The sequence below is a fragment of the Streptomyces lunaelactis genome (assembly GCF_003054555.1).
Lineage (GTDB): Bacteria > Actinomycetota > Actinomycetes > Streptomycetales > Streptomycetaceae > Streptomyces > Streptomyces lunaelactis.
Genome location: NZ_CP026304.1, coordinates 1371936 through 1487278, shown reverse-complemented (window position 1 = coordinate 1487278; position 115343 = coordinate 1371936). Strand labels below are relative to the sequence as shown.

At 69.0% G+C, this 115343-nt stretch carries 88 protein-coding genes, 3 rRNA genes, 5 pseudogenes and 1 riboswitch (2 of these 97 cut by a window edge); of the genes and pseudogenes, 53 read left to right on the top strand and 43 right to left on the bottom strand.

What is annotated here, in order from left to right; translation table 11 throughout:
• The 8 genes and pseudogenes from SLUN_RS06435 to SLUN_RS42695 form a co-directional block, all read right to left on the bottom strand.
• A protein-coding gene (locus tag SLUN_RS06435; protein WP_108147562.1) for an MFS transporter crosses the window boundary here: on the bottom strand, positions 1-1122 show its 5' portion. The gene continues 225 nt to the left of window position 1, outside the view; only the first 1122 of its 1347 coding nucleotides appear in the window; the start codon lies at positions 1120-1122; its stop codon lies beyond the left edge, outside the window.
• A gap of 42 nt (positions 1123-1164) precedes the next feature.
• Positions 1165-1929 (bottom strand): glycerophosphodiester phosphodiesterase family protein, encoded by a 765-nt coding sequence (locus SLUN_RS06430; protein WP_108147561.1) that lies wholly within the window; start codon positions 1927-1929, stop codon positions 1165-1167.
• Entirely contained in the window at positions 1926-2531 is a 606-nt protein-coding gene (gene yczE, locus SLUN_RS06425; protein WP_108147560.1) for a membrane protein YczE, read from the bottom strand. Before yczE ends, SLUN_RS06430 begins: the two co-directional genes overlap by 4 nt.
• Positions 2532-2633: 102 nt before the next feature.
• Positions 2634-3443: an ExeA family protein gene (locus SLUN_RS06420; RefSeq protein WP_108146710.1), complete on the bottom strand. Its 810-nt coding sequence runs from the start codon at positions 3441-3443 to the stop codon at positions 2634-2636.
• 34 nt (positions 3444-3477) lie between these two features.
• Complete coding sequence (locus SLUN_RS40990) at positions 3478-3696, bottom strand: hypothetical protein (RefSeq protein WP_257153684.1); 219 nt, start codon at positions 3694-3696, stop codon at positions 3478-3480.
• Positions 3697-3912: 216 nt separating this feature from the next.
• Positions 3913-4044: a hypothetical protein gene (locus SLUN_RS40985; RefSeq protein ID WP_257153683.1), complete on the bottom strand. Its 132-nt coding sequence runs from the start codon at positions 4042-4044 to the stop codon at positions 3913-3915.
• Positions 4041-4325 (bottom strand): integrase catalytic domain-containing protein, encoded by a 285-nt coding sequence (locus tag SLUN_RS40980; protein WP_257153682.1) that lies wholly within the window; start codon positions 4323-4325, stop codon positions 4041-4043. Before SLUN_RS40980 ends, SLUN_RS40985 begins: the two co-directional genes overlap by 4 nt.
• A 1373-nt stretch (positions 4326-5698) precedes the next feature.
• Positions 5699-5827: pseudogene (locus SLUN_RS42695) on the bottom strand (membrane protein YczE); the annotation flags it as partial.
• A gap of 64 nt (positions 5828-5891) precedes the next feature.
• Here SLUN_RS42695 and SLUN_RS06405 point away from each other — a divergent pair.
• A complete protein-coding gene (locus SLUN_RS06405) occupies positions 5892-7391 on the top strand; it encodes an SCO1417 family PLP biosynthesis transcription factor (RefSeq protein ID WP_108147559.1) in 1500 nt (499 codons plus the stop codon).
• Between the two features lie 93 nt (positions 7392-7484).
• On the opposite strand, the gene SLUN_RS06400 is transcribed toward SLUN_RS06405, so the two are convergent.
• Together SLUN_RS06400 and SLUN_RS06395 are read right to left on the bottom strand one after the other, a co-directional pair.
• On the bottom strand, positions 7485-9026 hold the full coding sequence (locus SLUN_RS06400; RefSeq protein WP_108147558.1) for a hypothetical protein: 1542 nt from the start codon (positions 9024-9026) through the stop codon (positions 7485-7487).
• A gap of 54 nt (positions 9027-9080) precedes the next feature.
• Complete coding sequence (locus SLUN_RS06395; RefSeq protein ID WP_108147557.1) at positions 9081-9275, bottom strand: hypothetical protein; 195 nt, start codon at positions 9273-9275, stop codon at positions 9081-9083.
• A 298-nt stretch (positions 9276-9573) separates the two neighbouring features.
• On the opposite strand from SLUN_RS06395, the gene SLUN_RS06390 reads away from it, so the two are divergent.
• The 6 genes from SLUN_RS06390 (at position 9574) to SLUN_RS06360 (ending at position 18843) form a co-directional block, all read left to right on the top strand.
• Positions 9574-9966, top strand: a complete 393-nt coding sequence (locus SLUN_RS06390) for an ankyrin repeat domain-containing protein (protein WP_108147556.1) — start codon at positions 9574-9576, stop codon at positions 9964-9966.
• Positions 9967-10220: 254 nt separating this feature from the next.
• Positions 10221-11639 (top strand): HEAT repeat domain-containing protein, encoded by a 1419-nt coding sequence (locus SLUN_RS06380; protein ID WP_108147555.1) that lies wholly within the window; start codon positions 10221-10223, stop codon positions 11637-11639.
• Positions 11640-11748: 109 nt separating this feature from the next.
• On the top strand, positions 11749-12873 hold the full coding sequence (locus SLUN_RS06375; RefSeq protein ID WP_108147554.1) for a glycosyltransferase family 4 protein: 1125 nt from the start codon (positions 11749-11751) through the stop codon (positions 12871-12873).
• The gene (locus tag SLUN_RS06370; RefSeq protein WP_108147553.1) at positions 12870-14030 is read left to right on the top strand and encodes a glycosyltransferase; all 1161 of its coding nucleotides are present in this window, start codon (positions 12870-12872) and stop codon (positions 14028-14030) included. The genes SLUN_RS06375 and SLUN_RS06370 overlap by 4 nt, the downstream gene beginning before the upstream one ends.
• Positions 14031-14362: 332 nt before the next feature.
• The gene (locus SLUN_RS06365) at positions 14363-15232 is read left to right on the top strand and encodes an SGNH/GDSL hydrolase family protein (protein WP_257153905.1); all 870 of its coding nucleotides are present in this window, start codon (positions 14363-14365) and stop codon (positions 15230-15232) included.
• Positions 15229-18843 carry a hydantoinase B/oxoprolinase family protein gene (locus tag SLUN_RS06360; RefSeq protein WP_108147551.1) on the top strand — a complete coding sequence of 1205 codons (3615 nt, stop codon included), beginning with the start codon at positions 15229-15231 and terminating at the stop codon, positions 18841-18843. The genes SLUN_RS06365 and SLUN_RS06360 overlap by 4 nt, the downstream gene beginning before the upstream one ends.
• On the opposite strand, the gene SLUN_RS06355 is transcribed toward SLUN_RS06360, so the two are convergent.
• From SLUN_RS06355 to SLUN_RS06340, 4 genes are read right to left on the bottom strand one after another with little or no spacing between them, the layout of a single operon-like run.
• Positions 18824-19699, bottom strand: coding sequence for a 5-oxoprolinase subunit C family protein (locus SLUN_RS06355; RefSeq protein ID WP_108147550.1), 876 nt, complete (start codon positions 19697-19699; stop codon positions 18824-18826). The two genes, SLUN_RS06360 and SLUN_RS06355, sit on opposite strands and share 20 nt — an antisense overlap.
• Positions 19696-20325, bottom strand: a complete 630-nt coding sequence (gene pxpB, locus SLUN_RS06350; protein WP_108147549.1) for a 5-oxoprolinase subunit PxpB — start codon at positions 20323-20325, stop codon at positions 19696-19698. Before pxpB ends, SLUN_RS06355 begins: the two co-directional genes overlap by 4 nt.
• Entirely contained in the window at positions 20322-21086 is a 765-nt protein-coding gene (locus SLUN_RS06345; RefSeq protein WP_108147548.1) for a LamB/YcsF family protein, read from the bottom strand. The genes pxpB and SLUN_RS06345 overlap by 4 nt, the downstream gene beginning before the upstream one ends.
• Positions 21087-21116: 30 nt before the next feature.
• Positions 21117-22394 (bottom strand): MFS transporter, encoded by a 1278-nt coding sequence (locus SLUN_RS06340; protein WP_108147547.1) that lies wholly within the window; start codon positions 22392-22394, stop codon positions 21117-21119.
• A gap of 162 nt (positions 22395-22556) precedes the next feature.
• On the opposite strand from SLUN_RS06340, the gene SLUN_RS06335 reads away from it, so the two are divergent.
• From SLUN_RS06335 to SLUN_RS06320, 4 genes are all read left to right on the top strand, one after another.
• Positions 22557-23291 (top strand): GntR family transcriptional regulator, encoded by a 735-nt coding sequence (locus tag SLUN_RS06335; RefSeq protein WP_257153681.1) that lies wholly within the window; start codon positions 22557-22559, stop codon positions 23289-23291.
• Positions 23292-23396: 105 nt separating this feature from the next.
• On the top strand, positions 23397-25013 hold the full coding sequence (locus SLUN_RS06330; RefSeq protein WP_257153680.1) for a hypothetical protein: 1617 nt from the start codon (positions 23397-23399) through the stop codon (positions 25011-25013).
• 72 nt (positions 25014-25085) lie between these two features.
• Positions 25086-26000, top strand: a complete 915-nt coding sequence (locus SLUN_RS06325) for a hypothetical protein (RefSeq protein WP_108147545.1) — start codon at positions 25086-25088, stop codon at positions 25998-26000.
• Positions 26001-26034: 34 nt separating this feature from the next.
• On the top strand, positions 26035-30912 hold the full coding sequence (locus SLUN_RS06320; protein ID WP_108147544.1) for a coiled-coil domain-containing protein: 4878 nt from the start codon (positions 26035-26037) through the stop codon (positions 30910-30912).
• 57 nt (positions 30913-30969) lie between these two features.
• On the opposite strand, the gene SLUN_RS06315 is transcribed toward SLUN_RS06320, so the two are convergent.
• Positions 30970-31446: a hypothetical protein gene (locus SLUN_RS06315; protein WP_254710322.1), complete on the bottom strand. Its 477-nt coding sequence runs from the start codon at positions 31444-31446 to the stop codon at positions 30970-30972.
• 400 nt (positions 31447-31846) lie between these two features.
• Between SLUN_RS06315 and SLUN_RS06310 the strand changes: the two genes are divergently transcribed.
• Genes SLUN_RS06310 through SLUN_RS06295 form a run of 4 tightly spaced genes read left to right on the top strand, consistent with a single transcriptional unit; the run spans position 31847 to position 36175 of the window.
• Positions 31847-34723, top strand: a complete 2877-nt coding sequence (locus tag SLUN_RS06310; protein WP_108147543.1) for a sensor histidine kinase — start codon at positions 31847-31849, stop codon at positions 34721-34723.
• A complete protein-coding gene (locus SLUN_RS06305) occupies positions 34720-35175 on the top strand; it encodes a roadblock/LC7 domain-containing protein (RefSeq protein WP_108147542.1) in 456 nt (151 codons plus the stop codon). The genes SLUN_RS06310 and SLUN_RS06305 overlap by 4 nt, the downstream gene beginning before the upstream one ends.
• A gap of 9 nt (positions 35176-35184) precedes the next feature.
• Positions 35185-35589 carry a DUF742 domain-containing protein gene (locus tag SLUN_RS06300; protein WP_108154564.1) on the top strand — a complete coding sequence of 135 codons (405 nt, stop codon included), beginning with the start codon at positions 35185-35187 and terminating at the stop codon, positions 35587-35589.
• Positions 35570-36175 (top strand): GTP-binding protein, encoded by a 606-nt coding sequence (locus SLUN_RS06295; protein WP_108147541.1) that lies wholly within the window; start codon positions 35570-35572, stop codon positions 36173-36175. The genes SLUN_RS06300 and SLUN_RS06295 overlap by 20 nt, the downstream gene beginning before the upstream one ends.
• A gap of 82 nt (positions 36176-36257) precedes the next feature.
• Here the strand turns inward: SLUN_RS06295 and glpK are convergent, their stop codons facing one another.
• The 6 genes from glpK to SLUN_RS39930 form a co-directional block, all read right to left on the bottom strand.
• Positions 36258-37775 carry a glycerol kinase GlpK gene (gene glpK, locus SLUN_RS06290; RefSeq protein WP_108147540.1) on the bottom strand — a complete coding sequence of 506 codons (1518 nt, stop codon included), beginning with the start codon at positions 37773-37775 and terminating at the stop codon, positions 36258-36260.
• 30 nt (positions 37776-37805) lie between these two features.
• Entirely contained in the window at positions 37806-38567 is a 762-nt protein-coding gene (locus SLUN_RS06285) for an MIP/aquaporin family protein (protein ID WP_108147539.1), read from the bottom strand.
• A 277-nt stretch (positions 38568-38844) separates the two neighbouring features.
• A complete protein-coding gene (locus SLUN_RS06280; RefSeq protein WP_108154563.1) occupies positions 38845-40035 on the bottom strand; it encodes a lipid-transfer protein in 1191 nt (396 codons plus the stop codon).
• Positions 40032-40463 (bottom strand): Zn-ribbon domain-containing OB-fold protein, encoded by a 432-nt coding sequence (locus tag SLUN_RS06275; protein ID WP_108147538.1) that lies wholly within the window; start codon positions 40461-40463, stop codon positions 40032-40034. The genes SLUN_RS06280 and SLUN_RS06275 overlap by 4 nt, the downstream gene beginning before the upstream one ends.
• A gap of 72 nt (positions 40464-40535) precedes the next feature.
• The gene (locus SLUN_RS06270; protein WP_108147537.1) at positions 40536-40883 is read right to left on the bottom strand and encodes an Mpo1-like protein; all 348 of its coding nucleotides are present in this window, start codon (positions 40881-40883) and stop codon (positions 40536-40538) included.
• A 134-nt stretch (positions 40884-41017) separates the two neighbouring features.
• Positions 41018-41176, bottom strand: coding sequence for a hypothetical protein (locus SLUN_RS39930; protein ID WP_170146557.1), 159 nt, complete (start codon positions 41174-41176; stop codon positions 41018-41020).
• On the opposite strand from SLUN_RS39930, the gene SLUN_RS40975 reads away from it, so the two are divergent.
• Positions 41175-41306, top strand: coding sequence for a hypothetical protein (locus tag SLUN_RS40975; protein WP_257153679.1), 132 nt, complete (start codon positions 41175-41177; stop codon positions 41304-41306). The two genes, SLUN_RS39930 and SLUN_RS40975, sit on opposite strands and share 2 nt — an antisense overlap.
• 126 nt (positions 41307-41432) lie before the next feature.
• Positions 41433-41705: a hypothetical protein gene (locus tag SLUN_RS06255; RefSeq protein WP_246340096.1), complete on the top strand. Its 273-nt coding sequence runs from the start codon at positions 41433-41435 to the stop codon at positions 41703-41705.
• Positions 41706-42292: 587 nt separating this feature from the next.
• On the opposite strand, the gene SLUN_RS06250 is transcribed toward SLUN_RS06255, so the two are convergent.
• Entirely contained in the window at positions 42293-43270 is a 978-nt protein-coding gene (locus SLUN_RS06250) for an AraC family transcriptional regulator (protein ID WP_159100200.1), read from the bottom strand.
• Positions 43271-43654: 384 nt separating this feature from the next.
• Here SLUN_RS06250 and SLUN_RS06245 point away from each other — a divergent pair, with 384 nt between their 5' ends.
• Positions 43655-44464: a LuxR C-terminal-related transcriptional regulator gene (locus SLUN_RS06245; RefSeq protein ID WP_108147534.1), complete on the top strand. Its 810-nt coding sequence runs from the start codon at positions 43655-43657 to the stop codon at positions 44462-44464.
• On the opposite strand, the gene SLUN_RS06240 is transcribed toward SLUN_RS06245, so the two are convergent.
• The gene (locus SLUN_RS06240) at positions 44428-45726 is read right to left on the bottom strand and encodes a beta-ketoacyl-[acyl-carrier-protein] synthase family protein (protein ID WP_108147533.1); all 1299 of its coding nucleotides are present in this window, start codon (positions 45724-45726) and stop codon (positions 44428-44430) included. The genes SLUN_RS06245 and SLUN_RS06240 overlap by 37 nt on opposite strands.
• Positions 45727-46074: 348 nt before the next feature.
• On the opposite strand from SLUN_RS06240, the gene SLUN_RS06235 reads away from it, so the two are divergent.
• A complete protein-coding gene (locus SLUN_RS06235) occupies positions 46075-47904 on the top strand; it encodes a fatty acyl-AMP ligase (protein WP_108147532.1) in 1830 nt (609 codons plus the stop codon).
• 73 nt (positions 47905-47977) lie between these two features.
• Positions 47978-49786 carry a fatty acyl-AMP ligase gene (locus tag SLUN_RS06230; RefSeq protein WP_159100198.1) on the top strand — a complete coding sequence of 603 codons (1809 nt, stop codon included), beginning with the start codon at positions 47978-47980 and terminating at the stop codon, positions 49784-49786.
• Positions 49787-49822: 36 nt separating this feature from the next.
• Here the strand turns inward: SLUN_RS06230 and SLUN_RS06225 are convergent.
• The 5 genes and pseudogenes from SLUN_RS06225 to SLUN_RS06200 form a co-directional block, all read right to left on the bottom strand.
• Positions 49823-50253, bottom strand: a pseudogene (locus SLUN_RS06225) (PP2C family protein-serine/threonine phosphatase).
• A gap of 232 nt (positions 50254-50485) precedes the next feature.
• Complete coding sequence (locus tag SLUN_RS06220) at positions 50486-52042, bottom strand: alpha-amylase family glycosyl hydrolase (protein WP_306610749.1); 1557 nt, start codon at positions 52040-52042, stop codon at positions 50486-50488.
• A 16-nt stretch (positions 52043-52058) separates the two neighbouring features.
• Entirely contained in the window at positions 52059-53672 is a 1614-nt protein-coding gene (locus SLUN_RS40970; RefSeq protein WP_159100197.1) for a sugar ABC transporter substrate-binding protein, read from the bottom strand.
• Between the two features lie 377 nt (positions 53673-54049).
• Positions 54050-54499: an SUKH-4 family immunity protein gene (locus SLUN_RS06205; protein WP_159100196.1), complete on the bottom strand. Its 450-nt coding sequence runs from the start codon at positions 54497-54499 to the stop codon at positions 54050-54052.
• Between the two features lie 122 nt (positions 54500-54621).
• Positions 54622-63822, bottom strand: a complete 9201-nt coding sequence (locus SLUN_RS06200; protein ID WP_159100195.1) for a golvesin C-terminal-like domain-containing protein — start codon at positions 63820-63822, stop codon at positions 54622-54624.
• Positions 63823-64083: 261 nt separating this feature from the next.
• Here SLUN_RS06200 and SLUN_RS06195 point away from each other — a divergent pair, with 261 nt between their 5' ends.
• Positions 64084-64593, top strand: coding sequence for a hypothetical protein (locus SLUN_RS06195; protein ID WP_217502580.1), 510 nt, complete (start codon positions 64084-64086; stop codon positions 64591-64593).
• A gap of 366 nt (positions 64594-64959) precedes the next feature.
• Positions 64960-65196, top strand: coding sequence for a hypothetical protein (locus tag SLUN_RS39345; protein ID WP_159100194.1), 237 nt, complete (start codon positions 64960-64962; stop codon positions 65194-65196).
• Here SLUN_RS39345 and SLUN_RS40965 read toward each other — a convergent pair.
• Both SLUN_RS40965 and SLUN_RS40960 read right to left on the bottom strand, forming a co-directional pair.
• Positions 65184-65459 (bottom strand): S1 domain-containing protein, encoded by a 276-nt coding sequence (locus SLUN_RS40965; protein ID WP_257153964.1) that lies wholly within the window; start codon positions 65457-65459, stop codon positions 65184-65186. The two genes, SLUN_RS39345 and SLUN_RS40965, sit on opposite strands and share 13 nt — an antisense overlap.
• A gap of 194 nt (positions 65460-65653) precedes the next feature.
• Positions 65654-65803, bottom strand: a pseudogene (locus SLUN_RS40960) (DUF397 domain-containing protein); the annotation flags it as partial.
• A 323-nt stretch (positions 65804-66126) separates the two neighbouring features.
• Here SLUN_RS40960 and SLUN_RS06175 point away from each other — a divergent pair.
• A complete protein-coding gene (locus tag SLUN_RS06175; protein ID WP_108147525.1) occupies positions 66127-66636 on the top strand; it encodes an NUDIX domain-containing protein in 510 nt (169 codons plus the stop codon).
• Between the two features lie 30 nt (positions 66637-66666).
• Here the strand turns inward: SLUN_RS06175 and SLUN_RS06170 are convergent, their stop codons facing one another.
• Positions 66667-69027 (bottom strand): glycoside hydrolase family 31 protein, encoded by a 2361-nt coding sequence (locus SLUN_RS06170; RefSeq protein ID WP_108147524.1) that lies wholly within the window; start codon positions 69025-69027, stop codon positions 66667-66669.
• A gap of 216 nt (positions 69028-69243) precedes the next feature.
• Here SLUN_RS06170 and SLUN_RS06165 point away from each other — a divergent pair, with 216 nt between their 5' ends.
• Together SLUN_RS06165 and SLUN_RS06160 are read left to right on the top strand one after the other, a co-directional pair.
• Positions 69244-71238 (top strand): acetoacetate--CoA ligase, encoded by a 1995-nt coding sequence (locus tag SLUN_RS06165; RefSeq protein ID WP_108147523.1) that lies wholly within the window; start codon positions 69244-69246, stop codon positions 71236-71238.
• A 64-nt stretch (positions 71239-71302) separates the two neighbouring features.
• On the top strand, positions 71303-72229 hold the full coding sequence (locus SLUN_RS06160; RefSeq protein ID WP_108147522.1) for a DUF8829 domain-containing protein: 927 nt from the start codon (positions 71303-71305) through the stop codon (positions 72227-72229).
• A gap of 62 nt (positions 72230-72291) precedes the next feature.
• Here the strand turns inward: SLUN_RS06160 and ptsP are convergent, their stop codons facing one another.
• Together ptsP and SLUN_RS06150 are read right to left on the bottom strand one after the other, a co-directional pair.
• Complete coding sequence (ptsP, locus tag SLUN_RS06155; protein ID WP_108147521.1) at positions 72292-73962, bottom strand: phosphoenolpyruvate--protein phosphotransferase; 1671 nt, start codon at positions 73960-73962, stop codon at positions 72292-72294.
• 76 nt (positions 73963-74038) lie between these two features.
• Entirely contained in the window at positions 74039-74488 is a 450-nt protein-coding gene (locus SLUN_RS06150) for a PTS sugar transporter subunit IIA (protein WP_108147520.1), read from the bottom strand.
• Between the two features lie 573 nt (positions 74489-75061).
• Here SLUN_RS06150 and SLUN_RS06145 point away from each other — a divergent pair.
• From SLUN_RS06145 to SLUN_RS06085, 13 genes and pseudogenes are all read left to right on the top strand, one after another.
• Positions 75062-76565 (top strand): 16S ribosomal RNA (locus tag SLUN_RS06145).
• A 302-nt stretch (positions 76566-76867) separates the two neighbouring features.
• A 23S ribosomal RNA gene (locus SLUN_RS06140) occupies positions 76868-79952 on the top strand.
• Positions 79953-80051: 99 nt separating this feature from the next.
• Positions 80052-80168, top strand: a 5S ribosomal RNA gene (gene rrf, locus SLUN_RS06135).
• The 16S, 23S and 5S rRNA genes sit together here, the layout of an rRNA operon.
• Positions 80169-80312: 144 nt before the next feature.
• The gene (clsA, locus tag SLUN_RS06130) at positions 80313-80921 is read left to right on the top strand and encodes a cardiolipin synthase ClsA (protein WP_108147519.1); all 609 of its coding nucleotides are present in this window, start codon (positions 80313-80315) and stop codon (positions 80919-80921) included.
• 112 nt (positions 80922-81033) lie between these two features.
• A complete protein-coding gene (locus SLUN_RS06125; protein WP_108147518.1) occupies positions 81034-83529 on the top strand; it encodes a mannose-1-phosphate guanyltransferase in 2496 nt (831 codons plus the stop codon).
• A gap of 97 nt (positions 83530-83626) precedes the next feature.
• Complete coding sequence (locus tag SLUN_RS06120) at positions 83627-84556, top strand: DUF881 domain-containing protein (RefSeq protein ID WP_108147517.1); 930 nt, start codon at positions 83627-83629, stop codon at positions 84554-84556.
• Positions 84553-84885, top strand: coding sequence for a small basic family protein (locus SLUN_RS06115; RefSeq protein ID WP_023543062.1), 333 nt, complete (start codon positions 84553-84555; stop codon positions 84883-84885). Before SLUN_RS06120 ends, SLUN_RS06115 begins: the two co-directional genes overlap by 4 nt.
• Positions 84886-84890: 5 nt before the next feature.
• Positions 84891-85757 (top strand): DUF881 domain-containing protein, encoded by an 867-nt coding sequence (locus tag SLUN_RS06110; RefSeq protein ID WP_108147516.1) that lies wholly within the window; start codon positions 84891-84893, stop codon positions 85755-85757.
• A gap of 148 nt (positions 85758-85905) precedes the next feature.
• A complete protein-coding gene (locus SLUN_RS06105) occupies positions 85906-86787 on the top strand; it encodes a double zinc ribbon and FHA domain-containing protein (RefSeq protein WP_179955311.1) in 882 nt (293 codons plus the stop codon).
• A gap of 42 nt (positions 86788-86829) precedes the next feature.
• Positions 86830-87573: a transcriptional regulator FtsR gene (gene ftsR, locus SLUN_RS06100; RefSeq protein WP_108147514.1), complete on the top strand. Its 744-nt coding sequence runs from the start codon at positions 86830-86832 to the stop codon at positions 87571-87573.
• A gap of 53 nt (positions 87574-87626) precedes the next feature.
• The gene (locus tag SLUN_RS06095; protein ID WP_006123076.1) at positions 87627-88100 is read left to right on the top strand and encodes a bifunctional nuclease family protein; all 474 of its coding nucleotides are present in this window, start codon (positions 87627-87629) and stop codon (positions 88098-88100) included.
• Positions 88101-88270: 170 nt separating this feature from the next.
• Complete coding sequence (locus SLUN_RS06090; protein ID WP_108147513.1) at positions 88271-88867, top strand: MerR family transcriptional regulator; 597 nt, start codon at positions 88271-88273, stop codon at positions 88865-88867.
• A 38-nt stretch (positions 88868-88905) separates the two neighbouring features.
• Positions 88906-90398, top strand: a pseudogene (locus tag SLUN_RS06085) (DNA polymerase IV); the annotation flags it as partial.
• On the opposite strand, the gene SLUN_RS06080 reads toward SLUN_RS06085, so the two are convergent.
• A complete protein-coding gene (locus tag SLUN_RS06080) occupies positions 90317-90754 on the bottom strand; it encodes a PRC-barrel domain-containing protein (protein WP_257153904.1) in 438 nt (145 codons plus the stop codon). The pseudogene SLUN_RS06085 and the gene SLUN_RS06080 overlap by 82 nt on opposite strands.
• Positions 90755-90856: 102 nt before the next feature.
• Positions 90857-90959, top strand: a riboswitch (glycine riboswitch).
• A 196-nt stretch (positions 90960-91155) separates the two neighbouring features.
• On the opposite strand from SLUN_RS06080, the gene gcvP reads away from it, so the two are divergent.
• A complete protein-coding gene (gene gcvP / locus SLUN_RS06075; protein WP_108147512.1) occupies positions 91156-94041 on the top strand; it encodes an aminomethyl-transferring glycine dehydrogenase in 2886 nt (961 codons plus the stop codon).
• 74 nt (positions 94042-94115) lie between these two features.
• Here gcvP and SLUN_RS06070 read toward each other — a convergent pair whose 3' ends face one another.
• Together SLUN_RS06070 and SLUN_RS06065 are read right to left on the bottom strand one after the other, a co-directional pair.
• Positions 94116-94322, bottom strand: coding sequence for a DUF5999 family protein (locus tag SLUN_RS06070; protein WP_281397349.1), 207 nt, complete (start codon positions 94320-94322; stop codon positions 94116-94118).
• A 287-nt stretch (positions 94323-94609) separates the two neighbouring features.
• Positions 94610-95197, bottom strand: coding sequence for a hypothetical protein (locus SLUN_RS06065; RefSeq protein ID WP_108147510.1), 588 nt, complete (start codon positions 95195-95197; stop codon positions 94610-94612).
• 493 nt (positions 95198-95690) lie between these two features.
• Here SLUN_RS06065 and SLUN_RS06060 point away from each other — a divergent pair, with 493 nt between their 5' ends.
• Entirely contained in the window at positions 95691-97202 is a 1512-nt protein-coding gene (locus SLUN_RS06060; protein ID WP_108147509.1) for a glutamate-cysteine ligase family protein, read from the top strand.
• Here the strand turns inward: SLUN_RS06060 and SLUN_RS06055 are convergent.
• Positions 97193-98989, bottom strand: a complete 1797-nt coding sequence (locus tag SLUN_RS06055) for a substrate-binding domain-containing protein (RefSeq protein WP_108147508.1) — start codon at positions 98987-98989, stop codon at positions 97193-97195. The genes SLUN_RS06060 and SLUN_RS06055 overlap by 10 nt on opposite strands.
• Before the next feature lie 209 nt (positions 98990-99198).
• Here SLUN_RS06055 and SLUN_RS06050 point away from each other — a divergent pair, with 209 nt between their 5' ends.
• Positions 99199-99951 carry a CPBP family intramembrane glutamic endopeptidase gene (locus SLUN_RS06050; RefSeq protein WP_217502639.1) on the top strand — a complete coding sequence of 251 codons (753 nt, stop codon included), beginning with the start codon at positions 99199-99201 and terminating at the stop codon, positions 99949-99951.
• Positions 99952-100011: 60 nt separating this feature from the next.
• Here the strand turns inward: SLUN_RS06050 and SLUN_RS06045 are convergent, their stop codons facing one another.
• Entirely contained in the window at positions 100012-100833 is an 822-nt protein-coding gene (locus SLUN_RS06045; RefSeq protein ID WP_108147507.1) for a PhzF family phenazine biosynthesis protein, read from the bottom strand.
• A gap of 138 nt (positions 100834-100971) precedes the next feature.
• Here SLUN_RS06045 and SLUN_RS06040 point away from each other — a divergent pair, with 138 nt between their 5' ends.
• Positions 100972-101571: a PadR family transcriptional regulator gene (locus tag SLUN_RS06040; protein WP_108147506.1), complete on the top strand. Its 600-nt coding sequence runs from the start codon at positions 100972-100974 to the stop codon at positions 101569-101571.
• A 91-nt stretch (positions 101572-101662) separates the two neighbouring features.
• On the opposite strand, the gene SLUN_RS06035 is transcribed toward SLUN_RS06040, so the two are convergent.
• Positions 101663-102091, bottom strand: a complete 429-nt coding sequence (locus tag SLUN_RS06035; protein ID WP_108147505.1) for a type II toxin-antitoxin system Rv0910 family toxin — start codon at positions 102089-102091, stop codon at positions 101663-101665.
• A 330-nt stretch (positions 102092-102421) separates the two neighbouring features.
• Here SLUN_RS06035 and SLUN_RS06030 point away from each other — a divergent pair, with 330 nt between their 5' ends.
• The 3 genes and pseudogenes from SLUN_RS06030 to SLUN_RS06020 form a co-directional block, all read left to right on the top strand.
• The gene (locus SLUN_RS06030; RefSeq protein ID WP_108147504.1) at positions 102422-103042 is read left to right on the top strand and encodes a peptidase; all 621 of its coding nucleotides are present in this window, start codon (positions 102422-102424) and stop codon (positions 103040-103042) included.
• 31 nt (positions 103043-103073) lie between these two features.
• Positions 103074-104093, top strand: coding sequence for an EamA family transporter (locus SLUN_RS06025; RefSeq protein ID WP_108147503.1), 1020 nt, complete (start codon positions 103074-103076; stop codon positions 104091-104093).
• A gap of 162 nt (positions 104094-104255) precedes the next feature.
• Positions 104256-105245: pseudogene (locus SLUN_RS06020) on the top strand (DMT family transporter); the annotation flags it as partial.
• Between the two features lie 144 nt (positions 105246-105389).
• Here SLUN_RS06020 and SLUN_RS06015 read toward each other — a convergent pair.
• A complete protein-coding gene (locus tag SLUN_RS06015) occupies positions 105390-106070 on the bottom strand; it encodes a pyridoxamine 5'-phosphate oxidase family protein (RefSeq protein ID WP_108147502.1) in 681 nt (226 codons plus the stop codon).
• A 23-nt stretch (positions 106071-106093) separates the two neighbouring features.
• Between SLUN_RS06015 and SLUN_RS06010 the strand changes: the two genes are divergently transcribed.
• Positions 106094-107425: an aminotransferase class I/II-fold pyridoxal phosphate-dependent enzyme gene (locus SLUN_RS06010; protein ID WP_108154560.1), complete on the top strand. Its 1332-nt coding sequence runs from the start codon at positions 106094-106096 to the stop codon at positions 107423-107425.
• Here SLUN_RS06010 and SLUN_RS06005 read toward each other — a convergent pair.
• Positions 107416-108402, bottom strand: a complete 987-nt coding sequence (locus SLUN_RS06005; protein ID WP_371413812.1) for a DMT family transporter — start codon at positions 108400-108402, stop codon at positions 107416-107418. The genes SLUN_RS06010 and SLUN_RS06005 overlap by 10 nt on opposite strands.
• 74 nt (positions 108403-108476) lie before the next feature.
• Here SLUN_RS06005 and SLUN_RS06000 point away from each other — a divergent pair, with 74 nt between their 5' ends.
• Positions 108477-109430 (top strand): LysR family transcriptional regulator, encoded by a 954-nt coding sequence (locus SLUN_RS06000; RefSeq protein ID WP_108147500.1) that lies wholly within the window; start codon positions 108477-108479, stop codon positions 109428-109430.
• A gap of 27 nt (positions 109431-109457) precedes the next feature.
• On the opposite strand, the gene SLUN_RS05995 is transcribed toward SLUN_RS06000, so the two are convergent.
• A complete protein-coding gene (locus SLUN_RS05995; RefSeq protein ID WP_108147499.1) occupies positions 109458-109925 on the bottom strand; it encodes a pyridoxamine 5'-phosphate oxidase family protein in 468 nt (155 codons plus the stop codon).
• 179 nt (positions 109926-110104) lie between these two features.
• Between SLUN_RS05995 and SLUN_RS05990 the strand changes: the two genes are divergently transcribed.
• The gene (locus tag SLUN_RS05990; RefSeq protein WP_108147498.1) at positions 110105-110755 is read left to right on the top strand and encodes a cysteine hydrolase family protein; all 651 of its coding nucleotides are present in this window, start codon (positions 110105-110107) and stop codon (positions 110753-110755) included.
• Here the strand turns inward: SLUN_RS05990 and SLUN_RS05985 are convergent.
• A complete protein-coding gene (locus SLUN_RS05985; protein ID WP_108147497.1) occupies positions 110742-111191 on the bottom strand; it encodes a Rieske (2Fe-2S) protein in 450 nt (149 codons plus the stop codon). The genes SLUN_RS05990 and SLUN_RS05985 overlap by 14 nt on opposite strands.
• Positions 111192-111388: 197 nt before the next feature.
• Between SLUN_RS05985 and SLUN_RS05980 the strand changes: the two genes are divergently transcribed.
• The 5 genes from SLUN_RS05980 to SLUN_RS05960 form a co-directional block, all read left to right on the top strand.
• Complete coding sequence (locus SLUN_RS05980; protein ID WP_108147496.1) at positions 111389-112216, top strand: HipA family kinase; 828 nt, start codon at positions 111389-111391, stop codon at positions 112214-112216.
• Positions 112213-112596, top strand: coding sequence for a DUF3037 domain-containing protein (locus SLUN_RS05975; RefSeq protein WP_108147495.1), 384 nt, complete (start codon positions 112213-112215; stop codon positions 112594-112596). The genes SLUN_RS05980 and SLUN_RS05975 overlap by 4 nt, the downstream gene beginning before the upstream one ends.
• Positions 112597-112731: 135 nt before the next feature.
• The gene (gene fabG, locus SLUN_RS05970; RefSeq protein WP_108147494.1) at positions 112732-113493 is read left to right on the top strand and encodes a 3-oxoacyl-ACP reductase FabG; all 762 of its coding nucleotides are present in this window, start codon (positions 112732-112734) and stop codon (positions 113491-113493) included.
• A gap of 17 nt (positions 113494-113510) precedes the next feature.
• The gene (locus SLUN_RS05965) at positions 113511-114272 is read left to right on the top strand and encodes an SDR family oxidoreductase (RefSeq protein WP_108147493.1); all 762 of its coding nucleotides are present in this window, start codon (positions 113511-113513) and stop codon (positions 114270-114272) included.
• A 117-nt stretch (positions 114273-114389) separates the two neighbouring features.
• Positions 114390-115343: the 5' portion of an ABC transporter substrate-binding protein gene (locus SLUN_RS05960; RefSeq protein WP_108147492.1), read on the top strand. It continues 627 nt past the right edge of the window; only the first 954 of its 1581 coding nucleotides appear in the window; its start codon is at positions 114390-114392; its stop codon lies beyond the right edge, outside the window.

Sequence of the window (115343 nt, the reverse complement as noted above, 5' to 3'; positions counted from 1 at the left end):
TGGCACCAGGTGTGAGAACAACGACCGCGACAGGGCCTGACTACCGCCCAGTACCAGCCCGATCGCCCCCGCCAGAGCGAAGAACCACAGCGGCTCACCCGCCGGCAGGAAGTACCCCGCCGCCAGAATCAGCGTCCACACGGCGAGCGAAGCGAGAATCGTCCGCTTGGCCCCATGCGTTCTGGCCAGCCGCCCCATACCCAGCGCACCCGCCACCGCGAGCACCTGCACCAGCAGAACCGACGTGATCAACGTCGTCTGATCGAGACCCAGCTCCTGCGAACCGTAGATCGAAGCCTGCGAGATCACCGTCTGGACCCCGTCGTTGTAGATCAGATACGCCAGCAGAAACGACAGCGTCAACGGATGCCGGCGCATGTCCCGCAACGTCGCCATCAACTGCCGCCACCCGGAACCGACCGCTCCGTCGCCACTCGGCGCCACCGCGCGGTCCCGCAGGCGCCGCAGCGGCACCAGCGTGAAAGCGCCCCACCACAGCCCCGCCGACGCCAGACAGATCCGAACCGCCTCGGACTCCGAAAGACCGAACGAGTCGTGACCCGAATACACGACCAGATTCAGCACCAGCATCAGAGCACCCGCCGCGTAGCCGAACGCCCAGCCGCGCGACGACACCGCATCACGCTCGTCCGGCTCCGCGATCTGCGGCAGATACGCGTTGTACAGCACCATCGAGACCGACAGCGACGCATTCGCCACGATCAGCAGAAACGCGCCCAGCAGATACCGGTCACCGGCCAGGAAGAACATGCCCGTCGTCGCGGCCGCACCCACATACGCCGCCACCGCCAGCAGCGGCTTCTTCCGGCCCATACGGTCCGCGGCCGCACCGGCAAGCGGCATCACCAGGACCGCCACCACCACCGACAGGGACACCGCGTACGCGAAAACGGAACCCGCCCGCACCGGCACACCCAACGGATGCACAAAACCCTCGGCATCCGCCGCGGCCTTCGCCACCGACGTCAGATAAGGCCCCAGAAAGACCGTGAGCACACTCGTCGAATAGACCGAACACGCGAAGTCGTAGAAATACCAGCCGCGTTGCTCGCGCCTGCGCTCACTCGACCCGGTCGTCCGGTCCGCAGTGTCGGCCGTCAACCCGCGCCCCCTCGCTCGTCCAGATGATCAGACGCGCGGGGTTCAGACCCAGACTCCCCGGTCGGTCAGTACCGTGCGCAACGTCTCCAGATGATCGGTCATGATGCCATCCACCCCCAGGTCCAGGAGCGCCGCCATCCGATCCGCGTCGTTCACCGTCCAGACATGGACCTGCAGACCCCGATCGTGCGCCGCCCGCACAAAACGCCGGTCCACCACCCTGATCCCGCCCTGCGACTCCGGGACCTGAGCGCACACCGCGCCCGCCCGCACCGCCGCCGGAATCCCGAACGAGCGCAGCCGCAGCCCCAGCACGCCCAGCACCCCGTACGACGTCGCCAGCCGCGGCCCCGCAAGACGCGCCGCCCGCGCCACCCGGCCCTCCGAGAACGAGCCGACGCACACCCGGTCCCAGGCACCCGTCCTGCGGATCAGATCCACCAGCGGAACCAGCGCCGGTTCCGCCTTGATGTCCACGTTCCAGCGAGCCTGGGGGAACTCCTCCAGCAGCTCCTCGAACAGCGCCAGCGGCTCCTTGCCCGCCACCCGCGCGCGCCGGACCTCGCTCCACGGCAGCGCCGCTATCCGGCCACGCGTATCCGTCACCCGGTCCAGCGTCCCGTCATGAAACGCGACCAGCTTCCCGTCCGACGTGGTGTGCACATCGGTCTCGAAATACCGGTAACCGGCATCGGCGGCCCGCCGGAAAGCAGCCGCGGTGTTCTCCAGCCCGTCGGCCGCCCCGCCACGGTGGGCGAAGGCGAGTACGGAGGGGTGGTCCAGGTAAGGGTGGCGTACGTGTGTCACGGCCGAAGTATCGCCTGCTCCGGTGTCCCGCCGGCGACCACCGTGCTGCCACCGCGTTCCTCCGGGATGGCGAAGAGGCGCAGGAACAACTGCGCCAGCGGACCGATCGCCAGTGCGTACGCGACCGTGCCCACGCCCACCGAGCCGCCCAGCACAAAACCGGTCACCACCACGGCCACCTCGATCGCCGTACGGACCAGCCGGATCGAACGGCCCGTAAGGCGGTGCAGCCCCGTCATCAGACCGTCACGCGGACCCGGGCCGAAACGCGCCGAGATGTACAGGCCCGTCGCCACACCGTTCAGCACAATGCCGCCGATCAGCAGCGGAATCTGTCCCAGGAGCCCGTGCACGTCCGGGACCAGGGCCAGGGTGCCGTCCATCGCGATACCGACCACAAAGACATTCGAGACCGTACCCAGGCCCGGCCGCTGCCGGAGCGGAATCCACAGCAGCAGCACCACCGCGCCGATGATGATCGACACCACGCCGATCGTCAGCCCGGTGCGCTCCGCCAGACCCTGATGCAGCACCCCCCACGGCTCCAGCCCGAGCCCGCCGCGCATGTTGGGCGACGCTGAAAATGCCGACGGCTGCGGCACTGAGGGTGCCGATGAGTGAGAACGGGATCGCCCCGCTGAGGGGGTCTCAGCGGGGCGATTGTCGGCGACGTGCCGCGGTGGTCGGCAAGGTGCCGGATGGGTTCAGTCGAGGACTTCGGTGACGGCGGACTGGGCGGCTTTCTCGTCGACGAGGGACTTGCCTGCGGCGAACGTGGCGACGAGGGATTGCAGGCAGAGGTTGTTGACCGCGCGGGGGAAGCCTCGGGATGTCGTGTGGATCAGGGTGACGGCGTCGTCGGTGAACAGCTGGTCGCTGCGGCCGGCGAGTCCGAGGTGGTGCTTGATGTAGCTGGCGGTCTCGGTGGAGGTCATTCCGGGCATCGTGTAGCGCAGAGCGGTCCGCTGTTCGAGGGCGGCCAGGACGGCGAGTTTCATGGTCCGTCGCAGGGTCGGCTGGCCGACCAGCAGGCAGGACAGCGGCGAGTCCTGGTCCATGGCCGTGTTGGTCAGCATCCGGATGGCTTCGAGCTGTTCGTAGTTGAGTAGGTGGGCTTCGTCCATGACCAGCACGGGGGTGCGGCCGCGTTCTTCGCGTTCGGCAGCCAGCGCCAGACCGGTCTGTGCGGTGAGCCGGGAGCCGAGGTGGGAGGGTTGCTGGCCGAACGCGGTCACGATCGCTTCATGGATGCCGCGGACCCCGATCATGGGGTTGGGCAGGTAGATGACGGTGTGTTTCGACGGGTCGATTCCATGAATGACCGTGCGGATGGCGACGGTCTTGCCGGCGCCGACCTCGCCGGTGACCACGCCGATGGAGCGTTCGGTGATGCACCAGGTGATGCGGGCGACGGCTTCGTTGTGGGATGCGTGGCGGTGCAGCATGCCGGGGGCGAGGTCCCGGCCGAAGGGCGTGCGGCTGAATCCGTAGTGGGCCTGGAGCTTCTCAATCACGCTGGTCCTCCGTGGGTTGGCGGTCATTCGCCGGTCAGGTCGGCGAGGTCGACGGCGGCGGCATCGGCTCGCTCAGCGCGGCGTAGTTGACCTTGTCGGCGAGCTCGGCCTTGTGGGCGGTGTCGATCAGGCCGAGGTAGTCGATGCCGGTGGTCGGACGGGTTCCTCGGCGGAGTCTCTGGCCGGGCTTTGGGATGGGAGTGGCGGCTGACTTGGTAGGGCAGCGCGGTTCCGGCGTCCTGGCCGTTCGCACGGACCCGCAGGAAGGACAGGTCGAAGGGTCGAAGACCAACTCGACGCGCTGGCCGACCAGCAGCGGTCGACCTGGTAGCGGTTTCCGTGCAGGAAACCAGCGCGGTCTTGGACACGGTGCGGCGCTCGGACCAGCGGAAGGCTTCTGCGAGGTCGGCGGGGTTGGGGACCTGGAGTGGGCGGTCACCCATCCAACGGGCCAGCGGGCGGCTCCGTCTCAGTGGACCCGGCGGTGGTAGACGTTCTCGGTCCAGGCCGTGAACAGCCGGTTCATCTCCAGCAGGCTGTCGATCTGCCGTCCGGCCTGGCCGTCGCCGGAGGCGATCTCGACGACGAATTCGCTGTTCACGGTGCGGAAGAACCGCTCAATCTTGCCCTGCCCTGCGGCCGTCCCGGGGTGGAGTGCACGAGTTTGATGCCGAGTTTCGCGCAGGCTCTCAGCAGCCACGAGTCCACGAACGCGGAGCCGTTGTCGACGTAGATGTAGCGCGGGACACCGCGCGGCCAGACCGGCCTCAGGGCCGCGGCCAGGCGGACGGTGTCCTCCGCAAATCCCCAGCGGTGCCCCATCACGGCCCGCGAGTGATCGTCCACGAACGCGAACAGGTACGTTTTTCGGCCGGCGACCATCGGCCCGTGCAGGGCGTCCCCGGTCCACAACTCGTTCGGGCCATCGGCCTCGAACGTCCGAACACCGCTGAGGCGGCGGGAGCCTTGAGCGCGTCCAGTCCCTCGCGGACGATCATCCGCTGGATGGTGCGTTCGTCAGGCGCCCACCCCCGCTGAGCACCGATGATCCGGCGGATCTGCGCGGCCGACCGCGACGGGTTCTCCTTCTTCAGTGCCGCTGCCAGGTCCAGGATCTCCTGCGGCGTGCGGGCCGGACTGGCGCGGCGAAGGCACCAGGGCCTCGAACCCGGCCCGTTTCCACTCGTAGATCCAGCGGTCCAGGGTCCACCGGGTGATCCGCACCGGGCGGCCGTCCGGGTCGACATGAACCATCGAAGCCAACTCCCGCACCAAAGCGCCGCGTTGGCGTCGCGACAGCGTCGGGTCGGCTGCCTCCTGATCAGCATGTAGCGGAACAGGCCGATCGCCTGAGCCCGCTCCAGCCGTGTCTGGTCTTCCTGACCTGGCACCTGATCACCAGCCCTCTCACGCAGCGTGAACACACACGCGTGACGGTGACAGCCCGTGTCGGCGTGGCGTCAGAGTGGACTGGTGTTGATCGTTTCAAGGGGCCAGGACGGCGCCAGCAGTATCCCGCCGGAGACCGCGCAGGCCACCAGCCAGGGCGACACCTTGCCGACCTGCGGCCACCGGGACGCGACCGACCACCAGGCCCCGACCACCGCGCTGACTGCGTCCGCGAACGCCGTTCGGCCGGCCCGAGCAGCCGGTCAACGCCGGTATCCACCAGCAACACGGTGAAGAACCGGCGGACCCGCTCCGCCTGCGAAGCGAACCTGCGCAGCCACCCGCGAACCGTCTCGACCGGGCGGCCCAGCCTCTCAGCGATCACCCGGGCCCCCGTCCCGGTCGCCTTCGCCGCCAGGGCCGACCCGATCACCTCTGCCAGATCCGCCCGTCTGACCAGCGCGAACACCGGAAGGAGCACATGCGACATGTCGCAGCCCACGCACCTCGTCCGCCGGGGACGGAGCACCACCGGCCCGCCGGAGGCATCACGCAGTACGCGCGAACGTGCCCACCCCCACGGCCGCAACACGCCCGCACATCCCGGACATACCAACTCGCCCCGCATCAGCCGAACTTCGACCCGCGCCGGGTCAGCCTCTACCGTGAGCACAGCGCCTCCGCGCGCTACACGGCCCTCCCGGCGCTCGGCCAAGAGATACCGGGAGGGCCTTCGCATGCCCTTCGTCGGCAAGGTGCCGCCCCAAATCTGCACCTCTTCGTCGGCAGGCACGCTTACCGATCATGTCGGCACCAAGCTGCCCAAACTGCCGCACTCGTAGGCATTTTCAATGACGTCTAACACCGCGCACAAGGAGCGCCGCACTCACCCCGTACAACGCGAGACCTACGTACAACTGCGACAGCCTGCGGGTCAGATGTACGGACACTGCCGACACGATGGCGCCCCCTCTGGTGACTGTGGACTGATGCATGACACTCTGTGGCTACGGAACAGACGTCAACCATGGCCAATTTGATGAAGGTGGACTGACTTCCATGACGCAGTGGACCTCGGCAGTGGGTGCGGCTCAACTCGCCCGGCAGCTCACCTCCCAGCAGCCACGCCCGGCCGGGCCCGGCACCCGCAAGCCGCCCGCCTACCGCGCACTCGCCGACGGCATCAGGCTCCTCGTGCTCGAAGGCCGCGTCCCCGTCGCCGCCCGGCTCCCCGCCGAACGCGAACTCGCCCTGTCGCTGTCCGTCAGCCGTACCACCGTCGCCGCGGCATACGAGGCGCTGCGCGCTGAAGGCTTCCTCGAGTCCCGCAGGGGAGCGGGCAGCTGGACCGCTGTACCGGCCGGGAACCCACTGCCCGCCCGTGGCCTCGAACCCCTGCCGCCGGAGTCGCTCGGCTCGATGATCGACCTCGGCTGCGCCTCCCTGCCCGCACCCGAACCCTGGCTCACCCGCGCTGTGCAGGGCGCACTCGAAGAGCTGCCGCCGTATGCCCACACCCACGGCGACTACCCCGCAGGCCTGCCCGCCCTGCGCCAGATGCTTGCCGAGCGCTACACCGAGCGCGGCATCCCCACCATGCCCGAACAGATCATGGTCACCACCGGCGCGATGGGCGCCATCGACGCCATCTGCCACCTCTTCGCCCCCCGCGGCGAACGCATCGCCGTCGAATCCCCCTCCTACGCCAACATCCTCCAGCTGATGCGCGAAGCCGGAGCCCGCCTCGTGCCCGTCGCCATGGCCGACGGACTCACCGGCTGGGACCTGCCCCGCTGGCGCCAAGTACTGCGCGACGCCGCGCCCCGGCTCGCCTATGTCGTCGCCGACTTCCACAACCCCACCGGAGCGCTCGCCGACGAGGACCAGCGACGCCGCCTCGTCGACGCCGCACGCTCCGCCGGCACCGTCCTCGTCGTCGACGAGACCATGTCCGAGCTCCACCTCGACGACGACATCGACATGCCGCGGCCCGTCTGCGCCTTCGACCCGGCGGGCAGCACCGTCCTCACGGTCGGCTCCGCCAGCAAGGCCTTCTGGGCCGGCATGCGCATCGGATGGGTCCGCGCCGCCCCCGACGTCATCCGCTCCCTGGTCTCGGCACGCGCGTACGCCGACCTGGGCACGCCCGTACTGGAACAACTCGCCGTCAACTGGCTGATGGCGACCGGAGGATGGGAGGAAGCCGTCGCCATCCGGCGCGCCCAGGCGCGCGAGAACCGCGACGCTCTGGTCGCGGCGGTGCGCAGGGAGCTGCCGGACTGGGAGTTCGATGTGCCGAAGGGCGGGCTGACGCTCTGGGTGCGCACGGGAGGGCTGTCCGGCTCCCGGCTCGCCGAGGTCGGCGAGCGGGTGGGGGTGCGGGTGCCCTCGGGGCCGCGGTTCGGAGTCGACGGAGCTTTTGAGGGGTACGTACGGCTGCCGTTCACGGTCGGCGGGCCGGTCGCGGACGAGGCGGCCGCGAGGCTGGCGGCGGCTGCGCGGCTGGTCGAGACGGGTGCGAGCACGGGCACCGAGGCGCCGCGGACATTTGTCGCCTGACAGAATCCGAAGTCTGTCAGTTGCCGGCCGGCGACTGTCCGTTGAAATCTGTTGATCGTCGGCTGAGATCCGTCATCCGTCGGACGACCGCCGTCAGCCCTCGGCCGGTACGGGATCCGGAGCGGCCGCCTCGACCCGCTCCGGCAGCAGCTCCAGCACAGCCTGCCGGTGCGCCTCGCTCGTCGCGTCGTCGTAGGGATCCGGCGTCGCCGGCACCTGCAGTCTGAGTACCGGTCCCGTACCGAGCCGTGCGTACCCCCTGCCGGGCGGCACGTCGGCCGTCGGCGTGGTGTGCGGCTCCATCCCGAGCACGGACTCAAGCTGCTCGAAGGTGGCGGGTCCCAGCACCACGCGGGCGCGGGTGTGCGTCCGTACGGTCTCGGTGAGCGAGTCGACGCTGTCGAACTGCTCGGCCACGACCACCGTCACCTGCGCCGCCCGCCCATGGCGCAGTGGCACCTGCAGCAGCTGCTGCGGATCGGTGTGCCCGTCGGCTGCCGCCAGATGACCGAAGATGCTCGGACGGTCCAGCAGGATCCACAGGGGCCGCTTGGTGTCCTCGGGCGCGGCCTGCCCGGCCTGCCGGGCCCGGTTCGCGGCGATCAGCCTGCGCTCCGTCTCGTGCGCCCCCCACTCCAGGCTCGCCAGCGCCCCGGCCAGCCCGCTCTCGACGGCCAGTACGCCCTCGCGCCCCGTCAGGCAGGCGTACTCACCGGTTCCGCTGCCCTCCACGATCAGGACGTCTCCGTGCTGCAGGGCCTGGAGGGCGATCGAGCGCAGCAGGGTCGTGGTGCCGGTGCCGGGTTGGCCGGCCACCAGCAGGTGCGGCTCCGTCGACCGCGGGCCGGTGCGCCAGATGACCGGTGGCGCGTCCCGGGTCTCCTCGCCCTCCGTCACCGGCACGGTGCGCTGCACGGCGTCGGCGTCGGTGAAGCCCAGAACCGTTTCGCCGGGGACGGCGACGAAACGCTGGGCGGCGATGGAGGTGGACAGGGCGGGGAGCACGCTCAGGAGGAGCTGATTGCCCTCCTCGTCCCACGCGAAGTGGTACTCGCGGCCGCGCCCGGACTTGGCGTGCAGCAGCTGTTCGATCCGGCTCCGGGACTCGGCCTCGCCGTCGGTGAAGTACGCGGGGTACTTGACCCGCAGCCGGGTGATCCGGCCGTTGCCGTCGAACTCGTAGTCACTGAAGGCACCGGCCCAGTCCCCGCCATGGGCGAACAGCGGAGCCGGGTCCTCGGGGACCGAGAAGTACGGCACCAGCGCCTCGTAGAGGGCCTGGAGCCGCCCGGTCTCCGCCTCGTCGGGCCCGGTCTTCACCGGCGTTCGGACGCGGCCCTTCCAGGCGGCCGCGGCCATCACCGAGATCAGGGCAACCAGCGGCCCGTACGGGATGAGCGCGACCACCAGGACGCAGGCCGCGACCAGGAAGAGCGCGGGGCCACGCCGTTCCTTGGGCGTGCCGGCCCATTTGTGCCGGGCCGTGGCGGCCAGCTGCCGCAGACCACGCGTGATCGTGATCAGCGGGTGGAGGACGTCCGTGGCGCTGTCGGCGGCCGTGCGCGCGATCTCGCGGCTCCGGGCGATCTGCGCGCTGCCGCTGCTGAGAATGCGGGGGAGTGGTCGCCGGGCCACATCGGTCTCCTGAAGGTGCTGTGGGTGCAGATGGTGCTGGCTCGGTCGGGCGGATCAGAACTTGATCCCGCCCAGGAGGCTGGCGAGACTCGCGGTGCCGGCTTTGACGCTCGGTGCGATTGCCGTGCCCGAGATGAAGAAGCCGAAGAGCCCGCAGGTGAATGCGTGGGACCCCTTGAGCCCGTCCTTCCGGAAGAAGAGGAAGACGATGATTCCGAGCAGCACCACACCTGAGATGGAAAGGATCATGAGAGGTTCTCCTGGTTGAGGGGGACAGTCACCATGAGTTCTTCCATGCTCACAGGAAGTGTCTATGTGATAAAAGGTGCAAATGGGTGAAACTTCCGGGATTTCACTGCACTGGAGCACCACGGGCCACTCGTCGGGGGGCACACTGCGCGGTTGCCCGGCACAGTGCCCCCCACGCGGTGATCTTTGGCGCCGACAGGTCAGGTCATGTCGGCGTACGGGCAGTAGCCTGTCGGTTCACTCGTACGGCGGCCCTTGCCGTGCACCCAGGACAACGCAGTGAAAGGCGGTCAGTCCGATGAGCGAAGCCCCTGATCCCGAGGTGATCGAGCTCGCGACCAAGGTCTTCGATCTGGCGCGCCAGGGGGAGACCGAGGCGCTCGCCGCGTACATCGACGCCGGTGTCCCCGCGAACCTCACCAACGACCGCGGCGACACTCTCGTCATGCTCGCCGCCTACCACGGGCACGCCCCGGCCGTGAAGGCCCTCATCGCCCGTGGCGCGGAGCCGGACCGGGCCAACGACCGCGGCCAGACACCGCTCGCCGGCGCCGTCTTCAAGGGTGAGGACGCCGTCATCCGCGCACTGCTCGCCGGCGGCGCCAATCCGGAAGCCGGGACTCCGTCCGCAGTGGATACCGCGCGAATGTTTGGGAAGACGGACCTCCTGGAGCTGTTCGGCAGCCAATGAGGGCTGCCGGGAGGCCGCGGAGCGGCAGCGGAGAGAGACGCCGTAAATGTGGTCGCGGTGGCGAAATGGGTGGGTCATCATGACGTCGGGCCCTACCCCGGACTTCACCGGGAGTTCCCCTGGGGCCACGGACGAGAGGCAGAGGAAGATGCGCTACACCAAGCGGAAGACGACGGGCGCCCCTACATGTTGCTGCGCGGCCTAGGCATCCACACCCCCCGGTTGCGTCGACAGCTTGATGTGAGGCATTCCCCATGTTCGATCCAGTCATAGCGCCGAGCGGCACGCTCCTCGGCCTGCTGCAGAGGGGCCGCGGTGACGGCACGCTGCACGCGCTCGCCGCGCCGCGCGCCGAAGCGCTCGCGGCCCTCAACCACTGCGTACTGAGCGATCCCCGCCACGACTGGCAGGCCGAGAACCGCTCCCTGTACTACGCACGCCTCTATCTGGACCTCCACGGCAGTCTCCAGGAGATCGAACGGCATCTGTGCGATACCGACGATCACCTCGACACCGACGAGGCCAGGACCGGCCTCGCGCTCGCGGTCCTCGGGCACCTCGCCTCGTACGGCAGAGGCGACGCCCTCGCACTCCTGCGGCGCTATGCCGCGAGGGGAGCCAACTGGGCCTGGGCCCTGGACGAACTCGCCCTGCGCGACAACGACTCGGGGCTGCGGGCCCTGGCCGGCTCGGTCCTCGCCCGTTTCCCGGCCACCCCGCACGGCGACGCCGAACTGGCCGTCGCCGTACGGGACGCCTTCGAACCGCGGCCGTGGCGGCTGTGGGCCGAGGACGCGCGGGACGCGATCGGCGGCAGGGTGCGGGCAGCGCGGGAGGCGGGTTCCTTCGACCGCTGGCAGCGCCAGATGCGACCCAGCGGGCCCCGGCCGGGCTGGAGCGTCCAGGCCGTATTCGACTGGGCCGAACAGGGCCTGGAGCGCGGCAACCCCCTCCATGTGCCCGCAGCGCGCTGTCTGTCGGCCGTGGCAGGACCTGAGGACCGCCCCGCCATCGTCGACGCCGCACGCGACGGATCCGACGGCGCCCGCTGCGCCGCCCTGCACTACCTCGCGCAGTCGCGGGACCCCGTGGTCCTCGACCTGATCGAGGCCGCGACGCTCAGCGGTTCCCGTACCGTCGCCGACGCCGCCGTCGCCGCGTTCGAGCGGATGTGCGGCGACGAGGCCGTGGACCGGGCACGTGGCTGGGTGCACCGGCCCGACGCGCTCGGGGCGTCCGCGGCGGGCGTGCTCGCCTGCAGAGGCGGCGCCAAGGATGCCGAGCTGGTGCTGGGCGCGCTCCGCCGGACCGTACGGGCGGACGGGCCCGACGCGCCGCAGCTGTGGACTCTCGTCGACGGGGCGGGACGGCTCGGCATCGCCTGCGCCGCACCCGTACTGCGCCATGTGTATCGCGAGACCGCCTCGTCGCAGCTGCGCGGGCGCGCCGCGCGCGCGCTCGCCGCTACCGACTCCTCCTTCGCCACCGGATTCGCTGTCGAATGCCTGTGGGACTGCGAGGAGACCACGAGAGAAGTCGCCGCGCTGCACGCCGAGACCGGCGATGTCCGCGTCGCGGAACGCTTGCGCAGGCTCGCCGCGGACCCCGCCGAAGAGGCCGAGGTGCAGACCGCCGTACGGAGCAGAATCGGCCCGGACATGCCCGCAGTGTGACCATCTGCCCCGTGTTGACGGTGCCGTGGTCACAAACGCTCATGGGACGTTTCACAGGCGGAAAGATCCACGTTGGCCCAGCCACCCCGGACTCGACGACAACACGGGTATGCGTGTCGTCATCGTCACCGAATCCTTCCCGCCCGACGTCAACGGTGTGGCGCACTGCGCCCTGCAGACCGCCCGGCATCTCGCCGTGCGCGGTCATGATCCGCTCGTCATAGCCCCGGCGGTCGCCGGGGCGGACAGCCCCGACAACGACGCGCCCTGCCCGGTGGTGCGCGTCCCCTCCCTCCCGCTGCCGGGATATCCGCAGGTACGGGTGGCTCTGCCGAGCCGCCGGGTGGCAGCGGCGATCACCGCCCACCGGGCGGATCTCGTCCACCTCGCCAGTCCGTTCATCCTCGGGGTGCGCGGTATGGCGGCCGCGTCGAAGCTCGGCCTGCCGGCCGTCGCGGTCTACCAGACCGACCTGGCCGGCTACGCCCGTACGTACGTCGGCGCGGGCGAGGGCGCTGCCTGGCGGCGCATCCGCGCCGTGCACAGCGCCGCGGACCGTACGCTCGCGCCCTCCACCGCGGCCCTCCGCGATCTGGAGGGGCACGGCGTCGACCGGGTGCGGCTGTGGCCGCGCGGTGTGGACACCGCGCGTTTCCGGCCGGAGCTGCGGGACGAGGAGCTACGGCGCAGCCTCGCCCCCAACGGCGAACTGATCGTCGGCTATGTCGGCCGGCTCGCCCCCGAGAAGCAGGTCGAGCTCCTCTCCGGCGTGTGCGGCATGCCCGGCGTGCGGGTCGTGGTCGTCGGCGACGGGCCGAGCGAGTCCTCGCTGCGCGGTGCGCTGCCCGGGGCCGTCTTCCTCGGCCGCAGGACCGGCGACGAGCTCGCCCGGATCTTCGCCTCGCTGGACGTGTTCGCCCACACCGGTCCGTTCGAGACCTTCTGCCAGACCGTGCAGGAGGCCATGGCGAGCGGAGTGCCGGTCGTCGCCCCCGCCGCCGGCGGACCGCTGGATCTGGTCGACCACGGGCGTACGGGCCTGCTGGTGAAGCCGGAGGACGTGAACGCGGTGACGACCGCGGTCGCGACGCTGGTGGCCGACCCCGGACTGCGGGCCTCCTACGGGAACGCGGGACGGGCCGCCGTCGAGGGCCGGACCTGGGCCGTCATCGGGGACCTGCTGATCGACCACTACGCCGAGGTGCTCGGCGCGCGTACGGCGGTCGCGGCATGAGCGCGCTGAAGATCGTACGGCTGGCGAACTTCGTCACCCCGGCCTCCGGCGGCCTGCGCACCGCGCTGCGCGAACTCGGCAAGGGCTATGCGGCCGCCGGCCACGAGCCCGTCCTGATCGTGCCCGGGGACGTGGAGAGCGACCAGATGACCCCCCAGGGGCGGATCATCACCCTGCCGGGGCCCGAGCTGCCCGGCACCGGCGGCTACCGGGTGCTGGCCGCCCGGCGGCGGCTCCGGGACGTCCTGGAGTTCCTGGAGCCCGACCGGATCGAGGTCTCCGACCGGACCACCCTGCGGTGGACCGGCGAGTGGGCACGACGCCACCGCATCCCCTCGGTGATGGTCTCGCACGAGACGGCCGACGGGGTGCTGCGCACCTGGGGCATGTCCGAGTCGCTGGCGGCCCGGACCGCGGACCGGCTCAACCGCCGTACCGCCTGGGCGTACTCACGCATCGTGTGCACGACGGAGTGGGCCGAGCGGGAGTTCATCCGCATCGGGGCGCGCAATGTGGTGCGCGCGCCCCTCGGCGTCGATCTGCGCCGCTGCCGGCCGGGGCGGCGCAGCACGGTGCTGCGCGCCAAGCACGCCGCCGGGGCCGAGGTGCTGCTCCTCCTCTGCTCCCGTCTGTCGGTGGAGAAGCGCCCGGGCATGGCCCTGGACGCGCTCGCCGAGCTGCGGGAGCGCGGTGTGCGGGCGTCCCTGGTGGTCGCGGGCGACGGTCCGTTGCGGGCCGCGCTGATCCGCAGGGCCCGGGCCGAGCGGCTGCCGGCCGAGTTCCTCGGCTATGTCGGTGACCGCGAGGTGGTGGCCGATCTGCAGGCGGCGGCGGACGTGTGCCTGGCGCCGGGGCCCGCGGAGACCTTCGGGCTCTCCGCCCTGGAGGCGCTCGCCTGCGGCACACCCGTCGTCGCGAGCGCGTCGTCGGCGCTTCCCGAGGTGATCGGTGACGCGGGAGCGGCCGCCGTCGACACGCCGGCGGACTTCGCCGACGCGGTGCAGAAGCTGCTTGCCCGTCCCGAGGGCGAACGCCGTGAGGCGGCCAGGGCGAGGGCCGAACTCTTCACCTGGCAGCGGTCGGTGGACGCGTTCCTCGCGGCCCACGACGCTCCGCCGGTTCGCGCGCGGGCACACGGAGAGGGAGTGGCGGCATGACGGCCGCACCGGCGACCGCGGTCGCGGACGAGTCGGAGTCGGGGGGCGGGGCATCGAGCGCCCGTGACGCGCCGAAGGTGGTGGTGGTGCCTGTCGCCACCACGCCTGTCGCCACCACGCCCGTCGTCATCACGCCTGTTCCGGCGCAACTGTCCGCTCCCCGTGCCCCTGTGGCCGGGGGCGGTGCGGCGCACGATGTCGTGCGCCTGGGCTCCGGCGGCGTCGCCCTCGAGCTCGACGCGCAACCCGTCGAGGCGCACGAGGTCGCCGAACTCACGGTGGTCGGCGGCACCGACCACACCGCCGGGGTCGGCGGGGCCGGGCCCGCCCCCGTGACCAACACCCGGGCGCTGCGCTTCGTCGCCCTCGGGGACTCCCTCACCGAAGGAGTGGGCGATCGGGTCGCCGAAGGGTGGCGCGGATGGGCCGCCCTCCTCGCCGACGGGATCGGCGGCGGCGACGCCCCTGCCGAGTTCCGGAAGCTTGCCGTCAGCGGCGCGCTCACCCGGGACGTCGCCGAGCGGCAGACCCCCGAGGCGCTTGCGTTCGCGCCGGACATTGCATCCGTACTCGTCGGGGTCAACGACACCTTGCGCTGTACCTTCGACATCGAGGAAATGGCCCGGCAGCTCGACTCCGTGTGCGCCCGGCTGACCGCCCGGGGCACCGTCGTGCTGACCGCCTGTCTGCCCGACCCCGGCAGCATGCTCGGGCTGCCCCTGCCGCTGGCCCGCCCCCTCGCCAGACGCCAGCGGGCGGTCAACACCGTCGTCCACGCCCTGTCCGCCCGTTACGGCGCCATACATCTGCATGCCGCGGACGCCGCCTGGGTCGCCGACCGGTCCATGTGGAGCGCCGACCGGCTGCATCCGGGCGAGCGCGGCCACCGGATGATCGCCCGGCGCTTCCACGAGCTGCTCACCGAGCGCGGGCTCGCCCACGGAACCGCGCCCGGCAGCGACCCCGAGCAGGTCCCGCCGGGCCGCGCCGCGGCCGTGCTGTGGCTCGCCACAGCGGGGACCGCATGGGTGGCGCGCCGCTGCACCGATCTGCTGCCGCAGCTGCTGCGGCTGGCGGGCTCGGAGGTACGCCACTGGGCACGCGGCACCAGCGAACGCCTGGACCGGAGCGCCGAGCACGCGCTCTCGTCCGCGCTGGCTGCCGTGTCGCTGGACGTTCCCCTTGCCAGAATGGGGGAATGAGCGGGCTCTGGGAGTTCTGGATCGACCGTGGCGGCACCTTCACCGACATCGTGGGCAGACGCCCCGACGGACGGCTCGTGACCCGCAAGCTGCTCTCGCACAACCCGGAGCGGTACCGGGACGCGGCCGTCGCCGGGATCCGGCTGCTCCTCGGCATCGGCCAGGACGAGCCCGTCCCGGCCGAGAGGGTCGCCAGTGTGAAGATGGGCACGACCGTCGCCACCAACGCTCTTCTCGAGCGGCGCGGCGAACCGACCGTCCTCGTCATCACCCAGGGCTTCCGGGACGCGCTGAAGATCGCCTACCAGAACAGGCCCCGCCTCTTCGACCGCCGGATCGTGCTGCCGGAGGCGGTGTACGAGCGCGTCATCGAGGTCCCCGAACGCGTCGACGCGCACGGCGGGACCGTCCGGCCGCTCGACCTGGCCGCCGTCACCGAACAGTTGAAGGCCGCCCGGAGCGAAGGCTTCCACAGCGCCGCGATCGTGCTGATGCACGGCTACCGCCACCCCGACCACGAGACCCGTATCGCCGATGAGGCCCGCGCACTCGGCTTCACCCAGGTCAGCTGCTCGCACGAGGTCAGCCCGCTGATCAAGCTGGTGCCGCGCGGCGACACCACCGTCGTCGACGCCTACCTCTCGCCGATCCTGCGGCGGTACGTGGACGAGGTCGCGGCCGAACTCGACGGCATCCGCCTGCTGTTCATGCAGTCCAACGGCGGTCTGCGCGAGGCCGCACACTTCCGTGGCAAGGACGCCGTGCTCTCCGGCCCAGCCGGCGGCGTCGTCGGCATGGCCCGCACCTCCGAACAGGCCGGATTCGGGCGGGTCATCGGCTTCGACATGGGCGGCACGTCCACCGATGTGTCGCACTACGCGGGCGAGTTCGAGAGGGAGCTCGGCACCCAGGTCGCGGGTGTACGGATGCGCGCGCCCATGATGAACATCCACACCGTCGCGGCAGGCGGTGGCTCCGTCCTCCACTTCGACGGCCGGCGCTACCGCGTGGGGCCCGACTCCGCCGGCGCCGTGCCCGGCCCTGCCTGCTACCGCCGCGGCGGACCGCTCACCGTCACCGACGCCAATGTGATGCTCGGCCGGGTCCAGCCCCACCACTTCCCCGCGGTCTTCGGACCCGCCGGCGACCAGCCGCTGGACGCCGAGACCGTGCGCGAGCGGTTCGCCGAACTCGCCGAAGAGGTACGCAAGGAGACCGGCACCGAGCGCACCCCCGAGGAGGTCGCGGCCGGCTTCCTGGAGATCGCCGTCCTCAATATGGCCAACGCGGTCAAGAAGATCTCCGTACAGCGCGGACACGACATCACTCGCTACGCCCTCAGCTCCTTCGGCGGAGCGGGCGGCCAGCACGCCTGCGCGGTCGCCGACGCCCTCGGCGTCGACACGGTGATCGTGCCGCCGCTGGCCGGGGTGCTCTCCGCGTACGGCATCGGGCTCGCCGACGCGACCGCCATGCGCGAGCAGTCCGTGGAGGCCGAGCTGGACGAGGCGGCCCTCGGGCGCGTCCGCACCCTCTGCGGGGAACTCGCCTCCCGCACCCGCGCCGAGCTGCGCGCCGACGCCGTCCCGGACGCCGCGATCACCACTCACGCGCGCGTGCTGCTCCGTTACGGCGGCACGGACGCGAGCCTGCCCGTGCCGCTGGACACCGTCGCCGCCATGAAGGAGGCCTTCGAGTCGACCCACCGTGCCCGCTACGCGTTCACCATGGACAAGCCGCTCGTCGTGGAGGCAGTCTCCGTCGAGGCGGTGGGGACTGCCGGCGAGCACGGCGAGTACGTCGTCGAAGAGACGGCCGGCGACGGGCAGTTCGCGCAGCGCGCCACGGTGCGGATGTTCGTCGACGGCGAGCGCCGGGACACCCCGCTGTACCGGCGTCGGGACCTGGGTGCCGGCGACACCGTGACAGGGCCCGCGATCATCGCCGAGGCCGATGCCACCACCGTCGTCGACCCCGGCTGGCAGGCGACGGCGGCCTCGGGCGGGCATCTGCTGCTGACGCGCGCACGGCCACGCCCCGGCAGGGTCGCCGTCGGCACCGATGTCGACCCGGTGCTCCTGGAGGTCTTCAATAACCTCTTCATGGCGATCGCCGAGCAGATGGGCGTACGCCTGGAGAACACCGCCCACTCCGTCAACATCAAGGAGCGGCTCGACTTCTCCTGCGCCCTCTTCGACGCGGACGGTAACCTGATCGCGAACGCGCCGCACATCCCCGTACACCTCGGCTCGATGGGCGAGTCCATCAAAGAGGTGCTGCGCCGGAACGAGGGCGCGCTGCGGCCGGGGGATGTGTACGCGATCAACGACCCGTACCACGGCGGCACGCATCTGCCCGATGTGACGGTCGTGACGCCGGTGTTCGAGGGGGAGGAGCTGCGGTTCCTGGTGGCCTCGCGCGGCCACCACGCCGAGATCGGCGGCATCACCCCGGGCTCCATGCCCGCCTTCAGCCGCACCGTCGAGGAGGAGGGCGTCCTCTTCGACAACTGGCTGCTCGTACGGGACGGGCGGCTGCGCGAGACCGAGACGCGGGCACTGCTGACCGGCGCCCGCTACCCGTCCCGCGCGCCCGACATCAACCTCGCCGACCTGCGCGCCCAGATCGCCGCGAACGAGAAGGGCATCGCCGAACTGCGCCGTATGGTCGACCAGTTCGGGCTCGACGTCGTCCAGGCGTATATGCGGCATGTGCGGGACAATGCCGAGGAGTCCGTACGCCGAATCGTCGCCGGCCTGAGCGACGGCGAGTACCGCTACGAGACCGACGGCGGGGCCGTCATCCAGGTCGCGCTGCGCGTGGACCGGGGCCGGCGCGGCGCGGTCATCGACTTCACCGGCACCTCACCGCAGCAGCCCGGGAACTTCAACGCTCCCAAGTCGGTGGTCATGGCAGCGGTGTTGTACGTGTTCCGGACGCTGGTCGCGGACGACATCCCGCTCAACAGCGGATGCCTGGAGCCGCTGGAGGTGCGGGTGCCGGAGGGCTCGATGCTCGCGCCCGCCCACCCCGCGGCCACCGTCGCGGGCAATGTGGAGACCTCGCAGGCCGTCACCGGTGCGCTGTATGCCGCGCTCGGCGTACAGGCGGAGGGCTCGGGCACGATGAACAACCTCACCTTCGGCAATGACCGCGTGCAGTACTACGAGACGGTGGCCAGCGGCTCGGGCGCGGGAGACGGCTTCGACGGAGCCGACGCGGTACAGACGCATATGACCAACTCCCGGCTCACCGACCCCGAAGTGCTGGAGTGGCGCTATCCGGTGCGCGTGGACGCCTTCGCCGTACGGGAGGGCAGCGGCGGCCGGGGCCGCTGGAGCGGCGGCTGCGGAGCCGTCCGCAGAATCCGCTTCCTGGAGCCGATGACGGTGGCGTTGCTCACCGGACACCGCCGCGTCGCGCCGTACGGCATGGCGGGCGGCGGGCCGGGCGCGCTGGGCAGCAACCATGTCGAGCGGGCCGACGGCAGCGTGACGCGGCTGGAGGGCGTCGATGCGGTGGACGTCGGGGCGGGGGACGTGCTGGTGATGAGCACACCGGGCGGCGGGGGGTACGGCGCACCGCGAAATCTCAGCCCGTCCGGCGATTGAGGACGAAACGCACAGGTACCCCCGGCACCGCCTGCGCCGCCGCCGCGAGATCCCGTTCGTCGACGACCGCCACCACCGGATAGCCGCCGGTGGTGGGGTGGTCGGCCAGAAAGACCACCGGGCAGCCGTCCGGTGGCACCTGCACCGCCCCCAGCACCACGCCCTCGCTGGGGAGTTCGCCGTGTACCGCGCGCTCCAGGGCAGGGCCTTTCGTACGCAGTCCGATCCGGTTGCTCGCCGACGAGACCCGGTACGCGGCCGAGGCCAGCGTTCGCAGCGCCGTGTCCGTGAACCAGTCGGCGCGCGGCCCGAGCCGCACCCGCAGCACCAGTTCCGCGGGTGGCGCGGGCCACGGAACGCCGCCGTCGACCCGGCCCGGCGGCCCGGCCGGCTTCCCGAGCGGCAGTACGGCGCCGTCCGCCAGCGGCGCCGGGCCCAGCCCGGAGAGCAGATCGGTGGAGCGGCTGCCCAGCACCGGATCGACCGTGATCCCACCGGCGAAGGCCACATAGCTTCGCACTCCGCGCACCGCCGGGCCGATCTCCAGCACCGATCCCGCCGCCACCCGCACCGGCGCACCCCAGGCCACCGGCCGCCCGTCGACCGTGACCGGGCACGGCGCGCCGCCCACCGCCACGGTCACGACGCAACGCGGCCGCACCGCACACCCGTTGAGCGTGGTCTCCAGGACCGCGGCACTCTCCGCATTGCCGGCCAGCCGGTTGACGAGGCGGCCGGAGTGCGCGTCGAGCGCCCCGGAGCGCGGCACCCCGAGATGGGCATGCCCGGGCCGTCCCAGGTCCTGCACGGTGGTCAGCGCCCCGGCCCGTACGACGGCGAAGGCCCGGTCGGTCATCGGCGGATCCCGGCGTGCTCCGGCACGAAACGCACCCGTGTCCCCGGCGAGAGCAGCGCGGCGGGCTGCCGCGCCGCATCCCACAGCACCGCGTCGCTCGTTCCGATCAGCTGCCAGCCGCCGGGGGATGAGCGGGGATACACGCCGGTGTACGGACCGGCCAGCGCGAGCGACCCGGCGGGGACGGAGGAGCGCGGGGTGACCCTGCGCGGTACCGCGTACCGCTGCGGGAGCCCCGTCAGATAGCCGAAGCCGGGCGCGAACCCACAGAAGGCGACCCGGAATTCGGCCGCCGAGTGGATCTGTGCGACCTCCTCCTCCGTCACCTGCCACAGCGCCGCGACAGCTGCCAGATCCGGGCCGTCGTAGCGGACGGGAACCTCGATCGCGTCCTCCACGCGCGCGTGGAGCGCCGGAATCTCCCATGCGGTCAGCTCGCGCGCGAAGGTCCCGGGATCGTCCAGCCCGTCGAGGAGCACGGTCCGGGCGGCGGGCACGATCTCCCGGACCGCCGGAAGAGTGCCCTCGGCCCGGCGGCGCAGCAGTTCGGCATGGAGCGCCCCCGCCTCGTCGCCGTCGGCGAGCTCGACAAGGAGCGCCCGGTCGCCGACCGCGAGGGCTCTCATACGAAGGCCTCCACACGGACCCCCGCCGTCTCCAGCTCCCGGCGCACCCGGCGGGCGAGCGATACGGCCCCCGGGGTGTCGCCGTGCAGACAGAGCGAGCGGGCACGCACCCCGACCGACCGCCCGCAGCGTGAGGTGACCACCCCGAACCTGGCCATGCTGACGGACCGTTCGACGACGGCGGCCGGATCGCTGAGCACCGCGCCGTCCTGTCCGCGCGGCACGAGCGTGCCTTCCGCCGTGTACGCGCGGTCCGCGAACGCCTCGGTGACGGCGGGCAGTCCGGCCTTCTCCGCCATCGTGTGCAGCGTGGAGCCGGGCAGCCCGAGCAGCGGCAGCCGTTCGCCCGACAGCAGGACACCTTCGACGACGGCTGCCGCCTGGTCCTCGTCGTGCACGACGCGGTTGTAGAGCGCGCCGTGCGGTTTCACGTACGAGACACGCGACCCGGCCGCCCGGGCGAAGATCTCCAACGCGCCTATCTGGTACGCGATCTCAGCCGCGAGTTCGTCCGGAGGGACGTCCATGGAGCGCCGTCCGAAGCCCGCCAGATCGCGGTACGAGACCTGGGCGCCGATCCGCACCGAGCGGTCCGCCGCGAGCTCGCAGACCCGGCGCATCGTGACCGCGTCCCCGGCGTGGAAGCCGCAGGCGACATTGGCGCTGGTGACGACGGACAACAGCTGTTCGTCGTCGGTCAGCCGCCAGCGGCCGAAGCCTTCGCCGAGGTCGGCGTTGAGATCGATGGACGCCCAGGTCATCGCAGCACCTCCGGTTCGGTGTTGTCGTTGTCAGAGAAGTTCGCGGCCGCGCGTCTCGGGGAGCCCGAACAGAGCCACCACCGCGAGGCCGTACCCGGCGGCGCCCAGCACGAGCGCCCCGCCCACACCCCAGGTGTCCGACAGAAAGCCGACCAGGGTGGGCAGGAAAGCCCCCACGGCGCGGCCGCTGTTGTACGTGAAGCCCTGGCCGGTGCCGCGTACGGCCGTGGGGTACAGCTCGCTGAGGAACGACCCGAAGCCACTGAAGATCGCGGACATGAAGAAGCCGAGCGGGAAGCCGAGGACGAGCAGCAGGCCGTTCGCCCCCGAAGGGATGTTGGTGTAGACGAGAATCCCGATCGCCGAGAGCACGGCGAAGAGCGCGATGTTCTTCTTCCGGCCGATACGGTCGGTGAGATAGCCCCCGGTGAGATAGCCGATGAACGAGCCGGATATCAGGAAGGTCAGGTAGCCGCCGGTGCCGACGACGGTGAGACCCCGCTCGGTCTTGAGGTAGGTGGGGACCCAGGTGGCGAGCGTGTAGTAGCCGCCCTGGACGCCCGTGGAGAGCAGCGTCGCGAAGAACGTCGTGCGCAGCAGATCCTTCTTGAAGATCGTCGTGAAGGATCCGCGCCCGACGCTGGCGTGGCGGCGCTCGGCCGCCTCGGGTGCGTCGCTGACATTGCGCCGTACGTAGATCACCAGCAGGGCCGGCAGGGCGCCCGTCCAGAACATCACGCGCCAGGCGGTGTCGGCGTCGAGGAACTGGAAGACCAGGGTGTAGACGATGACGGCGAGCGCCCAGCCGGCCGCCCACGCGCTCTGCACGGCGCCGAGTGTGCGGCCACGGTGCTTGGCCGAGGCGTATTCGGCGACGAGGATCGCGCCGACCGCCCACTCGCCGCCGAAGCCGAGGCCCTGCAAGGCACGGAAGACCATCAGGGTCTCGTAGTTGGGGGCGAAGCCGCACAGGACGGTGAAGACCGCATAGGTGATCACCGTGATCATCAGCGCCTTCACCCGGCCTATCCGGTCGGCGAGGATGCCGGCGACCGCGCCGCCCACCGCCGAGACGACCAGGGTGACTGTGGTGAGAAGTCCGGTCTGTCCGTTGTCGAGACTGAAGTACGCGGAGATCGCCACCATGCTGAGCGGCAGCGTGAAGTAGTCGTAGGAGTCGAGGGCATAGCCGCCGAAAGCGCCGCCGAAGGCGCGGCGGCCGCGCGGACCGAGCGCCCGCAGCCACGCGAACGCGCCGGTGTCCTCGGGGAGTTCGCCCTGCTTCACGTGTGTCTGGGTCGTACTCATCTGCACCTCGCAGAGGGGGAGGAGGATGCTGCCGAGACTGTGCGGTTACGCCAAGGTAGGGGATTGTTGAACGATCCGACAAGAGTCATGTTGGGTTGTTCTTGCTTCTACGATGGAGTTCACGCGTCGGCAGGAGCGGCCGGGCGAGGGAGAGAGGGCGTTGTGGGGACGACGGAGTCCGAGATCGGCGGACTGGCGGACGACCGACCGCTGTTGGGCCGCACCAGCACGGCGGAGCGGGTCGCGGACATCCTGCGCACCCGCATCGCGGAGGGCTACTTCCCGCCGGGGGAGCGGCTCTCGGAGGACAGCATCGGCAAGGCGCTCGGTGTCTCGCGCAACACACTGCGCGAGGCGTTCCGGCTGCTGACCCACGAGCGGCTGCTCGAGCACCAGCTCAACCGCGGGGTGTTCGTACGGATGCTCGCCGTCCAGGACGTCGTGGACATCTACCGCACCCGACAGCTCGTCGAGTGCGCCGTCGTGCACGGGCTGGGCAAGCCGCCGTACGCACTGGACAAGCTCGACGCGGCGGTCGCGGGCGGCGAGCAGTCGGAGTGCGAGCGCGACTGGCAGGGCGTCGCCACGGCCAACATCCACTTCCACCGCGAACTGGTCGCCCTCGCCGGCAGCGCCCGCACTGACGAACTGATGCGCAGCGTCCTGGCGGAGCTGCGGCTCGCCTTCCATGTCGTCGACGACCCGCGCCGGCTGCACCAGCCCTATCTCGTGCGAAACCGGGCGATTCTGGAAGCGCTGCGGGCCGGGCAGCGGTCGGGCGCCGAGCGGCTCCTCGCCGACTACCTCGACGACTCGCGCACGCAGCTGGTGGAGACCTACGCCCATCTCGTCGCGGACGAGGGCGAGGTCGAGGACGAGGACGAGGCCGGAGCGTAGCGGGGCCGGCCGCTGCTGAGCGGTCGCCTCTGAGCGGTCGCCCTCTGCGCGGTCGCTTCTGCGCCGTTTCGACCGTTGTCAGTGCGAGGACCTAATCTGTGCAGCGTGACTTCGCCTGCCTCGACGGACTTCGTTCCGCCCCAGCTCAGCGCGGGGCCGCGGCTCGCACAGGGCCCGGCCGCCGACGAAGGGCTCGCGCGGCGGCTGCGCGCGCTCGCCTGCACCGCGCCGCTGCACGATCTCGACGTGCGCAAGGCGAATCTCGCGGGGGAGTACTCGGTCTACGCGATGGCGGAGGTGGCGCTGGCGGCCATCGACCACGTCACACTGAACATGGACTTCGACACCGGCGCCGACCATGACCAGATAGTGGCCAGGCTGCTGCCCCGCGTCGCGGCCCAGGCCCCCCGCCGTCCGGTCGCCGAGCACGAGCGCGTCGCCCGCTGGGTGCTGGAGAACCTGATCAACGTCGGCAGCGTGGACCGCGGATTCCGCGCGGTGTACGGCACCTTCGGCCCCGACGGCGCCTACACTCGCCGTGACTACGACTTCAAGCTCATCGAGGAAGTCCCGGGATACGGCGGCAGCGTCTACCTCCGTACGACCGACGAAGCGGTCAACGTCCTGGTCGGCGCGCTCGACACGGACGTGACCAGCGCGCAGATCGCGGCCGAGGTGAAGTTGGAGGTCCTGATCAGCCGCGGCCGTCTCGCGGACGCCCAGCTCGCAGCCGAGCAGGCCCGCTACCGGACCGTGCAGTATGCCGAGACGCTGCGCAGGACGCTGGAGGCGACCCGGCGCAATGTGCGGGCCGTCGACTGGCTGAACGCCGTCCCCGACATGATCGCCGAGGCGCTCGACCATGTCGCCGACCGCTACCGCCACGAGAACGCGATCCTCACCAACATCCGCAAGGCCCGTGACGAGGCCGAGGACCCGGAGCACAAACGGCGCGCCGCCGAGCTGGTCGACATCGTCAAGGACTGCATCCGCCGTCACACGCAGCTGCAGTCCCGGCTCCTCGAAGCCGGCCCGCTGTTCCGCGCCGAGCAGGACCGCCAGGCCTTCGCCCGCCCCACCGCGCGCTCCGGACTGGACCTGTACGGCCAGCTGGTCGCCCCGCTGCTGCCGCTGCCGCTCGAGGCGGCGATCCGGGTCACGGACGCCTTCTTCGCCCGCGGCACCGGGCTGCGTACGCCCTCGTCCGTACGGGTCGCAGACCTGGTGGACATGCTGCTCACGCCGCCGATTGAGCGCGAGCACCTGGGCGCGGAGATGCCCGAGCCCGATCTCATCGCCACCCCCGACGACAGTCGCTTCAGCGAGGAGCAGCTCGCGAGCGCGATGGAACTGCTCGACCTGGAACACGACGCACCGCGCCGCCTCTCCGGCCTGCTCGCCGAGGCCCGCCGCCGCGACCCCGAACTCCCGTACCTGGTCGCCCTGCTGGCCATCCACGCCGCGAGCCCCCCGGTCGGCACGGCCTACCGCCAGGGCGAGGAGCGCCTGCTGTTCGCCGTCGACGACGGCACGGAACTGGACGACCCGGAGTTCGGCGGGGCGGATCTGATCGTGGGCACGGCGCTGCTGGACGCGGCGGGCATGGCCGCCGGCCGCACGGAGGCGGGGGCTGGATGTGCAGCCCGTCCGGCGTTTGAGGACACGGCCGAAGGCCGTACGGGGGTCTGGGGCGAAGCTCCAGTTTCGGGAAGGGGCGGGTAGGGGACACAAGCCCGCCGCAGGCGCCCCGGCCCGCCCCTCCCCACCTCAGACGTTCCGCAGCAAGGAGCACCCGTGACCGACCACCACGCCGAACAGCCCGCGTGGCGTGAGGCCGACGCCCACGACGCGTCGGTCCCTTCCACGCCGGCCCCCGCCGCCCCGGCCGCGGTCACGCCCGCCGACGCCGCCGACGCCGCCCGCCTCGTCTCCTTCGGCCTGCAGCCCAAACTGCTCCCCGCCCGCGACGCCGAATACGCCGAACTCCTGCGCCGCTACCGCGAGGACACCGCCTTCGCCCGCCTCGCCGACGCCGTCGCGACCGGCCTCGGCCTCGTCGTCCTCGAAGTCTCCCCCCGTGCGGGCATGGCCGTCGCCGCCGGCGAGGACTCGGTCTTCGCCGTCCGCATGGGCGACTACGCACGGCGCGCATCCTCCGACTCCGCCGACCGCTTCCTGCACGGTCTGGCCCATCTCGCCGTCGCCACCATGGCGTTCCCCCGCCCCGAGGACCTCGCCGACGACGGATACATCGGCCGCATCACGGTCAACGGCGTCGACGCCTTCGTACGCCAGGCCTGCCGCCGTCTCGAGGAGCGCGCCGACGAGCAGGGCGAGAACACCGACCCCGCCACCGAAGCCCCGGGCCTGGAGGTGGCCTGGCGGATCTACGCGCGGCGCAGCGCCACCGGTGCCACCAAGGACGCGAGGCGCCTCGCCGGATCCACCACCGGCATCGTCGGCAAGGCCGTCGCATTCCTCACCGACTCGGGCTTCCTGCAGCGCACCGGCGACGACGCCGGAGGCGCGTACCGCACCACCGCCCGCTATCAGCTGCAAGTGCGTGACATGGCCGGCAGCGCGGCCATGGCCGAACTGCTCGAGCTCGGCGTCGTACCGGTCACCGACGGCACCGCCACGCTCGTGCCGCCGCCCGACACGGACGACCTGGAGCTCGCCGCCGACGCCGGCCTGCCCTTCCACGCCTGATCCCCCCACCTGCCACTTACGAGAGTCCGCCGCCATGTACGAGCTGTCCCGGGTACGCCTCTACTCCATCGGGCCCGCCGGTGCGCGCTACGCCGACACCGTGCTCGACCTGCGCGGAGTCGGCGAGCCCGTGCCCCATCCCGCCCCCACCCAGGCGGAGTTCTTCGAGGACGAGCCGGTCGGTCCGCCGCGCCGGCCGGCCCCCGCGGGCGTGCTCTTCCTGGAGAACGGCGGGGGCAAGTCCGTACTGCTGAAGCTGATCTTCTCGGTGATGCTGCCCGGCCACCGCAACACCCTCGGCGGCGCCAGTTCCGGCGTACTGCGCAAGTTCCTCCTCGCCGACGACTGCGGGCATGTCGCCCTGGAGTGGCAGCACACGCTCACCGGCGAGCTGATCGTGGTCGGCAAGGTCAGTGAGTGGCGGGGCCGCCAGGTGTCCAACGACCCGCGGAAGTTCGCCGAGGCCTGGTACTCCTTCCGGCCGGGTCCCGGCCTCAGCCTCGACTCGCTGCCGGTCGCCGAGGCCACCTCCGTGCGGCCGCCCGTCGAGGGGGCGTCGGGCGCGCAGGGCCGCCGTCGCACCATGAAGGGCTTCCGGGACGCCATCACCGATGCGGGCAAGGCGTATCCGCACCTCGATGTGTACTGGGAGGAGATCCACGACCGCTGGAACGAGCACCTCGGCGCTGTGGGCCTCGACCCCGAACTGTTCCGCTACCAGCGGGAGATGAACGCCGACGAGGGCGAGGCGGCCGGTCTCTTCGCGGTCAAGAAGGACTCCGACTTCACCGACCTGCTGCTGCGCGCCGTCACCGACACCCGCGATACGGACGGCCTCGCCGACCTCGTCAGCGGCTTCGGCAACAAGCTGGGCCGCCGCGCGGAGCTCACCGCGGAACGCGACTTCACGGCCGGGTCCGCCGATCTGCTCGGCCGGATCGTGGAGGCGGCCGGGACCAGGTCCCGGGCCCGGGAGATCCACGCGGGCGCCGAGCGCCGCACCCGTACGCTCGCACGCCGGCTCTCCGCACGCGCCGCGCAGGAGCGCGGGCGTACCGCGGATCTCGCGCAGCAGGTCACCTCCGCCGCGCACACGGTGACCGAGGCGGAGCAGGCGCGTAGCCGCAGTTCGCTGATCGCGGCGGAACTGGCCTACCGGCACGCCTCGTTGGCGCTGGCCGTCGCGGAGAAGGGCGCGGCGGCGCAGCGGCGCGAGCTCACCGACGCGCGCACGCTGCACTCCGCGTGGCAGGCCGCCGAAGCCGTACTGCGCCACCGCGCCGCCAACGACCGCTCGGCGCGCGTCGCCGTGGCGATCCGCGAGGCCGAGCGGGACGCGGCCCCGGCGCTCGCCGCCCGCGCCACGGCCGCCGCCGACCTGATCCGCGCGCTGCACTCCGCGGCCGCGGACGGCGAGCGCGTGGCCAACGAGGAGGAGGAGCGCTCCGCCGGGCTCCAGGAGGTGGGCGAGGCCGCCCACCGCGACGCGACGGTCGCCGCCACCGAGGCGCAGCGCGCCCGCAGCGAGATCGGCCATCTGCGCCAGCGCCTTGGCGAGGTCGAGCAGGAGACGGCCGAAGCGGTACGGGCGGGCTGGCTCGACGACACAGCCCCCGACGCCGACCCCGCACGGGCGGCGCTCGCGGCGAGCGACGCGGAGAAGACGGCGGTCGCGGCCTGGGACGCGGCGCGCGAGGGCGGGCGTACGACGGCGGACCGCGCGAAGGAGGCGGCCGCGGCGGAGGCGCGCGCGGAGCTCGCCGCGGCCCGCGCGGCGGACGCGGCACAGGCCGCGGAGAACGCGTACGTGGCGGAGCGCCGCGCGGCGGACTCGATCGCGGGGGACGAGCGCCTGGCGGAACTGCTGAGCCTGCCGCCGTCGGCACCCGTGGCGGTGCCGTCACCAAGGCGCGGCGCCGGCGCGGACGCCGGGGAAGCGGACGGCGGCGCTGCCGGTACGGACGGGGGGCCGTCTGCGCGTGGCGGCGAGGGCTCAGCCCACGGTCGGGGGCAGGCTCCTCCGGCTCACGGGCCCGCGCGGTCCGACCGGTCGGGGCACGCCACCGCCCACCCCGCCCGCGCCGCCCTCACCGCGCCCATCCGCGCCGACGAAGGGCCCCTCGCCGCTGAGGAGTTGGACCGGTACGCCGACGAGCTGCGTGAGCTCCTCGACCAGTCCGTCGCCTCCGCCGAGCGGAACCTCTTCGACCTGCGTACCGCCGCCGCCGACGACGCCCGCATCCTCGGTGCGCTCGGTGACGGGGGACTGCTGCCCCCAGGACCCGACGTCCTCGCGACCGTCGAGTACCTCGGTGAGCACGGCATCCCCGCCCTCCCCGGCTGGCGTTACCTCGCGCAGGCCGTCGACCCCGCCGACCATGCCGCCGTGCTGGCCGCCCGGCCCGAGCTCGTCGACGGTGTGGTGATCACCGACCCGGCGTCGCACGCCCGCGCGCGTGAAATCCTCGCGGGCGCGGCACTGTTGCCCCGTTCCACCGTGGCCGTCGGCACCGCCGCAGCGCTGCTCGCGCCCGTTCCCAGCCCCGGCACCGGCACCGGCACTGCCGACGACGGGGATGTTTTCCTCGTACCGCCGAACCCCGCCATGCACGACGAGCACGCCGCCGACGAGGAGCGGCAGGCTCTCCGCGCCCGGGCGACCGCGCGGGACGAGGAGATCCGCGCGCTCGCGGCCCGGCTCGCCGGGGACCGTTCGATCGCCGCCCGCCTCGGCTCCTGGCGAGCCGACTGCCCGGCCGGGATGCTCGCCGAGCTCGCACACGCGGCACGGACAGCCCGCGAAGCCGCCGAAGAGGCGCAGGCGACGCTCGCCGAGGCCCGTACGGTACGGGCCGAGGCGGACGAGGCCGCGGCCGACGCCGCACGCGTCCGCGACGAGCGGCAGGACGCGGCCCAGCGCGCCCGCCGTGCCGCCGACGCCCTCGCGGGACTCGCCTTCCGGCTTCGCGAGCGCGCCGGCTGGCAGGTACAGCTGCGTGAACTGGCCGACGAGGCCGCCGAGTCGGAGGCCCGGGCCGCGACCTGTCTGGAGCGGGCGAAGGCCGCCGACGAGGACCGCCGCGCCGCCCAGCGCGCGGGCGACGACGCCCGCCGTACCGCCCGTGCGCTCCGCGCCGAGCGGGCCGAGATCGCCGGCGCCCCCGAAACCCTGCCGGAGGCCGACGCGGACGCTCCGCGCACCGCGTTGCCCTCCCTGCGTGAGGCCTACCGAGCCGCCTCCCAGCTGTACGAGAAGGTGGGCGTCGGCGCCGACCTCCGTGCCGAGCAGGCCCGCGCCGAGAGCGACGAGAGCGCGGCCCTCGCCGAGCTCGACCGGCTCACCAACAAGGTCCGCACCCGTGCCGCCCAGCTCCTGGAGAGCACGGACGGCGCCGACGGGCCGTCCCGCCAGGCGGCCGCCGCCCGGGCCGAGTCCCTCGTCCAGATGCTGGAGACGCGCGCATCGGAAGCCAGCGAGAAGCTGGGCCGGCTGCGCGGCGAGGCCGAGCGCCTCGCCCCGGCCGACGGCGAGGCGCACACCGAACTCCCCGAGGATCTTGTTCCCGTGGACGCGGAGCAGGCCCAGACACTGCTGCGTACCGCCACCGCCGGACTCGCCTCCCGCACGGACGCGTTGGACACGGCCCGCGCCGCCCACTCCAGGCTGCTCCAGGCGCACCGGGCCGCCGAGGACGCCGCGGGCGGCTTCGACGAGACGGCGGCGCTGCTGCGCGACCTGCTCCGGGACAACAGCCAGGACGAGGAGACGGCAGAGGCTCCCGATCCGTATCCGGGCAGCCTGGAGGAGGCGCGGTACTCCGCCGCCGAGGCCCGCCGCTCGCTGCGCGGATGCGCCACCGACCTCTCCGCCGCCGAGGCAGCCGTCCGGGACGCGAGCGACATCCTCGTACGGCACGCCAACTCCACCCGCTACGAGCAGGTCCGCACCCCCGCACGCCAGCAGATCCGGGAACTGCCCGCCGCCTCCCTGCCCGAGCATGCGGCGAAGTGGGCGGAGGCCTTCGCGCCGCGGCTGCGCGTACTGACCGACGAACTGGAGCAGTTGGAACGCAACCGCGACACCATCGTCGACCGGCTCCGGGGTCTCGTGGAGTCCGCGCTGACGACGCTCCGTTCTGCGCAGCGGCTCTCGCGGCTGCCCGAGGGGCTGGGCGAGTGGTCGGGGCAGGAGTTCGTGCGGATCCGCTTCGAGGAGCCGGACCAGGCGACGCTCGCCGAGCGGCTCGGCGAGGTCATCGACGAGGCGACCCGTGCCGCCGTGAAGAAGAACTCGACGGCTGCCTATGGGGAGGGCCGGCGGGACGGAATGTCCTTGCTGCTGCGCGGAGTTCAGGCCGCCCTGCAGCCGAAGGGCATCGCCGTGGAGATCCTCAAGCCGGACGCGGTGCTGCGGGCCGAGAGGGTCCCGGTCGGACAGATGGGCGACGTCTTCTCCGGCGGCCAGCTCCTCACCGCGGCCATTGCCCTTTACTGCACGATGGCGGCGCTCCGCAGCAACGACCGGGGGCGCGACAAGCACCGGCACGCCGGCACGCTCTTCCTCGACAATCCCATCGGCCGCGCCAACGCCACGTATCTACTGGAGCTCCAGCGCGCCGTCTCCGACGCGCTGGGGGTCCAGCTGCTCTATACGACCGGGCTTTTCGACACCACGGCCCTCGCCGAATTCCCGCTGGTCATCCGGCTGCGCAACGACGCCGATCTGCGCGCGGGCCTGAAGTACATCAGCGTGGAGGAGCATCTCCGCCCGGGACTGCCGCAGCAGGACCCGTCCGGTGAGACGGTGCACGGCGAGATCACGGCGACCCGGATGTTCAAGCGGTCGCAGCCTCCGGCGGAAGCTGCCGCCGCCCAGGCCGGTGGAGCCGACCAGCCCGCCGAGAAGCGGTAGGACCGGCCCGTCCAGGACGGGCGTACGACGGCGCCCAGGCCGACGGCGCTCGGGCGTTCAGGCTTCGGAGAGCCTGCCCGCGCCCCGTCGCCGTATACGGTCGGCCTGGCGGTCGGCCACCCTGGTCGCCCGCCGCGCCCGGCGGCGCTCACGCCGCAACTGCCGCGCGGTGCTGCTCGGCACGGACACCACGCCATTGCGCTGGTTCCACACCTGGCGCGTCACCCACACGTCCAGCACCGCCCAGGTCGCCACCACCGTGCTGCCCACACTGCTGAGCACCATCGGGAAGGCCAGCCAGGACCCGGTGAGCGTGCCGAGGAAGGCCACCATCGCCTGAATCATCGTCAGCGCCGCGATGATCACCGCACGCACCGCTGCCGCACGGACCGGATCGGCCATGCGCCGTCTGACCGCCGGCTCCTCCACCCAGAGTTGCCCCCTGACCGCCGGCTCCTCCACCCGGAACTGCTGCCGCGGGACATCCGCATAACTCGCCGCCCGCACCGCGCCACGACGCTCGTCCGTGTCCATGGACCCTGTCACTCCCCACCTCTGTCCGACTTCAGGGTGGCTGCCCGGACTCCGCCGCTTTACTCCGGCCGCAGAATCGAAGTCGGACCGAAACCGAACCGACGCCCCCGTACAGATAGACGATTGACCATGCGGGATGATTCCCGCAAAGCGAAGAATTCCAGCCATCTGTGACGGTCCGGAAAATGACATGCCGCCAGGTGGGCTCCGCCACAGCCGGGAATGCCATCTCCCCGAATACCAGGACAACCCGTGATCAACGCGCCCGTCCTCGGCCGAAAATCGTCCGGACGTGCCTTCGAGTTGTCTGTGTGACAGTAGTAGGCTCACGCGCGTTTGTTGACTGAAGTTGACGGAACACCATCCGCACCGGGCGGGGTTGGTTGAGCAGGGGGAGGCCATGCGCTTTCGCGGGAAGTCCATCCGCCGGAAGATCGTGGCGTTGTTGCTGGTGCCGCTCGTCTCCCTCACCGCTCTCTGGGGCTTCGCCACCGTACTGACCGGTCGGGAGGCCAATCAGCTTCTCGAGGTCAGCTCCGTGGTGGAGCAGGTCGGTTATCCGGTCGCCGACACCATCAACGTCATCCAGAAGGAACGCAGGCAGACGCTCATCTACCTGGCGGACCGCCGGGCTGCCGACGCACTGCCCACTCTGCGCGAGCGGCGACGGGCCACCGACAGGGAAGTCGCCAAGATCAAGGCGAATCTGGAGAAGTCCGGAGTCCGCGACGACATGCGGCCCGACGTCTCGCAGAAGCTGTCCTCCCTCCTCGAGGCCGTCGACGGCCTGGGCGCCCTGCGCCGCTCCGTGGAGACCGGCACGGTCTCCCGCAGCCAGGCCCTGGAGTTCTACAACCGGGTCGCCGACCCCGGATTCAGCTTCCTGCTGACGCTCCACGGGCTCAACGACGTCAACATGGAGCGGCAGGGCCGCGCACTGGTCGGGCTGACCCGGGCCATGGAAATGCTCTCCCGCGAGGACGCGCTGATCGCCTCCTCGCTCGCCACCCGCAAGGTGACGGCCGAGGAGATCCGCGAGCTCTCCGACTTCGTCGCGAACCGCACCCTGCTGTACGAGACCAACCTCGAGGTTCTGCCCGCCAAGGAACGCGAGATCTACGAGCAGTACTGGAGCAGCCCCAAGACCGCGCCGCTTCGCGCCGCCGAGGAACGCCTCATCGACGCCGGTCCCGTCAGCAGGGCGGGCGCGTCCGAAGCCGGCCGCTGGCAGGCCGCGGCCACCCCCGTCCTCGACGACCTCGCCCGCGAGGCCAAGGAAGCGGGCGTCCGCTATCAGGACCGCGTCGAGCCGGCCGCGTACAGCGTCTTCGTCAAGGCGGGTGTCGCGGGCGTACTGGGCTTCCTCGCCCTCCTGGTCTCGGTGATCGTCTCCGTCCGCATCGGCCGCGATCTCGTCCGCGACCTCTCCCGCCTGCGCAAGGAGGCCCACGAGGTCTCCGGCGTACGGCTGCCGAGCGTCATGCGCCGCCTCGCCGCCGGTGAGCATGTCGACGTCGAGACCGAGGCCCCGCGCCTCGACTACGACAAGGACGAGATCGGCCAGGCGGGCCAGGCGCTCAACACCCTTCAGCGGGCCGCGGTCGAGGCCGCCGTGCGCCAGGCCGACATGCGGCGCGGCGTCTCCGAGGTCTTCGTCAACCTGGCCCGACGCAACCAGGTCCTCCTCCACCGCCAGCTGACGCTCCTGGACACCATGGAGCGCCGCACGGAGGACACCGAGGAGCTCGCGGACCTGTTCCGCCTGGACCACCTCACCACCCGTATGCGCCGGCACGCCGAGGGCCTGGTGATCCTCTCCGGCGCGGCCCCGTCCCGCCAGTGGCGCAAGCCGATCCAGCTGATGGACGTCGTACGGGCGGCGGTCGCCGAGGTGGAGGACTACGAGCGCATCGAGGTGCGCCGGCTCCCGCGCATCGGCGTCGGCGGCCCGGCGGTCGCCGACCTCACCCACCTCATCGCCGAACTCCTGGAGAACGCCACGGTGTTCTCGCCCCCGCACACCGCAGTCCAGGTGCACGGCGAGCGGGTCGCCAACGGCTTCACGCTCGAAATTCACGACCGCGGCCTCGGTATGGCCCCGGACGGTCTGCTCGACGCGAACCTGCGGCTCGCGGAGACCCCCGAGTTCGAGCTCTCCGACACCGACCGGCTCGGCCTGTTCGTGGTCAGCCGGCTCGCCCAGCGCCAGAACGTGCGCGTCTCGCTGCAGCCCTCCCCGTACGGAGGGACAACGGCGGTCGTCTTCATCCCAGCCGTCCTGCTCACCGACGCTCCCGAGACCCAGGGCAGCGGCTTCCGCCTCGACCGCAAGAGCGGGAGCGCGGCAGGCCGGCGCAGCGGCGACGGCACGCTCCCGGCGCTCTCCAAGGTTCCCACCGGTCTCAACGGCTCCACGCTCCTCGACGGGCCTGTCGAACTGGAGGCCCCCGTCGGCGCGTTGGGCTTCGACGACCGGCAGGTTCGCGGCGGCGCCGATTCTCTCGGCGGGGTCGACTCGCTCGCGGACATCGAGGATACGGAGAGCGAGCGCGGCGGAATCTTCCGTGCCCACGCCCGGAGCCGTCGTCGCGATAACCCGGACGAGCAGCACCAACAGGCGCTCGACCAGACGCCCGCGCAGATCTCCGGGCCCGTTCCGCTGCCCCGCAGGAAGCCCCCGACCCTGGTCACCGACCACGGGCGCCGGGTGGACGAGCGGGGCCGCGCACATCCGGCCCCAGGCCCCGGGCGCGCCGCGGAGCCCCCGCTCATGCCCACGCCAGACCCGCGACCGGCGCCCGACCCGCGACCCATGCCCGACCAGCGACCGGCGCCCGAGCCCCGCCACGCGGCATGGCCGGCACCCACACCGGTACCCGCACCCACGCCCGTACCGGGCCCAACACCTGTACCCCGTCCGGAACCGACACCGCCCCCGGAGCCCACCGCCGGCCCGGCCCCCGCGACGCTCGACGGCCTGCCCCGCCGCGTCCGCCAGGCCAGCCTCGCTCCCCAGCTCAGGGAATCGGCTGGCAGGGAATCGTCCGGCAGGCAATCGTCCGGTACGGCACCAGCCGGGCGGGCCGCCGACCCGGCCACCGCCACCCAGCAGGACATCGAGCGGGACGCGGAACACGTACGCAGTCGCATGGCTTCAATGCAACGAGGGTGGCAACGCGGCCGCCTGCACAACGCCGAAGAGGCCGAGGACACCGACCAGGCCACCGGCCCCGGCGAGACCGCGCCAGGAACGACATCTGAGGGGGACGGTCGATGACCGCACCGCACGCCGCAGCGTCCAACGCCACGGGCGCCCATCCGACCACCACCACAACGGGCGAGCTCAACTGGCTCCTCGACGAGCTCGTCGACCGTGTCGCCAGCATCCGCAAGGCAGTGGTGCTCTCCAGTGACGGGCTCGCCACCGGCACCTCCCGGGATCTGAGCCGCGAGGACGGCGAGCATCTCGCCGCCGTCGCCTCCGGATTCCACAGCCTCGCCAAGGGCGTCGGCCGCCACTTCGAGGCGGGCCGCGTCCGCCAGACCGTCGTGGAGCTGGACGAGGCCTTCCTCTTCGTCACGGCGGCGGGCGACGGCAGCTGTCTGGCCGTCCTCACCGACGCCGACTCGGACGTCGGCCAGGTCGCGTACGAGATGACGCTGATGGTCAAGCGGGTCGGCGTCCACCTCACCACCGCACCGCGGACCGGTCTGCGCACCGGAGGGTGAGTGGATGGCATGAGTGACTCAGCACAGTACGCTCAGCAGCCGCACCACTTCTTCGATGCCGACGCGGGTCCCGTGGTCCGTCCGTACGCGATGACCCGCGGACGTACCAGCAGCGCCACCCGGCTCCGCCTCGACCTGATCGCTCTGGTCGTTCCGGAGGCCGCGGCCGACGATCCCGTACGCGATCAGTCGCTCTCACCGGAGCACGTCGAAATCGTCGAGCGCTGCGGCGACACCCCCCAGTCGATCGCCGAACTCGCGGCCACCCTGGACCTTCCCGTCGGTGTGGTCCGCGTCCTGGTCGGCGATCTCGTCGAGGACGCACTGGTGCATGTAACCCGTCCCGTTCCGCCGGCCGAACTGCCGGACGTGAGCATTCTCCGCGAGGTGATCAATGGTCTTCGGGCGCTCTAGCCGCCGAACCCCTCCCGTCGAACCAGTGACCCTGAAGATCCTGGTGGCGGGCGGATTCGGCGTGGGCAAGACGACCCTGGTGGGCGCGGTCAGCGAGATCAGGCCGTTGCGGACCGAGGAGACGCTGAGCGAGGCGGGCCGCCCCGTCGACGACATCGAAGGCGTCGAGCACAAGACGACCACCACGGTCGCCATGGACTTCGGCCGCATCACGCTCCGCCAGGACCTGGTGCTGTACCTCTTCGGCACACCGGGGCAGGACCGCTTCTGGTTCCTCTGGGACGAGCTGGCGCAGGGCGCATTGGGTGCGGTCGTCCTCGCGGACACCCGCCGCCTGGAGGACTCCTTCGCGGCGATCGACTACTTCGAACGCCGCGGCATTCCCTTCACTGTCGCCGTCAACTGCTTCGAAGGCGCGGGCCGCTTCCCCGGCGATGCCGTACGGGCCGCGCTCGACCTCGACGCCGAGGTGCCGCTGCTGATGACGGACGCGCGCGAACGCGAGGCGGTCAAGGAGGTACTGGTGGCGGTCGTGGAGCACGCTCTCGCCCGCGCCGACCGGCAGCGCGAGCACGCCACGACCTGAGTCCGGCGCACGGGCACACTCCGCGGACACGGCCCGTACCCCCACCGACTGGGGTACGGGCCGTGGGCTCTGCCGGGCGGGATCAGGCCTGGCCGCTACCCTCCTGCTCCCAGCCGAAGCTCCGCTCCACCGCCTTGCGCCAGTTGCCGTACTCGCGCTCACGGATCTCCGCCTCCATCCGCGGCGACCACTCCACATCACGCTGCCAGTGCGCCTTCAGTTCGTCGAGCCCCGACCAGACGCCGGTCGCGAGCCCCGCCGCGTACGCCGCGCCCAGGCATGTGGTCTCGGAGACCTTCGGCCGGATCACCGGCACCCCCAGCACATCCGCCTGATGCTGCATCAGCAGATTGTTGGAGGTCATGCCGCCGTCCACCTTGAGCGTGGTGATCTGCACCCCGGAGTCCTGGTACATCGCGTCGACGACCTCACGGGTCTGCCAGCTCGTCGCCTCCAGCACCGCACGCGCCAGATGCGCCTTGGTGACATACCTGGTCAGGCCGGTGATGACACCACGTGCGTCGGAGCGCCAGTACGGGGCGAAGAGCCCGGAGAAGGCCGGCACGATATACGCCCCGCCATTGTCGTCCACGCTCGCGGCAAGCGTCTCGATCTCGTCCGCGCTGCGGATGATGCCTAGCTGGTCCCGGAACCACTGCACCAGTGCGCCGGTGATCGCGATGGACCCCTCCAGGCAGTACACCGGCGCCTCGTCACCGATCTTGTAGCCCATCGTGGTGATCAGCCCGCTCTTCGAGGGCACGGGCCGGTCGCCGGTGTTCAGCAGCAGGAAACTGCCGGTGCCGTAGGTGTTCTTGGCCGTGCCCGTGTCGTAGCAGGCCTGCCCGAAGATCGCGGCCTGCTGGTCGCCGAGCGCGGAGGCCACCGGCACCCCCGCGAGCTGGCCGACGGCCGTCCCGTACACCTCGGCCGAGGACTTGATCTCCGGAAGGATCGCCCGCGGCACGTTCATCGCCGACAGGATCGCCGGATCCCATTCGAGGGTCCCCAGATTCATCAGCATGGTGCGCGACGCGTTGGTCACGTCGGTGACATGGACCCCGCCCTCCGTGCCGCCGGTGAGGTTCCAGATCAGCCAGGAGTCGATGGTGCCGAAGGCGATCTCGCCGCGCTCGGCCCGGCCGCGCAGTCCGGGCACATTGTCCAGCAGCCAGGCCGCCTTGGGCCCGGAGAAGTAGCTGGCGAGCGGCAGTCCGGTCGCGTCGCGGAAGCGGTCCTGCCCGTCCGTGCCGCCCAGTTCGTGGCAGAGCGCGGCGGTACGTGTGTCCTGCCAGACGATCGCATTGTGCACCGGTTTGCCGGTCGCCCGGTCCCACAGGACGGTCGTCTCGCGCTGGTTGGTGATGCCGAGCGCGCTGAGCTGGTCTGCTCGCAGCCCGGCCTTGGCGATGGCCCCCGCCACCACCGCCTGCACCTTGGACCAGATCTCGGTCGCGTCGTGCTCCACCCAGCCCGGCTTGGGGAAGATCTGGCGGTGCTCGCGTTGGTCGACGGCGACGATGGCGCCGTCCTGGTTGAATACGATGCAGCGGCTGGACGTGGTGCCCTGGTCGATTGCGGCGACGAACTTGTCCGTCATGACGTCCCCTTGTCGATGAGGCCGTAAGGCCTAGAAGGCTGCGTTGAAGATGAGGCCGGCCAGCAGCCCGCCGATCACGGGTCCGGCCACCGGTACCCAGGCGTAACCCCAGTCGGAAGTCCCCTTGTTGGGGATGGGCAGCAGCGCGTGGGTGATGCGTGGCCCCAGGTCGCGCGCCGGGTTGATGGCGTAACCGGTCGGCCCGCCGAGCGAGAGGCCGATGCCGACGACCAGCAGTGACACCAGCAGGATAGAGATGCCGGAGCCGTAGATGCCGGCGCTCTGCCCGGGTATCTGGCCGATACCGATGCCGTCGTTCTTGCCGAAGGCGAGTATCGGCAGCACCAGGCCGACCGTCGCGATGACCTCGGTCATCACGTTGGCGACGGGACTGCGGATCTCCGGACCGGTCGAGAAGATCCCGAGCGTGGGCAGCGCGTTCTTCTTGTCCGCATTGGCCTGGAACTGTGCGAAGTAGACGAGATAGGCGAGTACGGCGCCGAGGATCGCGCCCACCATCTGCGCCAGGACGTACAGCGGAACCTTGCTCCACTCCCCGGTGTCGACGGCGACGCCCAGCGTCACGGCCGGATTGAGATGCCCGCCCGACAGCGGAGCGGCGGTGTACGCGCCCGCCAGCACCCCGAAACCCCAGCCGAAGGCGATGACGACCCAGCCCGCGGCCTTCGCCTTGGAGTGATGGAGCGTGACAGCGGCGCAGACGCCCGCGCCGAACAGGATGAGTATCGCGGTGCCGATGACCTCACCGATGAAAATGTCCCCATTGCTCATGGCGGCTCCTAGGCCCTCGCCCGGGGCCCCGGCCCCGGTCCTGCGTGCAGGGTGCGTGCTCCATGGCGTCCGTGTTCCATGCCATGGCTACGGATCCGAAGGCAGGGGAGTCCCGTACCCCGCCCGGCGTCCGTGACGAGCGTGGTGAGCGTGCCGAAGTGCGGCGATGCCGACGAAGACGCAGTGTTCACCGGCCGTGACGGGGCGTCAAGGCCGTTGACAGCAAGCGCAGTTCACGGCCGGTGTGTTGACACGGTCCCGGAGAACGTAAGCCCGCTCAGCGGACGGCGACGACCGCGGAGCCATGGCCGAACAGTCCCTGGTTCGCGGTGATCCCGGTGCGCGCTCCGGGCACCTGACGCCGGCCCGCCGTGCCGCGCAGCTGCCAGGTCAGCTCGCAGACCTGGGCGATGGCTTGGGCGGGTACGGCCTCGCCGAAGGAGGCGAGCCCACCGCTGACGTTCACGGGTATGCGCCCGCCGAGTGCCGTGGCACCCTCACGTACGAGCTTGGCGCCCTCACCCGCCCCGCACAGCCCGATGTCCTCGTACCACTCGAGCTCCAGGGCGGTGGAGAGGTCGTACACCTCGGCCAGTGAGAGATCCTCGGGCCCGATGCCCGCCTCTTCGTACGCGGCCAGGGCGATAGAGGCGCGGAAGGGCCGCGGCAGGGGATCCACCGCGGCAGCCGAGTCGGTGGCGATGTCGGGAAGGTCGAGTACGGCCTTCGGGTAGGTCGGGGTGACGGTGGAGACGGCGCGGATACGGACCGGGTCCCCGGCCCCGTGCCGGCGCGCGAAGTCCATGCTGGTCAGCACCAGCGCGGCGGCGCCGTCGGAGGTCGCGCAGATGTCGAGAAGGCGCAGCGGATCGGCGACCACCGCGGACGCGGCGACATCCTCCGCCGAGACGGCCTTGCGGTAACGGGCGTTGGGGTTGAGCGCGCCTGCCGCCGCGTTCTTCACCTTGACCAGGGCGAAGTCCTCGGGAGTGTCGCCGTACAGGGCCATGCGGCGGCGGGCGTAGAGGCCGAAGTAGGCGGGGTTGGTCGCCCCGAGCACCCGGAAGCGCAGCCAGTCGGGATCGTCCGGCCGTTCGCCTCCGGCCGGTGCGAAGAAGCCCTTCGGGGCCGCGTCCGCGCCCACCACCAGCACCACATCGGCCATCCCGGCCAGGATCTGGGAGCGCGCGGTGTTGATCGCCTGGGCACCGGAGGCGCAGGCAGCGTAGACGCTGGTGACGCGGGCGCCCTGCCAGCCCAGTGCCTGAGCGAACGTCGCTCCCGCGACGTATCCGGGGTAGCCGCAGCGCATCGTGTCCGCGCCGACCACCGACCGCACCTGCTGCCAGTCGATCCCGGCGTCGGTGAGCGCGGCCCTGGCCGCTGCCGTCCCGTATTCGACGAAGCTGCGGCCCCACTTTCCCCAGGGGTGCATCCCGGCCCCGAGGACCGCCACCTCGCCGGTCATGACGCCACCCCCAAGGGCCGCCAGTGCCAGGTCGTCCACACCGTGTCCCCGTCCTCGTTGAGCACACCGGGCACGACCTCGACCTCCATGCCGACCGCCAGATCCGAGACTCTCACGCCGGGCACCCCCTGCCCGAGCACCACCATCCGCTCGGCTTCGAGTTCGACCGCGACAAGTGTGTACGGCTCCCACTGCGCGTCCGGGTCGCAGACGTACGGCGCCGGCGGCCGGTAGCGCCCGTCGGTGTAGGACCACACCCGTCCTCGCTTGGAGAGTGGCACCTCTGCCAACTCCCCGCCCGTGCACGCCGGGTTGCGGCAGAACGAATCCTCGCGCGGGAAGAAGACCGCCGAGCAGGCCGTACAGCGGGTGCCGAGCAGCCGGAAGTCCTCCTCGCCACTGTCCTGTGTGAACCATCCGGCCACCACGGGCGTGCGCGTGTGCGTCAAGGTTCCTCCCCGGCACAGCAATCTGACGGAACGTCAGAAGTGTGCCACGGGTCAGCGGTTCTCGGCGAGCCACTTGGCGGCGATCTCGGCCAGTTCGCCGTCCCGGCCCGCCAGCATCATCCGGATCATCTGCACATCGCCCCTGAGGGACCAGGCAGGATGCCCGAAGGTGGCGGGGTTGTTCTTCTCGATGAAGAAGTGCGCGGGCCAGGCCGTCCCATAGCCGATCAGGGGCAGCGCGGCCGCATACCGCCTGCGCCCGCGCGCCAGGCCGTACGCGCTGACCGCGAGCCCGGTCAGCGTGCCGGTCAGATGGACCCAACGCGTCGCTGCCTTCGAGTGCATCGCGACGTAGTAGGGCCAGAACTCCTCGTACGAATCACATGTCTGCTGCGCCATATCGGCACCGTAATCCCTCGGGAGAGAACCGGATACGGCTGGTTTGCGTCCGATGGCAGAGAGCGGGCGGCCGGAGCCCACGGGGGTGGTCCCGGCCGCCCGTTCCTGCTGTCCTCGCCGCCTCGCTGTCCCCGTCAGTCCCCGGCGACCCACTGCGGGTCGTCGGTGATCCGCTCGGGGTCGAGGATCCCTGCGGCTTCGAGGAAGACGACCAGGTCGTGATCGGAGTGGGCGAGGCCGAGGATCTCGTTGCGCCCGTGCCGCCTCACGGCTGCCCGCGGGCGGTGTCTCATGACCGGACTGTTCGTGACCATCGACGGGCCGGGAGGCGTGGGGAAGTCCACCGCCGACCGCTACATCCACCTGGAGCCGGTACGAACGGGAGCCCTCAGGGCCCGAGCGGGAATGCGCGTACTTCTGTGAAGCCGCTAGGTTCCTCATGGCCGCCGGCGTGCGGGTCCTGCAACTGGACGCGTCCACCACCGAGCCCGAGAACATCGCCCGCGCCATCGTCGGAGGGATCAGGGAACCGTGGATGAGGGACCGCTCATGACCCCCCAGACCGGCACAGTGGATGTACTGACGTTCAACCTCAACAACCCTTCAAGGGAACGGGCGGAGCGGCAGCTCGCCTACCTCGCCGCCCGGCCCGAGTCGGTCCTGGTCCTCACAGAGACCGCCGACAGCGCCGGATGCGACCTGCTGGAGAGCCAATTCCGCGCGGCAGGGTACGACGTCATGTTCCCCCGGCCCGAGCGCGGTGAGCGCGGCGTCATGATCGTCAGCCGCCTGCGAACACCACCCGAGGCTCCGGCCGGTTGAACAAGTACCCCAACGAACCGGTCAACGAAGACAGTTCGGCATCCCAATCGGCTATCTGCTCAGCCGTCACACCCAGCATCATGCCCGGTCAACGACACCACACGGGCTCCGTCACAAGATCTCCGACCGTAGTACTCGCTGCATTATTGGTCGCCGCTGCGGCGGTACTGGCGACAGCGGTGGGACCGCCAGGGCCGGCTGCCGCTGAACAGGCTGCCGCTCAGCAGGCTGCCGATCCCCAATCGTCCGCGCAACAGGTTGGCCCTGACGGCCAACTCCCGTCCGGTTCGAAGCCGGCGCCGAGCTACCGAGGTTATCTGCGCGATCAGAAACTCCTGGGCCTGTCGGGGGTACGTGACGGTGTCCATCTCCGCCAACGGGATCAACGCGCAGGATGCGTTGGAGGACGGCGCGGCCCAGGCCAGTTCCAGCGGCGCGAGTGAACGGTGAGGTAGCGCATGCCGAGCGTTCGGGCCGAGCATCTGCAAATGGCCCTGTAGCGGCCCGCCGGGTCGCAGGGCCTTGAGGGTGCCCCCATTCGGAGACTGGACGCACCCCCGTACGCTCCCAACCTGGTCCTGAAATGATCAGTACGGCCGGGTCGGCACCCTGGTGCGGTAGGCGCCCGGGGTCGCACCCGTCCACCGGCGGAACGCGCGGATGAACGCCGCCGCATCGGCGTACCCGAGCCGTACGGCGATCTGGTCGACTCCCAGTCCGAGGGTGGACAGCATCTCGACAGCGCGAGCGTGCCGCGCTCCGTCGACGAGACGCCGGTAGGAAGTGCCCTCCACAGCCAGACGCCGGTGCAGTGTGCGGGTGGAGACGTGCAGCGCGGCTGCGGCAACGCCCATGTCGGGGATCCCGTCCGGCCACTGCATGAGCAGTTCCCGTACCCGCGCTGCGAATTCGGTGTGGGCGCGTCGGGCCAGCAGGAGGCTGCACTCGCGTTCGCACACCTGCATCGTGTGGCGGTCCGCCTGCGGCAGCGACTGCTCCAGTACCGCAGCCAGGGTGACGATCGCGTTGCGCGGCGCCCCGAAGGCGATCGGCGCGTCGGCGAACACCTCGTACGCTGCGGGCTTTTCAGGCCGTGGGATGCGCACCTCCAGCCGGAGGGGGGTGAAGGGCCGACCCAGAATGGTGTCCAGGATGGTGCGGATGTTGGCCATTTCCCGCTCGACGAAGAAGTGCCGGACGGGCTGGGGCACAAACCCGTCGTCCAGGACGAGGTGGACCTCGTCACCTTCCTCCTGAAGGTGGATCCCGACCATGGTGAAGGTGAGTTCCAGGTAGCGCAGTCCCACAGCCGCCGCTTCGCGCAGCGTTGGGCTGGCCAGCAGTGCGAAGCCCCACACGCTGTACTTGCGCAGCGGAATCCGGCTGCCGACCTCCAGCCCCAGGCCGGGAGCATCGCCTGTGGCACGGACCAGGTTCTGCGCCACGACGAGCTCCTGCCAGGCGCGGACGTGTGCGGCATCGTCGGCAAGAGCGTTCTCGTCCACACCGCTGCCGTCCAGGCATGCCGGTACGGGAACTCCGCGCTCGACTCCGACATCCACCATCGCTCGCACGCCTGCGATGCCTCGCGGGAACAGCCGCGGAGCCGTGGAGACTTCGTCGACCCCCGCCCCGTGTCCGGAACGGCCAACAGCATGGCCGCCATTGCCTAGAACCAGCACTGCCAATCCCCCTAGCATCGGAAGGGATCGATGCGGCGAATCCCGCCGCAGGCTGTCATTCAGCCTAACCGGGATGTGCGTGCCGGCCAGGGGGCATATGCGGTATCAGCCACGGTCACCAGTAGGGCTCAGCGCGCCCCACAGCCATCGCGTGTGCAACCGCTGTACCGGAATGCGTTCTTGACAGTACCCGTGAAACCACACCGGTCAGGAGACCACGGAGTGGAATGGGGACCACACTTTCGAATCGCACAGGCGGAGTGATTGATGGACGAATTCAGCACGTTGGAAGTAATGCTGGTCGACAATGAGGACCTTGTGCGCCGCGGTTTCCGGCATGCACTCGGGGAGGCATCGGACATCACCGTGGTCGCCGATACGAGGGTCGGCGAGGAGGCATTACGAATGTTCGAGCTGCGGCGACCGCAAGTCGTACTCGTCGATGCCGAATACGAATTCATCCGCAAACTCGCCAAGCCCTCGGGGGCGGCAGCACCAGGAATCGCACCCGGATTCGTACCCGGAATCGTCGTCCTCACCAGCATCGACCTCGACAGCCATCTGTTCGGGTCGCTGAAGGCGGGCGCAAGCGGTTTTCTGCTCAAGAGCGCCAGCCAGGAGGAGCTGACCTCAGCCGTCCGCGCGGTCGCCGGCGGCGCGGCTTTCATCTGCCCCACGATGACCCGACGGCTGATTGATCGGTTCGAGATTCTTCCGCCGCCACAGGAGCGCTCGCACGCGGTCGCCCTGGCCACCCTGAGCGGCCGGGAGACCCAAGTCCTGTCCGGTATAGCCATGGGGAGGTCGAATCAGGAGATCGCCCGCGAGCTGCATGTAACGCCCGCCACCGTGAAGTCCCACGTCTCGCGCATCCTCGCCAAGCTCGAGTTGCCGAACCGGATGCACGCGGCGCTGATGGCTCAGCGGAGCGGTCTGGTGCACCCGCCCCAGCCTGCGCAGGCTCCACGGGCCTCCGCAGGCCCTCCAGTACCCCCCAGCCCCTCAAGCCCCCTCTCCTCCGGCCCGTCCCGCGCCCCTGGTCAGGCGGACTTGGTGAAAGCGAGGACCACGTTGTGACCGCCGAAACCGAACGAGTTCGAGATGGCCGCGGTGACCTTGGTGTGCCGAGGACTTCCCGTGACGATGTCCACCTTCACCTCGGGGTCCTTGTCGTCGAGGTTCCTGGTCGCGGGAATCACGTCGTTGAAGATGCTCAGGACCGTGAAGATGGCCTCGATCGCGCCCGCCCCGCCTATGAGATGGCCCGTGATCGACTTGGTCGCCGTCACGAGAGCATGCGGGCCGATCGATTCCAGCAACGCCGACGCTTCGATACGGTCACCGACGGGCGTACCGGGAGCGTGAGCGTTGACGTGAACGATGTCCTGCGGGCCGAGGCCGCCGGAGCTCAAGGCCTGGCGGATCGCACTGATCTGACCGTCCGCTGAAGGAGCTGTCATGGCGTGCGCGTCGGAGCTCATCCCCGTACCGGCAAGCGTGGCATACGCCCGCGCGCCACGAGCTCTTGCGGAATCGGCTCGTTCCAGAACGACGGCTCCGGCGCCCTCCGCCATGACGAAGCCGTCACGCGCGCTGTCGAACGGCCGCGATGCGCTCTGAGGTTCGTCATGACGGCTGGACAGGGCTCCCATGCGGGCGAAGGCCGCCATGGACAGCCGCCCGATGCATGCCTCGGTGCCGCCGGCGACAACGACGTCGGCCCGCCCGGCACGAAGTATGGCGAGTCCCATGGCGATTGCCTCCGCTCCAGAGGCACAGGCGCTGGTCGGCGCGTGGGCGCCGGCGCGGGCGCCGAGGTCCAGACTGACGGCGGCGGCCGGGCCGTTGGGCATCAGCATCGTCACGGCGAAGGGCGACACGCGCCCCGGCCCCTTCGCCGAGGACAGGTCGTGCTGGTCGACCAGGGTCTTCCCGCCGCCGAGGCCTGTGCCGATCACCACGGCCAACCGCTCAGGCGCCACCGTGGGCGCGCCGGCGTCGGCCCATGCCTGCCGGGCCGCCACCATCGCAATCTGCTGGCAGCGGTCCATCCGCCGGGCCTCGACCCGGTGCAGTACCTCGGTCGGTTCCTGACTCAGTCGGCCTGCCAGCCGTACGGGCAGGTCGCGGGCCCACGGTTCGTCGAGCACGGTGACCGGGGATTCGCCGGCGAGCAGCCCCGTCCAGGTGGAGTGGACGTCGGCACCCAACGGCGTGGTCATTCCTAATCCGGTGACCACAACGCCGGTTGTGCCGAGGACTTCCCCGTCCGGGGAACCGGGGAGATCGGGGAGCTTCGGATAACCCAAGAAGTAGTCGTCAGATGCTTCGTAGGACATCACGGTTCCCTTTCTGAAGCCTTCTAGGGAATGGTCTCCCTTGGACACGGGCGTGGACACGGGCCATTCGGTGTCCACTGGCCGTCGTCATTACGGTAGAGAGCACGAGGTGCTTTCCATAACGGCCGGCGGACGGAACCATGAGGGCGACCGGAGGCTGGTTGTCATCCGTCCTACGGCTTACCCGGCACTCGCCTCCGGTAGGGGGTGGACGCCTTCCGCCGGCGGATACCCGATATTTCTCCGCCGACCTAGCATCTCTCCGAGTGGAACGAACGTGTCGCAGGCGTACAGCAATGGCTGGGCAAATAGCCAGGTCCTCGCGACCAGTGGGGGAATGGCGGGGCAATGGCAATGGCCAAGCCGAACAGGAGGACCACGATGTCAGAGGATGCCATCACAGAATTCCGACTCGAGCCGACGACCTTGGTCGAGCTCTGCAGGTATCGCGCGTCCAGGGACCCGGATCGACGGATGTTCGCCTTCCTGGAGAACGACCTCGAAGAGTCCGACTCGCTCACCCTCGCCCAACTCGACGCCCGCGCAAGGGCGATCGCCGTGCGTCTGAGCAGGCATGCCCCGCCGGGCGCCCGCGCCGTTCTGAGTTACCCGCCGGGTCTGGACTTCGTGTCCGCCTTCTTCGGCTGCCTGTATGCCGGCCTGATCGCGGTGCCCGCTCCTCCGGTGCTGCGCGTCGGCGTCGACGACCGGTATACGCGCTTCCGGGCAATCGTCAACAGCTGCCAGCCGGATCTGGTGCTGTCGAAAGGGTCCAGGCTGGACCGTGTCGACACTTTGCTGAAGGACATGTCCACACCGCGCCGGCCGACCTCTGTGGCGACTGACGAGATCAGTGGGACGGACGCATACGGCTGGAATGCCCCCCGCATCGGCCCGGACACGATCGCGTACCTGCAGTACACCTCCGGCACGACCGGTCCGCCCCGGGGTGTGGAGCTCACCCATGGCAACGTCCTGCACAACCTCTCGCTGATCCTGGCCAACGGTTGCCGGGACACGGACGACTTCGACCGGCTGCCGCCCGTTGTGTCCTGGCTGCCCGTGTTCCACGACATGGGACTGATCACCGGGGTCCTGCAGCCGCTCTATGTCGGGTACGACGCCGTACTGATGCCGCCGTCGGCGTTCACCCAGGATCCGGTCAACTGGCTCCGCGCGATATCGGACCGCGGGGCGGGCATAAGTTCGGCACCCGGTTTCGGGTACGAGCTGTGCGTGCGGCGCCTCTCCGAGCAGCAGCTGCGTTCCCTCGATTTCAGCGGCTGGCGGATCGCGGTGGTCGGGGACGAGCCGGTGCGTGCAGAGATGATTGACCAGTTCAGTGCCATGCTCGCCCCGTTCGGCTTTCGCCGAGAGGCGTTCTTCCCGAGTTACGGCATCGCCGAGTCCACCGTGATGCTCAGCGGCGGGCCGGTGGAGCCCGAACCGGTGATCCGGCGGTTCGACGCGGTGGCGCTGGCGAAAGGCCAGGTACAACGAGCCGGTCGCGAGGACGGAGCCCGCCGACTGGTCGGCCTGGGCCAGTTGCACCCGTCCATGACCGTCGCGGTGGTGGATCCGGCCACCGGCGAACCGTGCGCCCCGGACGAGACAGGGGAGATCCTGGCATCCGGACCGAGTATCGGTGCCGCGTACTGGAACGCCCCGGAGGAGACGGCAAGTACGTTCAACGCCACCGTGCGCGGCCATGAGGGCCGCCAGTTCCTGCGCACCGGCAGCCTCGGCTTTCTGGACGGCGGTCAGCTCTTCGTCACCTGCCGGGTGGACGACCTCATCGTCGTGGAGGGCATGCAGCACTACCCGTACGACATCGAGGCGACCGCGGGAGGAAGCCACGCGGCCATACGGGAAGGCTGCTGCTGCGCATTCACCGTCGAGGACGGCGGACGCACGCGCCTCGTCGTCCTGGCTGAGATCAACAGCCGGTACCGCGTCGTGGCCGGCCCTCCGCCGGACGCTCCGTCAGGTGCACGCGCGACCGTCGGGGCGGACGAGGTCGAAGAAGCCGTCCGGGAGGCCGTCTTCGCCGGGCACAGTCTCCGGGCCGACGAGGTCCTCCTGGTCAAGGCCGGTTCGCTGCCGTTCACCACCAGCGGCAAGCTACAGCGCTCGCGGTGCCGGTCCAGGTACCGGGCGCGGGTGTTCGAGACGGTCTGAACCTCGCTCCATGCAGGGAGGGCGCGCGAACTGCCGCCGCCTTCTTCCTCCTTCCACCGTTTGGAGTGGTCTCATGCAAACCAATCATCAGTACAGTGTCCGCCTGCCCGAGGGCGTGGCCGGTGAGCATGGCGCACTGACGACGTTGATCGACCTGTGCCGCACTCGTGCGGCAGCTGAGCCCGACCGGAAGAGCTTTGTGTTCCTGGGCGATGGTGTCGATGAATCCGACTCACTGACCCTGGCCGAACTCGACCGCTGTGCGCGGGCGATCGCCGTGACGCTGCTGAAGCAGGCTCCAACCGCAGGCGCATGCGCGCTGCTGAGTTACCCGCCCGGACTGGAGTTCCACGCCGCCTTCCTGGGCTGCATCTATGCGGGTCTGATCCCGGTGCCGGTAGCTCCGCTCGACGGCACGCGGGGCAATGCCAAATGGACTCGGGTGGAGTCGATTGCCGCCAGTTCCGAGTCCCGGCTGTTCCTGTCCACCGGCCCTATGCTTGCCGCCGCGGAGCCCGTCCTCACCGGCACCGAAGGGCTCGCCCGACTCGACCGGGTGGCGACCGACGAGGTATGCCTGGACCTGGCCCGGCAGTGGACCCCGCCGGTGACCGCCGCTGAGATGGTCGCCTACCTGCAGTACTCCTCGGGATCGACCGGAGTGCCGAAGGGCGTCGCGATCACTCACAGCAATGTGCTGAACAATCTGTCGTTGATATACGACAACACGCGTCGGTCTGCCGACGACGCCGGGCTGCCCCGCCCGTCGTCGGTGTCGTGGCTGCCGCCGCACCACAACATGGGCCTCATCTGCAACGTCCTCGAGTCCCTCTTCTCCGGCCGGGACGTCACACTGCTGCCGACGATGACGTTCGTACAGCGTCCGCTCACGTGGCTGCGGGCGATCTCCCGGCTCGGACGCGCGGACAGCTGCGCGCCGAACTTCGCCTACGACCTGTGTGTCCGCCGGGTGACCGACGCTCAGCGCCGGGAACTCGACCTCAGCCGTTGGGAGATGGCTCTGGTCGGAGGTGAGCCCGTCCGCGCCGATACCCTCGACCGCTTCTGCGCGGCATTCGCAGAGGCCGGCTTCCGGCGCGGGGCGCTGTCCCCCGCGTACGGCCTCGCCGAGGCGACAGTGATGGTCACGGCCGTGCCGGTCGGCCAGGGCCCGGAAGTCCTGCGCGTGGACTCCGAGGCGCTCGCCGCCGGAAAAGTGCGCCCGGCCGCGTCGGCACTGGACAGTCGGGAGCTGGTCGGCTGCGGCCCGATCCATCCGTTGAGCACGGCTGTCGCCGTCGACCCGGAGACCGGCAAGCCCTGCGATGAGGACGAGGTGGGCGAGATCTTCGTGTCCGGCCCGAGCGTCGCAACGGGCTACCTGAACGCTCCCAAGGAGAGTGCCGAGACCTTCATGGGGACCCTTCCCGACCAGCCGGGCGAGCGGTTTCTCCGTACCGGTGACCTCGGATTTCTGCACAGCGGGGAGCTGTTCATCACCGGTCGGGCGAAGGACGTCATCATCATCGCCGGTGCCAACCACTACCCGCAGGACATCGAAGCCACTGTTGAGGCCAGCCATCCGGCAGTCCGCGAGTTCGGTGCTTGCGCGGTGTCGGTCGACGACGGCGCACATGAACGGCTCATCGTGCTCGCCGAGACGATGGCGGCAGCCGGCGGCGGGAGTGACGAGCCGGTGACCGCGCAGGAGATCAAGCAGGAGATCAGGCGCGCCGTCCATGCAGGACACCGCATCCAGGTACACGATGTCGTCCTCCTCAAGCCGGGGACGCTGCCGCTCACGACGACCGGCAAGCTGCAACGTCGCGACAGCCGGGACCGATACCTGGGGGGTTCCTTCGAGGCCGCCCTCATCGAATGAGGGGACGCGGTCGAGTGGCGCCGCCGGCTGTTGAGCTCAGTCGGCGGTGGCGGTGGCGGCGCGGTCGTCGGATGCCGGTGTGCGAACGGCGATGAGGGCGACGTCGTCGCTGCTGTCCTGAGCGAGGCCGGTGAGGAGCTCGTCGCAGAGGGCTCCCAGGGTTTCTTGGGCGAGGGCGGCGGCGTGCTGGCGCAGCCGGGCCGCGCCGCGGTCGAGGTCTTCAGTGCGCCGTTCGATGAGGCCGTCGGTGTAGAACAGGATCGTGCGTTCGCCGGCAGGACTTCGGTCGCGTCGGGGCGTCGTTGGGTGGGATCCACTCCCAGAAGCATGCTGCGGCCGTCGGTCAGGAAGCGTGTGTCGCCTTCAGCTGTGATCAACAGCGGGGCGGGATGGCCGGCGGCGGCGTACAGAAGAGCCCATGGCTCATGCTCGGCCGGTTTCTCGACCAGCGCGTAAATGCAGGTCAGGGCTCGCCTTTGTGATCAACGTCTACGAAAAGCTTGTAAGAGCCAAGAGCTACACCCTTCGCGGAACGTGGGTCCCTCAGAGGTGAACACCGGCCCAGGGTAAACCAGCGGGCCCCGGGCAGGCGCGCCGTCGATGCCCACCGGTAGATACCTCACCTGCGCATGTCCCCCTGCGATCACACCGCATTGCAGCACGGAGCCACCACGGAAGTTTCCACCCGGCACTCGCCCGTCACTGGAACTTGAGCCAGACCGCGGTATCAGCGGGCAGCAGGGCGCCGTACAGTGGCCCACTGGCGAGGATGACGTGACTGCCGGCCGGCATCATGACAGGCCTGTCTCCGAAATTGGCCACGAACCCGAACCCTGGCTCGCGAGTGAACGCCAACGTATCGGCACCCGCGTCAAGCCAGCGCATCTCGCCGTCACCGAGTGCTGGGTGCTGGCGGCGTAGGCGCAGTGCGCTGCGGTAGAGGTTGAGTACGGAATCCACCTCGGACAGTTCCGTCGCCACCGTCAGCGCTGCCCAGTCCAGCGGCTGCGGCAGCCAGGTTCGCACCGGTTGGTTCGCGAATCCGTACGGAGGAGCGTCACCGGACCATGGCAACGGTACCCGGCATCCGTCCCGCCCAACGGCCGCTCCACCAGTGCGGTGGAACGTTGGATCATCCCGCCGTTCCACGGGGATGGCCAGGTGCTCAGGGAGCCCGAGTTCGTCGCCTTGGTACAGGTAGGCGGTTCCGGGGAGGGCGAGTATCAGCAGTGCGGCTGCTCGCGCCCTGCGTGTTCCCAGCACCTTGTCAGGCTCGACAGTTCCACGTCGAAGCGCCTCGGTGGGGTGGCGGATGAGCGCCTGATCGATGCCGAGTCGGCTGACCATCCTGGTGATGTCGTGATTGCCGAGTACCCATGGCATCGAACCGCCGGAATCAGCGACCAATTGCCGAGCCTCGTCGATCACAGCACGCAGTTCAGCTGCGGCCCACGGCACCAGCATCAGGCGGAAGTTGAAGGTCTGCGGCAGCCCGCCATCTGCTAGGTACGGTCGCGCCGAGTCCGGGTCGTCGAACCAGATCTCGGCGATCGCTCCCCGGGGGCCGGGGTAGACATCTGCCGGATACGAATCCAGGATCCCGCGCCACGATCGGTAGAGATCGTGGAGCTCAGGTCGGTTGTAGTAGGGGACCAGCCGCGAATCCGCCAGCCGATCCGGCAGTTCAGAATCCTTGAACAAAGTATTGGCCATATCGACCCGAACCGCAGCGACCCCGCGATCGAGCCAGAACCGCAGCACCCGTTCGAACATCGCGACGACATCGGGATGCCGCCAATTGAAGTCCGGCTGAGTGGAGTCGAACAAATGAAGGTAGTACTGGCCATCTGGCGTCCTCGTCCACGCCGGGCCGTCGAAGTGCGACTGCCAGTTGTTGGGCGTGTCGCGGAAGATGAACCGTTCCCTCGCATTGCTGCCGGGCCCGGAGCTCAGCGCTTCCTCAAACCAGGGGTGCCGCGATGAGCAGTGATTCGGGACGATATCGATGATTACCCTGATCCCCAATGCCATGGCGTCGGCGACGAGAGCGTCGAAGTCCCTCAGCGTTCCGAACCTCGGGTCGACATCGCAGTAGTCTGCAACGTCGTAGCCACCGTCGTGCATCGGTGAAGGGTAGAACGGGTTCAACCAGATGGCGTCCACGCCAAGGTCCATGAGGTAGGGAAGACGAGACCGCACCCCCGGTAGGTTGCCTTCTCCACGAGCGTCGGCATCGCAGAAGCTGCGCGGGTACACCTGGTAGACAACGGCGCTACGCCACCACGGGTCGGCCAAGCGAGTTCCCCTCCTCAGTCGTGAAGACCGCCGCCACGTTCGCAGCGGCTTGCCTGGCGGTCGCTTCTGCGGGAGCTCCGGCGATGACTGCGACCTCGGCTTCCTCCAGGACTCGCCAGATCGCATCCATCTGCGGGAATGACGGCATCGGCGTTCCCAGTTCGCAGAGCGCCAGGAACTGCTGGATCGCGGTGTCTTCGGTCGTCGTGCTGACCAGCGCGACTGGTGCGACGATGCCGTCCGACAGAGCAGTCATGACGTGGTTGTGGGTCAGATAGTCGGCGAACAGGTCATGGGCGATAATCTTGTTGAGGCCGCGCTTGGCCATGACCAAGCTGTGGACCAAGGTGAAAGTCTCGGCGGGCGCGCCGTCGGCGAACGGTGGCACAGCACTGACGGCGATCGGGATGTTGGTCTGCCGTAGGCGCTGAAGGGCATCTGAGGAAGTGATCAGGTACGGACTGCGGGCTGCGGCGAACAGTTCGAGAGCTTCATCACGGTCCATCGACCGGCGGAGCAGCCTCGCGCCCGCCTCTCCGAACTCTCGTAGTCGTTCGAAAGCAGCGATGGATTCCGGAGTGGCCAGGCCGATTCGTGTGGGATCCCACCTGCCATCGGTCGTCATGCCGAAGAGCCAACCGCCGGCGCTGGCGAACAACGGCCATATCTGGAAGGGGTCCCCATGTTCGCCGACTCGCAATGTGAAAACGTCGGTCACACGGCCGGCATCCCGCAACGCATTGCCCGTGGCTACCAACTCGTCGAAGGTCGAGGGCGGTTGCGGAGCGAGCAGAGTGTTGCGGATCAACGCGACGGTGTCCACAGTCGTCGGTATCCCGTACAGGCGGCCGTCGACGGTCAGTGCGGACAGCGCCCATCCGGGGAAAGCGTTCTGATGGTCGGCGGCCAGGACAGTCGGCTCGATCATGTCCCGGGAGACCAGATCTCCGATCCAATCGTGCGGACAGATCAGCGCGTCGACCAAGGAGGACTCCTCGAAGTCGGCGACGAACTGCTTCTGCGGACGGCCGGCTGAGTCAGTGTCGAAGGCGACCGTGGCTCCGTAGGTCGCCAGGAAGTCGGCCTCGAACTGAGCCAGTACCCCCGCACGGAGTGGGTCGGCAGCGATGAGCAGGTTCGGTTGAAGTTCAGTCAGACTGCCGTACTGGTTGCGCAGCCAGCGAACGCCGGCCGTGTCTGTGAAGCTGAGCTTCACGCGACGGGCAGTTGCCCCCTGAGCTGGCTGTCCGCTGCCTATCGGGCAGAACAGGGCACCGTCCGACGGTGGTAGAACGAGGTAGTGGACCTTGATGTTGTCGGAGTGGTCGTCTAACCCAAGCACTGTCAAATATGCCTGGTACACCGGAATCTCCGAGGTATTGCGCACGAATGCGCCCCACTGCCCTTCCGATGACTGGCCCCACCAGGCCGATACCAGCCCGGCCTGAGCCCTGCGGGCGAAGGACTCCTGGACTTCCCGGGCTTCCGCATTGACGCGGTCGCGATCCGACTCGATCTGGTACGTGCGGCGTGTGACCACGACCGCGACAGCGCCGAATCCCAGCGCAAACACGGAGCCGAGCGCCGACACCCAACCTGGTACATCACCCCACCCAACAGACATCGGCACCCCATGCCAATGATGTACGTACTCCCGACTGCCAATCGGAGCACCTCGGACGCGGGCCGTCAATGCTCGCGGCTGTCAGGAGACAGGGGCAGCTTTCGCCGTTCGCCTTTGGCAGTGTCGTCGGACCACGCGAGCTGGACGCCGGGCGCGCCCAGTCGCGCGAGTTCACGTACCAGAACCCGCGGCAGGCCGCGGCGATCAATGCCTTGGCACGGCTGGTCCTTCAGCGCCTGGAGTCCACGGCCCCCGCAATCGCGTGAGGCGCAATGGAGCCGCCTTCCCACTGCACCCGCCCGGGACGTAGGGCCTGGTCGGCAGGGCCGGCAGCTTCACGATGGTCAGATCGCCTCATCATCCACATAGTCACCGATTGCCACATCAAAGAGAATCGAACGCCAAAAACCCGGGTCGTCGTCCAGGGCCGACGGATCAATCTCCCCGAGGGACCTGCCCAACAGGTCGGCAAGTTCCTCCAGCATTGCCGGATCAGCTTCGCCTGCGGATCGAGTGATTTCAAGTTCAAATACGTTCAAACATTCAGACAAGTTCCGAGGCGATGAATTCACAAGAAATAGAGGCGGACCACCGTCGCCGACATAGAGCACCTGTCCGGTTCCACAATCAACACAGTACGCATCGTCGCCATCCCCTCCAGATCCCAATTTAAGGAGGTCGCGGCCTTCAACCTTCGAGACACCGCCACCAGCGGCTTCCGAAGCCGAAAAAAGGACATGCTCGACAGGCAGGCCGACCGAAGAAAGGTATTCTCGCACCGCAAGGTTTCTCACGCACGCAACGTATTCGATTGAATAGCGATGGTTAATCATCGGCGCTCGTCCCCATTCTCATAACGATACGGCTGGCCTGCCACCCACACGGGTGGCAGGCCAGCCGCAATATTGGAAGTACCTTACCAGTTACCCGATATGGCATCCCTGAACATCGAAGTCACCGCTTTACCCTTGGCTGACCTTGCAGCAGAACCCTCGGCCGAAGTGGTCCAACCCCAAGTCCACGTCGTTGGTATACCGGCCTCAGCTAGCCTACTGCGGCACTTGTTCGAACCCGTGCACGGCTGGAATTCCGAATAGGCTTCAGTGATCGAATCCCCGTAGTCTCTGAGCAATTTACGCTCCGCGTGGTTGCCCGGACCCTTCGAGGAGAATGCGACTGCAATCTGCGAAGCCCCATCCGCATCGGTGTACCTCACCGCCGCAAAATTATTGAGCTTGTTTCCCGTCCTCAGTCGTTCCTGTATGACGGCCTGACTGAGATCGTTGCCGCCGTAGTCCACCCGGCCGCAGTTATGAACGAGGACCGGAGTGGTCCCCGCCACCACATAGTACGTATGGACGCCATCGACGGAGAGGTTGTGGACGCGCTCGCTGCGGTGGCTGTCGTCGATCGCGGTGATCTGGATCCAGGTGCCCGATGAGGTCTGGAGCCACATGCCGGGCTTGAGCTGCTCGGCCTTCACCCACTTGCCGGCGTCCGGGAGCCAGAACAAGTGCGCCGCAGTTGACGTGAGCTTGCCGGGCTTGGCCTTGCCGTCGGGGTCGACGGTCAGGGTCACCAGGTGTTTGTCGCTCTTGTGGCTGCGGGTGTTGGTGACTTCGCGGGCCCTGGTGTCGCCCGTCTCCGGGTCGGTTGCCAGGACCTGCTGGCCGGTCTTGAGGTCCTCGATGTTCTTCGTGGATCCGTCGGCCATCACCACCTTGGTACCGGGCACAAAGCTATTGGTGCAGCTCGGTGCCTCCTGGGTCTTGGCAGCCGGCGCCTCCTTCGGCGCGGCCGGCGCCTCCTTCGGTGCAGGCGGTGCGGCCTTGGCGGCGTCGGTGGCCGTGTCGGCCGCCTTCGCCGTGTCTGCCACGTTGTCGGCCGCCTTCGCGCCGTCCGCGATCGCGTCCACGGCCTTGACCGTCTTGGACGCGAGCCGCGCCCCGGTGACCGCGCTTCCCGCGAAGGGGATCATCCCCGCCGCAGAGAGACCCGCGTCGACCCAGTTGCCCTCCGCCGCGTACCAGATGGCGTTGGCGCCGTCAGCGATCTCGCCGATGACCGGCACCTGGCCCGCGACGTCCAGCACCGCGTGCCCGATGTCCGAGATCGAGATGTCGACGCCGAACAGGTGGCCGTCCAGCTCCACGAAGGAGATCGGATTGCCGCCCGCGAAGGCATAGCGGTTACCCGTGTACGGGTCGCTCGCCAGGGTCATGTCCGCGAGCGCGCCGTTGTACATGTCCCGCGTCAGGAACCGGTTCAGCCCCGGGTCGTAGTTGCGGAAGCCCATGTCGTACGTGCCCGACGCACCGTCGTAGCGCTTGCCGTTGTAGCGGTACTCGTTGTACGGCTCCGCCTCCGGGTTCTGGGCGTCCGGCTTGTCGGCGCCCGTGAAGAGCTTCGACTCGTCCGAGCCGTACGCCGTGTAGCCGTACGTCGCCCGGGTCGTGCCGTCGTCCTTCGTGATCCCCTCGACGTCACCCTTGGGGTGGTAAGTGTACTGCGAATACTCCTTGCTGTCGTCGTCCTTGTGCTTGATCTGGGTCAGCTGCTGGCCCCACGGCGACCACTGGTAGGACTTGGTCGCCTTGCCGGCGACCTCCTCCCGCAGCACTTTGCTGTCCATGCCCAGGTAGGTGAAGGCCGTGGTCTTGCCGTTCGTCCCGGACGTGGTCTCCGACTGCGTGCGGTCGAAGGCGTCGTAGACGTACGAGGTCGTCTTCGCCGAAGCACCCGTGCCGGCCGTGTGCTTGGCCATCCGGTCGAAGCCGTCGTAGGTGTACTTCTCCTGCGTCGACCCGTTCGAGGACACCGTGTCCAGGCGGCCCAAGGGGTCGTAGTTGTAGGTCGCAGACACCCCACCCGTGGTGTTCTTCAGCAGGCGGTTGCGGTCGTACGTCGAGGAAGTGGAGACCTCGTCGATCGTCTGGTCGACCACGTTGGAGTTGCCGTCGTAGTGGTACTCCTCCGTGCCCGCACCGTCGCCGGTCCGGGTGACTGTCCTGATCCGGTCCTGCGGGTCGTAGTCGAAGGACGTGACCGTGTTCAGGTGCGCCGAGGTGTTGTCGGCGTTCATGACCTTGGCGGTGTCCTTGGAGCGGTTCCCGTTCGGGTCGTACTCCAGGTCGTGCTGGGCGACGACCGCGCCGGCCGAGGTCTTCTCCAGGACCGACCTGGCCGGACCGTCGAGGAAGTAGGTGAAGTCGACGGTGTTGCCGTTCGCCTTCGTCTGCTTCAGCGGCTGGTTCCGGTCGGTGTAGGTCTGGGTGAAGATCTGCTGATTGCCTGCCGTCGGCGAATCGGCGTTGGTGACCTTCGAGATCTTGTCCCGGATGTCGTACTCGATCTTCGACCAGGTCAGGTCGTGCGTGGAGCTGGTGATGTTGCCGTTGATGTCGTAGGACAGAGCGGTCGTGTTCTTGACCGTGCTGCCCGTCTTCTCCTCCACCTTCGACAGCTGGTTGAGCCCGTCGTAGGCGATGGCGTAGCTGTCGATCTTGGCGCCGGCGGCGAGGTCCTTGACCTCCACCAGGTTGGCGTTGGCGTCGTAGCGGTAGGTGAAGTCCTTCTTCTCGTTGTCGGTCTCGCCCGTGTTCGAGCGGACCAGCTTCACCGCGTCGGCGACCACCGTGCCGTTCGCCGCGTCCGTCAGCGTGATCTTCTGGGCGGCCGCCTCCGTGAAGGAGTACGAACCCAGGGAGATCCACTCGTTGGAGCGCGTCGACTGGTCGACCGTCTTGGTGACATCGCCCGTGGCGTGCGTGACCTTGAAGGAGGCGTCCGAAGCCGCACCCGTCACATCACCGTGCCGGACGAAGACCTCGTACGAGCCGTCCTGCGGAATGTTGAGCTGCCACACGAACTGTGCGGTGCCGTCACCCTTGGCGTGCGTACGGACGTCATAGCCCCACTGGCCTGTCGCCTGCGACGCATCCCAATTGCCCTGCGTCGCTGTGTTGTTGACGTCCGTCGAGTCGACGAGCGCGACCTGCTTGCCGACCGGCACACCGTCGTCCGAGCGCGCCTTCTGGTTGCCCGACGGGTAGAAGTCCCACGTCATCGTGCGCTGCGAGGAACCGCCGGCCGAGGTCAGCGTGTTCTTGGTCTGCTGGCCCAGGTCGTTGTAGTCGTACGTCGTCGAGATGTCGAACGGGTCCGTCGACGACTTCGTCCAACCGTTGTCGTAGTAGCTGTACTTGGTGTCGTTGCGGACGGTCTGCCCCTGCGACGGCGGCGCGGACAGCCGCTCCAGCTGGCCGACCTCGTCGTAGAAGTAGAACGTCTTGTCCGGGCTGCCGGAGTCGGTGTCACCCGCCTTGAACGGGGTCAGCTGCTCCTTGACCCGATTCAGCTCGTCGTACTTCGACTCGGCGACAAAGTCCGTGGCGTCACTGGTGGTCTCGACGCCGCGCGGGCTGGTCACCTTCGTCCGGTTGCCGACTTGGTCGTACTCGAACTTGGTCGTCCGGTACGTGATCGTGCCGGAGCCGTCCTTCGAGTGCGGCACCTTCTGCTCGGCCAGAGCACCGCGCTCGTCGTACGTCAGGAGCGTCTCGTTGTTCTCCGCGTCCGTGCTGGAGACGGTGAGCGAGTCCTTGTCGTACTTCGTCGAAGCGGTCTTCCCCGCGGCATCCGTCACTTCGTACGGCCGGTGGCTCAGGTCGTACGCGGTCTTGGACGTGAAGTCGTCCGGATCCGCCGTGGCGTTCTTCTTCGGGTCGATCAACTTCACGGCGTTGCCGACGTTGTCGTACACCGCGACCGCGCTGGCACCGTCGACGTTGGTGGTGCGGGTCACCTGGTAGATCTCGTCGTACGACATCGTGGTGGTGTACGAACCGGCAGCCGCACCGGCCTCGTTGCCCTTCGGCTCCGTCACCGACAGTGCGTTGCCGACCTTGTCGTAGGTACGGGTCGTCTTGCGCCCGGGAGCATCGGCCTCGTCGCCAGGGGCGACCGACTCGGTGATCTGGTCGGCCGCGTCGAAGACCGACGTCGACACCGCGCCCGACGGCGAGATGACCTTGGTGACGTTGTCGTTCGCGTCGTAGGTCGGCGCCGGGACGGTGATGTACTTGTTGTCGGCCGCGCTCTTGGGCGCCTTCTGCTCCAGCGGACGCCCGAAGGTGTCGTACGCCTGGGTCGTCTTCGCACCCTTGGCGTTCACCGACTCGAGGACCTGGCCCCGCTCGTCATAGACGAACGTCGAGTCCTTGCTCAGCGCATCCCTGATGGTCTTCGGGTAACCGGTGGGCTCGAAGCCGCTGTTGATGGTCGGGTTGCCGTTGGCGTCGATCGCCTTGGTCAACTGACCGTAGGAGTTGTACTCGTACTTGGTCGTGTAGTCGTCGGCCGTCGCGGAGGCGACGCCCTTGGGGTCGGTGACCGCCTTCAGGTTGCCGAAGGTGTCATACGCGAACTGGTGGGTGCGGCCCTCGGGAGACGTCTTGCGGAAGATGTCGGCCGAGTAGCCGTCCAGACGCGTCTGGTACTCGTACTTCGCGGCGTTGGCCGGATAGGTGCCCGGCGCACAGTCGCTCTGCGGCGGTACGCCCGCCTTGTTGTTCTCGGCGTCACGTTGCCAGACCGGGTAGCCGGTCTTCTGGTCGAAGCAGAAGGCCGTCTTGGCTCCGTTGGCCTCCTCAAGGTAGGTGACGTTGTTGTCCGCATCCCAACTGGTCTTCGTCGTCTCCGACTTGGCGTTGGTGATCTGGACCGGGCGGCCGAAGTCGTCGGTCACATAGTCCGTCGGGTGAGCCTCGGCGTCCGTGACCTTGGTGTCGGTGAACTTGCTGTTCGCCGCGTTCGGCTTGTACACGAAGTCCGTGTTGAAACGCTTGCGATCAGTGATCGTCTGCGTCCACCAGTGGTACTTCGGGTCGTCGCCCTCCTTCGGGTAGTAGTACGCCAGGTCGGTCGCGTTGCCCCGGGGGTCGGTGGCCTTGACCAGCTTGACGTTCTTCTTGCCCTGCGTCGCGTCGTAGGTGAACTTGAAGACCTTCGGCGCACCGTTGGTGGAGCCTTCACCGTCGGTGAACTGCCCCAGCAGGCCCTCGGTGGTGTAGTAGAAGGCGATCTTGCGGCCCGAGATGTCCGTCATGGACTTCACGTGGTCGTAGATCTTGGTGTTGGTCAGGTTCGTGCCGGAGACCTTGGCGCCCGAGTCATTGATGTACTCGTAGGTGGCGTCGCCCTTCTTGAAGTAGTCGACGGTCAGCGTCTGACGGCCGGCCGGGTCGGTGACGTACTTCAGGAACTTGACCGGCTTGTTGTTGGACTTGCGCTCCTCGTAGGTGAACGACTGCGTGTTGCCGTTCTTGTCGATCACCGAGGTGAGGTAGCCGTCGCAGCCGAACAGGAACCGGGTGCCGTCCGGACGGGTCATCGTCCAGGCGTCCGGGATCGGGTCCTTGGCCGGCGTGCAGTCCAGCGCCACCTTCGGGGCGAGCTTGTAGTGCACACCCGCCGGGGCCTTCCAACTGCCGTCCGGCTGCTTGCGGAAGGTGTGCGTCGTGCCGTCGCCGTCCGGCAGCGTGACCTCGGTCGGGCTCGGCTTCGGGTGGAAGACCAGCGGAGCGCCCATCCGGATGGGGCCGGCCGCCTGGCCCGACCAGCCGGCGCCGAGCACCGTGTCGGAGGTGTCGAGCGAGTTGTACGCCAGACGCGCGAAGGTGTTGAGTCCGCGGCCCGGGTTGCTGAACGCGTTGTAGGACCACACACTGTTGCCGGAGGCGGTGTTGTTCATCACCGACGAACCGGCGCCGGTGTTCTTCCCCGCGTACGAGTAGAACTTCTCCAGGCCGATCTGGTTGGAGGTGGGGTCCTCGACCGCCACGTTCTGCTTCAGCGGGGGGATGCCGCCGGTCCCGGCCGACAGCCAGCTGCCGTCCGCGATCTTGCGTACGTCCCAGCCGAGCACGTAGTCGTTGCGCTTGTTCCCCGAGTCGGAGTTGATCGGGGTCTTGACCTGCGCCTGGATCGTCGCCGACTTGCCCGGCAGCAGCGCCGGAATCGCCGTCGACGCCTGGTTGCCACCGGTGGTGACATCGGTCCCGTCGGGCAGCTTCCAGGTGTACGACATCTGCCGCTCACCGGCCGCCCACGCCGCACTGGTGGTGTTGGTGACCGTCATCTCCACCGTGTAGGTGGAGTTCGGGGTCATGCGGGCCGGGGTCTGCGGCGCGTAGTACGTGTCCTCGGTCGTCGAGTCGACGTAGATGACCTGCATGTACGGACGCATCTGGACGTCCTGCGCCTCGGACGACAGGAACAGGCTGCGCTCCTGCGGCCCGGTCAACGACTCGTCCTTCAGCCGCAGCGCCACGCCCTTGTTGTTGGCGGGCGTCCTGACCCAGGACTGCATCAGTCCGGTGGCGCCCCACCAGTGCCGCCCCAGGTCGGTGTTGATGTTCGCGACGGTGTCGGCGACGGTCGCCGACATGTCGCCGCCGGCCGTTGTCCACGGCGTGGTGGCGTTCGCGTTGTTCCAGGTCGCGGTGGTTTCGGTGAAGTCCTGTGTCAGGGAGTGGAGTTCGTAGATCGCACTGCCCGGCACCTGGGACGTCAGGGTGCCCCACATGTAGAGCTTGTTGTCCAGGATGGTGGCGGTGGTCGGAATATCACTGGTGGGGAACTTCAGCACCGAACGCGTCTTGTCGTACGTCGCCGAGTTGTTGCCCACGCTCAGCCAGGACTGGCCGACTCCGGCCTGGACCAGCTTGTTCCAGTTGGTGGTCGGCGAGGCCGAGGACAGCGTGGTGTCCGTCGGGTTGACCGAGTTCTTCGGGTTGGCCTGGATGATCTTCATCGTCCGGCCGGCCTTCGGGATGCCCACCACGCGGGTGGGCGACCCGAGAACCTCCCCGGCCTTGGTCTTCACGGCCAGCTGGTAGTAGTACGACTTCCCGATCTCCGAGGAGCTGGAGTCGGGGGTCGGCACTGCCGTGGTGTCCGTGTAAGTCGTCGCGGTCGACGCGATCGGGGCGACGAGCGTCGCCGCCGACGGCGTGAACACCTGCTGCGTGGAGCGGTGCAGCTGGTACTCGACGATGTCGTTGCTCGGGCTGCCGGTCGAGTTGGTGTAATGCGGCCAGGACAGCTCGGGTCCGGTCGAGTGCACCACCGTCGGCGAGTCGAGCGCGGTGCCGACCTTGCCGTAGGTGACGGTCAGCCGCGGGTACGAGGAGACCTCGCCGCCGTAGAAGTTCTCACCGGCCTCGTACTGCGGACCGCCCAGCGGCGCCGTCGACGTCTCGTCGACCGCCTTGAGGATGAAGCCGTTGTTGGCCGCCGTCCCCGACGCCCACTTCTGGACGGTGTCGGTGACCGGGAAGTCGTGCCACTGGCTGTACTCGCCGACGCCCTTGGTCTTGGCCGCGGGGTTCACCAGCCGGACCGAGTCCGCCAGCGTGCGCGTGCTGGAACTGCCGGTGTCCCCGAGCACGATCTTGCCGGCCGTGCCCTTGGCCCAGGGGTACTCGACACTCTCCAGGGTCTTCCAGACCCCGCCGGTACCGGTCTGGTTGACCGTGTAATTCTTGCTGCCGCCGCTGTAGTTGACGGTGTACGGGGCGGCCGTGGCCGCATCCGCCGCCGCCGGGTAGTGCACGTCGGTCCGGTAGGAGTCGGTCTCCGGAACGTTGGGCTGCCAGGTGTACGTCTCGCCCGTGGCGGTGTTCTTGTTGTAGGCGAAGTCGTCGTTGGTCGCCGCCCCGCCGGTGGTGGAGCCCGTCGGCCACTCGCCGACCGCGGCCGTACCGGCGTCGCCGTCGTCCATCAGCACGGTGGTGCCGGACTGCTCACCGACGAGCGCGCTGGTGTTGGACCAGTTGGCCTGCGCCTCGGTCCAGGGTCCGGTCGCCCGGTAGGCGCCGATGGTCACCTTGCTGGAGCCGCTGGTGTGCACCTGGTCGTAGTAGACACCCAGCCGGGCGGCGTCGATCTTCGTCCCGGCCGGGATCTCGTCCAGCGGGAACCGCAGCAGCGAGCGCGCCATGGCCGTGCTGCTGGTCTTGCCCGCCGAAAGGTCCCAGGTGGAGTTGTAGTTGGTGGTCGGGGTGTCCGACCTGACCATCACGTCCTGCGAGGTGGCCGAGCCCGGCATGATGGTGATCGTCGGGTCGATCGCCACCGGATACTGGCGTTCCTTCGCCGCCAGCCACTTGGCGTCCGGCGTGACCCGCAGCTTCCAGCCCTTGCCGTCGCGTACCAGCTTCTGCGTCACCTTGGAGCTGTACGCATGCCCGTACGGCGACGACTTCGCCTTCTTCGCGTCCGTCATGTACGGCGCGGGGATCGTCATCACCGGGAAGCGGGACGCCTCGCTGTAGAAGCCGATCGAACCGTCCTTGGCGGTCCGCGGCGTCAGCCCGTCGGTGTCCAGCGAGAAGGTGAACGACACCGCCCCGTCCGGCCGTTCACCGAGGACGATGTTCTCCTTCACCCGGCCGGGACCCACCTGATAGGTGAGATCCGCACCGGACATGGCGTCCTTGTACGTAACGGTGTCGCCCTTGGCCGTGGGCTTGAGCGACGACTTCGCCGCACCCTCCAGACCGAAGGTGACCGTACGGCCGTCGCCCGCCTCGAAACGCAGAATCCGCCCGGCGTCCGACCCGAACCAACTGGTGGCCGTATTGGACCCGTTGGTGAAGTCGAAGCCCTTCTTGTCCGTGGCGCGGACGGCCGTGTCGATCGGCTTCCAGGAATTCCCGGACTTCCCGGCCTTGTACGAGGTCGGCACGGCCGACAGCTCGGCCTGCACCCGCCCGTCCGACATCTGCCAGAACCGCGCACTGCCGCTGCGCTTCCCGGTCAGCTCCTTGACGCGCTTGGCCTTCGGAAGCTTCTTGCCCTTCGGCAGCTTCTCGCGGCTCGGTACCGCGAGCTTTCCGCCGACGGGAGGTTTGGCCAGCTCCCTTTCGTCGTCGTCGGAAAACCAGCCCTTGAAGGTATCGAAAACGCCCTTGCCGTCGTCATCCTTGGATGCCGGTGCGGCATAAGCCACTTGCGGTAGCGCAGTACCTGCGACCGCCGACACCACAAGGCAGGAGATGAATCTCCCCAACCTTACTTTCACAATGCCCTTCCTGGGGCAGCCCTCTTCTCGCATTTCTCGCGCTTTCGCGTGCGCGAAATCCCGAATGAGGGCACGCCGATTACACCGGCCCGAAACTCCGGGTCGGCTCGTGGGGTGAACTTTCGTCACCCCTGGCCAGGGGCATGCCGATGTCTACTCACATTGACGGCGCCACGTCAACCCTCAGAACAATTCGGATACGTCCGCTTCTTCCACATGCTCGCGCGTGGCACATCACTTGGTGTATAACCGCCCGGTTCTGAAATCGCGTACCGATTGAAAGCGGGAACTTCCATGCCGCCATCGACAGAATCCACGGAATCAGCCAAGCTGCCCGCAGAAACGACTGAAATTGTCGAAAGCCCCGAGGTTTCAACGGACACCCCAAAGGGAATCGACCGGCGCGCAATCGCCATAGCCGCGGCTCTCCTCCTCGCCTGCGGCGGGCTCATCGGCTACGGCATCCTCGACACCCCCGACAAGCCGAAGCCCCGCGCCGTCCCCACCGCCGAAGTGACCTACGAGGTCACCGGCAAGGGCACCGCCGAGATCTCCTACCTGGCCCGCAGCGAAGCAGGCAAGGCCACGGTCCTCTCCGCTGTCGACCTGCCGTGGAAGAAGTCCGTCCGCGTCCCGATCGGCAAGGCGCCCAACATCAACGTCATCCTGGACGAGAAGGGCGGCGAGGCCAGCTGCACCCTGGCCATCCGAGGCCGCCACGTCCAACGCGCCACTGCCATGGGCGAGTTCGGCCGGGCCACGTGCACCGGCGAGCTGCCCAAGGCCGACGGGAGCGTCGGCTGATGGCCGGCGTCTCCCACACGGCCTTCGTCAGACCCACCCCAGGAGGACTCGCACCGTGCCCCGAAACATCCCCGAACCGCCCTTCGGCCTACAGGCGTTGATACCGGAGTTCACCGACCTCGCCAGGGAGACGACCCTGCTGTACCCGAGCGGGGACCCCGGCGTCCACGAAAGCTCGCTCCATGGGCGGCCCGCTGCTCTGGCCCGCCGGGGAACCCTGGCCGCACTGCGCCGAGTCCGGGCACTGGACCTACGGGTCCGGGTTCGGGCCGGGCGGGGAGGTCACGCCGGAGTCGGTGCCCATGGTGCCAGCGGTCCAGCTCTTCGCCAGGACGTCCCGGGCTCGAATTCCCTGCCGGGAAGGACATGTTGCAGCTGGTCTGGTGCTCCTTGATCCATCCCGAGGACCCGGCCGGCGCCGCACTGCCGAGACTGTACTGGCGCAGCGAGGCGGAGGTCGTAGCCGCGGGCCTGCTGCGGAACGTACCCGAGCCGGGCGAGGACGAGCGCGAGGAGGATCTACCTGTTCCTCTGCCGGTGCCCGGACCTGCCGTACGCCCACCGCTTCGACTGCCACTAACCCGGATCGATCACCTCAGGTGAAGCTTGAGCTGATAGTTGCGCTCTGTGTGCTCGACTACGACTCCGGTGACCGAATCACCCACCTCGGGCCAGATCACCGTATAACCATCGGCGCCGCCGTGGTGCATTCCCGCCACATCCGCGAAAGCACCACTCAGTTGCAAACCCTCCACTGAAATGAAGATTCCGAAGGGAGCGACCTCTTCAACGGTGCCGTTGACCGTGGACCCGTAGGGGAACTTCTGCTTAACGGCGGTCCATTCGTCATACATCGCCTGTTCCACAACCTCTCGTACGAGTGCAGCCGGTGTAGCTCGGCCACGAGCCGGGCTACCCGCCCTTGTCCGGGGCAACGGGCACCCTCGCCGCTTCCGGCACACGATCGAGGGTAACCACCCAAAGCAACACCATAAACATGCCAATCGAGGCCATCATTGTGATGTTTAGTAGGTTTCCTGAGCCTCCCCAGGACCAGCGCCTTCAGGGCGGCCCGGTTCGTCGAAACGATGTCGGCCGGGCTCTCGCTTTCCCGTATCGCGATGCCGTTGCCTCCCGCCAGGGCGACCTCGACACAGTTGTTGCCGCCACCTGCGCAGAAGGATGAGTGCTGCCAGTTATCTTCGGGCATCTGTTGAACCTTTCACAGCTCGCGGGCGATGGACCGGATGAGCTTTGTGACTCATCAGGAGGGAGCGCGGAGCGCTCCATCAGGTCCAGAAGGGAACGATAGTTCGCCAACAGCGTTGGGGCATCCATGAATTGGCCGCCGAACGAGGGGCGCCTTCGGCTCGGGCTTGGCCTGCGCCGCGGGGGCGGTGGCCGTGACAGTGAGGAGCGCGGCTGCCGTCGCGAGCAGGGTACGGAGAGTGGAAGCAAGTCCGGTCTTGGGCACACCGTCTATCAGTTCCGGGGCCCTCGGGACAGGTGATCGGATACAGTCCGCGCGTGTCCATGGACTCCCACTGCGGCAACTGCGGTGCGCCGTACGGCCCCGCCGCCGGCTGGCCCCGTACCTGCCCGGCCTGCGGCGAGACGGCGTACCGCAATCCACTGCCGGTCGCGATCGCGCTCCTTCCCGCGCGAGACGCGGACGGCCTCGGCCTTGTCGTCATCACCCGGACGATCGAACCGCAGCGCGGCGGCGTCGCACTCCCCGGCGGCTTCATCGACCACGCCGAGGACTGGCGGCACGCGGTCGTAAGGGAGTTGAGGGAGGAGACGGGCATCGAGGCGGCACACCAGGACGTCCGCCTCGCCGACGCGCTCAGCTCGCCGAACGGCCATCTGCTCCTCTTCGGCCTGCTCCCGGAACGCGCCGCGGCGGAACTCCCGCTCCCGGCGCCGACGGACGAGACGGACGGCTGGCACCTGCTGCACGCCCCGGCCGAGCTGGCGTTCCCACTGCACACGATCGCCGTACGGAACTGGTTCGCGGGCGACTACGCGCTTCCCGGCGACTGAGGGGGTGGGGCGGTGGGGCAGTGCCCCAGGTCAGGCCGCCGCCCCCAGCCCCCGCACCCGCACCCGCCACCTCGGCGGAGCCGACCCGTCCCCCTTGATCTGCTTCACCACGACCCGCCCGTCCACCAGCCGAGTCCGGTACCGCTCCACCTCGGCCCGCTCCCAGCCGTCGCCCATGTCCGGGACCACCAGACCGCCGCCCGTACGCCCCGCCGCAGGTGCCCACACCTCCAGCTCCATCCCGCCGTCCGCACCCCGTACCGGAATCACCGAACCACCCCGGGCCAGTACCGGGATACGTGACAGGGGAGCGTCCACCAGCACCTGGCCGGGGCCGTCGTACGCCTGGCCCGTCGCCGTGTCGTACCACCGCCCCCGCGGCAGCCGCACCGCCCGCCGGTCCGTCCCGCCCTCCAGCACCGGCGCGACCAGCAGCGCGTCACCCAGCAGAAACGCGTCCTCGCAGTCGCGCAGCGCCCGGTCCTCAGGACAGCCCCACCACATGGGCCTCGCGTACGGCGCCCCGGTCAGCCTCGCCAGGTGCGCCAGCGTGACGAAGTAGGGCCGCAGCCGCTCCCGTTCGGCCAGCGCCGCCCGCGCATGCGCGAGGACCTCGGGGCCGAACTCCCACGGCTCCCTGCGCCCCGCGTCGATCGCCGCATGCGTACGGAACAACGGCAGCTGCGCCCCCAGTTGGAACCAGCGCAGATACAGCTCGGGCGACGGACTGCCGTCGAAGCCGCCCACATCGGGACCGGAGTACGGCACACCGCACAGCCCGAGCCCCAGCACCAGGGAGAGCGAGGCGCGCAGCCCCGGCCAGCCGGTGGTCACATCTCCGGACCAGGTGCCTCCGTACCGCTGCATGCCCGCCCAGCCGGAGCGCGAGAAGAGGAACGGCCGCTCCTCGGGTCGCAGTCGCCGCAGCCCCTCGTGCCCCGCGCGCGCCATCGCGAGGCCGTACACGTTGTGGGCCTCCCGGTGGTCGCCACCGCGTCCCTCCAACGCGTGCCGGGCCGAGCGCGGCAGCGTCATGTCCCCGAACGGAGTGAAGGACACGGGCTCGTTCATGTCGTGCCACACGCCGGAGAAGCCCTGCGCCAGCCGCTCCTCGTACAGCCCGCCCCACCACTCACGCGCGCGTGGATCGGTGAAGTCCGGATAGACGCATTCGCCGGGCCAGACGACGCCCCGCACCTCCCGCCCGCGACCGTCCCGTACGAACGCGTCGGCCGCTGCCCCGCTGTCGTACACCGCGGTCCCGGGCTCCGCCTTCACCGCGGGATCGACGATGGAGACCAGCCGCACCCCGTCGTCGCGCAGATCCTTGGCCATCCCCGGGAGATCCGGAAAACGCTCCCGGTCGACGGTGAAGACCTGATGCGCGTCGTAGTGGTCGATGTCCAGATGGACCGCGGACAGCGGCAGCTCGCGCTCCCGGTAGCCCGCGACGATCCGCCGAACCTCCCGCTCGCTGCCGAAACCCCACCGGGCGTGCTGCGGCCCCAGCGCCCAGGACGGCGGCAGCGCGGGCGCGCCCGTCAGCTGCGTCCAGCCCCTCAGCACCCGCGCGGGAGTGCCCACCACCACCCAGCAGCGCAGCGGCCCGCCGTCCATGCGCACCTCGCTGGTGCCCGGCCGGTCGTGCCCGGAGCCCTCGCCCTCCTCGCCCTCGCGCAGGGTGACGCGGCCGTCCCAGGAGTTGTCGTGGAAGGCGAGATGCGTGCCCGCGTCGGCGACCACCAGCTGCACCGGCATGGTGATGTACAGGGGATCGTCGTCGGGCCCGAAGCTGCCCCTGGGGTCGGTGTTCCACAGCCGGTACGTGCCGTCCCGCAGCCGTGGCCCCGACGCCCGGCCGCCGAGCCCGAAGAAACGTGCGTCCGCGGGCACTTCGGTCCGCTGCACCCAGCGCGCCGGACCGCCCCGCACCGGCTCCCACCAGCGCGGCGGCAGATCCCGGCGCAGTACGACACCGCCTGGCGTACGGATCTCGACGGCGCCGTGCCGGGAGACCTCCACGCGCACCCGCTCCGACACCACACGCCAGCCGCCGTTCTTGTCGGGCTCCAGCTCGGCCCGCGGATCCGGCTCGGGAGGCGTCCCGTCGAGGGCGTACGAGGGCTCCGGTTCCGCGCCGTCCCAGCCCCAGAAGACCGCGCCGCCCACCGCGACCCGGATGCGCAGCTCCGAACGGGCGAACCGGACGATCCCGCCGCCCGGCAGTGGCTCGGCCCCGCTCACCGGACCCGGCACCCTGGCCCGCTCCGCTCCCCGGGCCGGCAGCGCTCTCGCATCGGTCCGCCGCTGCCGCCAGGCCGAGCGTGCCGCGCGCAACCCCTGCACCGTTCCGAAGATCCCTACCGAGCGCACCAGCCCACGACCGTCCATGCAGCTCACCCTGCCATCCGGCGGCGCTCACGTGGGGTTTGTTCAACTCCCGTTCACCCGTGGTGGGAGCACATGTTCCCCTGTCCGACCATGGGTGGGGAGCCCTGGTGCGAAAGACGATCACATGGCATCGTCCGTGTCAGCCGCGTCACGCGCACACCCCGCCGTGCGCGTGACACACGCAGACACCGCGTAGAGCCACCCGGGAGCCGCCCCATGACCTCAGCAGCCAGCCCTGCCCCCCTCTGGCAGCCGGACCCCGACCGCATCGCCGCCGCCAGGATCACCCGCTTCCAGTCCTGGGCCGCCGAACGCTACGGAGCCCCGGTGCAGGGCGGCTACGCGGCGCTGCACCGCTGGTCCGTCGACGAGCTCGAGACCTTCTGGCGGGCGGTCGCCGACTGGTTCGACGTGCGGTTCTCGGCCCCGTACGAAAGGGTCCTCGCCGATCCCGCCATGCCCGGCGCCCAGTGGTTCCCCGGCGCCACCCTCAACTACGCCGAGCACGCGCTGCGCACCGCCGAGGACCCGGCCCGCACCCATGACGCGGCGCTGCTGCATGTGGACGAAACACATGAGACGACTCCGATCAGCTGGTCAGAGCTCCGCCGCCAGGTGGGCGCTCTGGCCGCCGAACTGCGCGCCCTCGGCGTACGCCCCGGAGACCGGGTCAGCGGCTACCTCCCCAACATCCCGCAGGCCGTCACCGCCCTGCTCGCCACCGCGGCCGTCGGCGCGGTGTGGACCTCCTGCGCCCCCGACTTCGGCGCCCGCAGCGTCCTCGACCGCTTCCAGCAGGTCGAGCCCGTCATCCTGTTCACCGTCGACGGCTACCGCTACGGCGGCAAGGAGCACGACCGCACCGAGACCGTCGCCGAACTCCGCAGTGAACTCCCCACCCTGCGCGCGGTGATCCACATCCCGCTGCTCGGCACCGAGGCCCCCGCAGGCGCCCTCGACTGGTCCGCGGTCACGTCGGGCGACACGGAACCGGTCTTCGAACAGGTCCCCTTCGACCACCCGCTCTGGGTCCTGTACTCCTCCGGGACGACGGGTCTGCCGAAGGCCATCGTCCAATCGCAGGGCGGCATCCTGCTGGAGCACTTCAAGCAGCTCGGCCTGCACTGCGACCTCGGCCCCGAGGACCGCTTCTTCTGGTACACCTCCACCGGCTGGATGATGTGGAACTTCCTCGTCTCCGGCCTGCTCACCGGCACCACCGTGGTCCTGTACGACGGCAGCCCCGGCTACCCCGACACCGGCGCCCAATGGCGCATCGCCGAACGCACCGAAGCCACCCTCTTCGGCACCTCCGCCGCGTACGTCATGGCCTGCCGCAAGGCGGAGGTCCACCCCGGGCGCGACCACGACCTGTCCCGCATCAAGTGCGTCGCCACCACCGGCTCCCCGCTCCCGCCCGACGGCTTCCGCTGGCTGCACGACGAAGTGGCCGAAGACCTCTGGATCGCCTCCGTCAGCGGCGGCACGGACGTGTGCAGCTGCTTCGCCGGCGCGGTGCCCACCCTGCCCGTCCACATCGGCGAACTCCAGGCCGCCTGCCTCGGCACCGACCTCCAGTCCTGGGACCCCCAGGGCAAGCCGCTCATCGGTGAGGTCGGCGAACTCGTCGTCACCAACCCCATGCCGTCCATGCCGATCCGGTTCTGGAACGACCCCGACGGCAGCCGCTACCGCGACAGCTACTTCGAGATGTTCCCCGGCGTCTGGCGGCACGGCGACTGGATCACGATCACCGACCGCGGCTCCGTGATCATCCACGGCCGCTCGGACTCCACCCTGAACCGCCAGGGCGTACGGATGGGATCGGCGGACATCTACGAAGCCGTCGAACGCCTCCCCGAGATCAAGGAATCCCTCGTCATCGGCCTGGAGGAGCCGGACGGCGGCTACTGGATGCCACTCTTCGTCCACCTCGTGGACGGCGCCTGTCTCGACGACGGCCTGCGGGCACGCATCAAGCAGACGATCCGCGAGGAGCTCTCCCCCCGCCATGTCCCGGACGACATCATCGAGGTCCCGGGCGTCCCGCACACCCTCACCGGCAAGCGCATCGAGGTCCCGGTGAAGCGCCTGCTCCAGGGCACGGCCCTGGCCAAGGCGGTCAATCCCGGATCGGTGGACAACCTCGAACTGCTGCGCTTCTACGAGGAGCTGGCCCGCACCCGGAAGGCCGGACCGACCGGTGACTGACCCCCGTTGTCAGTGCCGTCGATTACGGTGAGTCACCAATGATCGACGGCACTCAGGGGGAGTCATGGCGCACACCAGGCAGTCCAAGCAGATCCAGCGGGACCGGCGGAAGAAGCGGCCCAGGAACGACGCGTCCGTGCGCCGCACCCTGCGCCGCGAAGTCCCCAGCACCGTAGGCCTCCTGGCCGACGAGCAGGACTTCACCGCCATGCGCCGGTACCGCACCTTCACCTTCGACGACCACACGCGATATCTCCAGCAGATCGACGCCCTGCTGAAATCCCTCGCCTCCCGGCAACTGCACACCACCGTCGCCCTCTTCGACCCGGAGGACTTCACCGAATTCTGCGCCGAAGCGGGCCTCGACCCCGACGCGGCCGCGAGCCGCAGCCGCTTCACCGCGGAAATCACCGGCCGCGGCGCCAGCGTCCCGTACACCGGGCAGCACCTCGACAGCCTCGTGCCCCAGCTCATCAACAAGGCTGTCCGCCAAGCCACGTGGGAGTACGCCACGATGCTCCTCGCCGACCTCGGGGAGTGCGCCGACTGCGGCCAGGACATCGGACGGGCCGCCTTCGACCGGGCCTCCCGCATCCTGATGCGACTGCTCGAAGAGGCAGGCCCCGGCACACACCACCTCGTCTGCAGCGTCCAGGCCCCCGACGAACAACTCCTCGCCGTCCTCCACGCCGAGGGAGCCCCCGCACAGCTGGACGCGTCCGAGGGAGCGGAGTTCGTCACCGTCCTCGCGGCAGGCATCGCCCTGGAGAGCCCCGGGGGAGCAGTGCTGCGTACGAGCGCCCCCGGCGCCCCGGACCACCTGCACGGCTGGCGACTCCACCAGGGCCGGCTGCTGCCGCTCACCGCGGGCGAGGTCTTCAGCGCCTACTGCACCGACGCGGTCACCGGCGAGCCGATCTCCCCCGAGCCCGGTGTGGAGTACTGCGCGGGCTTCGACATCACCACCGACGACCCGGAGAACCACCACTGAGCGCCGAAGGGGCTTCCTGCCCACCGGGCAGGAAGCCCCTTCAACCACCTACTGGGCACCTGCTACTCGCCGGAGAGCACGGCCTGCGCGGCCAGGCGGGCCTCATCGGCGGTGTCCGTGGCACGCGCCGCCGCGGCGGCACGCTCGCACTGGGCGAGCGTGTACTTCGCCAGCGTCGCCCGAACGTACGGAATCGAGGCCGCACCCATGGACAGCGAGGTCACACCGAGACCGGTCAGCACACACGCCAGCAGCGGATCGGCGGCAGCCTCACCACAGACACCACAGCTCTTGCCCTCGGCCTTCGCGGCCTCGGCCGACAGGGCCACCAGATCCAGCAGCGCCGGCTGCCACGGATCCTGCAGCCGCGACACCGCACCCACCTGACGGTCGGCGGCAAAGGTGTACTGCGCGAGGTCATTGGTCCCCAGCGAAAGGAACTCGACCTCCTGCAGGATCGAACGTGCCCGCAGCGCGGCGGACGGGATCTCCACCATCGCCCCGAACTTCGCCCGCAGCCCGGCCTGGCGGCACGCGTCCGCGAACGCCTTGGCGTCGGTACGGTCGGCCACCATCGGCGCCATGACCTCGAGGTACACCGGCAGACCCTCGACAGCCTTGGCCAGCGCCGTCAGCTGGGTACGCAGCACCTCGGGGTGGTCGAGCAGGCTGCGCAGCCCGCGCACACCCAGCGCCGGATTCGGCTCGTCGGCCGGAGTCAGGAAGTCGAGCGGCTTGTCCGCACCGGCGTCCAGCACCCGCACGACCACCCGGCCCTCGGGGAACGCCTCGAGGACCTTGCGGTACGACTCGACCTGCTTCTCCTCGGACGGCGCCTGCTTGCTGTCGTCGAGGAAGAGGAACTCCGTACGGAACAGCCCGACGCCCTCGGCACCGGCCTCCACCGCGGCCGGCACATCGGCGGGACCGCCGACATTGGCCAGCAGCGGCACCTTGTGACCGTCCGACGTGGCACCCGGCCCGCTCGAAGCGGCCAGCGCCGCCTTCCGCGCCGCCGCGGCCTGCTCCATCTCGGCGCGCTTCTCCTCGCTCGGCTCCACGAAGATCTCGCCCGTGCTGCCGTCGACCGCGATCAGCGTGCCCTCGGCCAGCTCACCCGCGCCCGGCAGCGCCACCACGGCGGGGACCCCGAGCGCCCGCGCCAGGATCGCGCTGTGACTCGTCGGCCCGCCCTCCTCGGTGACGAAGCCGAGCACCAGCGCCGGGTCGAGCAGCGCCGTGTCCGCCGGCGCGAGATCGCGCGCGATCAGTACATACGGCTCGTCGCTGTCCGGTACACCCGGCATCGGCACACCGAGCAGCCGCGCCACAATACGGTTCCGAACGTCATCGAGATCGGCGACCCGTCCGGCCAGGTACTCGCCGGCACCCGCCAGCAGCGCCCGGTACGAGGCGAACGCGTCGTACACCGCACGCTCAGCGGTGCTGCCGACGGCGATACGCCGGTCCACATCGGACATGAGCTCAGGGTCCTGCGCCATCATGGCCTGCGCCTCGAGCACATGCAGCGCCTCACCGCCCGCCAGATTGCCCCGAGCAATCAGGTCGGCGGCCACAGCCTCCACGGCCTTGCGGGCACGCCCCTGTTCGCGCTCCGCGTCCTCCGCCGGAATCTGCTTGGCCGGCGGCTCCAGGACCGCCGTACCCATGTGCCGAACCTCGCCGATCGCCACACCGTGGCTCACGCCGACGCCTCGCAGCGTTGTCTGCATGTCACCCGTCTCCGATTGAGCGACGGCCGGTGCCGCCGCGATGGATGTCCAACTCGCCGGTTTCGCGGCGTCGGCGTCACTTCCAGCCGAAGAGCGTGTCGCCGGGCTTCACGTCGCCGTCCTCGCGAACGTCGGAGAGGGAGTCGGCCGTGGCCTCGAGCGCCACGATCGGACAGATGGGGGACTTCCCCGCAGCCTCGACGGCCGACGGGTTCCAGCGCACCACAGCCTGACCGCGAGTAACCGTCTCGCCCTTGCTGACGAGCAGCTCGAAGCCCTCGCCATTGAGCTGAACAGTGTCGATGCCGAGGTGCGTCAGGACGCCGTGCCCCTGATCGTCGACAACGACGAACGCGTGCGGGTGCAGGGAGACGACGATGCCGTCAACGGGGGCCACGGCCTCCGACGGCTCACGCACGGGATCAATAGCGGTACCGGGGCCGACCATCGCACCGGAGAACACCGGATCCGGCACAGTCGCGAGTCCGATGGCACGTCCGGCAAGAGGGGACGTCACTGTGGTCATGGAGCCTCCCAGGGGCGGAGATTCGTAGGGCGCCGTCACTGCCTGTCCAGGACAACGCACTGTTCAGAAGGGTAAGTCACAAGAAGTCCTAGTTCCGCCCGAAAACTGACGGTTGGCGGACCTAGGTACGCACCGGAAACGATTTGCCTCGTCTCCCGGCGGCCTGTACTGTCGTACCCCTGCCTGACCCCAACGCGACTTTGAGTCGGGGGTCGGCAGCACCTATCAAGCCGAGATACTAACTGGTCTAAACCTCTGCATGCCCGCAGGGCGGGTGGTCGGGGAGACCGAAAAAGCCTGATAGCGTACGGATACACCGAAGGGAAGCGCCCGGAGGGCCCGATGAAAAGGGTCTGAAGGAAGCGTCCGTTCCTTGAGAACTCAACAGCGTGCCAAAAGTCAACGCCAGATTGACAACCCCGGCCCACTTCGGTGGGTTGAGGTTCCTTTGAAAGTCCTACTGGCCCTTGTGGCGGGTAGGCAATGACACAGCGAGGACGCTGTGAACAGTCGCTCTTATTCCGAGTCGACTGTTCCGCTCTAAGTGGTGTTCATCCCGATTACGGGAAAACATTCATGGAGAGTTTGATCCTGGCTCAGGACGAACGCTGGCGGCGTGCTTAACACATGCAAGTCGAACGATGAAGCCCTTCGGGGTGGATTAGTGGCGAACGGGTGAGTAACACGTGGGCAATCTGCCCTTCACTCTGGGACAAGCCCTGGAAACGGGGTCTAATACCGGATAATACTTCTTCCCGCATGGGAAGAGGTTGAAAGCTCCGGCGGTGAAGGATGAGCCCGCGGCCTATCAGCTTGTTGGTGGGGTGATGGCCCACCAAGGCGACGACGGGTAGCCGGCCTGAGAGGGCGACCGGCCACACTGGGACTGAGACACGGCCCAGACTCCTACGGAGGCAGCAGGGGAATATTGCACAATGGGCGAAAGCCTGATGCAGCGACGCCGCGTGAGGGATGACGGCCTTCGGGTTGTAAACCTCTTTCAGCAGGAAGAAGCGAAAGTGACGGTACCTGCAGAAGAAGCGCCGGCTAACTACGTGCCAGCAGCCGCGGTAATACGTAGGCGCAAGCGTTGTCCGGAATTATTGGGCGTAAAGAGCTCGTAGGCGGCTTGTCACGTCGGATGTGAAAGCCGGGCTTAACCCGGGTCTGCATTCGATACGGGCTAGCTAGAGTGTGGTAGGGAGATCGGAATTCTGGTGTAGCGGTGAAATGCGCAGATATCAGGAGGAACACCGGTGGCGAAGGCGGATCTCTGGGCCATTACTGACGCTGAGGAGCGAAAGCGGGGAGCGAACAGGATTAGATACCTGGTAGTCCACGCCGTAAACGTTGGGAACTAGGTGTTGGCGACATTCCACGTCGTCGGTGCCGCAGCTAACGCATTGTTCCCCGCCTGGGGAGTACGGCCGCAAGGCTAAAACTCAAAGGAATTGACGGGGCCCGCACAAGCAGCGGAGCATGTGGCTTAATCTGACGCAACGCGAAGAACCTTACCAAGGCTTGATATACCGGAAAGCATCAGAGATGGTGCCCCTTGTGGTCGGTATACAGGTGGTGCATGGCTGTCGTCAGCTCGTGTCGTGAGATGTTGGGTTAAGTCCCGCAACGAGCGCAACCCTTGTTCTGTGTTGCCAGCATGCCCTTCGGGGTGATGGGGACTCACAGGAGACTGCCGGGTCAACTCGGAGGAAGGTGGGGACGACGTCAAGTCATCATGCCCTTATGTCTTGGGCTGCACACGTGCTACAATGGCCGGTACAATGAGCTGCGATGCCGTGAGGCGGAGCGAATCTCAAAAAGCCGGTCTCAGTTCGGATTGGGGTCTGCAACTCGACCCCATGAAGTCGGAGTTGCTAGTAATCGCAGATCAGCATTGCTGCGGTGAATACGTTCCCGGGCCTTGTACACACCGCCCGTCACGTCACGAAAGTCGGTAACACCCGAAGCCGGTGGCCCAACCCCTTGTGGGAGGGAGCTGTCGAAGGTGGGACTGGCGATTGGGACGAAGTCGTAACAAGGTAGCCGTACCGGAAGGTGCGGCTGGATCACCTCCTTTCTAAGGAGCACTTCTTACCGAGCCTGCTCGGTCAGAGGCCAGAACACCGGCGAATGTCCGGTGCTGGTTGCTCATGGGTGGAACGTTGACTATTCGGCACGGTCTGTTGGGATCACTAGTACTGCTTCGGCGTGGAACGTGAATCCTGACTGGTCGTGCCGGGCGCGCTGTTGGGTATCTGAGGGTGCGGACTGAAAAGTCTGAACCTTCGCGATGCCGGCCCCAGTGAACTCGCCTGTGAGGGCGGGGTGATGGGTGGCTGGTCGTTGCTTGAGAACTGCACAGTGGACGCGAGCATCTGTGGCCAAGTTTTTAAGGGCGCACGGTGGATGCCTTGGCACCAGGAACCGATGAAGGACGTGGGAGGCCACGATAGTCCCCGGGGAGCCGTCAACCAGGCTTTGATCCGGGGGTTTCCGAATGGGGAAACCCGGCAGTCGTCATGGGCTGTCACCCGCTGCTGAACACATAGGCAGTGTGGAGGGAACGAGGGGAAGTGAAACATCTCAGTACCCTCAGGAAGAGAAAACAACCGTGATTCCGGGAGTAGTGGCGAGCGAAACCGGATGAGGCCAAACCGTATGCGTGTGATACCCGGCAGGGGTTGCGCATACGGGGTTGTGGGATCTCTTTTTCACGGTCTGCCGGCTGTGAGACGAGTCAGAAACCGTATGGGTAGGCGAAGGACATGCGAAAGGTCCGGCGTAGAGGGTAAGACCCCCGTAGCTGAAATTCATACGGCTCGTTTAAGAGACACCCAAGTAGCACGGGGCCCGAGAAATCCCGTGTGAATCTGGCGGGACCACCCGTTAAGCCTAAATATTCCCTGGTGACCGATAGCGGATAGTACCGTGAGGGAATGGTGAAAAGTACCGACGGAGCGGAGTGAAATAGTACCTGAAACCGTGTGCCTACAAGCCGTGGGAGCGTCGCTCATTGAGTTTACTCAATGGGTCGTGACTGCGTGCCTTTTGAAGAATGAGCCTGCGAGTTAGCGGTGTGTAGCGAGGTTAACCCGTGTGGGAAGCCAGGAAAGCGAGTCCGAACAGGGCGATTGAGTTGCACGCTCTAGACCCGAAGCGGAGTGATCTAGCCATGGGCAGGTTGAAGCGGAGGTAAGACTTCGTGGAGGACCGAACCCACCAGGGTTGAAAACCTGGGGGATGACCTGTGGTTAGGTGAAAGGCCAATCAAACTCCGTGATAGCTGGTTCTCCCGAAATGCATTTAGGTGCAGCGTCGTGTTTCTTGCCGGAGGTAGAGCACTGATAGGCGATGGGCCCTACCGGGTTACTGACCTTAGCCAAACTCCGAATGCCGGTAAGTGAGAGCACGGCAGTGAGACTGTGGGGGATAAGCTCCATGGTCGAGAGGGAAACAGCCCAGAGCATCGACTAAGGCCCCTAAGCGTACGCTAAGTGGGAAAGGATGTGGAGTCGCAGAGACAACCAGGAGGTTGGCTTAGAAGCAGCCACCCTTGAAAGAGTGCGTAATAGCTCACTGGTCAAGTGATTCCGCGCCGACAATGTAGCGGGGCTCAAGCGTACCGCCGAAGTCGTGTCATTTCAGCATATAGGGCCAACGCCCGCTGGGATGGGTAGGGGAGCGTCGTGTGCCGGGTGAAGCCGCGCCGGAAGGCAGTGGTGGACGGTACACGAGTGAGAATGCAGGCATGAGTAGCGATACACGTGAGAAACGTGTGCGCCGATTGACTAAGGGTTCCTGGGTCAAGCTGATCTGCCCAGGTAAGTCGGGACCTAAGGCGAGGCCGACAGGCGTAGTCGATGGACAACCGGTTGATATTCCGGTACCCGCTTTGAAACGCCCAATACTGAATCCTCTAATGCTAAGGCCGTGAAGCCGCCCTGATCTCTTCGGAGTTGAGGGAGGGTGAGCCGCCGGCCCAAGGTGGTAGTAGGTAAGCGATGGGGTGACGCAGGAAGGTAGTCCAGCCCGGGCGGTGGTTGTCCCGGGGTAAGGGTGTAGGCCGTGTGGCAGGTAAATCCGTCACACATTAAGGCTGAGACCTGATGCCGAGCCGATTGTGGTGAAGTGGATGATCCTATGCTGTCGAGAAAGCCTCTAGCGAGTTTCATGGCGGCCCGTACCTAAACCGACTCAGGTGGTCAGGTAGAGAATACCGAGGCGTTCGGGTGAACTATGGTTAAGGAACTCGGCAAAATGCCCCCGTAACTTCGGGAGAAGGGGGGCCATCACTGGTGAGAGGACTTGCTCCTTGAGCTGGGGGTGGCCGCAGAGACCAGCGAGAAGCGACTGTTTACTAAAAACACAGGTCCGTGCGAAGCCGTAAGGCGATGTATACGGACTGACGCCTGCCCGGTGCTGGAACGTTAAGGGACCGGTTAGTGCGCTTTCGGGCGTGCGAAGCTGAGAACTTAAGCGCCAGTAAACGGCGGTGGTAACTATAACCATCCTAAGGTAGCGAAATTCCTTGTCGGGTAAGTTCCGACCTGCACGAATGGCGTAACGACTTCGACTGTCTCAACCATAGGCCCGGTGAAATTGCACTACGAGTAAAGATGCTCTCGCGCAGCAGGACGGAAAGACCCGGACCTTTACTACAGTTTGATATTGGTGTTCGGTCTGGCTTGTGTAGGATAGGTGGGAGACTTTGAAGCGGCCACGCCAGTGGTGTGGAGTCGCTGAAATACCACTCTGGTCGTGCTGGATGTCTAACCTGGGTCCGTGATCCGGATCAGGACAGTGTCTGATGGGTAGTTTAACTGGGGCGGTTGCCTCCTAAAGAGTAACGGAGGCGCCCAAAGGTTCCCTCAGCCTGGCTGGCAATCAGGTGTTGAGTGTAAGTGCACAAGGAGCTTGACTGTGAGACCGACGGGTCGAGCAGGGACGAAAGTCGGGACTAGTGATCCGGCGGTGGCTTGTGGAAGCGCCGTCGCTCAACGGATAAAAGGTACCCGGGATAACAGGCTGATCTTCCCCAAGAGTCCATATCGACGGGATGGTTTGGCACCTCGATGTCGGCTCGTCGCATCCTGGGGCTGGAGTCGGTCCCAAGGGTTGGGCTGTTCGCCCATTAAAGCGGTACGCGAGCTGGGTTTAGAACGTCGTGAGACAGTTCGGTCCCTACGCTGCGCGCAGGAGTCTTGAGAAGGGCTGTCCCTAGTACGAGAGGACCGGGACGGACGAACCTCTGGTGTGCCAGTTGTCCTGCCAAGGGCATGGCTGGTTGGCTACGTTCGGAAAGGATAACCGCTGAAAGCATCTAAGGGAAGCCTGCTTCGAGATGAGGACTCCCACCTCCTAGAGAGGGTAAGGCTCCCAGTAGACGACTGGGTTGATAGGCCGGATATGGAAGCACCGCAAGGTGTGGAGTTGACCGGTACTAATAGGCCGAGGGCTTGTCCTCAGTTGCTCGCGTCCACTGTGTCAGTTCTGAAGTAACGAACTGTCGAACCGCCTCATAGGTCACATGAGGCCGGGTTCCGGATCGATATTTTCATAGAGTTTCGGTGGTCATAGCGTTAGGGAAACGCCCGGTTACATTCCGAACCCGGAAGCTAAGCCTTTCAGCGCCGATGGTACTGCAGGGGGGACCCTGTGGGAGAGTAGGACACCGCCGAACAATCATTGTGGGAAAGCCCCGCACCTTATGGTGCGGGGCTTTTCTGCGTTCAGGGCCGCGGTGCTACCCCTGTGCACGGGCCGGCCGGGGCTGCGGGTAAGGTCAGGGGGCATCGTTGGCACGTTCCACACAGGAGGCCCCCGGGTGGAGGTCCAGGAGACCCGCGTTCAGACGGACCGGGTACTCACCATCCCCAACATCCTCAGCATGGCCCGCCTCGCTGGTGTGCCGCTCTTCCTGTGGCTGATTCTCCGCCCCGAGTTCGGGGGTCCCAACAGCGATGGCTGGGCATTGCTGGTACTGATGCTCAGCGGCGTCACCGACTATCTCGACGGCAAGCTCGCCAGGCGATGGAACCAGATCAGCAACCTGGGCCGGCTGCTCGACCCTGCGGCCGACCGTCTGTACATCCTCTCCACCCTGGTCGGACTGACCTGGCGCGAGATCCTGCCCATCTGGCTCACCGCGGCACTATTGGCCCGGGAACTGATGCTGCTGGTGATGGTGGCAATCCTCCGCCGGCACGGCTATCCGCCGCCCCAGGTGAACTTCCTGGGCAAGGCGGCTACGTTCAACCTGATGTATGCCTTCCCCCTGCTGCTCCTCAGTGATGGCAGCGGGTGGCTTGCGTCACTGGGTGCTATTTTCGGATGGGCGTTCGCAGGATGGGGTACAACTCTGTATTGGTGGGCAGGGATCCTCTACGTGGTCCAGGTCCGCCGACTCGTCAAGGCGGACGCAGTGGCCGATTGACCTCGTCGATGTCGTGCCGTGCAGTGTCGCACGCCGCACATGACGCCAGAGGGCCTCTTTGGGCGGGTGAAGTCGGCTAGACCGTCGTCTCTTCAAGGAGGACGCTTCCGACATGAAGGCCGTCGTGATGGCCGGTGGCGAAGGAACTCGACTTCGCCCCATGACCTCGAGTATGCCCAAGCCGCTCCTGCCGGTTGCCAATCGGCCGATCATGGAGCATGTGCTGCGGTTGCTCAAGCGGCATGGACTCAATGAGACCGTCGTAACCGTGCAGTTTCTCGCCTCACTCGTCAAGAACTATTTCGGCGACGGCGAAGAGCTCGGGATGGAGCTCACCTATGCCAACGAGGAGAAGCCACTCGGCACTGCGGGGAGTGTGAAGAATGCCGAGGAGGCGCTGAAGGACGATACGTTCCTCGTCATCTCCGGTGACGCACTCACCGATTTCGATCTCACCGACCTGATCGCCTTCCACAAGGAGAAGGGCGGACTGGTCACGGTGTGTCTGACTCGGGTGCCGAATCCTCTGGAATTCGGCATCACCATTGTGGACGAAGCGGGAAAGGTCGAGCGCTTCCTGGAGAAGCCGACCTGGGGACAGGTTTTCTCGGACACCGTCAATACGGGCATCTATGTGATGGAGCCCGGGGTGTTCGACTACGTCGAGGCCGATGTTCCGGTTGACTGGTCCGGTGATGTCTTCCCGCAGCTCATGAAGGAAGGCAAGCCGATCTACGGCTATATCGCCGAGGGCTACTGGGAGGACGTGGGCACGCACGAGAGCTACGTCAAGGCCCAGGCCGATGTCCTGGAGGGCAAAGTCGATGTGGAGCTCGACGGGTTCGAGATCTCTCCCGGTGTCTGGGTGGCGGAAGGTGCGGAAGTGCACCCGGACGCTGTGCTGCGCGGTCCCCTGTACATCGGTGACTACGCCAAGGTAGAAGCGGGTGCGGAGATTCGCGAGCACACGGTCGTAGGGTCCAACGTGGTCATCAAGAGCGGCGCCTTTCTCCACAAGGCCGTGATCCACGACAACGTGTACATCGGGGAGCAGTGCAATCTCCGTGGCTGCGTGATCGGCAAGAACACCGACATCATGCGTGCGGCGCGCATCGAGGACGGTGCCGTGATCGGTGACGAGTGCCTCGTAGGCGAGGAATCGATCATTCAGGGCAATGTGCGGGTCTACCCGTTCAAGACGATCGAGGCCGGCGCGTTCGTCAATACGTCGGTGATCTGGGAGTCGCGGGGGCAGGCGCATCTCTTCGGGGCGCGTGGGGTGTCCGGAATCCTCAATGTGGAGATCACGCCGGAGCTCGCGGTGCGGCTGGCCGGTGCGTACGCCACCACCCTGAAGAAGGGGGCGACTGTCACCACGGCGCGTGACCACTCCCGGGGTGCGCGTGCGCTGAAGCGGGCCGTGATCTCGGCGCTGCAGACCAGTGCCATCGACGTACGGGATCTGGAGAATGTGCCGCTGCCCGTCGCACGGCAGCAGACCGCGCGGGGCAGTGCCGGCGGCATCATGATCCGAACGTCGCCGGGTGTGCCGGACTCCGTGGACATCATGTTCTTCGACGAGCGGGGTGCGGACCTCTCGCAGGCCGGGCAGCGGAAGTTGGACCGGGTGTTCGCGCGTCAGGAGTACCGGCGGGCCTTTCCCGGAGAGATCGGCGATCTGCACTTCCCGTCCAGCGTCTTCGACTCGTACACCGGCTCCCTGCTGCGCAACGTCGACACCTCCGGGATCGCCGAGTCCGGGATGAAGGTCGTCATCGACGCGTCCAACGGCAGTGCCGGCCTTGTGCTGCCCAGCCTGCTCGGGCGGCTCGGGGTGGACGCGCTCACGGTCAACCCGGGGCTCGACGAGTCCCGGCCCACCGAGTCGGCAGATACGCGCAGGTCCGGGCTGGTGCGGCTGGGTGAGATGGTGGCCTCCGCGCGGGCGGACTTCGGTGTGCGCTTCGACCCGGTCGGCGAGCGGTTGTCCCTGGTCGACGAACGAGGGCGGATCGTCGAGGACGATCGCGCGCTGCTGGTGCTGCTCGACCTGGTGGCGGCGGAACGGCGCAGCGGGCGGGTGGCGCTGCCCGTGACGACCACCAGGATCGCCGAGCAGGTGGCGGCGTACCACGGCACACAGGTGGAGTGGACGACCACATCGCCCGACGATCTGACCCGCGTCGGGCGCGAGGACACGACCATCTTCGGTGGCGACGGCCGCGGTGGCTTCATCGTTCCGGAGTTCAGCAGTGTCTTCGACGGCTCGGCGGCCTTTGTACGGCTGGTCGGCCTGGTGGCCCGTACGCAGCTCACACTCAGCCAGATCGACGCCCGCATTCCGAAGGCGCACGTGCTGCGGCGGGATCTCGCGACGCCCTGGGCGGTCAAGGGGCTCGTGATGCGACGGGTCGTCGAGGCGGCCGGGGACCGGCATGTGGACACGACCGACGGGGTGCGGGTCGTCGAGACCGACGGCCGCTGGGTGATGGTGCTCCCGGATCCGGCGGAGGCGGTCACTCATTTGTGGGCCGAGGGCCCCGATGACGCTTCTGCGCAGGCGCTGCTCGACGAGTGGTCGGCCGTGGTGGACAGCGCGGGTCACTGACGTGGGACCGGTGCGCCGGAAGTTGTCGTTGGACGGCTTCCGGCACACCGGTGGGGCCATTCGGCGGTAGCACCTGCGACGTGCGACGATGTGCGGCATGTCGCAGCAGCCCCCCGTTCGGAGCACCGGCTCTCCACCCCCGCGCCCCGATGCGTCCATGTCGCTGCTGACGAACGTGATGGAGCACAGCCTCGACGACGGCTACGCGGAAGCGACAGCCCGCAGGGAGGCCGAGGGCGGGGGCCTTCCCCGTCCGCTGCGCGCGAAGCTCGGCCTGGCGGCCGGTCTCGTACTGGCGGCGATGGTCGTGACCGTGGGTGCCGCTCAGGCGCGGATATCGGCACCGGTCGTGGCGAAGGAGCGCGAGGAGCTCATCGACCGTATCGACGCGGAGACGTCTGCGGCGGACGCGCTCGAGCGAAGTGTCGACGAGCTCCGCGGCGAGGTCGGGGAGCGGCAGCGGAAGGCTCTCAGGACACAGGGCGGGGACCAGGGGGAACTCGTAGCGCTGCTGTCCGGTGCCACCGAGGTCGAGGGACCGGGCGTGAAGCTCGTCGTCGACGATGCGAAGGACACCCAGCAGGGCGGCGACGGGCCGCGGGAGAGCAGCGGCTTCAATGACACGGGCCGGGTGCGGGACCGCGATATGCAGCGGATCGTCAACGGCCTGTGGGAGTCCGGTGCCGAGGCCGTGGCCATCAACGGGCAGCGGCTGACCGCCCTGTCGGCGATCCGAGCGGCGGGCGACGCCATACTGGTCGACAACAAGCCGCTGGTGCCGCCGTACACCGTGCTCGCGGTGGGGGACGGCAAGAAGTTGAGCACCGCGTTCCAGGACAGTGCCGACGGGCAGTATCTGCACGCGTTGCAGGAGAACTTCGGTATCCGCACCAACATTTCCAGTGAGGAAACGGTGCGTCTGCCGGCGGCGCCGAGCTTGATCGTACGTACAGCAGAGCCGAAGACCGCCGACGCCGGGAAGGGCAACGGGCAGGGCACGGCTGACACAGGGAAGGGCACATCGTGATCGCCGTACTGGGCCTCGTCGTGGGAGTCGTGGTCGGACTGTTGGTCCGACCCGAGGTACCGGCGGTGGTCGAGCCCTATCTGCCGATCGCTGTCGTCGCGGCTCTGGACGCTGTCTTCGGTGGCCTGCGGGCCATGCTCGACGGCATCTTCGTCGACAAGGTCTTCGTCGTCTCCTTCCTGTCGAACGTGGTGGTGGCCGCCCTGATCGTGTTCCTGGGCGACAAGTTGGGCGTCGGCGCCCAGCTGTCCACGGGTGTCGTGGTCGTGTTCGGCATCCGGATCTTCTCCAACGCTGCCGCGATCCGCCGGCATGTGTTCCGGGCGTGAGGCCGATGAACAGCGAAGAGAACCCGAAGGGCGACACGCCCAAGGACGAGGAGCCGGAGGCCGTGGTGCCGTCGGCGGACGTGCCCGCGCCCGCGCCCGAGCCGGAACCGAAGCTGGAGCCGGAACCGAAGCCTGAGCCTGAGCCTGTGCAGCGGACGGGCCGGCAGCGGCTCGCCGCCGTGCTGTGGCCGCCGCGGGTCACGCGCGCCCAACTCATCGTCGCGGTGCTGTTGTTCGTCCTCGGTCTCGGACTCGCCATTCAGGTCCGCTCGAACAGCGACAACAGCGCGCTGCGCGGCGCCCGCCAAGAGGATCTGGTGCGCATCCTCGACGAACTCGACAACCGCACCCAGCGGCTCGAGGACGAGAAGCAGCGTCTGGAGGACCAGCGTGCCGAGCTGGAGAACAGCTCCGACCAGGCGGAAGAGGCGCGCAGGCAGACGCAGCAGAAGGAGCAGCAGCTGGGCATCCTGGCCGGCACGGTCGCGGCGCAGGGACCGGGCATCACGCTGACCATCGAAGACCCGTCCGGCACCGTCGAGTCGGACATGCTTCTCGACACGATCCAGGAACTGCGGGCCGCGGGCGCGGAAGCGATCCAGGTCAACAACATCAGGGTCGTCGCGGACACGCACTTCACCGGCACCGGCGGCGAGATCGAGGTGGACGGCAAGCGGATCACCGCGCCGTACACCTTCAAGGTCATCGGTAAGCCGCAGGATCTGGAGCCGGCGCTGAACATCCCCGGCGGTGTGGTGCAGACGCTGGAGAAGGAGCAGGCCACCGCCACCGTGACCCGGTCGGAGAAGATCGTTGTGGATGCCTTGCGACCTGCGGAGCGGCCTGACTACGCTCGCTCGTCATCGCAGTGAGGCGCCGGCGCATGAGGTCCGGCGGACGAGGGCATGAGGGTTCGGGGGGTCGGCACATCACAAGTGTGCCGCGTGGTGGAAACTGTCTGGTGGTTACGGACGTTGTGAGGATGTCCGGGTCGGCAGGTGTGATCATTGAGGGTTCGTCCTGCCCCACGGGCGGGTCTATTTCGGTCAAGGGGAATCGCCCGTGAAGTTGTTTGGGAAGTTGTTCGGCAAGAGCGCACGCGAGGACGGCGGCAACGCCAGGCATCGCGCGCCGCGCCATGGCCAGGGGGAGGAGCAGGGTGCCGAGCGTCCGCTCTTCCGGGACGAGATCGCTGGTCCGGGCGGTGACATTTCGGGCGGTCCCGGCGCGTCATCTGTTGACCCTGCCGGTCCGGGCCGCATAGGTTTCGGGGAACCATCAACCTCAAGTACGGGTGGAGGGTTTGCCTCCGACCCGTATGCGACCAATCCCCACGCGGGGCAGCCGCGGCAGGAGGATCCGTCCATGGCCCTGCTGGTTTGTACGAGGTGTGGGCACCGCAATGCCGAGGCCAGTCGTTTCTGCTCCAACTGTGGTGCGCCGCTGCGCGGCGGAGTGCCCGCGGAGCGCCCCTCCGAGACGACCTCGACGATCTCCATCTCCGGCATCGAGGCCTACGACGCGGAGGTGACGGGGCAGACCGCCGTGCCCTCGCTCTCTCCCGAGGCTCAGGCGGCCGTCGACGCGCTGCCGCTCGGCTCGGCGCTCCTGGTGGTGCGCCGCGGTCCGAACTCGGGCAGCCGCTTCCTGCTGGACGGCGAGCTGACCACGGCCGGCCGACACCCGCAGAGCGACATCTTCCTCGACGACGTGACCGTGTCGCGGCGTCATGTGGAGTTCCGCAGGGGCGCGGACGGCGGCTTCAGCGTCGCGGACGTCGGCAGTCTGAACGGTACGTACGTCAACCGTGAGCGGATCGACTCGGTCCTTCTGTCGAACGGTGACGAGGTCCAGATCGGCAAGTACCGGCTGGTCTTCTACGCAAGCCAGCGGGGCTTCTGACCCTCCCCCACACTCCGTCCGGGGGGACCCCCAGGAAGGTACATGCTGCGAACACCGACGGGCGGTGCCGGTCACGGCACCGCCACCGCGGGCGAGAGGCTGATGAGCATCGGTACGGTGCTCAGTCGGCTGCGCGAGGAGTTTCCCGAGGTCACGATCTCCAAGATCCGCTTCCTGGAGGCCGAAGGTCTTGTCGAGCCGCGGCGGACGCCGTCCGGATATCGCAAGTTCAGCCCCGAGGACGTGGAGCGGCTGGCTCAGGTGCTGCGGATGCAGCGGGACCACTATCTGCCGCTGAAGGTCATCCGGGAGCATCTCGACGCCCTGAGCCATGGGGAACAGGCGCAGCTGCCCGCACAGGGGGCGCAGCGGGAGCTGCTGGACGGTGCCTGGGACTCCGACTCCGATCGCCCGACCGCTGCCCGGGTGGGCCGGGCGGAGCTCCTCGCCGCCGCCGAGGTGAGCGAGGAGGAGCTGGACGAGTGGGAGTCGTACGGCCTAGTCGCGGCCGACGCGGACGGTGGCTACGACTCGGAGTCGGTGACCGTGGCCAGGCTTGTCGCGGATCTGGGGAGATTCGGCCTCGAGCCGCGGCATCTGCGCGCCATGAAGGCCGCTGCCGATCGTGAGGCCGGGCTGGTCGAGCAGGTGGTATCGCCGCTGCGACGGCACCGCAATCCGCAGACCAGGGCACATGCCGAGGCCACTGCCAAGGAGCTCGCGGCACTCTCCGTACGGCTGCATGCCGCACTGGTGCAGACCGCACTCGGAGTGCGACTCCAGTGATCATGGGGGAGCCCGACTACCCAAACCGGTCGGGCACGTCCTAGGGTTGCTGTGTGAACGAGCTCGACGTTGTGGGTGTCCGGGTTGAAATGCCCTCCAACCAACCGATCGTGCTCCTGCGTGAAGTGGGAGGCGACCGGTACCTCCCCATCTGGATCGGTCCCGGGGAGGCGACCGCCATTGCCTTTGCGCAGCAGGGCATGGCTCCTGCCAGGCCGCTGACCCATGACCTCTTCAAGGATGTGCTGGAAGCGGTGGGCCAGGAGCTCACCGAGGTCCGCATCACTGACCTGCGCGAAGGGGTTTTCTACGCGGAGCTGGTCTTCGCCAGTGGAGTCGAGGTGAGCGCCAGGCCGTCCGACGCCATAGCGCTGGCCCTGCGCACCGGTACGCCGATCTACGGCAGTGACGGGGTGCTGGACGACGCGGGGATCGCCATCCCGGACGAGCAGGAGGACGAGGTGGAGAAGTTCCGCGAGTTCCTCGATCAGATCTCGCCCGAGGACTTCGGCACCAACAGCCAGTGAGTGTCGCCGGGCGGGCGCCGTTCGGCACAACCGGCCAGCCTTTCCCCGAAATGGGGCACGGGAAACCACTCTCAGGGTGATTATCACTCGGCGTGCCGAGTGTGGCGATCGTTGACGCACCGCAGGTGACTGCCTACCGTCGAGATGGCAGGTCAAGGACGGAGGTCGGCGTGAGAAGCAGCGGCGACAGTACGGCTGGGGGTCTCCCCGGACGCAGTCTGGGGGAGAGTGTGCCGCATCCGCTTCACGACAGTGCGGGCGAGCTCTCTACGGAGACGATCGGCTACCGCGGGCCGACCGCGTGTGCGGCGGCCGGCATCACCTATCGGCAGCTCGACTACTGGGCGCGTACCGGTCTGGTCGAGCCGAGTGTGCGGTCGGCGTACGGCTCCGGCACCCAGCGGCTCTACAGCTTCCGTGATGTGGTCGTCCTCAAGATCGTCAAGCGTTTCCTGGACACCGGCGTCGCGCTGCAGAACATTCGTGCCGCGGTGCACCATCTGAGGGACCGCGGCTTCAGGGATCTCGAGCGGATGACGCTCATGAGCGACGGCGCGACGGTCTACGAGTGCTCCTCGCCCGACGAGGTCGTCGATCTGCTCCAGGGCGGCCAGGGGATCTTCGGGATCGCCGTGGGTGTGGTGTGGCGGGACGTCGAGGCCGCGCTTTCGCAGCTGCACGGTGAGCGGGTCGACACCGGCGAGACCCTGATCGGGAACAACCCCGCCGACGAACTGGCCAGACGACGGCGCGACCGGGCCGTCTGAGCGGCCCGTTGTCAGTGGCGTAGGGCAGCATCAAAGATGTGAGAGCCGCGCCTACGATTCTGCATCTGGACATGGATGCCTTCTTCGCCGCCGCCGAACAGGCGGCGAAGCCGAGTCTGCGCGGGAAGCCCGTGGTGGTCGGCGGGCTCGGGCCACGCGGGGTCGTCGCCACCGCTTCGTACGAGGCCAGACGCTTCGGGGTGCACTCGGCGATGCCGATGGCGCAGGCCCGGCGTCTGGCGCCGAATGCGGCGTATCTGGTGCCACGCTTCTTGCTCTACCGGTCGGTGAGCGAGCAGGTGATGGAGCTGCTGGGCCGGCTCTCGCCGCTGGTGGAGCCGCTGAGCCTGGACGAGGCCTTTGTCGATCTGGAGGCGGGCGGCTCGGCCGATGACGCGCAGTCGGCCAGGGCGACCGGTGAGCGGCTGCGTGCGGACATTCGCGTGGTCACGGGGCTGACCGGGTCGGTGGGGCTCGCGGGATCCAAGATGCTCGCGAAAATCGCCTCCGAGCAGGCGAAACCCGATGGTCTGGTGCTCATAGAGCCTGGTACGGAGCGTGAGCTGCTCGGGCCGATGTCCGTGCGGACGCTGCCCGGGGTGGGGCCGGCGACCGGGGAGCATCTGCGGCGGGCCGGCATGACGACGGTCGCCGACCTGGCGGAGGCGGGCGAGGACGAGCTCGTACGGCTGCTGGGCAAGGCGCACGGGGCCTCGCTGTTCCGGATGGCAGTTGGGCACGACGACCGGCCGGTGGTGGCCGAGCGGGACACGAAGTCGGTGTCGGTCGAGGACACCTTTGATGTGGATCTGCACGACCGGGTGCGGGTGCGGATCGAGGTGGAGCGGCTCGCCGAGCGGTGTGTGCAGCGGCTGCGGGCCTCCGGGCACTCGGGCCGGACCATCGTGCTGAAGGTGCGGCGGTACGACTTCTCGACGCTGACGCGCTCGGAGACGCTGCGAGGGCCGACGGACGACCCCGGGGTGGTGCGGGAGGCCGCGGGGCGGCTGCTCGAGGCTGTGGACACCACGGGCGGGGTGCGGCTGCTGGGGGTGGGCGTGACCGGGCTCGCGGACTACACCCAGGAGGATCTCTTCGCCCAGGCGGCCGCGGCAGGTGAGCTGGCCGAATCCGAGGCGGCGGGGGCCGAGGCGGCGGCGGAGGGCGGGCCGGCGCCGCACGAGGGCGCGGACGCCGATGGCGGCGGGGCCGGTGCCGGCGAGCCCGAGGTGCCCGCCGAGCGGCGCTGGCTGCCCGGGCACGACGTACGGCATGCCGAGTACGGGGCGGGGTGGGTGCAGGGCAGCGGGTGGGGCGGGTCACCGTGCGTTTCGAGGTTCCGGGGTCGCGGCCGGGGCGGGTGCGGACGTTCAGGGTGGACGACCCGGACCTGGAGACCGGCGATCCGCTGCCACTGGTGCCGCTTGCCCCGGCGGCGGAAGGCTCCGCTCAGTCCTCCTGGCCGGCCAGTCGGCCGAAGTCCCGGTCGGAGCCGGAGCCCGCGCCCGAGCCGGGGCCGGAGTCCGCGTCGGGGGAGGGCGGCGCAGGAGTCTCAGGTGCGTCGGAGAGTTCGAGGCCGTAGTGGTGGTAGAGCTGCAGCTCCTGCTCGGGGGAGAGGTGGCGGCCGACTCCGAAGTCCGGGGCGTCCTTGATCAGCGAGCGTTCGTAGGGGACGTGGAGGGTGTCGTTGACGACCTCGCTGGGCTCCAGCGGGACAAAGGCGTCGCGGCTGAAGAGTCCGGTGCGTACGGCAGCCCATTCGGGCACACCTGTGGCGTCGTCCAGGTACACCTCGTCCACAGTCCCGATCTTGGTGCCATTGCGGTCGAACGCCTTGCGGCCGATCAGGCTGCGCGGATCGATATCGGTCTGCACGGTCCCTCCAATAGGTCGCAACTGCTGTTTAAATACTACAAAAGTGCACATTGGGGGTGTCGGCCACTTGAGCGATCGCCGAGGGGGCGCGCTGGTAGGCTGGCAGGCGGCTGCTGACCCCGTGCGGGAGAGTCCTCCGGTGAAGTCGAAGTGCCGGTGGCGCCGAAGGAGCAAATCCTCCCCGGAATCTCTCAGGCCCCTGTACCGCACGGACGAGGTCACTCTGGAAAGCAGGGCGGGTGTCGGACGGCATCCGCTCTCACCGACGGTGAAAGCCGGAGCGTCGTGTGCGGGAGTTCCCGCTTGCGGACGGTCCGGTGAAACTCTCAGGTTGAGATGACAGAGGGGGAGGCCGTCCGGGCATCCGCGCCGTGGTGCCCTCGCAGGTCGTGTCAGACCAGGAGGCCTCCCTAATGACCGCCAACCGCATGTCGCTCTCCCAGCTGGAGCGAGGCACCCCCTTCGAGCAGCGCCACATCGGGCCCGACGCCGAGGCCCAGGCCAAGATGCTCGCGCAGGTGGGCTATGGCTCGCTGGACGAGCTGACCGCCGCCGCGGTGCCTGATGTGATCAAGAACGCGGAGGCGCTGAACCTCCCGGGCGCGCGCACCGAGGCCGAGGTTCTCGCCGAGCTGCGCACGCTGGCCGACCGCAATCAGGTGCTGGCGCCGATGATCGGCCTCGGCTACTACGGCACGTTCACTCCGCCGGTCATCCTGCGCAATGTCATGGAGAACCCGGCCTGGTACACCGCGTACACGCCGTACCAGCCGGAGATCTCCCAGGGCAGGCTCGAGGCGCTGCTCAACTTCCAGACGATGGTGGCCGATCTGACCGGCCTGCCGACCTCCGGCGCCTCGCTGCTCGACGAGGGCACCGCCGCCGCCGAGGCCATGTCGCTCGCCCGCCGGGTCGGCAAGGTCAGGAACGGCGTGTTCCTGGTCGACGCCGACACCCTGCCGCAGACCATCGCGGTGATCCAGACCCGCGCCGAGCCGACCGGAGTCGAGGTCGTCACCGCCGACCTGAGCGAGGGCATCCCGGCCGACATCGCTGAGCGCGGTGTCTTCGGCGTGCTGCTGCAGTACCCGGGCGCCTCCGGTGCCGTACGGACCATCAAGCCCGTCATCGACCAGGCGCACGAGCTCGGCGCGATCGTCACCGTCGCAGCCGATCTGCTGGCGCTGACCCTGCTCACCTCGCCCGGCGAGCTGGGCGCCGACATCGCGGTGGGCACCACCCAGCGCTTCGGTGTCCCGATGGGCTTCGGCGGTCCGCACGCCGGCTTCATGGCCGTACGCGACACGTTCGCGCGCAGTCTGCCCGGCCGGCTCGTCGGTGTCTCCGTGGACGCGGACGGCAACAAGGCCTACCGGCTCGCGCTGCAGACCCGTGAGCAGCACATCCGCCGCGAAAAGGCCACCAGCAACATCTGCACCGCCCAGGTCCTGCTCGCCGTCATGGCGGGCATGTACGCGGTCTACCACGGTCCGGACGGCCTGCGCTCGATCGCCCAGCGCACCCACCGCTACGCGACGCTGCTCGCCGAGGGGCTGCGCGCCGGCGGTGTGGAGGTCGTGCACGGTACGTACTTCGACACACTGACCGTGCGGGTGCCCGGCAAGGCCGCCGAGGTCGTGGCCGCCGCCCGCGAGGGCGGGGTCAACCTCCACCTCGTCGACGGCGACGCGGTCTCCATCGCCTGCGACGAGACCACCGGGCGTGCGCAACTGTCCGCCGTCTGGTCGGCCTTCGGCGTCGACGGCGACATCGAGGCGCTCGACGCGGCCACTGAGGAAACGCTTCCCCAGGCCCTGCTGCGGACCGACGAGTACCTTGCGCACCCCGTCTTCCACCAGCACCGCTCAGAGACCGCGATGCTGCGCTACCTGCGCAAGCTCGCCGACCGTGACTACGCGCTGGACCGGGGCATGATCCCGCTCGGCTCCTGCACCATGAAGCTGAACGCGACCACCGAGATGGAGCCGGTGACCTGGCCGGAGTTCGCGGCGGTCCACCCCTTCGCCCCGGTCGAGCAGGCCGCCGGGTATCTCACGCTCATCCGCGAGCTGGAGGAGCGTCTCGCCGAGGTCACCGGCTACGACGCGGTGTCCATCCAGCCCAACGCCGGTTCGCAGGGCGAGCTCGCGGGCCTGCTCGCCGTACGCGCGTACCACCGTGCGGGCGGCGACGATCAGCGCACCATCTGCCTCATCCCGTCCTCCGCGCACGGCACCAACGCCGCCAGCGCCGTGATGGCCGGCATGAAGGTCGTCGTGGTGAAGACCGCCGACGACGGGGAGGTGGACATCGCGGACCTGCGCGCCAAGATCGAGCAGTACCGCGACGAGCTGTCCGTCCTCATGATCACGTACCCGTCGACGCACGGTGTGTTCGAGGAGCATGTCGCCGACATCTGCGCGTTGGTGCACGAGGCCGGCGGTCAGGTGTACGTCGACGGCGCCAACCTCAACGCCCTGGTGGGCCTCGCCAAGCCCGGCACGTTCGGCGGCGACGTCTCGCACCTGAACCTGCACAAGACCTTCTGCATCCCGCACGGCGGCGGAGGCCCCGGCGTCGGTCCGGTCGGTGTGCGGGCGCACCTCGCCCCGTACCTGCCGAACCACCCGCTCCAGCCGACCGCCGGCCCGGAGACGGGTGTCGGCCCGATCTCGGCCGCGCCGTGGGGCTCGGCGGGCATTCTGCCGATCTCGTGGGCGTACGTACGTCTCATGGGTGGCGAGGGCCTCAAGCGCGCGACCCAGGTCGCCGTGCTCGCGGCCAACTACATCGCCAAGCGCCTCGAGCCGCACTACCCGGTGCTCTACACGGGCCCGGCCGGGCTGGTGGCGCACGAGTGCATCGTGGACCTGCGGCCGCTGTCGAAGGCGACGGGCGTCAGCGTCGACGACATCGCCAAGCGGCTGATCGACTACGGCTTCCACGCGCCGACGATGTCCTTCCCGGTGGCCGGCACGCTGATGATCGAGCCCACCGAGAGCGAGGACCTGAACGAGATCGACCGCTTCTGCGAGACGATGATCGCGATCCGCGGGGAGATCGAGAAGGTCGCGTCGGGCGAGTGGCCCGCCGACGACAACCCGCTGCGCAACGCCCCGCACACGGCGGCCGCGCTCGGCGGGGAGTGGGAGCACGCCTACAGCAGGGACGAGGCGGTCTTCCCGGCCGGTGTGAGCGCCTCGGACAAGTACTGGCCGCCGGTGCGCAGGATCGACGGCGCGTTCGGCGACCGTAACCTCGTCTGCTCCTGCCCGCCGCTGGACGAGTACGACAACTGACACGCGGGCGGACACGCGTCGGGGCCGGTACGGAGCGAATTCTCCGGCCGGCCCCCGGTCGTACGGACGGCGCTTCAGGCGGCCGTCATCACCTGCCCGGTCTCGCGCGGGCGGTGCGGAGCGATGATCTGCCCGTCAGGCAGGAGCTCACCGGTGTCCTCGAAGAGCAGGACGCCGTTGCACAGCAGGCTCCAGCCCTGCTCCGGGTGGTGCGCCACGAGACGTGCCGCTTCCCGGTCGGCTGAGTCGGAGGTCGGGCAGAGTGGCTGGTGCTGGCACATGGGTGGGTTCTTTCGCTGCGGTGTGGTGAGTGTCCTGCGGCTTGATGAAGTGTTCATGGCCGCCCCCCGTATCTGTCGGTCCGGTCCCAGTGTTGCCCCACGGGCGTCAATCCGCAGGGATTTCACGGCAGCACTTCTTACTGCTTAATGACGTATCACCCGGGCGGACGGTTCAGCTCAAGTCCAATGTCCTTTCGGGTGGTTCGGGGTGGCCGGTCTGGACTAGTCCACCCGGGGCACCAGTGCGCCCCGCGACCGGGCGGTCACGGGGCGCGAGGCGGGTGGTTTCAGGCGGGTGAGCCGAGCAGCGGGGCGGGTGCGAGCCGCAGGGTCATGACCGGCAGCAGATCGGCGACCCGGTGCGGACGGTGTGCGGCGATGCCCGGCGGCGCGGGGGCGAGCGGCACGAGGACGTCCGTCGGCAGGGGTGTGCCCGCCGAGGCGTCCGCGTCCGTGTCGCCGTGCAGCCAGAGCGTGAGCATGTAGAGCTCGGGAATGGACAGTAGTCGGGGCTGGAAGGGCGTTCGCATCGATTCGGCCTGGCGCAGTGCCCGCTCCGTGGAGCTGAGGTAGGGGCCTTCGAAGAAGTGGGAGAAGGTCCAGCCGTCGGGGGTGAGCGTCGTCTCCGCCGCGGCCACGGCTCGTTCGCCGCTGCGGATCAGGAAGCGCCAGCCCGTGAGGCGGGTGTAGGGAGCATGGCCGCTCGGCACGATCTGGTCCAGTACGTGGACCGGGAGCGGCAGTTCTGGGCTCAGAGGACCCTGGACGGACCTGAGAGCGGGGGTGCGGGCCTCGCGCACGGCCGTGGGAGAACCGAGAGCCGCGAGGACACTGCGCAGGGCAGGCGCGGGAGCCGGGGGGACATGCAGCGGCATGGTGGGTCGCCTCTCACTTCGGAGACACGTTGGAGCGTGGGCAGGTGCGGACGGCACGGTCAGCGTGCGGGGCCAGAGGGGGGCCGGAAAGGCCACCGGGCGCCAACTCTCTGCCTCGTTTGCGGAGTTTATACGACGCGTGTTCTCGCAGTGTTTCCACTAGCGATCGCAGGTATTTCCGGCAAGGCGATATCAGGTCTTTGTTCTGCGGAGTTACTCTCGATATTACGTGAAGGCAGGGCTCCGGCCTGGGATTTTCGCTGTCGCGCGGTCGGCCGAAACCAGTCGGTGCTTTTCACCAGGCGTCGGGCAGTGCAAACTGCATAGTGCGACATGCCGTAGGAATGTGCCGCTGGAGCCTCTGTCCACACTACCGGTCCCGGATCGCCTGTGGGACGTTATGGATCAGTCAGTCTGGGCATTATCGTCCGTGACGCGAGCGGCCGTTGCGTACGGCGGCCGTGGGACTGCCCACTCGAGGAGGGACGCTTCGATGGGGGAGAAGGTCGTGGCAGGCGGAATCGACCTGTCCGATCGGCAAAGGTACCGGAGAAAGTTGCAGCAGTGTCTCGCGGGACTGGGGAGACTGCTGGCCGAGAAGAGGTTCGACCGGCCCAAGAATCTCATGGGCCTCGAGATCGAACTGAATCTGGCAGGTGCCGACGGGATGCCACGGATGATGAATAAGGAGGTACTCGATCGCATCGCGAGCCATGATTTCCAGACCGAGCTCGGAATGTTCAACCTGGAAGTAAACATCGTTCCGCACCGGTTGGGCGGGCGTGTTCTCGACCAGCTGGCCGAGGAGTTGCGCACCGGCCTCGGCTATGCCCATCGGAAAGCGAACGAAGTCGGCGCGGGGATTGTGATGATCGGAATTCTCCCGACGCTCGCCCAGCAGGACCTGGTCTCCGCCAATCTCTCGGACGTCGACCGGTACACCCTGCTCAACGACCAGATCGTCGCCGCGCGGGGCGAGGATTTCACACTCGACATCTCCGGTGTGGAGCGCCTGACGTGTACCTCGGCGTCGATCGCCCCCGAGGCCGCCTGCACCTCCGTGCAGCTGCATCTGCAGGTCACGCCCGGACGGTTCGCCGACGTGTGGAACGCCGCGCAGGCGGTGGCCGCCGTACAGGTCGCGGTCGGTGCCAACTCGCCGTTCCTCTTCGGCAGAGAGCTGTGGCGCGAGTCGAGGCCGCCCCTGTTCCAGCAGGCAACCGACACCCGCCCGCCCGAGCTCCAGGCGCAGGGCGTACGGCCGCGTACCTGGTTCGGCGAGCGATGGGTGGACTCGGCGTACGACCTCTTCGAGGAGAATCTGCGCTACTTCCCCGCCCTGCTGCCGATCTGCGACGACGAGGACCCGCTCCGGGTGATCGACGACGGCGGTGTGCCACGGCTCCAGGAACTCGTCCTGCACAACGGCACCGTCTACCGCTGGAACCGGCCGGTGTACGGAATCGACGAGGGTGTACCCCATCTGCGGGTGGAGAACCGGGTGCTGCCCGCCGGCCCCACGGTCACCGATGTGATCGCCAATACCGCCTTCTACTACGGGCTGGTGCGCGCGCTCGCCGAGGAGGCCCGGCCCGTGTGGACCCGGCTGCCCTTCGCCGCCGCCGCCGAGAACTTCGACACGGCGTGCCGTCACGGCATCGACGCCGAGCTCCGGTGGCCGCGCCCGGGCCGGGCCGGCGGCATCACGCAGGTGCCCGCCGTCAAGCTCGTGCGCGACGAACTGCTGCCGCTCGCCGCGGCCGGGCTCGACGCGTGGAACGTCGAGCCCGCCGACCGCGACTTCTATCTCGGTGTGATCGAGGAGCGGTGCAGGCGCCGGGTGAACGGAGCCTCCTGGCAGGCGGACACTTACCACCGGGCCCTGGAGGCCGGTCTGGAGAGGGACGCCGCCCTCGCGGCCACCACCCGCCGCTACTGCGAGCTGATGCATGAGGGCGAGCCGGTGCACACCTGGCCGGTCGGCTTCCCCGGTGCTCACTCCTGAGCGGCTTGCCCCGCCTGCCCGACCGCCATGATCGCCTTGAGGATCACGGCCTGGATCTCGGCGGGGTCGCTCACCTGGTACCCCGCACCGCCCGCCGCCCTGGCGATCTGGTCGGCCTCCCGGAGGTCGGCGTCGGGGCCGACGGCGATGGCGATCAGCGGTACCGGGCGCTGCGGGTCGCTGAGCTTCTTCAGCTGGTTGAGCAGCGCGCTGCGGGTGATGCTGAACCGGTCCTGGTTGGAACCGTCGGTGAGGATGACCAGGGCGTTGAACTTGCCTTTCACGTAGCTGCCCTGGGCCTCCTTGTAGGCCGCCAGCGTCGTGTCGTACAGGCCGGTCGCGCCTTCCGGCACCGGGGCGAGCGCCTTGAAGGCCTCGGCGAGCTGAGCGCGGTGGGTGCCGCCACCCTTGCCGGGAGCGCCGAGCCGGGCCGTCGCCACGAGCTTGCGGTAGTCGCGCGGTCCGTCCAGGCCGGTCGCGAACTCCCACAGCCCGATCTCGTCCTCGGGTGTGAACTGTTCCATCGCCTGGAGCAGCGAGGCCTTGGTGACATCGAGCCGGCTCTGCGCGTCACGGCCGGGCACCGGCGCCTGCATGGATCCCGAGACATCGACGACCGTGGTGAGGCGGGCGCTCTGCACGGTGATGGTCCACAGGCCGAGCGTTTCCTGGAGGGCGTCCGGGCGGAGCGGAGCGGCGGTTTCGGTCGCGGTGAACGGCTGCGGCGCCCGGCCGCCCGCCGTGCGTACGAGACTCTCCGCGGCCGCCTCGTCGGCCGCACGGAAGCCGTGCGCGGCCAGGGTGCGCCGGGGCTCCGGCTCGCCCAGCAGGGCCATGAAGCGCGTCGCGGCCCGGCTCTCGTCGGTGCTCAGCTCGGACTCGTCGACCAGTTGGTACGGGTAGTCCAGCCGGGGCGCCGAGTCCTTGGGATAGAAGAGCTCGAGGTCTCGTGTGGAGTATGAGGTGGCGGAGTTGTACGCGTAGGCGGCCTGCTCGGAGAGGAACACGGCCTGGTTGCGCCGGGGATCCCGGACGTCCTCGGCGGAGCCGTCCCGCGCGAGCGTGCGCACGACCTGCGAGTCGGCCGGGGACACCCGCCGCGACAGCGCCTTGGCGGTGGCCGCGACCTTGGTGTCGGCGTCCGGGCCCGACTTCTGTGTGGACGCGGAGACACTGGTGAGCGCCAGCAGCCCGGTGGCACTGCGGGCCGGGTCGGCGGCGCCGAGGCGCAGCGTTTCCGTCGTGGTGGCAGCCGCGGTCAACTCCGCCCAGGTGTACGTCTTCCCGGGCCAGCCCAGCTCGGTGCCCGCCGCGTGGACCGTGGCCAGGGCTATCGGGGACACCGCGACATTGCCGGCCGGGGTGAGGGGCACGCCGCCCCCCAGGGCTTTGGTGCGCTCGGCCCAGAAGGCCGAGTCCGGCAGCCACACCTCGTACTCCGGCTTGTTGCCGGCGACGGCCAGTTCCTGGGCGACCTTGTAGTTCTCGCGTGCGGTGACACGTACATCCATGCACTGCCCGTCGGAGGTGACCTCCTGCTGACGAGCGCTGTCGGCGACCGCGCGCACGGCCGGTGCGATGTCGGGGGAGGCGACCACCTCCAGGCGGACCGCCGCGTCCTTGCAGGAGTCCGCGAAGGACAGCAGTCCGCTCTGGGCGGCGACTCCCGTGCCCGCCGCCAGGGCGAGAACGAGCATGGTGGCGCCGGCGACCGTACGACGGCGCACGCGCGGACGGGACCTGCCTCCGCCCCTCATGTCGTCGTCGGGCAAGCTGTGACGTCCCATGCGGTGGTGCCCCTCCTTGAACGATGAGCAAGGAAAAGGGGACCGCGTCATTGCGATGACGCTTGTCCCCCGGCCTGTCGCGCGCGATCTTCGTACCTGTATTCGAGACCCTAGCGGGGCGAGGATGGGGATGAGGCGGGAATACACAACTGGAGGCAGGTGTGCAGGCGGAAGCGGGACGCGTGGCTGATTCTCTTCCTCAAGAGGGCATGTCGCGACGGATCTTGCGGTCCGAGATGCTGCTCGTACTGGCCCTCTCGCTCGGCGCGAGCGGAGTGTCGGCGCTGATCAGCTTTGTCGGATCGCTGACGAAACCAGGGGGCCTCAAGGACCAGGCGGCGACGCTGAACGGGTCGTTCGCCCCCGGGCGCCCGTGGCTCGATCTCGCCTGGCAGCTCTTCGACATCGCGACGGCGCTGGTGCCCGTCCTGCTCGTCGCGCATCTGCTGATGCGCGAGGGTGCGGGCCTGCGGTCGATCGGTTTCGACCGGAGCAGACCATGGTCCGATCTGGGACGCGGCGCGCTCGTCGCGGCGGTCATCGGCAGCGCCGGGCTGGCCTTCTATCTCGTGGCGCGCACCGCCGGTTTCAACCTCACCGTGGTGCCCGAATCACTGCCCGAGGTGTGGTGGAAATTTCCGGTGCTGATCCTGTCGGCGATCCAGAACTCCGTACTGGAGGAAGTGATCGTCGTCGGGTATCTGCTGCGCAGACTGGGGCAGTTGGGGTGGACGCCGATGGCGGCGCTGGTCGCGAGCTCGGTGCTGCGCGGCTCGTACCACCTCTACCAGGGCGTCGGCGGTTTCGTCGGCAACATGGTGATGGGTGTGGTCTTCGTCCTGCTCTACCGGCGGTGGGGGCGGGTCGGGCCGCTGGTGGCGGCGCATGCGCTGCTCGACATCGTGGCCTTTGTCGGATACGCGCTGCTGGCCGGGAGGGTGGGGTGGCTGCCCACGCCGTGATCGGCGAGGGCAGCAAGGGGCGTACGGCGAGTGCCGTACGCCCCTTGGCGTTTCGGCCTGTCAGGGCGCGGTGAGCAGCTCGCCGTCGATGACGGTCACGGCTCGGCCGGTCAACAGGGTGCGGTCGCCGCGCAGTGCGGTGCGGACCAGGCCGGAGCGGGCGGAGGCCTGGAGCCCGGTGAGTTCGCCGCGGCGAAGACGCGCGGACCAGAACGGCGCGAGGGCCGTGTGCGCGCTGCCGGTCACCGGGTCCTCGTCGATGCCGACCCGGGGGAAGAAGCCGCGCGAGACGAAGTCGTAGCCGGCGGCCGGGTCTTCGGCGGCGGCCGTGGCGATGATGCCGCGCGCGGAGTGCGCCACCAGTGCCGGGATGTCGGGCGTCAGCCCGCGTACGGTCCGCTCGTCGGTCAGTTCGACCACCAGGTCGCCGATGTCCGCGCCCGTGTCATGGGCCGAGATCACCCTCGCGCCCAGCGCCGCGGCGACACCGTCCGGGATCTCGACGGGCGTGAGGGGTGCGGTGGGGAAGTCGAGCGTGATCGTGCCGTCCTGGTGGGCGGTGGCGCTCAGGATGCCGCAGCGCGCGGTGAAGCGCACCGTGCCGCTCGCGGTGCCCGTGGTGTGCAGGACATGGGCGGTGGCCAGCGTGGCATGCCCGCACATGTCGACCTCGGTGGCGGGGGTGAACCAGCGCAGTGCCCAGTCGGCCTCGCCGCCGGAGGGGAGACGGTGGGCGAAGGCGGTTTCCGAGAGGTTCACCTCCGTCGCGACCTGCTGGAGCCAGGAGTCGGCGGGGAAGTGGTCGGAGTCCAGCAGCAGGACTCCGGCGGGGTTGCCGGCGAAGGGGCGGTCGGTGAAGGCGTCGACGATTCGAATCCGCATGAACCGACCGTAGGGGTGCGGCAAAGCCGCAGGCCAAGGCCAATTCGCGGTTGCTGGACCGATTGGGTGTTGTCAGCCGACCTATTCCGATATATCGTTGACGCATCGCGACAGATCAACGATGGAAGGAGCGTAGCGATGCGTTCACAAGGACACGGTCAGGGTCATGGGAACTGCGGGCCCGGCCATCAGGGTCGGGGCGACTTCGAGGGGCGGCGCGGGGCGTTCGGTTCGTTCGGACCGCCGTTCGGCGGTGGACCCTTCGGCGGTGGACGCGGTCGTGGCGGCGGTCGGGGAAGGGCGCGGCGCGGTGACGTGCGCGCCTCGATCCTGGCTCTGCTGAAGGACCGCTCGATGCACGGCTACGAGATGATCCAGGAGATCGGCGAGCGCAGCGGCGGGGCCTGGCGGCCCAGCCCCGGCTCGGTCTACCCGACGCTCCAGCTGCTCGAGGACGAAGGTCTGATCACCAGCCGGAGCGAGGGCGGCAAGAAGCTGTTCACGCTCACCGAAACCGGACGCGCCGAGGCCGAATCGGGGCCGGATGCCCCGTGGGAAGAGGCCGGGCGCGGAGTCGACTGGGAGACCGTCAACGAGATCCGGCAGGCCGGATTCGGCCTGATGGAGGCGTTCGGTCAGGTCTGGAAGACCGGCAGCACCGAGCAGCGGCAGAAGGCTGTCTCGGTCATCAACGAAGCCCGTAAGAAGCTCTATCTCATCCTCGCCGACGAGAACTGACTCGCGGCGCGAGCGGGGCCCCGTGCATGTGCGCGGGGCCCCGCTCGTGCGCCGGTGCGAGGGTCGGGTGCCGGTGATCAGGTGGCGTTGATCAGGAGACGAGACCGCCCAGCTTGCGCAGTGACTCGTTGAGCGCGGCGGTCGCCGAGTCCTTGAGCTTGCCGGCCATCAGTGACACCGCGGCTCCCGTGAACTCCCCGTCGATGCGCACCTTTGTGCCGTCCCCGTCCGGCGTGAGCGTGTAGCGGTTGCCGACATTGACGCCCATCGGGCCCTTGCCCCTGATGCCCAGCACCCGGCCGGCCTCGAACTCCTCCACGGTCCAGGCGACTTCGGCGGGGAACCCCATGAGCTTCATGTTCTCCTCGTACGTGGCTCCCAGCTCAAGGGTTGCGGGCCCGCCCTTGGGGAAGCTGGTGTGGGTGGCGTTCCACTGGTCGTAGGCAGTGAAGTCCGTCAGCTGGGCCCAGACCTTCTCGGCCGGTGCCTCGATACGGGCCTCGGCACTCACTTCGGCCATACGACCACCCCTTCTCGTCGGGTTCCGGTGTCGCGGAACGTAGCCGCACCCGTCCGAACATTCAATACTGATGAACAGTCAGATCAGTTCGGCCAGTTGGAGCTGCCCTATCGCGGCGGAGTCGAACCAGTCCGAGGTGCGGGGTGGGGTCCCTCGTCGTGGCAGTGGACGGCCGCCCGGAACAGATTGGTGAGCCGCGCGCCGGGGAGAACTGTCGTGATCTCATCCGTAAGGAGGAGAAACCGGCCGTGCCTGCCCAACCTCCGTGGGATGTGGAAATGGGCCCCCACGGCGACGCACGGGCCCCTGGGAGCTGATGAGGTGGGAGATGTGCAAAGCCCTGTCCCGCGGGTGCCTCAGCAGCCCGCCGCCACCCGTACCGAGATCGGCGCCAGACTCACCGTGGAGTTGGCCTCGGTGGTCGCGGGTGCGCGCAGAAGGGCGCTGCGCGATGGCGACCGGCAGATCGACACGGCTCATCTGCTGCACTCGCTGATCGAATCGGACCCGGATGTGCGGACGGTCGTCGGTGGCGGACCGCAGATCGCCCGGGTGCTCGGCTATCTCGTACAGCGCAGCATCGGATACGGGCTGCGCTGGCAGGGCTCGGTGGAGGACTCCGGCACGGTTCCCGTCCTACGCGGGACGGACGTGGGTGCGGCGGCGGCCGCGGGTGCGGAGATGTCACCTGTGCCGGGTGTGCCGGGTGTGCCGGGTGTGTCCGGGGCGGACCTGTCGGGGTGGTCGCCGTCGGCGGTCACCGCGATGGAGGGGGCGCTGGAGCGGGCCGAACTGCGCGGTGACGAGCGGGCCGGCGGCGTCGATCTGCTCGCCTGCCTCGCCGCCGACCGCGAATGCCGTGCCGTGGAGGTGCTCGAGCGGGGCGGGGTGGACACGGCGCTGCTGGCCGGCCGGATATCCGAAGCGTCTCGACATGTGTCACGGGGATGACGCTCCTGACTCCCGCTGACATGATGTGCCGATGCACGCGTCTCGGGGAAGGAGCGCCGGCCTGGGACTCGCCCTGGGCTCGGCGTTCGCATTCGGTGGTTCAGGTGTCGCGGCCAAGCCGCTGATCGAAGCGGGTCTCGACCCGCTGCATGTGGTGTGGCTGCGAGTGGCCGGTTCCGCGCTCATCATGCTGCCGGTGGCCTGGCGCCACCGTGACCTGGTGCTGCGCAGGCCCGCACTGCTGGTCGGCTTCGGGCTGCTCGCGGTCGCCGGCGTACAGGCCTGCTACTTCGCGGCGATCTCCCGGATCCCGGTGGGTGTCGCGCTGCTCATCGAATACCTTGCGCCTGCGCTCGTCCTCGGCTGGGTCCGTTTCGTACAGCGCAGGCCGGTCACGCGCGCTGCCGCGGTCGGCGTCGTCCTCGCGGTCGCCGGTCTCGCGTGCGTGGTGGAGGTGTGGGCGGGGCTGACCTTCGACGCCTTCGGGCTGCTGCTGGCGCTGGCCGCCGCGTGCTGCCAGGTCGGCTACTTCGTCCTGGCCGACCAGGGCGGCGAGGGGGAGGACGCGGCGGATCCGCTGGGTGTGATCGCGTACGGACTGCTCATCGGCACGGTGGTGCTGACGGTGATCGCGCGGCCGTGGGGCATGGACTGGGCGCTGCTCGGCGGCAGCGCGGACCTGGGCGGGACGCTCGTGCCGGCGGGGCTGCTGCTGGGCTGGGTCGTGCTGATCGCGACGGTCGTCGCGTACGTCACCGGTGTCATCTCGGTACGCAAACTCTCGCCGCAGGTGGCGGGTGTGGTGGCGTGCCTGGAGGCGGTGATCGCGACCGTACTGGCGTGGGTGCTGCTGGGGGAGCATCTGTCGGCGCCGCAGATCTTCGGCGGAGCGGTGGTGTTGGCGGGGGCGTTCATCGCGCAGTCCCGGACATCGACGTCACCGAAGTCTCCGAAGGCGCCGTCCGGGCCGGTGGCGGGTGGCGGGCCGGAGACTGTGGCCCAGCCGGCCGTGCCCGAAGTCGAGTTGTCCGCCCCGCACGCTGCCACGTAAAGTGCCGATCATGCATTCGACCGTACTTCCGCCCCCTGCCGCTTAGCGCGGGCGGCCGTTCTCTGACGAAGACCGGGCTCGGGGTGTCCCCGAGCGGTTCGTCGCTGCCCGCGTGACGGAGCTGAGCGACCACCATCCCGTTTCTTCACACGGAGAAGTCACGTGTCGAAATTTTTCGCTGCTCTTCCTTCCGCTCCTGCTGCCGGCGTGCCCTTGGCCGTCGGGCGGAGCTTTTTCTATCTGATCTTCGCCGGGGTCGCGTGGGGGACCGCCGGCGCGGCCGCGTCGCTGGTCTTCCAGGCGAGCGACCTGGGACCGCTGGCGCTGTCGTTCTGGCGGTGCGCGGGCGGACTCGTCCTGTTGCTGGGCGCGTTGGCATGGCGGGGGCGCCGCAACCGGCGGGCCTCGGTGGATGGCGCTGCCCGGGGTTCCGCGGAGCCGCGGCGTCGCCGGGTGCTGCGGATTCTCGCTACGGGCATCGGGCTCACACTCTTCCAGAGCGCCTACTTCGCTGCCGTCCAGGCGACCGGCCTCGCGGTGGGCACGGTCGTCACGCTGGGCGCGGGCCCCGTCCTCATCGCCGTGGGCGCGCGGCTGACCATGGGGGAGCGGCTCGGGCGGGGCGGTGTCATCGCCATCACCGGAGCGCTGGCCGGACTCGTGGTTCTGGTGCTCGGCGGGGAGGGCGGGACGGTGCGGCCGCTGGGGGTCGCGCTCGCGTTGCTCTCCGCGGCCGGGTACGCGGCGATCACGCTGCTGACGCGGTGGCTGGGGCGGGACGGGGGCGGCGGCGACGCGCTCTCCACGACCGCGTGGGCCTTTGCGATCGGGTCGGTGGGGCTGCTGCCGATGGCGATCGGGGAGGGGCTGCTGCCGCACACGGCCGAACTGGGGCGGGTGATCTGGCTGGTGGTGTACGTGGCGGCGGTGCCGACGGCTCTCGCGTACGCGCTCTACTTCGCGGGGGCGGCGGTCGTGCGATCGGCGACGGTTTCGGTGATCATGCTGCTGGAGCCGGTGAGCGCGGCGGTCATCGCGGTGGCGGTGCTGGGTGAGCGGCTGATGGCGGCGACGGTGGTGGGGACGCTGCTGCTGCTGACGGCGGTGGCGGGCTGGCGGCGGCGGAGGCGCGGGGCGGTGGGGCGGAGGAGGGGCGGTGCGGGTGTGGGTGCGGGCCCGCGGGGGCGCCTGCGGCGGGCCTGTTCCCCGCCCCTTCCCGGACCGGGGCTCAGCCCCGGGCCCGCGCCTCAATCGCCGGCGGGGCTTGGTTTCGGGTCTCAGCCCCGGGCCCGCGCCTCAATCGCCGGCGGGGGGTGGTTTGAGGTACTCCGGGACCTCGATCGACTCGTCCAGGTCATCCGCCGGGATCGGGGTGCCGTACCGGGTGGACAGGGGGACGACTCCCGTCCAGTACGGCAGCGTCGCGTCCTCCGGGTCGTCGTTCGGGCCGCCCGTGCGGATCTTGGCCGAGACCTCCGTAAGGTCCAGCCGCAGGACCGCCGTCGCCGCCAGTTCCTTGGCGTTCGCCGGGCGGGAGTCGTCGGCGCGGCCCGGGACCACATGGTCCACCAGGGCGTCCAGGGCGGCGCGCTTCTCCTCCACGGTCGTGACCTGGTGGGCCGTGCCGTGGACGACGACCGAGCGGTAGTTCATCGAGTGGTGGAACGCCGAGCGCGCCAGGACCAGGCCGTCGACATGGGTGACCGTGAGGCACACCGGCAGTCCCGGGTCGGTCTCGCCCGCCATGCGCAGGGGGCGCGAGCCCGTCGAGCCGTGGACGTACAAGTGATCGTCCACGCGCGCGTACAGCGTCGGCAGGACGACGGGCGCGCCGTCGCGTACGAAACCGAGGTGGCAGACGTACGCCTCGTCGAGTATCGAGTGGACCAGCTCGCGGTCGTACGCGGCGCGCTCGCGGGAGCGGGTCGGGACGGTGCGATCGGTCGGCTCGTAGACGTCCGGCATTGCGTACTCCATTGCACTAGTGCATACTCATGTTTGTGCTAGGAGAGTATCGGATCGTGGGGCGTGGCGCATCGGAGATTGCCGCGAGCGTCGAGCGCGCGGTCGGCGCCGGAGAGCTGGAACCAGGGCAACTGCTGCCGCCGATGCGGGAGTTGGCGACCGAGCTGGGCGTCAACCCCAACACCGTCGCGTCCGCGTACCGGACCCTGCGCGACCGCGGAGTGATTGAGACCGCGGGGCGCAAGGGCAGCCGGGTGCGCCCCAGGCCGGCCAGTACCGCGCGCGGGTCCATCCGGGTCGAGGCTCCGCCCGGCGTACGGGACCTCGGTGAGGGCAACCCCGACACCGCGCTTCTGCCGCCGCTGCACGACGCCCTCGCCGCCGCGGCCAGGCACAATGCGCAGGCGCCGGGTCTGTACGGCCGGGCCCCCATCGACGCGGAGTTCGCACGGCTGGCGCGCGCCGGACTCGACGCCGACGGCGTTCCCGACGGGCCGCTCGCCGTCACCTCCGGGTCGCTGGACGCCATCGAGCGGATCCTCGCCGCGCACCTCAGGCCCGGCGACGCGGTTGCCGTCGAGGACCCCGGCTGGGGAAGCCTGCTGGATCTGGTGCCCGCGCTCGGGCTGAGGCCGGTGCCCGTGGCGCTCGACGACGACGGGCCGCTGCCGGGCGAGGTGGAGCGGGCGCTCGCCGACGGCGCCAGGGCGCTCATCGTCACCGACCGGGCGCAGAACCCGACCGGAGCCGCGGTGAGCGAGGCACGCGCGCGTGAACTGCGGGCAGTTCTCGCCCGCTACCCCCGCACCCTGCTCATCGAGGACGACCACGGCCACGCCATCGTCGATCTGCCGCTGCACGCCCTCGCCGGGGTGACGGACACCTGGGCGCTGGTGCGTTCCGCCGCCAAGGCGTACGGACCGGACCTGCGCATCGCCGTACTGACCGGTGACACCGTCACCGTCGACCGGGTCCTGGGACGCCAGCGGCTCGGGCCCGGCTGGGTCAGCAGGCTGCTGCAGCGCGCTGTGGCGCACCTGTGGGCGACGGGCGCGGTGGATCCGAATGCTGTCGCGCGGTCGTACGGTGAGCGGCGCGACGCGCTCGTACAGGCCCTGGCGGCACGTGGCATCGAGGCCCATGGGCGCAGCGGGATGAATGTGTGGGTGCCCGTCCCCGACGAGACCGGCGCGGTGGCGCGGCTGTTGCACGCGGGCTGGGCGGTCGCCCCCGGGGCCCGCTTCAGGATGTCCGCGCCGCCCGGTGTGCGGCTCACTGTCTCGGACCTGGAGATGGACGACATCGAGCCGGTCGCCGACGCGGTGGCGTCGGCGGCCGGCCCGGCGCCCGCGCGCAGTTACGGCTGAGCGGCAGGGGCCACCGGGTCGCGGGGAACGGGTCTCTTCGGCCTGCTCTGGGTGAGCGCCGCGCCCGCCAGGACGATCAGCGCGCCGACCGGAGTGTTCCAGCTGAGCTGTTCACCCAGGACCGCGACGCCCGCCGCCGTGGCGATGACCGGGATGAAGTACGTGACCATCTGCCCGGTCGTCGGGCCGACCTCGGCGACCAGCCCGTACTGCAGGAGCAGCGCGAATCCCGTCCCCAGGGTGCCGAGCGCGAGCACCGCGAGCAGCGGGACGACCGGGAAGGACGTCGGCATTGAGGTGAACAGAGGTGTGACCAGAGCGAGTTGAACGGTCGCGAGGAACAACTGGGCACCGGTCAGGGACAGATGGGAGTTGCTGCTGCCGGCCAAGGTGCGGCGGACGTAGATCCAGCCGATGGGGTAGCTCAGCGAGGCGAGCAGCGCCATCGCCGTACCGCGGAAGTCGAGCCCCGAGAAGCCCTGCCAGGCACCGAGCACGGTCAGCACGCCCAGGAAGCCGATGCCCAGACCGGCGACCCGGCGGCGGGTGGGCCGGTCCTCGGAGAGCGCGACCAGCGAGAGCACCATGCCCCACAGCGGCGAAGTGGCGTTGCAGATGCCCGCCAGGGTCGAGGGGATCGTCAGCTCGGAGTAGGCGAAGAGCGAGAACGGCAGGGCGTTGAGCAGGAAGGCCGCGACGGCGAGATGCCCCCAGGTGCGCACCCCGCGCGGCAGCCGTTCCCGGCGCACCATCATGGCGACGGCCAGCACCGCCGTACCGAAGAAGAGCCGGCCGAAGGTGACCTGGAAGGGCGCGTACGCCCCGGTGCCGACCTTGATGAGAAGGAAGCTGAAGCCCCAGACCGAGCAGAGCACCGCGAACCGGATGCGCCAGTCGATGGTGCGTCGGCCGCGTACGGGATCGACGGGGGCGCGGGTAGGAGCCTGCGAGGTCCGGGAGGGAAGGGCGGTGCTCATGCGACCTACGATCGCGGCTTGGACCTCGTAGGACAAGCGAGAATTGTTTGAGCCCTTCGCGTAGTATCGCTTACATGTTGAATCTGGAGCGTCTGCGCACCCTGGATGCCCTGGCCCGCCACGGCTCGGTGAGCGGAGCGGCCGACGGGCTGCATGTGACCACCTCGGCGGTCTCCCAGCAGATGGCCAAGCTCGAGCGGGAGGTGGGCCAGCAGCTGCTGGCCAAGAACGGGCGCGGGGTCCGGCTCACCGACGCCGGCCGCCTGCTGGCCGACCACGCGGCACGCATCCTCTCGCAGGTCGAGCTGGCCCAGTCCGACATCGAGGCGCAGCGGGGCGAGGTGGTCGGTGAGGTGAGGGTGGGAGCTTTTCCGACAGCCGCCCGCGGGCTCTTCCCCGTGGCGATGACCTCCCTGCGCAAGGCCCATCCCGAACTGCGGGTCCGCTCACGTGAACTGGAGCCCGAGCGGGCGATCAGGGAGGTGGTCAGGGGCGACCTCGACCTGGCGGTCGTGCTCGACTGGAGCAACAAGCGGCTGCCCGTGCCGGGCGGGCTCGCGCAGGCCCATCTGCTCGACGACATTCCCGATCTCGCCATGCCCGCGGACCATCCGCTGGCGGGGCGGGCGGAGGTGGATCTCGAGGAGTTCGCCGATGACGACTGGGTGTCCTGGCCGCGAGGTGAATTCTGTTACGAGTGGCTGATGTTCACGCTTCGCTCCAAGGGCTTCGAGCCGCGGATCGCGCACATGGCGGAGGAGCACCACACGCAGCTGGCGCTCATCGCCGCCGGGCTCGGGGTCTGCATCGCGCCGCCTCTGGGGCGGGGACACGTTCCCGAGGGCGTCGCACTCGTCCCCGTACGGCAGCGGATGCGCCGGCATGTGTACGCGGTGTGGCGGACCGACGCGGACCGCCGCCCGTCGATCCGAGCGGCGGTCGAGGCGCTGCGCGAGGCCGCCGGAGCTGAAGAGGCTCACGGGGCGGAAGAGACTCGCGGGTCGGAAGAGGCTCGCGGGTCGGACTGATCGAGCTGGTACGAGGGATCTCGCGGGTCAGAGGGCTGACAGCTTTCTGAAGTCCCAGGAAGCGATCGTGTCGGGCGTCAGCCGCAGCCAGGCGTGCCGGCCGTCGTGCGGCATCTCGTCCAGGCCGAAGTTCTTACGGGCGAACAGCCCTTCCGGCACGTCCAGTTCGGGGTTCGGCCCGCCCGTGCGCGGGGCCTCGCCGACGAAGACGGCGGTGCCGGAGAGCTCCACGCCGCGCAGCTCGCCGTACTCCTCGCCGTCGTCGACCACCACGGCGAGCCGCGGATCGTGCCGCAGCTCGGCCCAGCGGCGGCTGCGCGTGATGGAGTACAGCCACAGCGAGGTCCCGTCCCAGGCGAACCACAGGGCGCTGACGTGCGGGCGGCCGTCGGCCGAGACGGTGGCCACCCGGCAGGTGCGCTGCTCGGCCAGGAACTCGTCCAGCTCGCCGGGCGTCATCATGATGCGACGGCCCCGGCGCTGTGTGCCGGCCATGTGCGGTCCCCCTCCTCGTAGCTGACTATGTGTCTGAAATCATGAGGGGTCTTCCTTCATCACGCAATGGCGGTTACTGTCGCGCGCCCAGTCCAGTCCCAGTCCCAGTCCAGTCCAGTCCAGTCCAGTCCCGGTCCCAGTCCAGTCCGGTCCCGGCCCCAATGGCATGAGGGGGAACTGTGCCGTCCTTCGAACAGCTCGCGGAGCAGCTCGAGCCGACCCGTACAGCTCTGCTCACCGTCGAGTGCCAGCAGGGTGTCGTCGGCAAGGACAGTGCCCTGCCCGAACTGGCCGCCGAGGCCCGGTCGTCGGGCGCTCTGCTCAATGTCGCGCGCCTGGTCGCGGGAGCTCACGAAGCGGGCGTACAAGTGCTCCACGCGGTCGCCGAGCGTCGCCCCGACGGGCGCGGCGCCAACCACAACGCCCGGCTGTTCCGGGCGGCCGGGCGACTGCCCGTACAGCAGCACTCCGGTACGACCGCCGTCCTGATCGCACCGCCGATAGAGGTCGCTGACGAGGATCTCGTCGTACGGAGACTGCACGGCCTGTCACCCATCGCCGGCACCGACGTCGACGCCCTGCTGCGCAACCTCGGCTGCCGGTCCCTGCTCATCGCCGGTGTCTCGGCGAACATCGCCATCCCCAACGCGGTCTTCGACGCCGTCAACCTCGGCTATACGGCGGTCGTTCCCGGCGATGCCATCGCGGGGGTGCCCTCCGACTACACCCCCGTGATGATCCGCAACACGCTCGCGCTGGTCGCCACGATCACCACCACCGACGAGGTGCTCGCCTGCTGGAAACGGCAGCGCCGCGTCACGCGAGGTTGATCGAGTCCCCGACGACGGTGATCGACGCGCTGGGCAGCGGTGTGGTGGCCGGCCCGGCCTTGACGCTGCCGTCCGTCGCGTCGAACTGGCTCCCGTGACACGGGCAGTGGATGACGCCGGCGGAGACGTCCTTCACCGCACAGCCCTGATGGGTGCACTTGGACGAGAACGCCTTGAACTCGCCGGCCTTCGGCTGGGTGACCACCACATCGCCGATGACCTTGCCACCGCCCTCGGGGATGTCCGCGGTCTTGGCGAGTACCTTGCCCGCGGCACCGCCGCCCGCTTCGCCGCCCGCCGGCTTCTCACTCACGGTCTGCCCGCCGTCGTCCGAGCCGCCGCACGCGGTCAGTGCGACAGCGAGACCGGCTCCGCCCACCGCGGCGACGACGGTGCGGCGGGCGACAGTCCGCGCGGGCCCCTGCGATCCGGTCATGATGGCTCCCTCTCCATGCCCGGCCCTTCGCCGGACGGTTCTTGAATGTTGTACGTGGTCCGGAGGCGGGATGTTCACATCCTCAACGTTTTCTCATCAAGTCAACCTCGAGCCGCAGAACAGGTGTCCGCTCATGGCTTCGACCGGCAGGTCAATAAGTGATCGAGCCCGCACAAATGCCCAAGTAGCCTGGTGCGATGCTCACCGAAGTCACAGCGACCCGCTATGTCACGCCCTTGCGTGAGGGCGGCTCGCTCCCGGGCATCGTCGAGGCCGACGATCTCGGTACGTACGTCATGAAGTTCACCGGTGCGGGGCAGGGCCGCAAGACGCTGGTCGCCGAAGTCATCTGCGGGGAGCTCGGCCGGCGGCTGGGACTGCGCGTTCCCGAACTGGTCACCATCCAGCTCGACCCGGTGATCGGGCTCTCCGAGCCGGACCAGGAGGTGCAGGAGCTGCTCAAGGCGAGCGGCGGCCTGAACCTCGGGATGGACTTCCTGCCCGGGTCGCTGGGCTTCGATCCGCTCGCCTACGAGGTGGACGCGGCGGAGGCCGGCCGGGTCGTCTGGTTCGACGCGCTGATCAACAACGTCGACCGTTCCTGGCGCAACCCCAACATGCTGGTGTGGCACGGGGAGCTGTGGCTCATCGACCACGGGGCCACCATGATCTGGCATCACAACTGGCCGGGCGCCCAGGCCTCCGCCGCCAGGCCGTACGACGCCTCGGACCACGCACTCGCCCCCTTCGGCCCCGACATCGCGTCGGCCGCGGCCGAGCTCGCCCCGCTCGTCACCGAGGCGCTGCTGACCGAGGTCGCCGCCGACGTCCCCGCCGAGTGGCTGGTCGACGAGCCCGGCTTCGAGACGACGGACGCGCTGCGCCGCGCCTATGTCGAAGCACTGCTGCCGCGCGCCGCGACGATCCACGAGCGGATCACCCTCGGCCCGCCGAGCAAGGGCAGACCCTCCCGGGCACCCGGCTGGCTGACCGGCCCCTGGCCGCACAAGGAGGGCGAGAAGTGAGCAGGCGCGATGTCTTCGAGTACGCGCTGCTGCGCGTGGTGCCGCGGGTCGAGCGCGGCGAGTGCTTCAACGCGGGTGTGGTGGTCTACTGCCGCGCCAAGTCCTTCGTCGCCGCCCGTACGTATCTGGACGAGGTGAAACTCAAGGCGCTGGACCCCGCCGCCGATGTCAGGGGTGTCCGTGCCGCGCTCCATGCCGTCGAGGGCGTCTGCCGCGGCGGCGACGACGCGGGCCAGGCCTCGGGCGACGAGCCGGGACGGCGCTTCCGCTGGCTGATCGCGCCGCGCTCCACCGTCGTGCAGCCGGGGCCGGTCCACACCGGACTGACCGCCGATCCGGCGGCCGAAGTCGAGCGCTTGCTCGCCCTGCTGGTGCGCTGAGTGGCCGGAGGCACTCAGGTGGCCGTTGACACCGGGTGCCAGGCCTTCTAGCGTCTCGTCTGCTGAAGGTACTAAGCGGTCGCTCATACGCGGGACGTACCGGGTGAGCCGCATCCAAGGGCGAGGAGAACCAGCATGTCCACCACCGAGCAGCGCGTTGCCATCGTGACCGGGGCGGCGCGCGGCATTGGCGCCGCCACCGCGGTACGACTGGCAGCGGAGGGCCGCGCCGTAGCCGTGCTCGACCTCGACGAGGCCCACAGCAAGGACACCGTCGAGAAGATCACGGCGGCCGGCGGCAAGGCCCTCGCGGTCGGCTGCGACGTGTCCGACAGCGCCCAGGTGGAGGCCGCCGTGGCGCGCGTCGCCGCCGAGCTCGGCGCGCCGACGATCCTCGTCAACAACGCGGGCGTGCTCCGCGACAACCTGCTGTTCAAGATGAGCGAGTCCGACTGGGACACCGTGGTGAACGTGCACCTCAAGGGCGCGTTCCTGATGGCCAAGGCCTGCCAGAAGCACATGGTGGACGCCGGATTCGGCCGTATCGTCTCGCTCTCGTCCAGCTCGGCGCTCGGCAACCGCGGTCAGGCCAACTACTCCGCCGTCAAGGCCGGACTGCAGGGCTTCACCAAGACGCTGGCCAAGGAGCTCGGTAAGTTCGGCATCACCGCCAACGCCGTCGCGCCCGGCTTCATCGTCACCGAGATGACGGCCCAGACGGCCGCCCGCGTCGGTATGGGCTTCGAGGACTTCCAGGCCGCCGCCGCCACCCAGATCCCGGTCCAGCGCGTCGGACACCCCGAGGACATCGCCAACGCCATTGCCTTCTTCACGGGCGACGACGCCGGCTTTGTCTCGGGCCAGGTCATGTACGTGGCCGGCGGACCCCTCAACTGAATCGGGAGACGACGGACATGAGCGCAGAAGTACAGGACAGCGGCAAGGTCGCGCTGGTCACGGGCGCGAGCCGCGGTATCGGTTACGGCGTCGCCGAGGCGCTCGTCGCCCGCGGCGACCGGGTGTGCATCACCGGTCGCGGTGAGGACGCCCTCAAGGAGGCCGTGGAGCGGCTCGGCGCCGACCGGGTGATCGGTGTCGCGGGCAAGGCCCACGACGAGGCCCACCAGGCGCACGCCGTCGAGCGTGTCATGGAGGCGTTCGGCCGCGTCGACTTCCTGGTCAACAACGCCGGTACGAATCCGGTCTTCGGCCCGATGGCCGAGCTCGACCTGAACGTGGCACGCAAGGTATACGAAACCAATGTCGTCTCGGCGCTCGGCTTCGCGCAGCAGACCTGGAAGGCCTGGCAGAAGGAGAACGGCGGCGCGATCGTGAACATCGCCTCGGTCGCCGGCATCTCCGCCTCGCCCTTCATCGGCGCGTACGGAATGAGCAAGGCGGCCATGGTCAATCTGACTCTGCAGCTCGCCCACGAGTTCGCCCCGGGCGTACGGGTCAACGCGATCGCCCCCGCGGTGATCAAGACCAAGTTCGCCCAGGCGCTCTACGAGGGCCGCGAGGCGGAGGCCGCCGCGGCCTACCCGCTCGGCCGGCTCGGCGTGCCGCAGGACATCGGGGGCGCCGCCGCGTTCCTCACCTCCGACCAGTCGGACTGGATCACAGGGCAGACACTCGTCGTCGACGGGGGTATCTTCCTGAACGCCGGTGTCCACTGAGGCGCACTGAGCCGGTTTGTTCCTGAATGAGTCAAGCGCCCTGCCGGGCCATCAGGTTCACCCGGCAGGGCGCTGCGGTAAGGTCGGCCGACCCATGGCTGAACGAGGAGCGTGCACGTGTTCTACCGGACCTGTCTGCAGGCCGCTGCAGCCCTAGCGTCCATATCTCTGCTGGCCGGATGCAGCCTGTTTTCGGGTGACAGCACCGAACGTGAGCAGAAGATTACGGTCGGTACGATGAGTGAGCCCACCACCCTCGATCCGGCCGCAGCCTGGGACGGCTCATGGGAACTGTTGAGTAACGTTTTCCAGACGCTGGTGAGCTTCCCGTCCGGAAGCGCGGCGCCGCAGCCCGACGCCGCGAAATCCTGCCGCTTCACCGACTCCAGCAACAAGCTCTTCGAGTGCGAGCTGAAGCCTGGCCTTACGTTCTCCAACGGCGACAAGCTCGACGCCGCGGCGGTCAAGTACTCCATCGAGCGGATCCAGAAGATCAAGGCGCAGGGTGGGCCCAACGGTCTGCTCGGTTCTCTCGCCAGGGTCGAGACCGCCGGCGACCGCATCGTGAAGTTCAGCCTCAAGACGCCGGACGCCACGTTCCCGTTCATCCTGGCCACGCCCGCCATGGCCGTCGTCCCGCCCGAGGAGTACCCGGCGGACAAGCTCCGCGAGGACGGCGGACTGACCGGTTCGGGGCCGTACGTCCTGAGTTCGTACAAGAAGGGCGACCGGGCCGAGCTGACCAAGAACTCCAAGTACGTTGGGTTCGCGAAGCTCAAGAACGAAGCCGTCACCATCCGCTACTTCCAGGACTCCGACGTGATGGTCGAGGCCCTCAAGAAGAAGCAGATCGACACGATCTACCGTGGTCTGACCGCGAAGGAGGTCGTCCAGTTCCAGTCGAAGCAGCCGGAGTACGACGGCCTCCAGCTCGTCGAGACGGTCGGCGCCGACATCCGCTACCTCGTCTTCAACTCCAAGGACCCCATGGCGGGCAAGCTCGCCGTGCGCCGTGCGATCGCCCAGGTCGTCGACCGCGGCGCGCTGGTCGCCAAGGTCTACCAGGGCACG

Bases quoted from the DNA above. Each gene is read 5' to 3' on its own strand.
- SLUN_RS06160 (WP_108147522.1), top strand. From the start codon at position 71,303: ATGGCGCACACCAGGCAGTCCAAGCAGATCCAGCGGGACCGGCGGAAG.
- SLUN_RS39930 (WP_170146557.1), bottom strand. From the start codon at position 41,176: ATGAGACACCGCCCGCGGGCAGCCGTGAGGCGGCACGGGCGCAACGAG.
- gcvP (WP_108147512.1), top strand. From the start codon at position 91,156: ATGACCGCCAACCGCATGTCGCTCTCCCAGCTGGAGCGAGGCACCCCC.
- SLUN_RS06025 (WP_108147503.1), top strand. From the start codon at position 103,074: ATGCACGCGTCTCGGGGAAGGAGCGCCGGCCTGGGACTCGCCCTGGGC.
- SLUN_RS06405 (WP_108147559.1), top strand. From the start codon at position 5,892: ATGACGCAGTGGACCTCGGCAGTGGGTGCGGCTCAACTCGCCCGGCAG.
- SLUN_RS06000 (WP_108147500.1), top strand. From the start codon at position 108,477: ATGTTGAATCTGGAGCGTCTGCGCACCCTGGATGCCCTGGCCCGCCAC.
- SLUN_RS06390 (WP_108147556.1), top strand. From the start codon at position 9,574: ATGAGCGAAGCCCCTGATCCCGAGGTGATCGAGCTCGCGACCAAGGTC.
- SLUN_RS06050 (WP_217502639.1), top strand. From the start codon at position 99,199: ATGTCGCGACGGATCTTGCGGTCCGAGATGCTGCTCGTACTGGCCCTC.
- ftsR (WP_108147514.1), top strand. From the start codon at position 86,830: ATGCTGCGAACACCGACGGGCGGTGCCGGTCACGGCACCGCCACCGCG.
- pxpB (WP_108147549.1), bottom strand. From the start codon at position 20,325: ATGAGAGCCCTCGCGGTCGGCGACCGGGCGCTCCTTGTCGAGCTCGCC.
- SLUN_RS06005 (WP_371413812.1), bottom strand. From the start codon at position 108,402: ATGAGCACCGCCCTTCCCTCCCGGACCTCGCAGGCTCCTACCCGCGCC.
- SLUN_RS06235 (WP_108147532.1), top strand. From the start codon at position 46,075: ATGGCAATGGCCAAGCCGAACAGGAGGACCACGATGTCAGAGGATGCC.
- SLUN_RS05980 (WP_108147496.1), top strand. From the start codon at position 111,389: ATGCTCACCGAAGTCACAGCGACCCGCTATGTCACGCCCTTGCGTGAG.
- SLUN_RS06280 (WP_108154563.1), bottom strand. From the start codon at position 40,035: ATGACCGGCGAGGTGGCGGTCCTCGGGGCCGGGATGCACCCCTGGGGA.
- SLUN_RS06300 (WP_108154564.1), top strand. From the start codon at position 35,185: ATGAGTGACTCAGCACAGTACGCTCAGCAGCCGCACCACTTCTTCGAT.
- SLUN_RS06015 (WP_108147502.1), bottom strand. From the start codon at position 106,070: ATGGAGTACGCAATGCCGGACGTCTACGAGCCGACCGATCGCACCGTC.
- SLUN_RS40975 (WP_257153679.1), top strand. From the start codon at position 41,175: ATGACCGGACTGTTCGTGACCATCGACGGGCCGGGAGGCGTGGGGAAG.
- SLUN_RS05995 (WP_108147499.1), bottom strand. From the start codon at position 109,925: ATGGCCGGCACACAGCGCCGGGGCCGTCGCATCATGATGACGCCCGGC.
- SLUN_RS06170 (WP_108147524.1), bottom strand. From the start codon at position 69,027: ATGGACGGTCGTGGGCTGGTGCGCTCGGTAGGGATCTTCGGAACGGTG.
- SLUN_RS06110 (WP_108147516.1), top strand. From the start codon at position 84,891: ATGAACAGCGAAGAGAACCCGAAGGGCGACACGCCCAAGGACGAGGAG.
- SLUN_RS05965 (WP_108147493.1), top strand. From the start codon at position 113,511: ATGAGCGCAGAAGTACAGGACAGCGGCAAGGTCGCGCTGGTCACGGGC.
- SLUN_RS06285 (WP_108147539.1), bottom strand. From the start codon at position 38,567: ATGAGCAATGGGGACATTTTCATCGGTGAGGTCATCGGCACCGCGATA.
- SLUN_RS06035 (WP_108147505.1), bottom strand. From the start codon at position 102,091: ATGGCCGAAGTGAGTGCCGAGGCCCGTATCGAGGCACCGGCCGAGAAG.
- SLUN_RS06165 (WP_108147523.1), top strand. From the start codon at position 69,244: ATGACCTCAGCAGCCAGCCCTGCCCCCCTCTGGCAGCCGGACCCCGAC.
- SLUN_RS06040 (WP_108147506.1), top strand. From the start codon at position 100,972: ATGCGTTCACAAGGACACGGTCAGGGTCATGGGAACTGCGGGCCCGGC.
- SLUN_RS06200 (WP_159100195.1), bottom strand. From the start codon at position 63,822: ATGCGAGAAGAGGGCTGCCCCAGGAAGGGCATTGTGAAAGTAAGGTTG.
- SLUN_RS06250 (WP_159100200.1), bottom strand. From the start codon at position 43,270: ATGGTGGATGTCGGAGTCGAGCGCGGAGTTCCCGTACCGGCATGCCTG.
- SLUN_RS06240 (WP_108147533.1), bottom strand. From the start codon at position 45,726: ATGTCCTACGAAGCATCTGACGACTACTTCTTGGGTTATCCGAAGCTC.
- SLUN_RS06065 (WP_108147510.1), bottom strand. From the start codon at position 95,197: ATGCCGCTGCATGTCCCCCCGGCTCCCGCGCCTGCCCTGCGCAGTGTC.
- SLUN_RS06295 (WP_108147541.1), top strand. From the start codon at position 35,570: ATGGTCTTCGGGCGCTCTAGCCGCCGAACCCCTCCCGTCGAACCAGTG.
- SLUN_RS06230 (WP_159100198.1), top strand. From the start codon at position 47,978: ATGCAAACCAATCATCAGTACAGTGTCCGCCTGCCCGAGGGCGTGGCC.
- SLUN_RS06355 (WP_108147550.1), bottom strand. From the start codon at position 19,699: ATGACCGACCGGGCCTTCGCCGTCGTACGGGCCGGGGCGCTGACCACC.
- SLUN_RS06395 (WP_108147557.1), bottom strand. From the start codon at position 9,275: ATGATCCTTTCCATCTCAGGTGTGGTGCTGCTCGGAATCATCGTCTTC.
- SLUN_RS06320 (WP_108147544.1), top strand. From the start codon at position 26,035: ATGTACGAGCTGTCCCGGGTACGCCTCTACTCCATCGGGCCCGCCGGT.
- SLUN_RS06125 (WP_108147518.1), top strand. From the start codon at position 81,034: ATGAAGGCCGTCGTGATGGCCGGTGGCGAAGGAACTCGACTTCGCCCC.
- SLUN_RS06060 (WP_108147509.1), top strand. From the start codon at position 95,691: ATGGGGGAGAAGGTCGTGGCAGGCGGAATCGACCTGTCCGATCGGCAA.
- SLUN_RS06270 (WP_108147537.1), bottom strand. From the start codon at position 40,883: ATGGCGCAGCAGACATGTGATTCGTACGAGGAGTTCTGGCCCTACTAC.
- SLUN_RS06070 (WP_281397349.1), bottom strand. From the start codon at position 94,322: ATGTGCCAGCACCAGCCACTCTGCCCGACCTCCGACTCAGCCGACCGG.
- SLUN_RS06370 (WP_108147553.1), top strand. From the start codon at position 12,870: ATGAGCGCGCTGAAGATCGTACGGCTGGCGAACTTCGTCACCCCGGCC.
- SLUN_RS39345 (WP_159100194.1), top strand. From the start codon at position 64,960: ATGTTGCAGCTGGTCTGGTGCTCCTTGATCCATCCCGAGGACCCGGCC.
- glpK (WP_108147540.1), bottom strand. From the start codon at position 37,775: ATGACGGACAAGTTCGTCGCCGCAATCGACCAGGGCACCACGTCCAGC.
- SLUN_RS06315 (WP_254710322.1), bottom strand. From the start codon at position 31,446: ATGGACACGGACGAGCGTCGTGGCGCGGTGCGGGCGGCGAGTTATGCG.
- SLUN_RS06375 (WP_108147554.1), top strand. From the start codon at position 11,749: ATGCGTGTCGTCATCGTCACCGAATCCTTCCCGCCCGACGTCAACGGT.
- SLUN_RS06305 (WP_108147542.1), top strand. From the start codon at position 34,720: ATGACCGCACCGCACGCCGCAGCGTCCAACGCCACGGGCGCCCATCCG.
- SLUN_RS06195 (WP_217502580.1), top strand. From the start codon at position 64,084: ATGCCGCCATCGACAGAATCCACGGAATCAGCCAAGCTGCCCGCAGAA.
- SLUN_RS06340 (WP_108147547.1), bottom strand. From the start codon at position 22,394: ATGAGTACGACCCAGACACACGTGAAGCAGGGCGAACTCCCCGAGGAC.
- SLUN_RS06345 (WP_108147548.1), bottom strand. From the start codon at position 21,086: ATGACCTGGGCGTCCATCGATCTCAACGCCGACCTCGGCGAAGGCTTC.
- SLUN_RS06380 (WP_108147555.1), top strand. From the start codon at position 10,221: ATGTTCGATCCAGTCATAGCGCCGAGCGGCACGCTCCTCGGCCTGCTG.
- fabG (WP_108147494.1), top strand. From the start codon at position 112,732: ATGTCCACCACCGAGCAGCGCGTTGCCATCGTGACCGGGGCGGCGCGC.
- SLUN_RS40980 (WP_257153682.1), bottom strand. From the start codon at position 4,325: ATGGTCGCCGGCCGAAAAACGTACCTGTTCGCGTTCGTGGACGATCAC.
- SLUN_RS06055 (WP_108147508.1), bottom strand. From the start codon at position 98,989: ATGGGACGTCACAGCTTGCCCGACGACGACATGAGGGGCGGAGGCAGG.
- SLUN_RS06310 (WP_108147543.1), top strand. From the start codon at position 31,847: ATGCGCTTTCGCGGGAAGTCCATCCGCCGGAAGATCGTGGCGTTGTTG.
- SLUN_RS06245 (WP_108147534.1), top strand. From the start codon at position 43,655: ATGGACGAATTCAGCACGTTGGAAGTAATGCTGGTCGACAATGAGGAC.
- SLUN_RS06175 (WP_108147525.1), top strand. From the start codon at position 66,127: ATGGACTCCCACTGCGGCAACTGCGGTGCGCCGTACGGCCCCGCCGCC.
- SLUN_RS05985 (WP_108147497.1), bottom strand. From the start codon at position 111,191: ATGACCGGATCGCAGGGGCCCGCGCGGACTGTCGCCCGCCGCACCGTC.
- SLUN_RS06360 (WP_108147551.1), top strand. From the start codon at position 15,229: ATGAGCGGGCTCTGGGAGTTCTGGATCGACCGTGGCGGCACCTTCACC.
- ptsP (WP_108147521.1), bottom strand. From the start codon at position 73,962: ATGCAGACAACGCTGCGAGGCGTCGGCGTGAGCCACGGTGTGGCGATC.
- SLUN_RS06120 (WP_108147517.1), top strand. From the start codon at position 83,627: ATGTCGCAGCAGCCCCCCGTTCGGAGCACCGGCTCTCCACCCCCGCGC.
- SLUN_RS06255 (WP_246340096.1), top strand. From the start codon at position 41,433: ATGACCCCCCAGACCGGCACAGTGGATGTACTGACGTTCAACCTCAAC.
- SLUN_RS06045 (WP_108147507.1), bottom strand. From the start codon at position 100,833: ATGCGGATTCGAATCGTCGACGCCTTCACCGACCGCCCCTTCGCCGGC.
- SLUN_RS06150 (WP_108147520.1), bottom strand. From the start codon at position 74,488: ATGACCACAGTGACGTCCCCTCTTGCCGGACGTGCCATCGGACTCGCG.